We start from the raw sequence: 87,998 nt of genomic DNA on the forward strand, positions 1-87,998 counted from the left end.
AAATTCGGGAAGCATAACCGGCTCATTACCTTTATTGAACAAGGTGGAGGGGAATGCAGCCCCTCCACCTTGTTCTGATCCTTCTTTCCAAACCTTTGTTAACTCTTCGATTTTCTGCTTCTCGGCATAATCTCGCAAGAAAGTCCTCGCAAGACTGACAAGTGAAAATACCAACACAAGCAAGGAAACAGCGATAAGAATTTTTTTAGTTTTGCTCATTTTCTTACCGCCTTCCCTTCCATTACTGGATGTGCTTTTTCTTCTTGTACCCGAGCAGACAGAACCCGATCGTCATTAAGGACATCAGCGCCAAAACCATATACAAGAATGGCGATACGCTGTTATCTCCAGTTTTCGGAGCATCGTCCAACTCGTTGCTATCGTTCTTAAGCTGATCGTTACCATTGCTTGGTTCAGGCGTTACGATGCCTGGGTCAGGCGTTACAGTGCCCGGTTCAGGCGTTACGGTGCCCGGTTCAGGCGTTACCGTGCCCGGTTCAGGCGTTACCGTGCCCGGATCTGGCGTTACGGTGCCCGGATCTGGCGTTACCGTGCCCGGATCTGGCGTTACGGTGCCCGGATCTGGCGTTACCGTGCCCGGATCTGGCGTTACCGTGCCTGGACCTGGCGTTACGGTACCTGGACCAGGTGTTACGGTACCTGGACCAGGTGTTACGGTGCCGCCTCCGTTATTACCATTGCCGCCGGTGCCGCCACCAGAACTAATCGGCTTCATTGGCACATCGTACCTGACAATGTCAAAATCGACTGAAATCGTACCACTTGTGTGCGTTTCGTATCCGTCCTTCGTTACGATCAGATAGTAATCCGCCTCAGGAAACACCATGTACGCATAGAAGCCATCTGCATCACTACTCTGCTCCGGGCTCTCGTTGTCGTACGGTGGGAAATTTGGAACCTTTGGAAGCGTTACTTTCGTACCCGGAATGCGGCCGTTATCTCTATTCCGCTGCGTATCCGCATAATACAGTGTAACTTTGGCTCCATCAATTTTCTTGCCAGTGACGGCATCTCCTGTCGTTTCATCATAGACCGTACCGTAAGGGTCGACTAACTCCTCTGAAATATTCAGTTCTCCGTTAGCTTTAACGTCAAGTTGCGCCACTTTGAGGAGCAATTCCTCGCCGGTCTCAGCTTGATAGCGAACTTCCATTGTGTACTTTTGCTCGCTTAGCCCTTCCACAGAGAAAGTTCCATTCGAAGCCATAGGAAATGCTTTAGGTTGGCCGTTTTCCTTAACATAAATGCCATCCTTGTCTTTCAAATAGATATGCATCTGGCTAGTCAACAAATCGTTGAATAGCACTGTTGTTCCATCCAGTTGTTTGAACAGAATGATCCCCACGGCCGTAATGTCCGCTGGAACAGTCTCGTCCGTTACACTGCTGTTTACATTTGCTTTCTGCGTAAATTCAACAGGTACATCCTTACCGCCTACCCGATACATCTTCGTATATCTGATCGTATAGTCGGTATCCGCTACGGCTGGAATTGAATATTCACCCTTCTCATTCGTCTGTGTCTGAATCTCTTCGCCTGTCTTCAGATCGGTTACCGTAATCGGTGCATTCGGAATGACTTCTCCTGTGTTATTGTTACGCAACACGCCTTCCAGATACGGTCGGGTATTGGCAAAATGTGCTTCAGACCATTTTTTCTCTGGAATAGTGCCAATGTGAGTGAGACTTTTTGGATCAGTCACATAGCCATCTTGCGTATAATCATCTTGGGTCACTTTGTACTGAAGATTGGTTGGAAGCCCTTGGACAATGAGCGTCTGGCCATCTGTAAGCTCAAAGCTCTCACCGCTCTTGATCATGCCCTTGCTGCCGTCTGATTTCTCATAGACGTAGGATTCGTCCGATCCCTCGCCGGTGAAGGCAACCGTGTATTTAAACAGCTTCTTCTTGTCTTCATCTTTGCCTTTAACTGTGTTGCTGATTAATAGGCCGCCCTTCAAAACTCGCACGTTCGTGAATGGGGCATCTTCATCAATGCCTTTCATGACCCCGGTATAGTACCGTTCTTCAGGAGTAGTCATGTATTCATCGGTTGTGTAATCTTGTTGGGTAACTGTGTATTTCAGATTCTTAGGCAAACCCAAAATATCCAGTGCCTCTCCATCCTTAAGGCGGAATTTACCGCCGGACTTGATCGAACCTGTGCTGCCGTCCGTCTTCAAGTAAGAGTAACTTTCCTCTTTGCCTGTATCCTCAAAGTTGACGGTGTACTCGAACTCCTTCGTTTTATCGCCGCCGTTGCCCATGACCGTATTGCTGATGGTCAGCTTGTTAACGGTCCGTTCATTGATGAAATCCGCCTTGTGATCACCTTTATTCACGATTGAGCCAGACAGCTCTCTCGTACCCGGTATCGTCGTATAACCGTCAACGGATGTATAATCAGCCTCGGTTACGGTATAGACCAGATCCGCAGGCAAGGCTGGGAACGTCACAGATTCCCCGTGCTTAAGGGCAATCTTGCCTCCGCTCTTGATCGTGCCAAACGTATCATCCGACTTCTTATAGGTATACTCTCTGTCCTTACCTTCGCCGGTGATGGTCACGGTGTACTCGAACTCTTTGTCCGGATCACTGCCGTTGCCTTCCACCTTATTGGTAATGGTCAGCTTGCCTTGGGCCGGTGTAGGCACGATCAGTGGATTATCAGAGGTTAATTTCACCCCGTCTACCCAGATGGGCTTCCCTGGCGTATTCCCTACATATACTTGGTATACCCTTGTAGTTGGTAGCCAAGTATTGGTGTCAATATAAGTTTCTTTCAGCTCATAATACCCTGGATCAGGGAATAGCAGATTAAGTTTCCCTCCGCTATCGGTTTTTCCTTTGGTGATTATAGTTCCGCCGTCTTTCTTATAGAGTGTAAACTCTACGTCTTTTAGCGGATTGCCATTGGGATCTACCTTTTTCAGAGGCAACAGAGCATTGGAACTTGAACTGCCGGCCACGTCCGAACTGTCCAGCGTACTTTCGCTTCTGGCACTGACAGATTTCAGATTGTCATCGCCCTCCAGTTTTACCTCGTTGCCCATTGTGTCTCCAGCTTTCGCTTTAGATGGATCAACTTCTGTTTGGTACACAAACTGGTAAAGCTGATTAGGGTCGTCCATTTTAAATGTTAGAACCGTAGCGCCACCCGTGCCTGGTGCAGCTTCTACTTGAACTTCAGCATTCGGGTCGCTGAGGTCCAGTGCTGCGCCCTCTCGTTCAAGAGTGCCGCTTGCGGTCAATTTAGCAGGATAGACTGCCATACTAGGTGATGTCAGCACAAGCTTTCCGTTTTCTTCATAACGCAAATTCATGCCTGCACCCAGGGTATCCTGCAAATAAACACCCTGCTTCATGTTAAATGGCGGGCTATAGTTCACCGTCCATTCCAGCACTCCTGGAACTGGCTTAGTTACCGACTTTCCAAGGGTCTGAATAGGTACAATAACTTTGCGCTGTTCGGTGACAACCTTCTCCACTCCACCCCATGTCATATGAAGGTCGGCTTTGTTATACAGCACCTGTTTGTCCGTGCCGTTGATGGTGTATTCCTCTAAATACTTCTGCAGAGCATCATTGGAAGGTCTTGCCTTCACCAGAATGATATAAGGACTTTCCAACTTGGAGAAGGTGAAAGTACCCTCGTTTCCAATGTGTGAAAAATGGACTACATGAGAACTGGTACCTGGTTCAATTAGAGTTCTAGCATCGTTTCTAACACCATATTCTGTTCCTGCACCATTGTCCGAAAATCCTTTCCAAAGCTCAAAGTCCTTAGTTTCAGAGAAAGGAACGAATTCCCAGCCTTCGGGAAGTGTATCCACTAACTTAATATTACTAATGACTCGATTACCGCCATCCTTAGCCATTTCTTCTGTGTTATATCCAGGCATATTTACCCCTAAACGGAATGTGACCGTTTTGGTTGTCCTGTCATAGCCAGAAATTGTCCATGCTTCATTGTTATCATTTCTAATGTAACTGCTAACGTTATTCGGCGTCACATTGTCAAAAGTACCATCTACTTTTAATGGCCTCGAAGCAAAGAGCATATCCTTGTTCAACATATGCATGTGTAGGTTGGCGCTGTTATCTGCTTTTTTTACGGTTTCGCCATCAATGAGCAAAGCCCGATTCGAAACAGTTTTCCCTGCGTTAATATCCTGTCTGAAGAGAATGTTCGGGTTGGTCTCAAGTGCACGGAAGCTGAAGGATGCCGCTTCTTCGGTGTATCCGGTCACCTTGATCAAATCCGCCACCACTTTACCGTCCACGGTTAATGGAATAGCTTTCATCGTCAATCCGGTTGCATTCGACTTCAGAGTTCCCGCTTTGTACTGCTTCCAAAGCTGCGCAGAAGTGATATTTGCTTTAATTTTCGCAATTGTCTCCGCACTCACCTCGCTGGTTTCATCTACAGCGTTGTCCAAGACGTTCAAGTCACCGCCATGCACAAGGACATCGTATACTACCGCGTTAGGTAAGGCATACTGTGGTGCTAGATTAACGGTCCACGTGATACTGCCCAGGTTATAATCCTCGGTTGATACTGCGCCTGTTTTTGTAAACGTGTGTGCGCCAATGCTGACGACTGCCTCATCTGTCACCGCAATAGGTCTTTTACCCGTCATTACATCGTTGTTCTGTATAACCCCTGGTGTATCCAAATTCCAGTTGGCACGAGGGTCAATTTGGAAGCTGGAACCACTTATCGCCTTGCTTTTAATCAACAATTCGACTTTTCCGTTAATATCCCCGAAGGAATACACGCCGTTTGAATCTGGTGTAATTGGCGTTTCTTCAGATACAGCGCCATCTACCCATGTCTGCCATGCAGCCGATTCAAATTCCAGCCCAGCCGGTAATACATTTGTGATGGTAAAGTCCTTTAACTCTTTTTTATTATATTGGTTAACCGCGATCTTCCATGTAATGGTTTCATTCGCATGGTCATACGAAGCGCTGGCTTGAATCCAGTCGGGAGCAAAAGAAATCTCCTGACCTGCCTGTACCAACATGTTGTTGTCCTGTCTCAGTTCCACTTTGCCATTCATGTCCCGGTAGCTGCGACCAAGATTGTTTGGCGGATTCCGATGTTCGTAATAATAAGCTTCCTTTGGAATCCATGTTTTATATTCAACCTTTGGATCTAGACCTGTTCCCTGCGGAAATATGTAAGTCAGCGATCCGTCGCCCCCAATGACTGGCGTTACATTTTGGCCGTTTACTTTGAATGAACCCTCCTTATAGATACCACGGACATTTCCAAAACCCGTATTATAAGTGGCTGGATTCGTATAGAATGTCTTCCCGTCTAACGGCAATTTGACTGTTTTATCAAACTGATCGAATGCAGAGACGTTTGACTCCCAAGTAATTGCACCTTCAACCAATTGCGCTGGCTGAATCCCGCGGTAACCATACTGATCCCACCTGATCATTCCAGGCGAGCTTAAAGTAATGTTATACTCTGCTGTAACATCTGGGTTCTCTAGCTGATATGCACCACCAAAGATGTTGATCGGCTTTTTATCGCCATACGCTAGTCCCGTTATATCTGCATTGGCAGTAGATTCAAAGCTGAAGGCAATACCTCGTCCAACACCATTGAAAAAATTATCTTCACCGTTAAATACAATCTTGATGCTATTTGGAGTGAAATAGGCGGTACCCAGCTGTTTTGTACCTGATTCCGTCTGTGCATTCAAGGTTTTAGTAGCTGTTGGCAGCACCACTTCCTTGAAGTAATCTTCTCTTTTCAGCTCGATCCAGTCACCCTTTTGGATGTATTTCTCAGGATCTGCATTAGTTGGATTTGGGTCATCACCATTCACTGGTACCTTGAGACCTTCCGATTTGAGCGTAAAGGGCTGTCTACCCTGAATAATACCGTTTGGATTAATAACAGCATTCCCCTGTGTCACTTCCAGCGGAAAGGTTGAATTAGATTCCATAAATACCGCTGTTTTGTCCGTTGGGACTGCCGCCATCGCTACGAAATTATTCGGTTTGTCGTTCACTGCCTCAGGTTCCGAAAGCGGTTCGTCGTTCACTGCCTCAGGTACCGAAAGTGGTTCGTCGGCACTCGGTGAGTCAGATTCAATGACCGCTTCCATTCCGGAATCGGTTGGCACACTCTCCGCATATGCGGCGGTGGAGTATATCACTGTCTGCAAGACGAGCAGCATTGCCAGAAATAAAGACAATAACGGTTTACCTATATTGCGTTTTTGTTTCAAACGAAAATCTCCTCCACTTCTAAAATTTTTGCAACAACCAAAAACTTTTTCCCTTTCCTTTGGCCATTCCATCCTTACAACAGAAACTGATAAAATTCATCAAGTTCATATGGCTTGCCTTACCATTTTACTGTAGAGCCCTTACCAAATTCTGAACACTAAGCGGTAACCAGAGCATAGAGCCAATTCAGACATGGATTTTTCCATAGAATCATGGATTTTAAGCATAAAAAAAACATCCTAAATTGGGATATGGCATTCTCCTGGATAAACCCTTTTCACCAATTAAAGAACTACTTGATGAGAGGGTTTATCCGTAGAGGAATGCTCATTCGCCCGATAGGATGTGTTTCTCTGTTTTAATATAAAGTTTGAATAAGTTCTACATTATGAAGCTTTTGCTGCAACAGCTTTTTCAATTAATGCTTTTGCATCCTTAGTAGTCAGACCTAGTTTAGGTTGAAGTGATTTTTTATCTGTTCCAGCAAAAATACCTTTGTCAATCAATTTTGCCATAGGTTTAATTGCATAGGCAGACACGGATTTACCATCTTCGAAACTAGCAATAATTGTAGCAGCGTCTTTATCAGTCGCTTGATCTTTTACCAATTTAGCAAGAATGGTAGCAGCTTCTTCACGTGTGATATCCCGATCAGGATAGAAGTTTCCACCATAACCTTGAATGAATCCAGCATGCGTAGCTTCAGCAATCGCATCTGCATATGCAGCATTAGCCGCAACATCTTTGAATGCAGGTGCTGTAGCTACTTCGTTAAGTTTCAACATGTCGACCAGAGCACTTACAAATTCAGCACGAGAAATGACTTCTGTTGTTACAGGTGTTTCTGTTGGCTCGGTAGATGCAGCCAGGTTTGTGATACGTCCTTCATTTTTAGCTTCGATGCTACCGCCTTTATACGTGTCTACGATGTATTGGTAGAATACATCCAGATCGATAGGACCTGCCAGGGATGATTTAGCATCCAGCAGCACTTTATAGTTATCTCCACCTGCAGCCATAAAGTTGTTAACTACAGCCGTATATGTTTTTGCAGGATCAATCGTTGTTCCATCTTCAAGACTGAGACCTGTAACGCGTTCTGCGACCGGCTTATTGAAATCTGCAGTGTATTTCAAACCAGAGATTTGGAGTGTTTTGGTATTAGGTGTACCGTCAGCATTGATACCCCATTGCTGCTGCAACAAGGTTTTAACCTGTTCGCCAGTCAGCTCAAGTTTTACTAGAGTATTACCAAACGGTTGGATTTTGGCAAGATCAGCAAAGGTCACATCGCCTTGTGGCAGATCCGCACGAATACCGCCTGGATTCATAAATGCAAAGTCAGCTGCACTTGCCTCATCCCCAAAGTCTGCTTCACGCATTGAATCTGCAATGAGGTTGCCTAGAGGGGCTTCGTTATTATAAGCATCTGTACGGGTAACAGAACCATCCGTTGTACCTACTGGCTTCGTCAGCTCAGGATGCTTGTCTAATGATTTTTTAATAATAGCTAAAGATTCAGGGTCTTCTTTTACACCCTCTTGGAAAGTCGTTGTAACAGTCGCTGATTTTTCAGTTACATCCCCGGTAGCAGGGTCAATCATCAGCTTGATATCTTCAAACGCCGTACCATATGAGTAGGCTTGCACAATCAACTTTCCGTTCACTTCACCGTTAGCCAAAGCATGATTGTCACCTGCAACGATAACGTCAACAGGGGAGTCCGCCGGTAAAGCTTTTGCCAGATCAGCTGCTTCTCCAGTGGTTACGCCTTCTTTGGTTGTTGCTGGATCATGTGCCAAAACAATGATCGTTTCTACACCTTGGTCTTGCAATTCTTTAGCATATTTATTAACGGCTTCCACTTCTTCTTCTGCGCTTAAGAAACGTACGCCAGCTGTCCCCGATGGAGATACTTTGGCAGGTGTGGATTTCGTCACTAGTCCGATAAATCCAATTTTAACTCCGCCCACTTCTTTAATCACATACGGCTTAATCAATGTTTTTCCTGTGGCAGTTTCAATCACGTTTGCATTGACGTAATCAAATTTTGCACCGGCATGTGTTACCTTACCTTCTTTTGGATCAAGGCCACCAAAGATCTGTGCCTTTAAAGCAGCGACACCTTGGTCGAATTCGTGATTCCCTAAGGAACCTACATCAAAGCCCATCATATTCATCCATTCCATGGTAGGCTCGTCACGATCCAAAGATGAGGCTGGAGCAGATGCACCAACAGAGTCCCCATTATGGAAGAGTAGAGAGTATTCATATTTGGCTTGAGCTTCTTTGAGATAGGTTGCTAGAATTGGAGCCGTTCCTGCCTTCTTATCACCCACGATTGATGTGGTATCTAACTGACCGTGGAAATCATTGATTCCAATCAAGTGTACTTCTACATCGTTACCTGCGGCAGAGACAGAACCTGTTGCGCCCAATAGTTGCGTGAGTAATAGTGCAGCAGTAGCTACACGCAGTGTGCTTTTACCCAAAACTTTTTTCCAAAACATGAATGAAAAAACCCCTCTCCAATTTTAGATCCTGAGATATTTTACCATAGTTCAATTCATAAAAATCATTAAATATATAAAATTGATGTAAAAATTTTGGGAGATTGATAGAGGAGATGAATACCTATGTCTCGAGCTGCACCAAAGTTAGTGTTTGGCTTCAATTTATTCAAGCGAATAATAGGTTTTTTTCTAGCTCAGGAGACGAGAAGTTATAACGCATTGGTTGTAAGTAATAGATTCAAAATTTCATATAGAAAAATATGGCTTTTATATTTTTTGTTGCTATAATGGAAAATAAAGTATGTATTTTCACTTGATGATATAACTCCTCTACTAAAAAACACTTAGCTTCCATCTCCTAAAACACACACATCCCATTACATAATATGTATCAAAGATTTTCACACTTCTATTAAAGGAGGTGACCGTTGGGAGCATTTTAGATCTTAGTTCCCGTTTTACACCAGATGGGGACGTGTTACCTCACCGCTCCTGACTGAATACAACGCAGAAACATGCAATAGCTGTAAGGATTTGTTGTTCTATGCATTTAACTTTAACCATTATAAGAAAAATAGGAGCGTGTCCAATGAACAAACGACTTTTTCCCAGATCTTTTCGAGTTCTTATGGCTTGCTTGTTGATTCTTGCATTTGCCGTACCAGCAACAGCTTCTGCTGGCTATCTTGGAGATAAACTCACGATCGGCCAAAGCATGGCAAAGGGTGACTATCTCACCTCCCAAGATGGCAGGTTCTCAGCCATCTGGCAAAATGACGGGAACTTTGTTATCTATCAAAACGGTTCTTCTCTCTGGAGTAGCGGAACTAGTAACAGTGGGGCTCTTTCGTTCAATTTTGAATCACAGTACGGGAAACCTGTCATCTATAAATATGGCATGAAATATCAAGACGTTTACCAATATGGTTATCGTTATGGTTTCAACCCGGCTACAGGTAAATTCGAATATTACACCGGTTGGGGATGGGATAAAGTTTTGATGATCGATACTTCTGTACAGGTAGCTGCTTGGTCTCCCAATACCACCTCATGGATTCCAGGTCATCACGGGAGCAGCTTACCGGCTAACACAACGGGTGACACACTGGTCATGCAAAGTGATGGGAATTTAGTTCTCTATAACACAACCCTGACCAATAGCAATTATCCGAACAGTTGGATTCCTGTCTGGGCTTCCAATACGGGCGGGCGTTAAAGGGAAACGAACTCGAATGTTAAAGAAAGACAAAAAAGAGTCGCATGATTTGCGGCTCTTTTTTTGTGTCTAACGTTTTTGGGTCCACTCACCAATATATATGCATATAACCAGATAGTAAAAAAAATCTGAGGAATCTAATTAGATCCCTCAGATTAGTTTAAGATAACGTGCACTTATTACTACGTTTGAGTGTATTCGCGATGCAAAATTACCACAGATCTTCCGGGATGTACTTGATCATCGTTTCGGAGCCATCTTCATTGATCTTATACGTATGGGTTCTTGTGGCTTCTTCGACATGTCCATATGACCATTTGTTCAAACGGTTGTCCGGATATGAAGGTTCTGCTCCAGTCAGAGGACCTCTATACAGCATCCCATTAATCATCTTAACGGCTTCCTCTCGGGTAATCTGACTTCCTGGTTGGAAAGAAGCATCCTTATACCCTGATACGATACCAAAACGGAAAACTTCATCGATAGACTGCTCTGCCCAGTTCCCCTCAATATCTGTAAACGAGCTAATTCTCAAGATAGGGTCCATCTTCAGTTCTTTGGCAACGCCGAGATAACGCGCAATGGCTGTCGCCAGCTCTGCTCTTGTAATGGGCTGATCCGGTCTGAATGTATGATCCGCATAGCCTTTGAATATCCCTTTATTTGCAACAGCTTCAATATAATCGGCACCCCAGTAATCCGTAGCGACATCGCTGTACAGCTTGATGTGTCGAACCTCATCTTGCAAATGAAGCGTCCGGGCAAAAATAGCTGCAATCTCTGCACGAGTGATGAGCTTTTCAGGTTTCACATTACCGTCTGGGTACCCCATAATATATCGATCATGTTTGTGCTCATAACGGTTAGAGTACAACATCACTTTAATCAAGGACGTATCGTCCTGCGTATTCACAAGCGTAAGCTTATGATCTGAGCCGATCAAAGCCGTAACAGAAGCATAGTTCTCGCCCTCGGTCATTTCGTTAACCTTTAGTTTAAACGTCAGTTGGCCTCGTGTGTCTCCTGCCAGCTTCCCAACATTCCATTTTATTTCTTGGCCGGTAACGACGCCGCCGTTAGCATCAACTAAACTCATTCCGGCCGGGATCGTAGCTTTAACATACAAGCCATCAGCCTCAGTCAACGTTTTATTGGCGTAAATCACCGTGAAGGTTAGAATATCATCTTCTCTGCCCTTCATTTTGTCCACAAGGATAGCTGTGGCAAAATCAATGGGCTTGGTCGTTATGGTCTTCGGTGGTGCAGGCTCAGTCGTTGTGACTGGTGGCCCTACAGGATCAGTCGTTACAACTGGAGAGCCCCCTCCGTTGGATGACGGCAGTGGCGTCATGCTAAAGTCATACAGTACGATCTCCGTACCTACATGAATTAGTGGCTGGTTCGTATCGACAACTCTGCTGTCGAAATCCTTATATCCTGCCTTGGTCGCGGTTAAGTAGTAGTCCGTATGAGGAAATACCATGAACGCATACTGCCCAGTCACATCACTCGTCTGCGGGTTCGCGTTATCCGCTGGCGGGAAGTTGCTCACAGGTGGCAAGTTGACCACCGTTCCATTGCTGTAATGAAGCGTAACAATTGCACCGGATATTGGATGACCCGTCACGGAATCGGTAATTGTACCGTAGGGGTCAATGAGTACCTCACTAATGCTGATTTGTCCGTCTGAACTAATCTCAATATCAGCATGACCAACAACAACAGGTTGTGTTCCACCGCCCGGGAGCGGAATGTTATAGATGACATCGGCAGTGTAGATGCCCTTAAGTACACTGTCGATATTGAATATTCCATTAGAATCAATTTGGCCTGTATGAGCCCCATTGCCGTCATTGATCAACACCGTGTAACCGCCGCCCACAGTTCCGTTGAGTGCCAGGGAGCCACCCTGCGATGTTTCCACCAAGACAACACCAGAGACTGTTTTATTCCCCTCAAAGGATCGACCATCCACACTAGCATTTACTGGAACACTCTGATTAAACGTGACGGATTTTTTCTGTCCACCAATCTCTACTTGCTTTGTAATGGATACATCGTATGTCACATTACCCTTCGGTATAGCTAGGGTGTATGCCCCATCGCCCACTGTAACTGCAACAGCATGAAAATCAGTAATACCGTCACCATCAAAATCTTTGCTCACTTTAATCAAAGCGCCTGCTACGGGGTGACCTGCTTGGTCTGTGACGATACCCGTAATAACACCAGGGGTGATCGTAATATGAATCGTATCACTCACGTAGAGATCTCTTGGGCTATCAGCAACCGTTGCCGTTAATGGTATAGATGCAGATTCCGTACCGCCAAGTATAGCCCCCGTGAAGGTTGTAGTTGCAATTCCGTGTGCGTCCGTCAAGACGCTTATCGTATTCAAGTTCCCAGCAAAATGTCCATATGTTGTATCCGGCACTTTAAATACGACTTGAACCCCTGCCTGAGGATGACCCTCTTTATCAGTCACCACCGCCTTAAAGACAGATGTTGACGCGCCGTTACCAAGTATGGACGATGGGTTGGCCGTCAATGTCATTTCAAACTCGACAAGCTCAAAGTCTTGGATGACAACTCCATTTGTATTAACGTTGACCGTGGATACTGAGATTTCTCGATGAGCAAAGCTGTACTCATCGCTAACCACTTCTAGAATATATTTATTGATCACGACATTCTCAAAATTGTATTTACCATTTGAACCTGTCGTGAACCGTTCCTTCTCTTTACCTGCAAGGTCACGTAAAATGACTGTCGCCCCGGATACCGGGTCTCCGGTTTTCTTATCCATCACCGTTCCAACAATGCTTGGGTTGGTAATTGAGATCGTCACCGTAGCTATGTTGGACTGACCTGTTCCGTCAGAAGCTTGATAAGTGAACGTCACACTTCCCGATGCTTCCTCTTTTGCCTCAAACGTGAATGAGCCATCCGAGTTGGCCGTCAGCGTACCCTTGCTTGCGTCGCTAATTGAACTAATATTCACTGCTGTGAGCGTATCATTCCCTGCGCTAGTATCGTTGAGTAAAATTCCTTTTTCCACCGGGACAGTAAGTTTACCCCCTCTTGCAACCTGATAGCTGTCATTCTCGGCAACTGGCACCGCTCTGAATTTTGCATAATAGTCTCCGGCTGTCTGAACAGTAAAGGTGTATGACGCATCCGAGCTTACTGAAATGCCTGTGCCTTCTTCGTTCTCATACCATCCCACGAATGAATAGCCCAGACTTGGGTTAGCCGCAATTGTTGCCGATTCGCCAAGCCCATAAGAATCGTCACCATTAGTCGTGCCCCCGACATTTCCAATGACATGTGTATTGATTGGCAACGTAATTGTGATCGTCACCGTAGCTACACTCGAATAAACGGTTCCGTCAAAGGCTTGATAGGTAAACGTCACATTACCGGAAGCATTCTCCTCCGCAATGAACGTGAACGATCCGTCAGGGCTCACATTCAGCGTGCCCATGCTTGGATCACTGATTGAGCTGACGTTCATCGCCGTAAGCGGATGATTCTCATCATCGGTATCGTTCGTGAGTATACCTGCCTCAACTGGAACAGTGAGTGTATCTCCACTCTTAATGCGATAGGTGTCATTCTCCGCAATAGGCTCATGCGTAGAAACTGGTAAAGTAATCGCAATCGTCACCGTAGCTACGTTTGACTGGGCGATGCCATTGTCTGCTTGGTAGGTAAACGTCACATTACCGGACGCTTCCTCATCTGCCACGAATGTGAATGATCCGTCAGGACTTACATTCAGAGTGCCCTTGCTCGGGTCGCTGACAGAGCTGATAGCCCCCGCCGTAAGTGGACGTCCCTCCGCATCCGTATCGTTCATCAAGATGCCCTCTAGTGAAGAAACGGTGAGCGTATCTCCTCTTAAGACACTATACGTGTCATTCTCCGCGACTGGCAGCATAACATATTTAGCATAATAGCCTACATCCGCCTGAACGGTAAACGTATATGCTGCACTTGTACTTACTGGAGTACCAGTGCCTGCTTGGTTGTCGTACCATCCCACGAATGCATATCCTTGATCTGCGCTTGCCTTAATTGTTGCTGAGTCACCAATATTGTAGGTGTTATCCCCTTCAGTCGTGCCTCCAATGGCTTCGATAACATGCGTGGTGACTACAGCTGTTGTCACATCCGTTACATTGGTAGTTACTGTATTAGAGCCAAGATTAATACTCGAAATTACAGCATTGTCGCTGATCACAGTTTGCGGTGTACCTGGTGCCGTTTTCGTGAAGCTCAGCACCTTACTGCTATTCGCGGGTACATCAATTCCCGTTTGTGTTTGGCCCTCACTGGTGACACTAAGACCTGTTTTTGTTGTATTCGTATAGTTATAAATTGTAACTGTGTAGTTTATAGATCCGTTGGTCTGAATCGTTGCGGGACCTGTCTTGTCAATCCCCATCTTCAGATCAAGCTTACCATTGTTTCCAAGTTTCATCGTCGCTCTTCCATTATTCATGGACTCCTCGGTTACATAGGTTGCACCAATTCCATCTGATTTGGAGATCGTCTGCTTACTCGTTAAAGCAAGATAGTAAGGGCTGTCCGTAGGCGGGAAGAAATAAGCCGCTGTTTTGGCCCCATCCATGGCATTACCTGAATTCAGGTAGCGAGATATGTTTCCTACATTATTGGGAGACATCTGAAAAGTAGGTTTTACTTTATAGTTGAGTGCAAATGAACCGTCTGTTGGTGCACTATATTCTCCCGACTTTGGGCTTGTCCGGTTCTTGAAGCGATAAATATGCCGTTGCATATCTTCTGCGTCGATATACCAAGTGAGACTGGTAACACCTGCGACTGTCTTAATGACGGCTTTACTTCCGTATCCAGCGAATTGATACGCTGTACCGCCATTTATCGTTGTAGTTGCATCCACCGTTGCGACAGCGTCACCGATTTTCAACGTGGACAGATCAACATTAAAGTCCTCGCTGATTTCGTCTGCAACAACAATTGCACTTGCTATATCGGCTGTCTCTGAGCCAAGATCGGTAGTCTCCGGTATATTGAGAAGCGGAAGTATGGTCGTAGTAGCTTCTACATCATTCGCCAACCCAGCAAAAGCTGAACTCACAATGTCATAGGTTGGAGCGAATGTGTAATAATTACTGTAAACAAAAGAATCTGCGTAGTTAAAACCATTTGGCCCCTGAGCAGCATACGTTTTCAGCTTGTCATAGGTATTCTTTGCCGTACCATAGTTATAACTACTGTCTTCCTTATGATCGTTGACTCTTTTCGGGTCAAGACCTGCCCATGCGTAGACTGGCTGGCTACCACTATACGGTCCGTTAATTGCCGTTGTGGAACCCAGTCCCACTGTATACACTTTGGCTTTCGTGGATTCTCCTCCATTGTATGCTGTGTACTGATTATCTAAAAGACCCTTCATATATGCGCCCGTGAGTATAGTCAGCGCAGCAATTTCCGGATCACCTGTATTGGCCAGACTGGTACCGGCAGTAGCTGGTACGTATTTGGTACCATCAGTGCCACTCTGATTGTAGTTTGCAATCGTTGTAGCTTCGGTTACCGCATTCTGAAAATCAGTTTCAAACGATTTGCCTTTGGGCGAAGTATACCATGCCTTCTTGGCATGAATTGCCGCCCCATCTGATAGAAGGAACAAGTAAGGCTGGCGCTTAGGTCCCGTGCCCTTAGTTCCCACACTGCTCATCGTCTTGGAGACACCATACATGATACCGTCCTGCGTTGGCGTACCTGCCCCTAGCGAGACTGCCGACTTCGTTCCAACGGCTGTACCATCCTTGACTAGATTGCTGTTCAATGTGATGTTTTGGTTGGATGTTGCATATTTCAAATAATCTTCCGTTCCATGTCCTGAACTAAATACGTAGTGTCCTAGTTCCATAAAAGTGCCAAGGTGGTTGGAGCTAGCCGATCCTCCAAACCAATAAACCGCAACGCGGTTATTGGGATTCGCATCCATGACTGTGCGGATTGCATCATTGGCTGCTTTGGCCATCGCTTCGACACGATAGTACACACCAGGTCCACCTGCTGTTTCTGCTATTTCTCTCCCATTTAGATTTCCCATAGACGAACTCATGTCCAAAATAAAGGTTACGTCCGCCGCAGGACCGTCAGCATTGCCGCTCCCTCCGACACCTGGGTTGGTCAAATTTGCAGTCATATATTCTTGTGCTAACGCTGACAATTTGACATTAAAACTGCCATCACCCTCTGCCGTAACGCTCTTGTCAGTCCAAATACGTCCGTCTGATGCCGCTGTACCAAAGCCGCTAGGTGGTGCATCCGTCACCGGGTCGGCAGTTAACTTGACTTGGTACTGGTCGTAGTTCGTCTCCGCCATAGTCGGAGCGATTGCCGCATTGGCCACTGAGCCGTCTAAAGGAGTAAGACCACTAAGCCCAAATATTAGACAGACCGTAAGCGCAATTGAAATAAATTTTCTAAAGCCATTGTTGTTCATATCTAGTCCTCCGTACAAAATTGAAATGTAAATATCCCTAATACAGCAAACTTCTTGTGTTTATTCGTCTATAACCTAACCTGTTCAAAAAGAACTATAGCAACATTTATTACCTTCTTCCCGTCTCCAGATTTGTTGCGAATTTTAGTATAATCATTAACTCTAAACAAAAACTGAACAAGAACGTAATAGACTGATACTCAGTTCGATCACAGTGAATTCGATACATTAAATTAATCGCATTATGTATAGTTCCTAGATAAAATTGGGCAGAACAATTTAAAGAGAAACTTGATGCAGGGCAAGTAAAAGAAATCAGTATCGGCATGATTAATCCCACCATATTAAGCGAGGAAGAAAAAAATATGGTTATCCAAATGATACAAGATGCAGAACTTAGACCTTTTGATGCAGGTGATGTTGTTGGATCGAACAATGCTGGAAAAATTACATTTACAGACGAAACGAGCCTAGACATCGTTTTTAGGACCTTCTGGAGGAATCCAATTGCATCCGAAGGCTACTGAGAAGGAGTATGAGATACTGAGCGAAGAGTTAAAAAATTGGTTTCACACAAATTATAGTGATTAGTAGTGTCATAAAACTTTTGATATTCCTCCAAGCAAAAAGGATCTGGAAGCTTACTTCCAGATCCTTTTTCTATATTGAGGCTTCGAATTCTTATTTTCACATCAGATACTAATGAATATTTCACAGGGGCAACTAATTCTTATTTCGTTTGTTAACTTCAATTGCAATGAACTCTGGCAAATAATTAGGAGTACAACCCTTTGATACCATTTCATCTTTATAAAGACCTGTATTCTCACCAAGTTTAATACAACGTGCACGGTACTTTTGATCATAAATGCCTATCCAACCTGCAATGAAATTCTTAGCCCACTGGACTGTCGGCTCTTCCTGCGTAATATTAGCTTCAATTGCAGATAGTAAGTCCTCGGTGTTATCAGGAGGCGTTTGTCCGGTCCATCTCAATCGCGCTTGATAATACCAAAAAGCTCGCCTTTGAAGAGCAGAAGGGCTTTTTTCCCATGACTCCATCAATGCAATGTTCTTCTTGTCTTTGGTGAGCTGATTAGCCATTAACCAATCCATTAAGTTATTTCGCTCATCAAAAGTGTGAGTCTGCATATCCTTATCAAACTTATTAAGCACTTCTTGTGAGAGAAGTTTTTTATCCATAATTAAAATAGCTAATAGTCTGGGCAAAAACGCTTCGGTCGACCAAAGTTCCATAGCTAGTTCGTGATCTTTTTTAATATCCTTTGCGATTTTTCGTAATTCGCCTAGCTTAGTTTTACTATTGATCTGCTGTAGAATGTCCCCTGCTTTTGAAGAGTATTTCGTTTCTATACTTTTATCCTTATTCATTTGATACCACAGCTCCTTTATGGTGAAAGTCTTTGAAGAGCGGAAGGACTATTTCCCATGACTCCATCAACCGCAGTAAGATAAGCTTATTTTCATATATTTACAATTAAATGTGTTAGACTACTAAAAGAAGAATTGCCAATCTATACTAAAGAAAGCTACACAACTGGATACGGGTAGTTATTACGATAAACGTAGTTAGAAAGGAAACCCCATGAATAGTTCCTTGAAGCAACGAATGAAATCATTATTAGCACCAGTGTTTCCCGGTGGAATCATAACCATTCTGATATTTTCCCTTGATTACTTCCAATTCGAACTTGTTGAAAAATTTCTACTTTTTGCGGCTTTTGTCATTGTACCTCTTGTGATTTTACTTTTGAACCATGATGAAAAGAATAAACATCAACGAATGATTTATGCTGCTATGAAATGGCTTCAATTTCCCGCTGCGCTTCTTACCCTGGCCTCGGTAATGAGTAATAAGATGTGGGGGTTAGAAAGTACGGAAATCCCAGGGATTCTGTCTCTTGGATGGCTACTGTTCACACTGCTGCTTGGCATCTATGGCTTGACCACGATTGTAATCTCTAAAGGAAAAGCAGCTGAAATAGCGATTGGTGCGGGGCTCGTTTATTTTTTTATCGGGGGCATTTGGTTTACCTTATATCAATATCAATTGAACCTGTTCCAAGCTAATCCTTCAACGCACGCGTTAAGCTCGCTCCACTTCCATTTCTCATCTGCGATCGTTCCGATTTTTATTGGTGCACTGGGACGCATCATGACGAAGAAAAGCTGGTATCCTTGGGTTGTTGCCATCGATATCATCGGACCCATCTTGATTGCTATTGGTATGATTTTCTCCAAGCCAATTGAATACATTGGTGTCGCTTTGTTCGCTTGTAATATTGTGGTTTACACCGCTTATCTCCTTACTTACTTGAGGAAAAATGCTTTGGATATTAAGGCAGCCTTCTTCTTAGGCCTTTCTTGTCTAGCCTTTTACACGGTGGTTGTCATTTCCATCTTCTATCCGTTACTGAAAAATATGTACTCCTTAACCATACTCGATTTTATTCCCATTTACGGATCTCTGCATGCGTTTGGTTTTGTCTTATGTGGACTAATTGGTTGGGTGTATATGGTGGACTTCATTAAGGAAAAGGCTAACCAGTCGGCTTCATAGGAGTAGTTTAGTCAGGTTCGTGCTATAATAGTGATCACATAAATAACATTCATCATTCTGCCGAGATGGCGATGATTAAGGAGATTGAATTTTGACGAACAACCATGATACTGGAGCAGTTAACGAACTACCGGAGAACTTTGAAGAGCTCAAACGAGCGGCTAACCGGACGTCAAGCTGGAGAGAAAGACTGAATGCGGTGAACGAATTGGGGAACTGGGACACAGCCCCTACCATTAAGTTGCTGCAGCATGTTTTGAAAAATGATCAAGTGTTTCAAGTGCGCGAAGCCGCATATCACAAGCTCAAGCAGTTGGATGAAGATGTACAAATGCCTGCCAAAAACAAAGGTGAGCTGTTTAAAGGTACTAACAAAATTTTGCTACGGATTAAAAAAAGCCTTCCTGAAGGTCACACGTTCGAGCAATTCAAGGAAAAACTGCAAAAGACACGTCTGGATATCTATGATACTTACGAGGGCGACAAAGATGCTGAGTTCGATTCCTGGCTCCATGGAATTTGGGAGACACTAGGTAGAAAATAACCGCCGTTCACCGTATAATAGCTGAATACCAAGCCACTCCATCAATGGAGTGGCTTCTTTATTTTTTCAGCGTCACCTCCATCAGATATGAGTTAATTTTTTCTAAAAAGTTGCTGCGGTCAAACTTATCTGACAAAAAAACGCCCTGTCTACTGATTCTTAAAGATCAGTAAACAAAGCGCAAAGTTAGAGCCTACATTCAATTTCACATGTACATTCCCCTGTACGATGCGAAGTGGTGTGCTATAAGATTTATTCTGGTATATAAGGAAGATCCAGTGTCTTCGGAACGTTGATGACATGCTTTTCTGTATAAGTGCGGATGCCTTCCACGCCGTATTCACGGCCAATACCAGATTGCTTAACCCCACCGAAAGGGAACCGAACGTCGAGCCCCTGCACAGCAGCTGTATTGATCATAGTCGTTCCAGCTTCGAGTTGACGTGCAACGGAGATGGCATCCTCTTCTTTCCCCCACACAGAACTCGTCAATCCATATATACTTTCATTGTGTAGATGAATAACCTGCTCTTCATCGTCAAATGGAAGAATCGGAACCGTAGGACCAAACTGTTCCTCCACTACAATCGGATCATGAACATCGCAACCTAAGACAAGCGTAGGTTGTAGGTAGTAACCTTGTTCAAACAGCTTCTGATCAAGAATTTGACCGAGAGGGATGACCTCAGCCCCACGCTTTTGCGCATCTTCAACCAAACCAAGCACATAATTTTTCTGCTTCAGGTTATTAAGTGGACCTACTGTCGTATTTGAATCAAATGGGTCACCAATTCGAATCCAGCGATTAGCCGCCTCTATATATTTTTCCACAAACTCATCATAAATAGAACGGTGTACATACACACGTTTGGCGATCATACAGATCTGGCCTGCTGTCAAGAAATTAGAAATGACAATCCGGCGCATTGCTCGCTCATCATGAACATCAAAACTTTCCAAGAAGATAGCCGCATCATTACCACCAAGCTCAAGCGTCATATCCTTAATCGTTTCCGAAGCCGCTTTAATAATATGCTTAGCTGTTGCGGTTCCACCTGTAAAGGCGATTTTAGTAACAAGAGGATTACTAGTCAGTTCAACGCCCACATCCGCATCACCATGAACGACATTGATTACACCAGCCGGGAACTCACTCGCAATAATCTCTGCCACTTTCGCTGCCGCCAGTGGCGCATATGGACTTGGTTTAAGCACAATGGTGTTACCCGCAAGTAAGGCAGGAGCGATCTTAATCGTAGATAAAGCAATGGGATAGTTCCATGGACTAATTGCTGCCACCACACCAATGGGATCATAGGAAAGAATCGTTTTACCATTCTCATGCTCTTTGATCTCTTCCTGTAGAGCCGATTTAGCTTCATTACAAGCAAACTCCATCCACATTAACGAAACATAAATTTCACCGTGTGCATCATACAGGGGCTTGCCATGCTCTCTAGACAGCAAATGTACAATTTCATTCTCAGCCGTTCTAATCTTCTCAATCGCCTTGCGCATCATCATAATGCGTTCATCAATGGGGGTCTGCTTCCATGTTTTAAAAGCCCCTGCCGCCGCTTCAATCGCTTCAACCGCTTGTTCTTTCGTAGTGACAGGGAAATAACCTACGATCTCAGTTGGGTTTGTCGGATTCTCTTTTGCTACCTGCGAAAGGGATTTTACATTCTGACCATTAATGAACGCTTCAACGATAATTGTCTCTTGGTCTGCTTGAATTGTCATTTTACATCCCCTCCGTTATTTAAATGGATTAATTCCAAACTTCTTCTGCAATTTCCTTCACATAACGAAGTTTACGCCATTGTTGTTCTTCCGTTAAAATATTGCCTTCTTCTGTAGACGAAAAGCCACATTGTGGACTCAAACAAAGTTGCTCAAGTGGTACATAGGTTGCCGCCTCTGCAATCCGAGCTTTAATGTGTTCTTTATCCTCTAACTCGCCTGTTTTTGATGTGAGTAAACCAAGCACGATTTTCAGATCTTTTCGATTCACATATTGTAATGGCTCAAAACCACCTGAGCGCTCATCATCAAATTCCAGGAATAATCCATCTACGTTTAAGCCTCCAAAGATAACTTCAGAAGCGTAATCATAACCACCCGTTGAGAAATAGTTCGATTTATAGTTACCACGACAAATATGCATCGTCACCACTAAATCTGCTGGTTTATGAGACAAGGATTCATTAATCATGCGCTGCATCGTTTTCAACTCTTCCGCCGGTTCCAGACCTTTAGCACGTAACTTATCGTGACCAGCGTCTGAGAATAGGTCTGCCCAAGCTGTATCATCTAATTGCAGGTATCGACATCCTGCATCATAGAAGGCTTGAATTGCTTTTTGATACGCCGCAATCGTATCCTGGAGGAATTGCTCTCGGTCTGTATAGATATTAGCGTCATTCTCCAATCGATATAGAAGCATGTTGGGACTTGGAATGGTCTGTTTCGCTACTGCGTCACCTGCATGCTTTTTCAAAAACTCAAAATCCTGAACAAAGGGATGACTCGAAAAATCAACTTTACCAACAACACGAATCCCGCCCTTGCGCGTTTGCATATTATGGAATTTCGGTCCGTCTATTTGCTCATACAACTCTACGCCATCCAAGCCGCCCAGAAAATCAAAATGCCACCAGCTTCTGCGGAATTCACCATCCGTAACTGCCAATACGCCATTTTCTTTTTGCTTATCAATAATTCGAATAATCTCTTTATCTTCCACAGCTCTTAATTCCTCATATGTGATGTTGCCTGATTTATATTGTTCACGTGCCTGACTTAAATCTGCAGGACGTAGAAAGCTACCTACATGATCATTACGAAATGGTATCATAACTATTTCTCCTTCTAACTTTTTAGTCTAATGAGTATAGCATGATGGAAAGGAATGCTTGTTATATGAAAAAAGCATGGCTAGTCATAGCTTTTAACAATAGCTACAAGACTTTAATACGCAAAAATCCACAACTTCATAGGGTAGTGGATGTGGTTTTACCTTTTATCAATATCAATTCAGGCTAACATACACCTTCCTATCTCTGCCATTATAATTATTTTCTAGTATAATAACGGGATACAACCAACATTTTAAAATAGAAGGAGAGTTGTTATGGAATATCATGTATCCATACATGGGAATGATCAAGGAAAAGGAACAGCGGATCAACCCCTTCGTACCATATCACGCGCTGCGGCTCATGCCATGGCCGGTGATACAGTTATTGTTCATGCGGGAGTATACAGGGAATGGGTTAACCCGGCTAATGGAGGAACAGCGGAGCATAGAATCGTATATCGATCCGCAGGAGACGGGGAAGTCGTGATTACAGGAGCTGAACGGATTACCAACTGGAATTCTGAAGGAAACCATGTCTGGAGCACAGAAGTGCCCAATTCCCTCTTTTCCGTTCGTAATCCCTATGAGGTAGAGCTCAGTGGAGACTGGTTGTTTGACGGGCCCTTCCCAATTCATCTCGGCGATGTCTATTTGGATGGCAAATCATTGTATGAATGCGATAGTATTGAAAGCGTTCACAATCCTGAAGTTTGGTCCGAAGCCAAGTATCCCAAGGATTCATTGTTAAAATGGTATGCCGAGGTTGGTTCTACAACAACAAAAATCTGGGCCAACTTTGGTGGAAAAGATCCTCGTACGGAAAATGTAGAAATTAATGTACGTCCTTATTGCTTCTGGCCTGTGAAACCGGGAATTAACTACATCACCGTAAGCGGTTTCACTCTGCGTCAAGCCTCCCCCCAATGGGCACCGCCTACAGACTACCAGGAAGGTTTGATTGGACCTCACTGGAGCAAGGGCTGGATTATTGAAAACAATATAATCAGTGAATCCAAATGCGTTGGTATTAGCCTGGGTACCGAAATCGGTACAGGGCACACCAAGTCTTTGGAGAAGCATAGTAAAGGTGGTACTCAACGCGAGCAGGAGGTTATTTTACAAGCATTACGCTCCGGCTGGCATAAAGATAACATCGGCAGTCACACAGTTCGAGGTAATGTGATTCATGATTGTGAACAGGCAGGTATTGTGGGTCATATGGGAGCAGCCTTCAGCCACATTTATCAGAACCGTATTTATAATATTCACCACAAACGACTCAGACATGGTGCCGAAGTAGCGGGAATTAAACTGCATGCTTCCCTGGATACTCAAATTAGCAAAAATATAATGTATAGCTGTTACCGTGCGCTTTGGTTGGACTGGCAGGCACAGGGCACTCGCATCAGCCGTAATGTATTTTTTGACAATCTTTCGGAGGACCTCTTCGTTGAGGTTTGCCATGGTCCATATATGGTCGATCATAACCTATTTCTCTCTCCGATGAATTTCAGGAATATGGCCCAGGGCGGGGCATTTGCTCATAATTTGTTTGCAGGCCGATTTGTAGTTCGTTCCGAAATTACTCGTATTACGCCATATCATTTCCCTCACGAGACGGCCATGGCGGGATACTCCAATATCACTGGGGGCGATGACAGGTACTACAACAATATCTTTATAGGTGACAATGATCCTAATAAGGAGCCTGTGCCCATCACCTTCTTTGAGCATATTCCCCTTAAACCAAGGGATGAAGTTGGAGAGGACGGGAAGACGGTCATGGATGGTATCCCGGACAACTCCAGATGTTATCTGCATGCTGTGGGACTTGGCGGCTACGATCAACATCCGGATGTGAAAGATAAGAAATGGTGGGAATACACCAAAGAGGAGCTTATGGAGCTTGGCGATGCCGCAAAGGATTTCTTTATAGGCAATGCCGTACTTCCGGTAGCTATGGGTGGCAATGTATTTCTTAACGATGCGGTTTCAAGCCGTCACGAATCCCAAGCGAAGATATATACACAAAAGGGTATGAACGTTGAGATTGATCCTGCGCTAGGTAAGGTGCACATTCAGATCAATGAGCCCGAACTTCTTCGGGGAACCTCTGCAATGTTAGTTACCACGGATCTGCTTGGAAAGACTTATCACGCCAACATGAAGTATGAGGAGCCGGACAGTAGTCCATATCATTTTGACTCCGATTTCTTCGGAACAAAGAGACCCGATGCAGATGTAACACCTGGTCCGTTTGAATTAACCGAAACGGGTACTCTTGATTTTGAAATTTAAGTTTATGATTGAGGGTCCAGTCATTTCAGGTGATTGGATCACAATATATAAACAAAGCCACTCCTTACGTGGAGTGGTTTCTTTGCTTTGCATAGGACTACTCTAATATAGAATATTAGTTCTTTGTATCCCAAGCAGTATGGTTTCCCCAATCAGACCACAATGACTTTAATCCTTTAACTAGCCACTCTCCACCAAAAGCTATTGTTCCTTCATGTGAAGCATAAATAATCCAGTCCAATCGATATCAATATCTGAATTTAGAAAAAACACTTTCATCGATGCTCACCCCATCGAAGATGAAAATCGAAGACCAAGACTGCATGGGCCGTAGGTAATTTTATGCATCCATTGGCTAGGTGAGGCATATGTGCAGATAGAAGCGAGGGAGACTATGTAAGGTAAGAGAACGGTTTGGTAACACGTCCATTATTTCGTATAGTAGTAAGGGAGAACGCCATTACGGCCGTTCTCCTTTTTAGTTTATCCTGCAAAATCCAGTGACGGCGACTTACCTCACATAAGATTATTTGGGTCGATTGGTTTGATTATAGAATGCCTTTGAGAACATGGGGCTATATGTCTCATAAATTAACGTACGGAACTTCTATTACAAACGTTCGACCAAACTGGCGGTCTTAGGATCATATACCATATTGATAATGGAGCCATCCTGAATACGACCTACCGCTTCGTCGATTACATCTAGTGGTACGAGAAACCATTCTTTCGGACGTACAGGACGGCCAAAGCGGTCATGAATAGTAATGTTAAGCTGAGCGGGTGAGAAGAGACGGTGGAAAATCCCCTCTAACTTCGTGCGATTGACACTAGATAGTTTGTAGCTTGCTACAACTTCTACATCCGCCAACAGGTAAGTAGCATCATGCATTGCATTGGCTACGCGAGTTTCAACTTTACCCCCGGTCACACCAATCTTATGAATTAGCTCACGATGTTCCGCAACAAAAGGATGATCCGATAAGCTTCGAAGCACGTAGATGGTTCCACTTAGAAGGTCGTCGTCTCCCCAATCTGCGCTAAACAACCCTCCACGGATTGGATCAGTCAATCGACGTCCAGCCTCGTCTTTGTACAACGCACGCTGTAAGGATCTTAGCAGGAGATTGCTTTCGGTACCATTAGAATAGATGACTCTAAGTCGTGCATCAACATGACCATTAGGAGCCCTAAATTCCTCCCCCCTCTCAACCACGTATACAAGTTGTCCCCCCAAGATAAAGAAGTTCCCTGTATTAATGCTCGCATCCTTACCGAATGGACGCGTCTGTCGATCTCCGGATTTAAGTTCCCTCTCAACCTGTTCAAACAGCGGTTGGAATTGAGCAAAATCTTTACATTTCTCACGATTCGCAATTTCCTCGGCGGCTCGTACTTCGACTTGAGAGCGAACATGGCGTAACTCTGTAATGTCTGAAGTAGCAAGGAACCCTTCTAATTCAGCAAGGAGCTCATCATCGTCTAATGTGGTTACTGGATCGATCTGTATAGTCTCTTGCTCACTTAGCAATCCGTGGCTATCTAGCGATGCAAGAAGAGCTCGACACTCCTCCTGTACACGCAGTCGGTCAAGCCGCACTGCATATAGTTTCTCAAAAATTTCATTCTCTTCACCATGTTGAGGGATGCGACCATACTTTTTGACAAATTGCTGGATTTCTTCAAAACCTGCAATGATGCGCTCTTCACGTGGCGTGTAAGAGCGTACCTTTGTTACTTCATACCCCACACCAAGTTCCCGGAGAAGATCATCATCAGAAAGGTTAGACATTTATATTCCCCCTCCGCTACCTTGAGCGGCCTTCTGCTGCGCGGAATAGCGCTGTAAGGCAGCAACTCCTTCAGCCATTCGCTTTTCCCACGGATCTTGTGAGTTTATATCCGGCAGTCGTCCCCGCTCTTTTTTGAATTGAACAGCCCGTTCAGTAAGTACTCGTGCTTCTTCATAAGGTATACTTACGCGCTTTGCCGCAATGACAGCTGCAACTTGTTTTAGGCTATCCTCACTTAATGCCTTGGATAGAATTGCATACGCTTCGCTGAATGGATTAATACGGTCGATGAGATCGATGTCCAGTTCACGAACGTCCATTACGAACTTTCGAACCCCATCGATAAGTGCAGTGTTGGTAATAGGCCCATCGCTGCCCGCAGTGTTCTTCGTCGCTGTCTGCTTTGATTGTTGTGTTAAGTTAAGAGCGGCAATGGCGTGCTGACGAATCGCTTCCTGATCCTCAGTGTCAAGCTCTGGATACTTTTCCTTAATGATTTTGCCCATACGAACCTGCGTCAACTCTTCCGGCACCATTTCCTCATCAAACAAGCCCCGCTCGATAATGTTTTTATCCTGAACGAATGTCGCAATGACTTCATTTAGGTCTTCTCGGCATATGCGTGTAGCCTCCTCGCTCTTCGGCTCGAAGAGACCTTTGATTTCAATCTGCATTTGTCCTGTTTCATGGTTAAAGCCTACATTGCACTTTTCTGGATCGTAGCCCTCATCCCCATAGTCGAATCCTTCAATCGGGCCACCTTCTGCATTTTTCGATTTGAACTCGAAGCGGGGTGAAAGGACCTGTTCCATGAGTAGGCTGGCAGCAATAGCTTTCAGGGTATCGTTCACTGCCTCAGTTACCGCCTCCTCGGAAGCATCTGGCTCAGCAATTAGATTGGTGAAACGAGCACGAGTTTTACCCGGAGCGTCACGGGTAGCCCGGCCGATGATCTGCACAATCTCAGTAAGGCTCGCTCGATAGCCAACTGTTAGCGCATGTTCACACCATATCCAGTCGAACCCCTCCTTCGCCATGCCAAGAGCGATGATGATATCCACATGATCGCGATTATTCTTATGAACAGGATCTTTCAATGCAGTTGATACCCGGTCACGTTTAGTTGGATCGTCATCTACCAGGTCGGCAATTTTAAGAATTCTACCTTCTGACGTCTTAACTAACTGAAAGCCCGTTACAGGGTCAGTGCCTTGCCATTCCCCCAACTCTTCAATGATGTGCTCAACTTCTCTGATCTTATCCTTTGTACTCTCGCGAGAGTTAACATTCGGGATGTGGATGATTGTTTTCTCAGATGATTCTAGCACTTTAAGAATGTCATCTGTGTATGAACCAGAGTAGAAGTAATAACAGATGTCGAGCTGTTTCAGATATTCATAGCCATTAAGCTGCTCATAATACGTGTAAGTGACCGTATCGAACTTTGACTCATCTTGCGGAGCTAGAACCGCCTCAGCATCGCCACGGAAATAGGAACCCGTCATTGCAACAATATGTACACGATCGCGAGCGATAAATTGACCAAGATACTGACCCAATTTATTTTCCGGATTCGCAGAGACATGATGGAATTCATCCACCGCAATCAGCCGATTATCAAACGCCTCTACTCCATAAGCATCGACCGCGAATCGGAAGGTAGCGTGTGTACAAACTAAGACTTTATCGTTACTCTCAAGGAACGCACCAACTGATTTAACCTTGCCCCCATTGTCCGAGCCAGGGGCATTACATAGGTTCCATTTGGGCTTCACGACCCAATCGGACCAAAAACCATACTGGCTTAGTAGTTCGTTATTAAAGCTAGCGCCGATAGACTTTTCGGGTACAACAATGATGGTCTGCCTGAGTCCTTGATTCTGAAGCTTGTCAAGGGCAATGAACATCAACGCTCGGCTCTTTCCAGAGGCTGGTGGAGATTTTATAAGTAAGTACTGTTCGCCCCGCCGCTCGTATACACGTTCCTGCATTACACGCATTCCCAATTCATTAGCCTTAGTTGAGCTCCCTTTACGGGCATAAGATAACGAAATAGTAGGTATTATTTTGTTCTCCTTATTCATCTATCTAGCTCCTCTTCTTGCTTTTTCTATTGGATGTTGTCATCTTAGTGTATAACTCAAACAACTTCTCTAGCCGTTCGGTATCATTACGAAAACGGCGACCGATGTAAATACGCTCTAATACTTCATCATTGCGTTCATGCGCGGCTAGAAGATCAGCTGGCATATTATTAGGATCATAAAGATCTGCGATAGTGGCGGGGAAGTGAGCCTCCCGTGCCAATAATATATCTTCTGCACAACGGGTAAGATCAGCTTTGTTTTTTTCAGTAAGAACCGGAACAGGAAATGTATTCCATCCAAGCGTATTTGAGTAGGAGAAATCTGTTCGAAGTCTAACACAAACGGTACCAATCCAAACCCAGTGTATGCGAGAGGCAATCAGTGCAATATGCCAAAGCGGAGCATCGTACAGAGCAAAATTTCGGTCCCCGATAATTGTTCCACCCCTGACCAAACCTACTGGCAAGAAATTTCTATTTTCGGAGCTTACACGAGGAACTACTATTGTGTAGTTACTAGATCGGTGACGCACTTCGCCAAACCGATGGGGTGTGCTTGCTGACTGACGAGTTTGTGCCTTCGTACTGGATAGTCGCATATTTGTAACTGCATTGAGACGAGAAGTTATTTCCTCAATCTCCATCACTTGATCAACATTATCATCATTTATCCATAAACAATATCTTTGTTTACCGTTGATAAACTCTTCAGAATTTAAAAATTCATAGATAAATGGCTGCGCATCAGAAGACTTAGAAAGAAGCTTCTCCTTCTCAGAAAAGTTAAGAAAAAGATTACCACCATCAACTGGTTTGCTTCCAAAATCCATTTCTGAAAGGCCCGCTAAGGGCTTTGAGGCTTTATCAACTATGACATTGCTCCCAGCTACTAAGTAGGCGTTAATCAGCTCTGTCTCTTTAGCAATTGTTTTTCCTCCATCGCCTACAGTAAATAAACGTCGCGTCTTTCCTGGATGATTAGAGATGCCTACAATCACTACTGTCACGCCAGCATTGTGACTGGCAAGATTCGCCCATTTGAATGAGGTATGTGCAAAGGCAATTTCATGTCCCGTTTCGAAAATCAATGGCCATAAAATAGGCACCTGCTGGCCTTGACAAATCGAATTGGTCGTCACAAAAGCCGCCGAAGCATTAGTTTGTTTTCCGTACTCGGCAGCTTTCATAAACCAAGCTGAAACATAATCAAGTGATTTCCAGTTCCTGGTCTTTGTCCCGAAAACCGATTGTATATCTGACTTCTGTTGTGCAGATTGATAGGTCGATCCAAGATAAGGCGGGTTTCCACAAATATACGTTTCGCCACCTTCATTTTCGAAGTCAATTTTTGCTTGCTCCAATAGCTCGCCTCTAAGATCTTCATTTTGAAAATCTTTACTTTTTCCATCGGGCGGCCAGATGTTAAGCCAATCCAATTGCAGGGCATTACCACGGGTGATCCAATTCTCCGCCGAGAGAGGTAAAAAATCGGCAAGAGCCAGTGTTAGCCCGCGATAAAGCACGTTACATTGGTATTCAGCAATAATGAGAGCAAGGCGGGCAATCTCTGCTGAAAAGTCTTTTAGTTCAATTCCACGAAAATTTGTCAACGGTATGTCGGTCTCACGCCCAATTTCACCGCGTCGTTCATTAATTATATTTTCAATTTCTCGCATCTGCTTATATGCAATGACCAAGAAGTTGCCTGAGCCACAAGCTGGATCAAAAACTCTAATTTTTGACAAGCGCTTTCGTAGGTTGAGCAACATTCGAGGATTGTAACCCACCATTTCAAGCTGTGATCTTAAGTCATCCAAAAACAACGGATTAAGTACCTTAAGAATATTAGGTACACTTGTATAATGCATGCCGAGTGCGCCACGTTCCTCATCGTCCGCTACGGCCTGAATCATAGATCCGAAAATATCAGGATTAATCTTAGTCCAGTCTAGCTTACCAATGTGCAAAAGATAAGAGCGTGCAATTTTACTAAACTTTGGAACAGCCACACTACCCGAAAAAAGTCCACCATTCACATAAGGGAACGCATCAGCCCAGCGTGGTAATTTTGCTTCTATGCGACCAGAATCTTTAGTATTCATCGCCCGAAAAATCAAACTAATTATCTCATGTGTATTCGAGGCGTCATGCACACTCATTTGCTCGACGGTGTCAGTGAAAAGACGCAACCTGCTGAAAATACCGGTATCCTCAGCAAAAAAGCAGAAGATGAGTCGCGCCATGAAATGGTTCATCTCGTGACGCCGTTCGGTTGTCCCCCAACCCGGATTGTCTTTCAATAACTCTACATAGAGCCGATTTAACCGACTCGTTGCCCGGATGTCGAAAGAACTGTCGCGTACTTGCTTAACGGTTGTAATCCCTGCAAGTGGCAAAAAGAAACCAAAATGATCAGGGAAATTCTTGAATTCACAAACGATTGGCGGTTCCTCTGACTCCAAGTCTTCTGCTTCAAAGTACATCCCGTCAGTAGCAAGGATGAATCGTGCTTTAGCTTTAGCCGTAGCACGACTTTCTCTCAAGGCAGCAAGAGTTTTTGCTACTTCTCCAGGTTGGGAGACTGCAATATGAATATTATTCGTTTGCAAGACTCCGCCTATGTCGGACTTGTTCGATTCACCAGAACGCAAACGTCTGATTGTCGTCTCCTTATTCCCAAAAGCCCGAAGAAATGCGAATGGAAAATCCTCCTTATCAAGAGGCTGAGTCGCTAGTTCTGTTACAGCTACTTCGATTTCAACTGGATTCATGACCCTTCTCCTTCTGATTCCACTCTATTTCTAGTAGAACTTATTATTTCTTGATTTCCAAATTAGAAACCTTTATTATCACGCATTCCCGTTGCTTCAATACAAGATACTTTCAATAAATTTAATGGAAGGATTATCCGCAGTTACTTGTGGTACGGTTCACCGCGATTTATCTTCACAGCGCGATAAATCTGCTCCACCAGCACCAGCCGCATAAGCTGATGCGGCAGGGTCATGCGCCCGAAGCTCAAGCGCTGCTTCGCGCGGCGCAACACCTCATCGGAGAGCCCATGGCTTCCTCCGATGACAAACACGACATGGCTCGTCCCATACGTGCCGAGCTTGTCGATCTCCAATGCCAGCTCCTCGGAACTCCAGAGCTGGCCATCCAACGCGAGCGCGACAACATGCGCCTCGCTCTTCACATGCGCGAGGATGCGTTCGCCCTCGCGCTCTTTTACCGCCCGAACCTCAGCTTCGCTCAGGGTATCGGGCGCCTTTTCGTCTGCGACCTCGATCATCTGAAACTTGATGTACGGGGAGAGCCGCTTGGCATATTCCTGAATGCCCAGCGTCAAATATTTTTCCTTTAATTTGCCTACGCCAATAATCTGAATAAACATGAAAACTCATTCCTCCTAAATTGTCTTGCGAGATATTCTATAAGTAAGATGCTTCATTGCATCGTTCGTTCCAACTGTATTATACCTATACTACACATTTCTCCAAATTCTAACGAATCCCACACACCTTATTCAGCCCCATTTCGGCTACTTTAAAATCTAACGAATCTGAAACACGCTATTTCGCATCAAACGAGTACTCCCCACCTCTTTCGAAGCCTTTTCAGTAATATAACGTGTCTACGATTCGTTAGATTTCAACCAGGCGGTTTCTACCCCAAATAAGACGTCTCCGGTTCGTTATAGCGACTTGGCCGGTCCACACCCACGTCCCTACCCACATCGCTGTTACCCAACGGCACTTTCCCCCATAAACACAAAAAGAGCGCTCATCACGCTCTCCTTGGCTTCTTGCTGTGATGTTCATACCGGATGGAAAGTCAGCCAGAAGCGCCACCTAAAGTCACGCCTCCGGCCATCTAAGTCCTACAGTACGCTAAACGACGAGGAATTCCGCGTGCTGTTCGCACTCGGCGCATTTCGCAGGCGGGTCCCAGTCGGCAAATTCCGTCTCCTTCAGATCAACGATATCTGGAGCGTCCTCATACTCATCGACAAACATGTCGATGGCAATGTCCACGTGTTCTTTGCATACAACGTACATCCGTTAAGCATCCTTTCTGTAACCAGCTATGTTCCCGATTCACAACCGCGTATCCCATTACAGGATAGCCACTTCTCAGTTCTATCACACCTGCCGCCGAAAAGAAACCCCTACACGCCTAATGACAGCAAAAACATCCCTCCCACTTAACAGGATAAGGATGTTTGCCTTTTACTTATACCGTTTCTAGAAGTCCATCGTTATACTTAAGGCCAAGAAATTTCGCCTTTAATTACCTGAGCGCTCGTCTCCAGATCGCCTGTATTCTTAAAGTCCGGATATGCTTTTTCCATGGTTGCAATCAGTTCTTTAGAATCTTTGGCTGTCTCTGCCTCTGCTTCAAATTTAGCAATATAATCACGAGTGAATGTAACACTCGATATATCCCCGGCACTGGTACCCAGGTAATGACCTGGAATCACTCGCTCTGGATTCAATGCAATAATTTGGTCTAGCAGTTGGCGCCAGTAATCACGGCTCTCTGGCGTTTGGTTATCTGCAATCCAGACATGCGAATTTTCGTAGACAGGAACGCCACCCAGAACAGTTTTAATGGAAGGAATCCACAGGAACGTATGGGACGGATCGGAACCATCTAGACCGATAATCTCTACGGTTTCTCCATCTACGGTCAATTGAGCACCCTCAAGGACGTTCGGAACAATCTGTGCAGTTGGTGCATTTTCTTTCAAAATCGGATTCCAATATTCATTCTTCACTTGAATTGTTTCCTTGATTCCTTCCACCGTTGCTGGAGTCGCAACGATTTTTGCATCAGGGAACGCCTCACGGATCACCGATAGACCGAAGTAGTAGTCCGGGTCCTTGTGGCTGATATATACGGTGGTCAGTTTTTTACCCGTATCTTTAATCATTTTGACCAATTGCTCGGCATCATTCTTTTGGAACTGCGCATCAACAAGCACGACTTCAGTTGGACCTTCAATCAGGTTTGATGAAACGCCAAAAATGCTGTTTTCCCCAGGATTATAGGTAGTCACTTTCAGCTCCACCGCTGGTGTGTTTGTTTCCTCGCTCTTTGTATTTCCAGCACTAGCAGCATTGGATGAAGAGTCTTCCGCATTTTCGGTTTTACTTGCTGTACCCGCACAAGCACTCAGAATTAACATGAAACATAGAACGAGCATAACGCCCATTGATGATTTTTTAATAAACATTTAATTGATCTCCCTCTCTTTATGTCGCTGCCATTCATCCATATCAATGCATTTAGCAGCCAATTCCGTTGATTTTTTAAACCATCCTATAGTCTGGTTGTACAATTGCTTCGACTGAATCCCCCTTCAAATCATTATATGTAACTAATACAGTTACAACTTATATAATGTAATGATTATAGTTACAACTAACTGCGAATGTCAAGTTATTTGTTCAAAAAATCTACTTCTAATAACTTTTCCGCTACTCAAAAACTTTATAAAAACAACAAAAAGACCAACCAGAATTTTCTGATTGGTCCCCCATTTAACTTCCCCTAACCCTGTAATACGCTTTATTCCACAGATTCAGACTCTTCATGTCCAATACTAATTTTACTTCAATCCCGACTGCGCCTTCGTCAACAGCTTTCCGCCTTGAAAAGCAATAACCGCATTGGCACCATTGCCGGCTGTGCCTTTATAGTTGTACACCACCATGTTCTCCGCTTCACTCAGCGCTTCACCTTCGCCGCCGAGGATCTCGATGACATCTCCCACCGACATGCCAACCTCAAGCTTCTCATACTGGGCAAAGGTAATCAGCACCCCGTCGCCTTTCCCGGCCGATCCGTTGTTTCCCGATGTTACAGGCGTTTGACCACCAGCCTCACCTACCGCAATCACACTTGTACTCAACTCATTCAACTTGGTCTCAAGTGCTGCGATCTTTTGCTCCTGCTCAACGCTCTTGGCTCCCTGCTCCACCAGTTTCTTCTCAAGCCCTGCAATCTTCTCTTGCAGAGCACTTGTATCTACAGATGCTCCTGTCGTAGCTACCTCAGATCCACAGGCGGACAGCATAAACAGGGACAGCGCCAAGCTCGTTCCCCCAAGCATCTTTTTCCTCAAATGTTTCATCAAAAATACCCCTTCCATTCTGAAATAAAAATATGATCGACAAACAGATGTTATTGCATCAGCGACCGTCTCCAACATATTGACAACAGTTTACCACAGCCCTAGTCTTATGTATCTGCTCCTTTGGCTCCGGGTCTAACTGATCATGAGAATATAAAATGGTTGATCTACTCATTTACTGTCGAACGAGCACATCCACTCATAATAACTAAAAAAGAGTGGTCAGTTAATCTGATCACTCTTCTAGCATTCCCTATTTCAATCCACGCAACAGTATGGGCTCGCACGTTGATCTTCCCTTACTCCGGTTTATCCGTCAGCTTCACCGATACTTTCTCCACTTTGCCATCCCGGTAGAAGGTCACTTCAATCGTGTCCCCAATCTTCTTCGAATCGTACAGATATTTCCGCAGATCCAGCGTGGAGGTAATTTTTTGCCCGTCAAACTCCGTAATGACATCATTCAGCTTCATACCTGCTTCAGATGCCGGACCGGATGCTTCCAGCACAACCACGCCGCTGTCCACGTGAGAGGGCAACTTCAGATCTTTACGTTGCTCGTCATCCAGTGGTGCATAAGGGTTGCTCAGATCTACCGTGTACACGCCCAGGTATGGACGAGATACTTTGCCGTTCAGTAGCAGGGAATCTACCGTTTTCATCACTTCGTTCATCGGAATCGCGAAGCCAAGACCTTCAACGCCCGTATCCGAGATTTTCATCGTGTTGATGCCGACCACTTTGCCGTTCAAATCGACCAATGCACCGCCGCTATTACCTTCATTAATCGCCGCATCCGTCTGGATTACGTTTTGCTCCCAGTCGTACACTCCGTCCTGATTAATAGATACAGGCAGAATGCGATCCGTGTAACTGACAATACCGGATGTCAGCGTACCGCCCAGACCAAGCGGGTTCCCGATTGCCAACACCGTTTGACCCCGCTGAAGTTTGCTGGAATCACCAATCTCCGCGACTGCACCTAGCCCTTTATCTTCTGCGGATAATACAGCAATGTCACTTACACGGTCTTTACCGACCAGCTTTGCCTTATGTGTCTCCCCATCTACGGTCACAATCTCCAGATCACTCGCACCCTCCACAACGTGGTGGTTGGTCATAATATAAGCCTTGCCATCTTCCTTCTTGAAAATGACCCCTGAGCCCAGCGCCGAATCTTCCATCGATAGACTGCTACCCGTTTTATGGTTCACAATGCTCACCACGGAAGGACGAACATGGGCTGCTGCCTGGATAATCCGGTCGTATGGATCAGCTGCCTGCGCTGTCTGTGCACCGCCTCCACCACCATTACCTGTAGCATTAGCCAGCGGTAACGAAGCGGGCTGTGTGATGAAGCTAAACAGCATGACGGTCACGATGGAGCTGATCACTGAGCTAATCACAGCTACCTTCACTGTGGAACTGATTCCTGTACGCGATCTACGCGGATTGCTCCAGCGGTCACGTCCACGTGCTCTGCCTCCAGGGCGGATGATCTGAAGTTTGCCTTTCTGTTCAGGTTCGGCGCGTCTTGATACTTTGGTTGAATAAAAATCGTCTCCAAACAATCCCATCGTGATCCTCTCCCCTTCGTTGTCACGCATCAAGACCCTGACTGCCGCCTAAGTTGTCGCATGGATCAACGATGGAGTTCTCACATACACCACTCCGCCAACAGATGAACCTTCCGATCGCTGTTACTCACAAATTTTTTTGATCCCCTCTTCCAAGGTGAAAATTTGTTCCTAAAGGCGAACACTCTGTTTCTTCAGGTTTCTTCTGTCGTCTTCGTTACGTGAAGACTCCAACGGTTTCCCATGCTTTTTTGCAATTTTAAAAAATGGTCTTGCATATCGCCGCATCCCGGCATCAAATCAAGATACAGCGTCTATGTACAACAGAACGGACACGCCATTCTGTCAGTGACTCTATCAATCATGCTCTCGCATTCTATGACATGCCATTTCACACACAAAACAGCCAAAATCACAATGCTCCTCATATACTAAACACGTCAAATCACAAAAAGTTGCATATTTACGAAAATTAAAGCAAATTTCCGCTATAACGCGCTTAACAATAAAGGTCCATAGTATCTATCACCACAAAATCCGGTCCGCTAAGCGCCATTTTTGCAAATTTGAAGAACTTTTTCACCCCTGCATAGTCACAGGTTCAGCATACACGTCTCATCACACAAATGTTAGCGGCAAAAAGAGGAATGTTTTCCATCAAGCCTGACTACAATAATAGTAAAAGACAATTCGAAGCTTCATAGAGGAGGATATATATGGATCGCACACGTACACTCACAGCCATGGATGAAGTTCATATGGCGGCCAAGCTGGCCGATCTCAAGGAAGAACACTATCGAAATACCCTTGCACTCAGCACCATCATTGAACTACTTATTGATAAAGGCATCCTAACCCGCGAGGAAGTCGAGCGCAAAGCCGCCGAACTGGACAGCTTTATGACTCACCCACCCTATCCCATGGCGTAGGACGGTCGTAATACGTATCACAGAGTTTGAACTCATGGTCCCGATAAAAGCATCCACGGCTCTCCATCGCGTCGCGCACCGACATTTTTGCCAAGTCCATCATATTATGATCTCGGCTAAGATGTGCCAGATACGTGCGCTTGATGCGTCCGTTCATCAGTTCACTAAGCGCTGCCCCTGCCGCTTCGTTCGACAAATGCCCAATGTCACTCAAAATCCGGCGCTTGGTGTTCCATGGATAACGCCCCATACGCAGCAATTCGACATCATGATTCGCCTCCAGCACCAGCACGTCAGAATCAGAGATGGCATCGCGAACCTTGTCGCTCATGTACCCAAGATCGGTTGCAACAGACAGCTTCTCCGTACCATCATCGAATGTGTAGCCTACCGGCTCAGCCGCATCATGCGAGATCCCGAAGGATTCCACGCGCAGTGACCCAAAATCATGCTTTTCACCCGTCTCAAATACCCTCCGGTTTTCCTCTGGAATCGCCCCAACCGACTTCTCCAGTGCCGCCCACGTATTCAGATTCGCGTAGATTGGTAAATTATATTTCCGAGACATCGCGCCTAGTCCTTTAATGTGATCGGAATGTTCATGTGTAACCAGAATCCCGTCCAATTCTGCCCCAGAAATCTCCCTTTCCTGAAACAGTGCATCCAATCGCTTCGCACTAAGACCCGCGTCAATCATGAGAGAGGTACCCCCATGTTGTATGACTGTGGCATTACCTGTCGAACCGCTGGATAACACGGTAAAATATATCCCCATAACGCATTACTCCCCTGGTTTGTCTGTCTTGGGACTGAATACATCCCCACTGATGCCCTGCACATACAACACTTCGCCACTTTCCAGCACGAACCGCCATGCCGGCATCGCTACCTGTATATCTGAATTGAACAACTGGCCGTAATAGCCCAGCTGAATATCTTTGACAATTGCATCATTTGGCAAAAAGTTCTCGATCAGCGTTCCCAGCGCCTTCGACGCCGGAAGCACCTGCTGATCGCTCTCCTCTGCGGTTGTAATCCGCACTGGAGTTTGACGGTAACCCGTTATTTTCTGGTCGCTGTAGAATAGCTCCAGACTCACATTGAAGAGCGGCCATTTGCCATCGACCAGCGGGTGAAGCACAAAAGCCCCATCCTCAGCCATCAGCTGATCCAGCCGGTATGTCCCGATCTGTGGAATCTCACGCTCTAATGCATCTTCCAGCTCGCTCTGAGAGAAGATCAACTTGCTATCTACAGGCTGTTCCAGTTCCATATCCACGCCAGCCCTGTCCTCTTCAATGAACTCATAGGACAACTTGGGCAGCTTCGGCGTTTCATTTGGAATCGGAGCCAGCACCTGAATGCCCTTCTCTTCCATCGCCTGCTGTGTATTATCTGCCAGTGAGGTGAAGTCCAGATTGGCTCCGGCCGTCTCTCGCGCATCCATCCAGATCTGGTATCCCAGCACCAGATTGAGCAGCAGAAAGGCATAGATCAACACATTTTTCGCCCGTCCCCAATCCAAAACATTCACCTCCGTCCAATTTGATAAAAGCAACTAATATCACACTGGCCCACTCCGCGGTCAGAACAACCTTCCGATCGCTGTTATCCCCAGATTTCTTGATTCCCTTTTCCTAAGGGAGAAATCCGGCGATAAAGGCGAAGCGTATGCTTTCGATGCAGCTTTCTTTCAGAAAGCTTTTGGCTTCGCTTCTACAGCTTTTTTCTGCCCTCTCCGTTATCGTGTGACCTTACACCTCGCTCGGATATCGAATGACTCCATTACCCTACAACCCATCAAGAAACGGTGGTTTCCTCCCCGTTTCCAAAGCGGATCACCCATACCGGGATCAGCTTTAGTCCGTCCTCAATCGAAGAAGGACGATAAGCTGGATATACGTCTACGACCTGGCGACTCTCACCTGCTACCTTTTTAATAAGAGCCTTCAGCTTGTCTCCGCCGGGCAACTTTACCGATTTCTTCGTTTCTGCACCCTCGTTCAGGTATTCCAGTGAACGTTCATAACTGGATACCGTCTCCTGCTGCATCTCCATACTGATCGTGCCAAAGCGGAACTGCATGGAATCCATAATCGGATAGCTACCATAATACTGTTGGAATTCAAGCTGCGTCTTGATGTCGGCGGTCTCCAGCATCATGCGCGAACGGCCTTTCCAGCCACCATGCTGATTCACAAAATCAACCGCAGACAACGCATCCTTCGCAGGATCAATCTGTCCCGCAGGCGGTGCCGCCGGATCGGTATAACTGATCCAGCGCTGTTCCTGTTTTACCTGCAGACTACGTTTACTATCCGTGTAGATCTCCGATCCATCTTTTTCCCGGATATTCCGGGTCATGCTTGGATCGAAAAACAGACTACGCTGCATTTGCTCAACCGTGAATTGCCCTGTCGGCACATCTGCCTCAATCGTCTCCAGAGCTTGGGCCGGGATATAATACCCGCCAGCCATCAGCGTATATGGCGTCCAGTTCGTACCGAAGTCAACATGCTGCTGCACGTCTTGTACTGTCAGGTCCGCCTGCGTTGCTTCGTATACCACGTCTCCCTTGGCGCTGAAGAACAGCGCATGGGCCTTCGTTTCATTTTTGGACGTATAGATCGAAATTCGGTTAATGGTCTCCCCTTGGAACAAGGAATCCGTCCCAAGCCTCATCACCCGCTGTAACAATGCTACGGGAATACCTTCTTTGAACGATAGCTCAAACCCAGGGTTCTCCTTGCGAATCTGATCCCAGTTCACCGATTGCACACTGCGGCGCTGAAAATCATCGAACGCCCGCCCCTGTAACCGTGAATAGATCAACTGATAGAACGTATTGCCAGGGTAAAACACCGTATGTTTATCCTCACCCAGATGAATAATCATCTGATCAGGGAAGATCAATTCTTCAATATTCCGTTCCTGACCCATATTTTCCGTCTTCACATAATTCGTTTCTGACGTCACAATGGAATCCCCGCCTCCGGGCAAACGGTAGATCAGAAAATAACTCTGGACCAGACTGGCTACAACAAGGGCAGCAAGCACCAAGGATTTAATCCGTTCCTTCACGGTGCTCACCCCCTTTCTCACGCATCGGCAGTGTGAACGTTACTGTCGTTCCCACATCTACTTCAGACTCCAGAGAGATGCTACCATCATGTGCCTTCACAATTTCCCGGGCAATGGACAGTCCTAGCCCTGTGCCTCCCATACTACGGGAACGAGCCTTGTCCACCCGATAAAACCGCTCAAAAATGCGATCCAAATCGCGCTGTGGGATACCCATTCCGGTATCCGATACCGAGATGGCAAGTGCGTGTTCATCACTGCGTCTAGCCGCAATCGTAATGGTGCCGCCTTCCAATGTATATTTCAGCGCATTGGATACGACATTATCCAGCACCTGATCAATCTGGTCCCGATCCAGCGGAACAGCCGGAATATCATTCTCTACAGACAGCACAGGCTGAATATCCTTCTGATGCATCTGGAACGAGAATCGATCCGTCACTTCCTCCAGCATTTCCAGAATGTCAGTTGGCTGTTTACGTAGCATGGCCTCTTTGGAATCCAGCCGAGATAGATGCAGCAGATCCGTAACCAGTCGTATCATTCGCTCCGTCTCGTTCTGAATAACACCCACGAAACGACCGGCAAGCTGCGGATCTTCCAGTGCACCGTCATCCAGTGCTTCCGCGTAACTCTTGATCGTGGTCAGTGGTGTACGCAGTTCATGGGATACATTAGCTACGAATTCACGCCGGGATGCCTCAAGCTCTTCCTGCTCAGTAACATCCTGAAGTACGGCAATCGTTCCCGTGATCCCCCGTTCACGCCGGTGAACCGGTGTAAACGTCATCCGAATGACCACAGGTTCTTCTTGTCCTGCAGGTGCAATCTGCAGCAACGTTGAACCTGTGAAACCACTCGCGAGAGCTTCCGCATCCTCCGGATCAATGCCGAGTAATATAGCGAAGTGTCTTCCTTCAATATCCGCAGGATGCATACCCAGAATGCTGCTGGCACGACGGTTTACGAGAATGACTTTACCGTACTCATCCGTAGCCACTACACCATCACTCATATTGGTCAGAATGGAGGTCAGCTTCTCCTTCTCCTCTTCATTCTGGGAGAGTGCATCTCGAAGCCTGCTGGTCATATAGTTAAAAGCCCGACTGAGCTGACCAATCTCATCCGTGCCAAATACAGGTGTCTGCTGATCAAAGTTACCTTCTGCGACCGCTGTCGCTCTCCGCGTCACTTCCTTAATCGGCTGCGTGATCGTATGAGATAGGATCACGCCAAGCACCGCCGTTAACACCAAGGCAATCAGAATGCCGGAGATAAAAATTTTGTTGATTCCCTCCATCGTGGAATACAGCTCGTTCATGGATGCCGCGATGTAGACCGCGCCAATGATCTTGCCGCCGGACAGCACCGGCTTGGCAACGACCTTTTTGCGAACATTATCCTCGTCCACGATATATTCCTCATTGTCCCGAATGCCTTGCAGCGCACGGCTGACGACGGTCTGGGTGTTTTTGCGCCCGACATAGTCCGAATGTGAACTTAGCGAGGTCGTCAGTACTTTGCCGCTGGCATCCAGCACCTGAATCTCGGCACCGTTAATGTTGAACAGGTTGTTCACCAGCACACGCAGATTTTCCGTTTTGTCCTCGCCAGCCTCTGCTTCTCCACCAGCCATCGTCTCCCCCACGAGAACCGACAGCATCTCCGCACGCGCCTGCAAGTCTTCCGTAAAGTTGCTCGTTAGTGAGTTCTTCATCGCGCTCACAAAATAAACCCCGATCAATTGCATCGCAATCAGAATCAGCAGTACATAGATAATTATCAATTTCGCCTGAATCGTTCGGAAGAACGAAAATCGCGCGAATCGGCCCATTATATCCCCACGCTTTTGGCACTGCGCACGAGATAACCGAGCCCGCGGCGAGTCAGAATCGTTTCCGGTTTGCTCGGATTCTCCTCAATCTTCTCACGCAAACGACGGATCGTGACATCCACGGTACGTACATCACCGAAATATTCATATCCCCATACCGCTTGCAGCAGATGTTCCCGTGTCATAACCTTGCCGGAATGCTTCGCCATATAATAGAGAAGTTCGTATTCACGGTGGGTCAGATCAAGCGGTTCTCCGCCTTTATAAGCCGTATACATGTCCATATCAAAAGCCAGATCAAATAGCCGCATGACCTGCTTCTCTTCGTCTTCATGCGCTTCTGCCGTAATCGCAAGCTTTTGCCGTCTGCGCATCTGTGCCTTCACCCGTGCAAGCAGCTCACGCGTACTGAATGGCTTCGTCACGTAATCATCCGCACCCAGCTCCAGACCAAGCACCTTGTCGATCTCGCCATCCTTGGCGGTAAGCATAATGATTGGCATCTCCAGATGAGCGCGCACCTCACGACAGACATCCATACCGTCCTTGCCCGGGAGCATCAGATCCAGCAGCATCAGATCCGGTTTCTCGGATAACGCCAGTTCAACCGCACGAATGCCATCAAATGCACAGATGACCTCGTACCCCTCTTTTTCCAAATTAAACTTCAGAATGTCCGCGATGGGCTGTTCATCGTCCACCACCAAAATCTTCCCCTGCATCGGCTAAGTTCACCCCTATATCCTGCTTAATCCGCATTAGCGTTTATATCTCTCTTCTATGTTTAGCTTGTACCAAGCCTACTTGATTTGTTTCTCTAGTTTGTTGTTTATACTCTCTAGTTTAACATACCTGAAGCACCGTCACATCCCGATCAGGGGCTTGGAAGGTCTTTCATCTGAAAATTTTTTACAGCAGCAAAAAACAAGGCCAGCATTATAGCTAACCTTGCTCCACTTAAGCTCTATATTAGTTCAAATACGTTAACGGATTTTCTACCGTTCCATTCTTAATAATCTCAAAATGCAGATGTGTTCCAGTCGAACGACCCGTGTTGCCCATAACGCCGATACTCTCGCCTTTTTCAACCACTTGTCCAACCTTAACGCCAATGCTGTTCAAATGTCCATACAGTGTTTCGTATCCGTTACGGTGGTTAATAATGATGACATTACCATAACCGCTTTTCTGTCCTGCAAAAGTAATTACACCCTCATCAGACGCTTTCACATCGCGGTTACCTACCAGATCGACACCTTTGTGCTGGCGACCCCAACGTTGTCCAAAGCTGCTACTCATCGTTGCATTTGATACCGGCCAAGCAAATTCACCTGTGCCCTCACCAACAACTTTTGTTCCGCTAAGGACTACTTCAGTTACAGCTGCTTTAATCACTTCCTGACCAAGCCACTCTTCCTGAACCACTTCACCATTTTCTTTGGTTATACGGTACTGCATGCTTTTCAAGCCGCTTTGTCCTGGGCGCACGACTTTTGTTGTACCTGCTTTCAACTCGTCACTTTTGCGCACTTCCACTTGCGGTTTGATCTCAATCTGTTCAACAACCTGCTCAACCGATTTAACGGTTACCGCCGGTTTCGGAACGGTCAAGGTCAGTTCGTCTCCGATTTGAAGCGACGTTTCCTTGATGCCCGGATTATGCTGGCGAATCTCGCTTTGTGTTATTTCATACTTTGCAGCGATCGAAGAGATTGTATCTCCTTCACGAACCACATAAGTTACAGGCGCGTCTTTACCAACGGTTAAAGCTTTAACCGCCTCGGACACATCCCATATTTTGTTTGGATCAGCCTTCACCACATCTGTCGCTACATCTTCCTTGATGCCTACCGACTTCAGGGTTGTGCTTGGTCCCTCGTCTTTCTTCGGGGAGTTAGCCGATACCGACTTCGTCTTCAGCGAACTTCGCACAGCCGATGCCGATATGTATTTGCTCTGCACTTGTTCCAGGATTGCATCAGCTGTTGCCTGATCCTTCACAATGCCGATGACTTCACCATCTACCTTAAGCTCCACACCTTTGGCGTAGGCTGTCAGCATGTCACCCAGTTTGTCCAGCGTCTCGTCACTGTTCACTTCAGGTTTGTACGCTCTTACCGTTTCGGTTGTGATGCCATCCGTGTTCAGCACCATCTCTGCATCCGGATATTTATGTTGATATTCCTCAGTTTTGTCTGTAAATAGTTGTTGTAATTGTGCCTCATTTGCAATGGTACCAATCTCGCTACCTTTAACCATTACTTTATAGTACGGTACGGTGTTTGCAGTAACATATTGTTTGCCTGCGAACCCAAGCGATGCTGCGATGAATACACCACATGCTGCTGTAATGATCCATTTGCGCGAGGCCAGAACGCGCTTCTTATTCACACTGAAGGTGGACATGCTCATGTTGTTTTTGTCTTCGGCCGTCCGGTGTTCCCCGGATTGTTCGTGTACCCGGTCTTTGCCCGGTTGGCGTATGCCTCTGAAACCTTTCATGATTCTCTCCTTTTCAGCACTTCTCAGTTCGCATTTCTGTCAAGACATCACCCATCGTGTCTGTCCCATGCTCGTTGATACTTGTATTGGGTGTCCGCAAAATCAGGACTTTAGCTGCGTTCGTAAAAGTGTCAAAATTTTAACCTTTTATCACACCCGTATACTTTAACACAGGTTTTACACTCATTTCAACTCTACACGTCACACCGCAAAGCCACGCCCCGCTTGGTTTCCCTGAATTATCCATAAGATAGTATGGCTGATCCATCACCCATTATGCCTCAACATGCGCTGTACTATGTACTTTTGTTCGCAAATTAAGACTAGGTTCTAAGACCCAGTGAAATATGCTTTATTTTTCATAAAAATACATATAAAATCCCTCACCAGATCAACTCTGATAAGGGATTACGTAAACAACCTGTTTGTGGTTTATCTTAAACTGGATTTCATCTCATGCCACAATAGAAATTAACTTTTATGTCTCTATTCTTTGACTGCAAGAATTACAAATCGCTTCTGCTTTACTTCCCAGAACCCATTGTGCTCCATCTCCATATGAATATCCATTAACGGCTGACGGAACTGTTCCACTTTGAAATCAGGTACTTGCCACGGGATAGTCTTTAGATAATATACCAGTGCGCCTATATCATAGAAACGTTGTGCAGGGGTTGCTTCCCGTTGCTCCAGAATACGGAATCCAGACTGTTCCAGCTGAAGAACAGCACGATCCAGTTCCCATTCAGCGTAATCCGCTGGCATAGGAATGCCGAGCCGATCATTGATCTCCCTGCAATCTGACCAACCTACCTGTTGAGTTAGAAACATTCCCCCTACCGATAGAATCCGCCTAACTTCCCGCTCATCATACGACTCATGCCGATTAAGAATCAGATCGAATTCCCCATCTGTGAAAGGAAGTTGCGAATCATCAGTCACTGGAAGCACCTTCACACCGAGCGGCTGTAAACGTTCCTCTGCAATAGGTATATTGGGGAGATAGCCCTCGGTCGCACATGTGTATGGAGGAAGGGGACGGAGTCTGGACAGCATCTCTCCTCCACCAGTCCCCATGTCGAGCATTCGTTCTGTTTGATTCAATAATCGGCGCGCCATCGTTCCATATGACCAAGGCAATATTCCGCTCTGGAGTCTCCCACTCCCTGTTACATAGCTAAAATCCCAGCCACTAAACGGCTGGCCCGCCTCTTGCAGCCCTTGCTCGTATCGCTCTTTCGCCGCCTCGGCAAACTCTTTTACTGATGGTTCTGAATTAGAATGATATAAGTTCATGGTCAATACAACCTCCAATTAGTGTATTCGTAAACACAAGTCCATCGTTTCTCTTGAAAGCACCTATGAACGGAGGTCCACGAATTGGACTGGAGGTTTCTGCAATGTTGCCTGAACGTTTTTATATGTTGTGTTCTTTACCTTTATATTTCATACACTTTTCCCTCCTACAGGCATTTCCAGAATTTATTTAAATAAATTATATTAAATCATCCTCGACAAGTCCATTACATTATGAATCAGGCGATACGTCTATGAGCACGCCTGTCTTCCCTGCCTGCCTATCATCCTATTCTGTTTGCAGTACTTCCATCAGGTTGTCGTACTCTTCACTGGTCAGGTACTTCGAGATCACCTGTTCAATCTCACGTAATTCCTGTTCCGTTAGGCCACCTTCCATGGCACCTGAGATCTGCTGCATCTCTTTCTGCGGCAGCTTGTTCATGAGCAGGCTGAAGATTTTTTCTTTCTCCTCTGCTGGCAGCTTGTCCTTCGCTCCTGTAATGTCATCCGGTGATACAACAATGGCATCATTGCCTGAAGCTGTACCATTACCCAAATCTGTTCCTGAGTCATTACCCGTGCCCGTATCCGTCCCATTGCCTGCACTTGTGCCTGAGTTTGATCCCACGGTCGTATCTGTACCTGAACCTTCCCCTGTGCCCTCGTTTGAGCCGCTCCCTTGGGACGCATTGTTGCCCGCATCTACGCCAGATTGACCGCTCTCCGTCCCATTCCCCATAACTGAAACAGCATCTTCCGGAACCTTCTCTTCGTCCGCTCCTGTCGGCTGATCTGTCGTCCCATTTCCCGATTTATTCCCCTCGCTGGTTTTACCGCCCAAAGCACCTTGGAACATGGCGTTTAACCCCATGGGTTGACCTTCCCACTGAATATTGAAACTCGCGAGTAGCGACTTCGCATATGACTGTACAATTAATCCGGTCGTGAGCAGTGTCAGTGAACTGACCAGCAACACGGTTAGCACGATTTTGACAAACCACACAAGCAACTTCATTCCGTTCTCTCCCTCCGATTATCCCACCCGTCTAACATGCGCATGTCGGGGTCTGTGACTCTACTGTTAACCAGTATTGACGGAAATCTCGGGATTATATCCGAAAAAAATACAAAAAACCTCCAGTCATCGCTATAAAAGCAACAACTGGAGGCTCAACATGCCTAAGTAGGCAGAGGATTCTATTTTATAATTCAAGAAACAATCTCTCTATTTCTTCGATTACTCGTAGATTGGAAGAACTTGATTTGTTTGCTCACGGTTACGACCAACGGAGAAGATGGCAATTGGAATGCCTGTCAGTTCGGAAACACGTTTTACATAATTCTGTGTGTTCACTGGCAGGTCTTCAAGTTTCTTCGCTCCAGTGATATCTTCGCTCCAGCCTGGCATCTCTTCGTATACCGCTTCACATTCTGCCAGCATTTTGAGGCTTGCCGGATAGTGTGTGATGACCTCGCCGCGGAATTTGTATCCTGTGCAGATTTTTACGGTTTCCAGACCTGTCATTACGTCCAGAGAGTTCAGGGACAGACCTGTAATTCCACTGACACGACGCGCGTGGCGAACAACAACACTATCGAACCAACCTACACGACGTGGACGTCCAGTTACCGTACCGTACTCATGTCCAGTCTCACGGATTTGGTCGCCGATTGCATCATGCAATTCCGTAGGGAATGGGCCATCTCCTACACGGGTTGTGTAAGCTTTCGCTACCCCAATGACTTGCTGAATACGAGCCGGGCCTACGCCAGAACCGATACATACGCCACCTGCGGACGGATTGGATGATGTAACAAATGGATAAGTTCCTTGATCAAGGTCCAACATAACGCCTTGTGCACCTTCAAACAATACTTTTTTGTCCTCATCAATATATTCGTTCAGAACAACGGATGTATCACGTACGTAAGGACGCAGAATTTCAGCATATCCGAGGTAATCTTGCAGAATCTCTTCCACATCAACAGGCTGGCCGCCGTAGACTTGCTCGATGACACGGTTCTTTTCTTTGACCAGATGACGCAGTTTCAGTTCGAAATCTTCAGCATCCAGCAGGTCAACCATCCGAATACCAATACGAGCTGATTTGTCCATGTAACATGGGCCAATTCCTTTGCCAGTCGTACCGATTTTGTTCGGGCCTTTGCTCTCTTCTTCGAGTGCATCCAGTACCATGTGATATGGCAGGATGATATGTGCGCGCTCACTGATGGACAGGTTCTTCGTTGTAAAATCATTGTCATGAATATAGTTAATTTCTTCGATGAGTGCCTTCGGGTTGATAACCATTCCGTTACCAATAACACACGCTTTATCCGTGTAGAAAATCCCTGATGGAATCATCGTCAGTTTATATTTTTTGTTATCAATCAGAATTGTATGACCCGCATTGTTACCACCTTGATAACGAGCCACCACATCAGCGCTCTCCGCCAGATAATCCGTGATTTTACCTTTTCCTTCGTCTCCCCATTGCGTTCCCACTACAACTACCGTTGACATAGTTAACATTCCTCCGTGGGTGCCTTGCGCACCTTTGTATTGGTCTGTCCGTCCTCTATCCCGGCAGGCGTGTTACGCAATAAACCGACTGAGAAGCGTGCTAACGGACAGTAAAAATGTCCTTCCGTTACATTCAAGGGAAGGTTTGCGCTGCTTTAACGCAGCAGTATTAGTGTACCAGTACCCTTTTTCAAAGTCAAATCAAATGGCGAACAATTAGATATAGTACAACCGTAATGTTCGGGATTTACCCATTATTTCAACACAAAAAACCGGAGACTTCAGTCCAAGCTTACTTGACTGCTATCACCGGTTCAAGGATACCCATTTCAATGTGAATCTATATCTGGTATTTATAACACATGTTTGCGTTCAGTTGCTCTAATGGTTAATCTTCGGGACAGACGATTCTCGCTTCTTGATCGAAGTCGTCAGCACCTGCCCGTTACATCGCGAAGGCGTCATTGTGCGCCCTCTCGTAATTGACGAATTTATTAAAGTTTTTCAGGAAGACCAGTTCCACCGTACCTACCGGTCCGTTACGCTGTTTAGCGATAATGATCTCGATAATATTTTTCTTCTCGGTCTCTTGGTTATAGTAGTCATCCCGGTAAAGGAACGCTACGATGTCGGCATCTTGCTCGATCGAACCCGATTCCCGCAAGTCACTCATCATCGGACGTTTGTCCTGACGTTGCTCTACACCCCGGCTCAGCTGGGACAAGGCAATAACCGGAACTTCCAGTTCCCGGCCAATCTGTTTCAGTGTACGTGAAATCTCGGATACCTCTTGTTGACGGTTCTCCCCTGCTTTACCACGACCACTAATCAGTTGAAGATAGTCAATCAGGATCATGCCGAGGCCTTTCTCTTTCTTCAGGCGACGGCATTTGGCACGAATATCCGCTACGGTAATCCCTGGCGTATCATCTATAAAGATGTTGGCTTCTGACAAAGCTGCAATACCCATCGTCAGCTTCTGCCAGTCTTCATCACCCTTGAAATCACCCATACGCATTACGCTGGCATCCAGGTTGGCTTCCGCACAGATCATACGTTGCACCAGCTGGGCGGCTGACATCTCCAGACTGAAGATGGCTACCGTCTCCTGGGCCCGAATGGCTACGTTCTGAGCGATATTCAGGGCGAAGGCCGTCTTACCTACGGAAGGACGGGCCGCTACAATGATCAAGTCACTGCGCTGGAATCCGGCAGTCATCTTGTCCAGATCGATAAACCCGGACGGAATACCTGTTGTTGTACCCTTATTCTGATGAAGTGTTTCCACACGATCGAATACTTCCATCAGTACGTCCTGAATGGCTATAAAACCACTACTGGAGCGACGGTTGGATATCTCCAGAATGCGACGTTCAGCTTCTCCAAGCATCGCTGCAACATCTTCACCGCCCGTATATCCTTCGCTCACGATCTGTGTTGCCGTACGAATCAGACGACGCAGCATCGATTTCTCTTCGATAATCTGAGCGTAATAGTCTACGTTCGCGGCTGTAGGTACACCATGGGCTAGCTTCGCCAGATAACTAACGCCCCCGATGTCCTCCAGCTCACCTTTATCCTTCAGAAGCGAAGTCAGTGTCACGAGGTCAATCGGTTGATTTCCCTCACCAAGCTGGATCATCGCTTCAAAGATTAATTGATGGGGTTTATCATAGAAATCCTCGGTTTGCACCCGTTCCATCGCTGTAATCAGGGCCTCGCCCTGCAACAGGATTGCACCCAGCACGGCCTGTTCGGCTTCCAGGTTCTGCGGGGGAATCCGGTCGAATAACATTTCTCCGCCCATCTTACTCTTCCGTTACCTGTACCTTCAAGGTTGCCTTCACTTCAGGGTGAACCTTGACAGTTACTTGTGTTACGCCGAGTGTACGAATAGGCTCGTCCAGCTCAATTTTGCGTTTGTCTACTTTCAGACCCTTTTTAGACAAAGCATCTGCGATCTGTTTGCTAGTAATGGCGCCAAACAGACGACCACCTTCGCCGGACTTGGCTTTCAGTTCAGTTACTTCTGCTTCCAGCTTTTTCGCAAGTGCTTCCGCTTCCGCTTTCTCTTCCTGTTTGAGTCTTTCTTCAGCCGCCTTCTGGTTGTCCAGTGTCTTCATGTTGCCGTCTGTTGCCAGACGTGCGATTCCCCGTGGCAATAAGAAGTTCTGTGCGTAACCCTCAGATACTTCTTTCACTTGCCCTTTCTTGCCTTGACCCTTCATATCTTTTATAAAAATGACTTTCATTCGAACAGCCCCTCTTCCTTTTCGATTTCAGCCAGTACGTTCGTCAGCCGTTTTTCTGCCTCTCCAAGCGTTCCTTCAAGCTGCACGGCAGCATTTGTCAAATGTCCGCCACCGCCCAGTCGTTCCATGACAACTTGAACATTCATGCGCCCCAGCGATCTCGCGCTGATGCCAATCAGTCCATCCGGACGCTCACTAATCACAAATGAAGCGACCACGTCAGTCATGTTCAGCAATGTGTCCGCCACCTGGGCGATCATCATCTGTGAAATCTTGCTGCCAGGGTCCGTGACCGCCAGCGCAATGTTTCCATATACCATTTTAGCATGCTTTATGATTTCTGCCTTAGCAATATATTCTGACAGATCCTCTTTCATCAACCGCTGGATCATAATGGTGTCCGCACCGCTACGGCGCAAGAAGCCTGCCGCTTCGAATGTTCTGGACCCCGTGTGCAATGCAAAATGCTTCGTATCCACTGTAATCCCGGCAAGTAAAGCCGTAGCTTCTAGCGGAGTGAATTGTACCTTATCATGAATGTATTGCAAGAGTTCGGTTACCAATTCGGCAGCAGAGGACGCATAAGGCTCCAGATAGATCAACACTGCGTCATTGATGAACTCTTCGCCCCGGCGATGGTGATCCACAACGACGACACGGGTAGCAGACTGTACCAGTTTCGGCTCCATGGTCATGGATGCCTTATGCGTATCCACCACCACCAGCAACGTATGCTCGGTCATCATCTGGGTTGCCTGTTCCGGTGATACAAATGCTTTGGACAACTTCTCGTCCTTGTTCACTTGCTCCATCATGCGTTCAATCGATGGATTAATTCCATCCAGAACAATCCGTGCTTCCACATTGTACAGACTGGCTGCTTTCCACACTCCGATGGATGCGCCGATCGCGTCCATATCCGGAATTTTGTGCCCCATGATGAGCACCCGATCGCTCTCCTGCATCAGATCACGCAGCGCGTGCGCGATAACGCGGGCTCTTACCCGTGTCCGTTTCTCCACTGCGTTAGACTTGCCGCCATAGAAAGACAGGCGTTGTCCGGACTTCACGGCAGCCTGATCACCACCACGTCCAAGTGCCATGTCTAGACTGGACTGTGCCAGTTCTCCCATCTCGCTGATGCTATCCGATCCAAACGCCAGTCCAACACTGAGTGTCATTGGCACTTTGAGGTCAGCAGTCATCTCTCGAACCTCATCCAAAATGACAAATCGGCTCTGCTCCAGTTCCTGCAAAGACTTATGATTCAGCATCAACAGATAACGATCAGAAGACAGACGGCGCAGGTACACTTCGTACCGCTTGGCCCATGACGTAATTTCGCTGGTCACACGGGCAATCAACGCTGTACGCTGTTGATCGTCCATGCCTTGGGCAGCCTCGTCCAGATTATCCAGAACGAGAATTCCCAATGCAAGGCGTTCATTTTCATATTTATCACGAAGAATGGCTAGCTCCGTAATCTCGTATACATATACATACCGCTCCTGCGGGTTATGAATAACTCCATAATGCCGATCATCCAACTGGAATTCGTCATGCAACTCCTTGGATGAATGTTCCTTCGTCCCATCCTTCTTCTCTTTAGGCTGAGGAAGTTTGGGAAACAAATTAAGTAGCGGATTACCCACCATTGTCTTCTCCTGGAACATCTCCGCGACAAAGCGGTTATGCCACTCTACCGTACGATCTTCGCTGTACAGCACAATTCCGAATGGAAGCATGCTGACCGCTTCCCCCTCCATCCGTTTGATCCGAATAGATAGGCCATTAATGTAGTCGTTAAGCTCACGGCGGAACGCGAGCTCCGCCTTAATCATGACGATTCCCAGCGCCGAAGCCAGTATCAGACTAATCAAACCAAGCGTCCAGTTATAAATGGTAACGAACATAACGAGCAACAGCAGCAGTATGAACGCCCATACGGTATAGTAGCCGTGCCAGCGTTTCTTCAGAAATTTAGGCATGACTCATCACCCTATCGTTTTGATTTCGATATTGCCTCACGAAGCGGGAACGCCAGATCGATAATTCCGATAATCCGAAGCGGACCAATGAAGAAGACCGCAGCCGCCAGGAAATATGGTATAACCGGATTCCATTTCTTTGTATGTGAGAGAAAGAAGAAGAAACCGATCGCTTGAATCATGAAGCCCAGATTAATTAACGGGGACAGATTCATGGCAATCATGGTCCAGTATGTTCCATTACTTTGTCTGGAGATCACTTCGATCAACAGCGCAAGGAAATAATACCAGATCAACGCACGCGGCATACGCCACTCTCTCGCTGGTGGAAGCTTCGATACCACCACACCCATCACGTTCAGAATCGGACGAGCTATGGCGTGTGTAATAAAGGCCATTACCATCGACGTGACAACGAGAGCAAACGGAATCATAAGCTGTGTTTGTTTGGCAACATCCTCGGTCATCTCAGGCGTCCATGCAAAACCGTTGATCATCTGATTCGATGAATTGGTTAACGGTTCAATGGTCAATTTGACCACATCTTCAATATAACTGGACAGGTCGAATTGGAAAATGACACTGCCGACCAAGAGCAACAACAAGTATTCTGCCAACATCATGCCACTTCCCGCCATCAGCGCGAACAGGGCTGATTTGCGTGTTTTATACGCGTGACCCATAACGATCGCAGGCAGGGTAAAGATGAGCAATAGTAACAGATAGATGGGGTGGAATACGACCAAAATAACGGCTACGGGCACGAGATGCCATATAAATGATTTTAAAGATAATGAAGCATACAAAATAACTCCCGGAATCATCATAAAAAATATGGCAAGTACCGATAAAGGAGTTAACAGCGAAAGTAGCAAGAGCAGATAGACTGCGCTCCAAACAGCTGATTTAAAGCTAAATTTCAACAAATTCACCTCTTACGCATATGATCTTCTAGCGCGGAAATATCCTGGTACCAGTCTTCAAGCTGGTGACCTTCCTGTTTATGCTTTTTCAACTTCTCAACTAGCAGTGCATCCAGATCCTTGAAAGGAATACCGAGCCTGCGGCCCAATATGTAACTACTCATAATCAAACTGGCAAGACTGTCCCCGATTCGAGTTGTACTGCCTTCCCATAACGCCTTGAATAATCGGGATACCTGATCAAGCACTTCGGTTTTCAGCCATTCAATCACTTTAGCGCGTTTGGCTACATCCAGTTCTTTAGGCATATTGGCGAAAGTCACTCTCCCCCGAAAAAGCTTTATTCTCGATTATAGCATAAAAAGAGGGCCCGCAAAATTACCCCAAAAAACGGAGAAGTTCTCCGAAACTGATGTCAGGTACTTATGCGGAGTCCTCCGTACATCCTATCGACCTATATATTTGTAAAAAACTTCGAATGCGGCCCTGATTCAGGACTTCTTAAGTTTAACATGATACCGGACGGCTGTGATTATCCATCATGACACAATAATGTTTAAATTCGTAACAGCCTTACTTAGCCTTGATCGATTCTTTGGCTACAATGCCCTCGCAGTACTCAATTATCTGACTCCGTCTGACAATACCAATGAACCGATCCATATCATCGACCACAGGAACAAAATTCTGAACTTTAGCCAGATTAATCAGGTCCTCCATGTTGGCGTTAATGGATACAGGTTTAATATCCAAGCGAAGGGGAACATCCTTGAGCAAGAACTTTGAAGCGTTTTCAAATGAAATCTTTCCCTCGGCATTCTTCATATACCACAGTAAGTCGCCTTCGGTAACCGTACCAATATATTTGCCCTCTTTATTCAAAATGGGTACCGCCGTAAAACGATGATATTCCATCCGTTCCAACGTTTGCCGCAGCGTAGAATCCGACGTCACGCACGTAACCTCTTGTTTGGGTAGCAAAAAAAATGCGATGTTCATACCCTTGTGTATCCTCCTTGTGAATTTCTTCGTTCAACTTATCTCGCTCAACTTATATTATACGGATCAGAACGCAGGATGTTCCAAAAGGATAATAGTTCTCAATACAAAGAAAAAAAACAGCAGCCCGCGAATAAACGTACTGCTGATTGTGGTCTACAACACATCATTGGTATGGAATTGGTTATTCAATCTTTTGCCGGTCAGGGATCATGACTTCACCGGCTGGGGTCGATTGATCCATCCAGTTGTTAATCAGCTCTTTGGCATATTGGACATCTTTCTCGTCAGCCTGACCATAATAGATACCGTCTTTTTTCATCCCCTCACCCAGAATGGTGAAGCTTGAAATCTGCGGTTTCTCCTGAGTAAGCACTTGTTTGGCCAGATCAATAATGAAAGATGCTCGCATATCCGTCTGGAAGCTGTCTCCCATGATCTGAATCAATTCCGGAATTTTGGCGATTTGATTCAAATTCAGCATCTCATTCGCCATCGCGTTCAGGAAAATCTGCTGCCGCTTGGTACGATTAAAATCGCTATCCTCACGGTATCTTACATAATACAGTGCTTCCTGCCCGTCATAGATCGGCTTACCACCTTCAATCGTGAATTGCACGTGATCCGGATTCTTGTTCACAATGTCCTCATCGATTGGCAGTTTTACACCACCAAGCGCATCAACCACTTTTTTGATTCCGTCGAAGTTGATCGTTGCATAATAACCCACATCAGCATCAAGAAATTTCTCCACCGTATTGATGGACATATTCTCCCCACCAAAAGCATAGGCATGCGCCAGCTTATCATAATCATCTTCGCCGTCCTTGTTGGCATCCCGTCCTACAATCTGCACATACGTATCACGTGGAATGGATACCAACAGCACACGGGATTCCTTCGGACGTACTACAGCATAGATGACGGTATCCGAACGTCCACGCGTCTTCTCATAGGCGCGTTTATCCGAACCGAGCAGTAACACGGAGAATGGTTCCTTACGGTATACCGTTGGATCAGGCGTGTTGTTGCCTTCCTGCGGTACATAAGAGCGGGATAACTGATCTTCTACCGATCCGGCGAGAAACAGATCAAATGCCGCTACAGCCAGTTGCTGACGGAACAAATACCCTCCGATTAACAAAACAACAAGTGAAACGAGCGTTATATATAGGCCTTTTCTTCTTTTCTTCTTCTTATCCTTAGTTCTGCTTTTCATCCATCGATTCCTTCTTCACTATCGAAATGATAATCCATAATACCAATTAAACGTCTGAGATGTCTTGTGACTCGGTGTTCTCTGAAGTTTTCTCTCTCTGGAATCAAGACACCGCTTACGCTCGTTCTATTGTAATCATTGCGAGAGCAAGAAAAGTTACAATCCGGTTAAATTGAAAAGAACAGCGACTCCTTTTTAGCTACAAAAGGTGCACTGTTCTCTTCATTTCTAACGTTATCGAATCAGTTTGTGGATACACTTTCCACATGTTGGCTCTTCTCTTTTTGACGCAGACGTCCCGTTATAAGCGCAGCTACCAGCGTAAGCACACTGAATACCACCGCAGACCAGAAAAGGCCATTATAACCCTGCCCTGTCGTTTGATGCACTGCCTGGAGCAACACATCACGGATACCTTCATCAGGAATCTGGGACAGGCCCTCTGTCAGACTGGATACATCACTCCCTGAAGCTCCACCCGAGGCATATTGCTCCAGCATTTCAGGCGGCACCTGAATTCCTTGGTCAGCGAATCCTGCCTGAATGTTGGACCCCAGATTAATGAAAGAACGTGCTAGGAATCCAGCGAAAATCGTAGGTGCAATAGCCATCGCCATCTGGCGGAATAACGAGCTGGTCGCTACCGCGATGCCTTTGTTGTTCTCCCCCGCCTGTTCCGTGACAAGTACGTTAACTGGCGCACCAAGCATCATGCCGAAACCGATACCTACGAGTGTACTCGCGATGACAAATTGCCAGATATGCTCCACCCATAGCGGGAACAGCAGGAATCCAATGGCAGATAGCAGCCCCGCAAGCGATAACGTCCAGATCGGCCCTTTGCGGTCAACGAGGTATCCACCTCCACCTGCCCCGATGCCGGATGCCAGCGCGAGCGGAGTAAACCAGTACCCGGAAGCTGTATTGGATACGCCGAGATATTGCTCAACAAATCCGGGAATAAAGATCACTGAGGCCAGAATGGCTCCCGAGAAAAAGGCAATTAGCAACGTCCAGCGAAAGGACGCAATGCCCAGAAGCTGTGTCGATACAACAGGTTCACGTTCAGATCCTTCCAGCCTTTTTTCCATGAAGTAAAAGAGCACCAGAATGATCACACCTGCCAAGAAGAAACCGTAGAACATCGGTGATCCCAGGCTTTGAAGCATGTTCACACCGTCCAGATTGCTGAAGCTGTACATTAAACTGAGTACACCCAACGTCAGGACAGCAATACCGCTCCAGTCCACTGCTGCACGATTCAGTTCCTGCTCTTCCTGAATAAATCGAATACCTGCAATGAACAGCAGTATGGCGATAGGCACGTTGATCAGGAATAACCAATGCCAGTTGCCCGTAAGGTCCAGTATAAAAGCACCGACATTGGGTCCCAAGATAGCGGCAACACCATTCATCCCTCCCAGCAGACCCAAGGCTGTACCTTGTCGCTCCGCCGGGAACTTGCTTAATACGTATGAGCTGGCAATGATAAAAATCCCACCACCGCCCAAAGCTTGAATGACACGAGCAATCAGGAAAAAGGTAAATGATGTGCTCAGCGCAACGAGCAGGGACCCGATCCCAAACAACGCCACTTCAATCAAAAATAGCTTCTTGCGACCATAACGGTCCGACAGTTTGCCTGCAATAGGTACACTCACCGCAAGCCCAAGCGTGTAAAGCGTAATCGTCCATGCTCCCCATGTTGGCGACACACCAAATGATGCATTTAAGGTGGTCAGTGAAGAGGTGATGATCCCGTTGTCCAGCGCAGCCATAAATACCCCTATGGCGAACAGGATTAGCGGCCATTTCATTTGTTTTTTCATCACAAGTTACCTCCCGATCAGATCGTAAATTCAGTATCGTACAGTTGGTTTGGTACATATATATTAAACCGAGTTGAATAATAATGACTCACTGGTCATTTTAAAACAAAAGAAAACCATATGTCAATTTAATAATATGGTTATATGGATCAATTTACCTCCAATTCGATAAAATAGAGCTACCACATGTTCAGTCGAACCTGCGGACAGCCCTCATATCTTATCTAACGTATTAACGCTTGCGTAATGTCAATAATCTGGTCTGACTCGGTTTCCCGAAAACCCATAGTTGAATAACTTCCGAGTCTCCACAAAACGCCCTTCACGAGTATCTGTTCCAAATACAACTGAAATTAGTCTTTTTCCATCACGTTCAGCTGTCCCCACAAAATGATATCCGGAATCTTCATCATACCCGGTCTTTAATCCGTCATTCCCATCATAAGCATACGGCCCACCAATAGAGGACAACATCCAGTTCGTATTACTCATGTACATCCCTTTTTGATGCATTGATACTTGCATTTGACTGGAAATTCTTAAAATCTCGGGATGGTTATTCAGCAGATATCGCGCAAGCTTGCATGCATCTATAGCCGTCATTAAGGTCTGCCCTTGTATTTCCATCGGACGGTTAGGACCAAGCAGCTTTTCACTGAGGCCCGTTGAATTCGTGAATTGTGTATCCTCAGACAGCCCAATCTGAGTTGCTTTTTGATTCATTTGTTGCACGAACTTCTGCTCTGTACCACTGATATGTTCAGCCAGAGCAACCGCTGCATCATTGGCTGAATAGACAGCTACGATCTCGAACAACTCCTGAACGGTGAATTGCTCTCCCTGTTTCAGGGTCAGTTGACTGCCCCCCACGGAGCTGGCATACAGACTCACATTAACAAGATCATTCCAGCTTATATCACCATTGATCACGGCCTCCATTACTAACAGTTCTGTCATCAACTTACTGACGCCTGCCGGAGCAATCTCTTCGGAGCCGTTAAAATCCATTAAGATCTGTTCAGAGTTCATATCCATTAATACCGCAGATTCAGCTTTAATTCCCGGTTTGCCTACCAGCATGTCCGGTTTCACACCCAAATATATAATAAGCAAGAGAGCCAGCAGCATACCTGCCCGTTTCCACCATTTTTTCATAAGATGATCACCTCTTACCTATATAGACGAAGTAAAGAGGCATTTTGTCTGCACTTTTTTGAAAAAAAGTTAAATTTTTTTTATTTTTTGGTTACAAAAAAAACATGAACCCCATACACCCATGCCAGAGTGTACAGAATCCATGTTTTAAAGACACTTTTTATTCATTTTCCCAGGAGAATTCTTCATTAATAATCTAGCAACCGGCTTCTTAAAGGACCCCAATCCTTACAGCTGCTAATTTAAGAATGTTTTACTGAGCTACAACTGCTTTGTCTGCATTAACTTGCAGGTCGCTCAGGTAAACGCCTGTTCCATCACCAATCGCATAGTTCATTACACGTTTGTTAACGGGTGCTACAACTGCACGATACAGTGTAGGGAATACAGGAACTTCATCTACCATGTATTGCTGCCATTGATTGTAGATCTCTTTACGCTTGTCTACATCAAATGCTTCAGCAGAGATACCTTGTGCCAGCAATTTGTCATTCTCTTCGCTGGAGAATCTGGAGAAGTTGTAGAGTGCATCACGGCCATACAGACCAGATGGATCTACGTCAATACCAACGCCCCATGCTGCTTGATACACATCAATGTTTGGATCATCTTTACCTGTGTTACCTACACGGTCATAGAAGCTGTTGAACTCAACCATTTCCAGGTTTACTTTCAAACCAATAGCTGCCCATGATTGAACATAATAACGAGCCAATGGTTCAGCTGTGTCTCCACCAGTCATGGATACAAAGTTGATTTCGAGTGGTGTTCCATCCGGATTCGTACGGAATTCACCATCCAGTTTGTAACCAGCTTCGTCGAGCAATGCTTTCGCTGCTTCTGGATCATATGCTACACCCGGATTGTTGGAATCATGGAATTCTGGGTGAGACGGTGGAATCAGGGTTGTTGCATTCCAACGCAGACCATTATAGAAACGTTTACCTACTTGATCGTTATCTACAGCCATCCACATGGCTTTACGCAACTTTTTGTCGCCCATTTTTGCTTCGGCATTGCTTACAACTTTTCCGTTCTCTTCATCCCACGTACCCAGTTTGAAACCGATGTACGTATAAGCACGATCGATTGCGCCCAGGAATTCTACGTTGGACAGGTTAGCATTATCTTTGTATTGATCTGTCGGGAATGCATCCACGAGGTCTACCCCGCCAGATTTCAGTTCTTGAACAACCGTTGTCGGGTTGATAACTTTCAGAGTCACTTTGTCCAGTTTCGGAGCCCCACGCCAGTAGTCTTCGTTTTTAACATAAGTTACAGACTCACCCGGAGTGATTACATCCACTTTAAATGGACCAAAACCAATTGGTTTTTCACGTACTTCTTTGGAAGAAGACATTTTTGCTACATCCATATCGCCGAAGATATGTTTAGCCAGTGGATACGTCCATACGCCACCTGTCAGCAGGGACGGAGTGGATTCTTTATACGTAATGCTGATTTGTTTGTCGCTCAGCACTTTAATACCAGAGATTGTTTTTGCTTTTCCAGCATGGAATTCTTCCATACCTACTATGCTAGTAAAGTTGGAGTCATAACGTGGACCATCATACGCTTTGTTACCAATAACTTCATAAGCAAATTGCAGATCTTCAGCCGTTACCGGCTTGCCATCATGCCAGTTTACGTTGTCACGAATGGTCAGTGTGAACGTTTTGCCATCTTCAGATGTCTCATATGTTGCTGCACCATCATTGGTGTACACATAGTCTTTGTCCCATGTAAGTAATGGCTCATCGAACCATTGCAGTACCTGAACATCCGGGTTACCGGAATAGAAGTTATAGTTCAGTGTACCTTCAAAAGCAGTATCCGATACAAGTCCGAATGTAATCGATCCACCCTCGATCGCAGTACCCTCATTCGTTTTGACATTGTTGAAGTCATCAATGGAGTAAACGCCCTCTTCATTAGCAGGTTTTTCCTCCGTTTTTCCCTCTTCTGTGTTGGAAGCTGGAGCTGGAGTAGCTGCTTCCTTCTCAGAGCACGCTGCGAGCACCAATACAAAGACCAACATCATCGTGAAAAATAGTCCCCGTGAAAATAATCCCTTTTTCATGAACCTTTCCTCCCTTTTTTTAACCTCTTCTTTGTCTTGCATCAGTCGCACGCTTTAGGGCTTGACCGACATTATTTATACTCAACATCAATACCAGAATCAGTACCGATGCGGGTAGCCATATCCACCATCTGGACTCCAGGGTTTGCGGATTACGTGCATAACTTACGAGTGTTCCAAGACTAGGCGTACTTTCGGGAAAACCAAACCCTAGGAAAGACAGCCCGGATTCGAGGCCAATGTTGGCAGCGAGATTCAATGTCATCGTTACGATGATAATGGAACTCAGATTCGGAAGAACCTGTGAGAGCATAATCTTCAGATGAGAAGAGCCCAATGTTTTTGAAGCTTTTACATAATCCAGTTCCCGTTCCTGTAATGCTTTGGAGCGAATCAACCTGGCGATACCCATCCAGAGAAATGCCGTCATGATTAGAGAGAACGAGATGATATTGTATTTCGGTACTGCCGTAACAAACGCGATAACAATCATCAACATCGGAAGGATCATGAAGAAATCAACAACACGCATAAACAGGTTGTCTATCATTCCACCGAAATAACCGGATAAAAGGCCAATTAAGATACCTATGAAGCCAGTCATTAACGTTACGATAATTCCAATGGTCAGGGAGTTACGTGTACCGATGACCAGTTGGCCAAATACATCACGACCTCCATAGTCCGTTCCAAGCCAATATTTCGCGGATGGTGGTTCATATAAGGCAAACAGATCCACGCGTACGATATCATCCTGATTCAGAATGAGAGACGTGCCATATACCAGCAACATGACCAAGCCCAAGAAAATGAGCGAGATTAGTGCCACCTTATCTCTGACAAGCTCCCTCCATAAAATACTCAAGCTGGAGGGGCTTTTATCAACCTTTTGTGAAGTTACAACTACCTCGTTGGCCTTGCTCATCTTGTTTTCACCCCGAAATCTTCAAGTTCTTACTTGATCCGTATACGTGGATCTACAATTCCTAGAATTATGTCAGACAGCAATGCCCCGAGAATGGAAGCTACGCCATACAACAATACGAGTGCAGTCACAACGCTGAAGTCACGCAATGAGATGGAACTCAGGAACAACTGCCCCATACCTGGATAACTGAATATACTTTCGATAAATACCGTACCTCCGATAAGTCCTGTGATCTCATATCCAAAGAACGCGGCGATAGGTAATAGTGAATTCCTCAAGATATGCCTGTTGTAGATCCGGGATTCCGAGGCACCTTTGGCTCTGGCAGTAATAACGAATTCCTTGTGCTTGATATCAATGATTTCACTACGCAAATATTGAACCGTAGATACCGTTGTAATCAGTGCCATGGATAGTGCCGGCAATAATAGATGATAGAACTTACTCATTATGTAGCTGAATGTGCCTGGTGTAAGTCCTGGCGCAACGCTACCTCCTGTCGGGAACCAGCCGAAGTGGAATCCGAAGATCCATACCATCACCAGTGCGAAAATGAACAATGGTGCGGCAAAGCCCAGGTAGGTGTATCCCGTGATCAACCGATCAGACCAGGTATCGTTGTAACGACCACTGATGATACCCAGTGGAATAGCGATCAGGTAAGTCAGTACAAGTGTCGCCAGTGCGAGCCAGAATGTATTTGCTACACGCTGACCGATCAAGTCGGTAACCGGCATTTTGAAACGGAAGGATTGCCCAAAATCACCTTGGATGGCGTTTTTGATCCAGTCCCAATATTGCACGTACCAGGGATTATTCAATCCTAGTCTCTCTCGCTGCGCTTCCAATGCTTTGGGATCAACGCTTGGATCAAGCAATCCGGTTAGCGCGTCGCCCGGCATGGCCTTGGCCATCAGAAAGACCAAAAGACTTAGTAAAAATATCTGAGGGATCATTATGATAATTCTGCGTACTATCGTTTTCCACATATGGCCTTCAACCTTTCTGAGGTAGAGCTACTCGGTGAGTATCGGAAATGGATTTGAGCGAGTATGCAAGTCCTTCCTCATCAAAGAAATTTCGGTATGAATGTTCATACTCGGATTTGACCTGTTGACGGAAGGCTACCATTTCCTCTCGTTTGGTTGGGTCCATATCCGGAATGGCTGCAATGAGACGTTTTGTATAGATGTGTTGCGGATTCTCAAAAATATCATTTGTTGTGCCCTGTTCCACATATCGACCTTTATACATAATTCCAATCTCATCACACATATGACGGATGATACCCAGATCGTGACTGATGAACAGATAGGTCAGATTTAATTCTTTTTGAATTTCCTGCATGAAGTTGAGTACCTGAGCCTGTACCGATACATCGAGTGCAGATACAGGTTCATCAGCGATAATTAACTTCGGCTTCAGGGCAATAGCCCGTGCGATGCCAATCCGTTGACGCTGTCCGCCGGAGAATTCATGAGGATATTTGTAGATTGATTCCGGACTCAGGCCAACCTTTTCAAGTAATTCTCTTACTTGTCTTTTCTCCTCGGTAGCTGTCAGACGCTCATAGTTACGAAACGGCTCAGCGATAATATCGATAACCCGCTTCTTTGGATTCAATGATGAATAAGGGTCTTGAAAAATCATTTGTACATCCCGCTGGAGTTGCCTGTTCTTACGTCGCTCTGTAGCCAGATTTTTGCCGTTAAACAGGATCTTTCCGTCAGTGACATGATTTAGCCCAATAATGGCTCTGCCTGTTGTTGTTTTTCCTGAACCTGATTCGCCAACCAGACCATAGGTCTGTCCTTCTTCAATGGAGAAGCTAACATCATCAACAGCCTTTACACTGCCAATTTCCCGTTTAAGCAATCCACCGCGAATCGGAAAGTGTATCTTGAGCCCTTCTACTTCGAGTAATGCCATTATGTTATTCCTCCTCAGCTTTGGTCAGGGAAATGAAAGTGCTGGTAACAGGTACACCGTACAAAGTGACCTGGTGCAATTTCATGCATCTGTGGGTTCTCTTCATGAGCCGATTCACTAATCCATGGAATTCGGGCTTTGAATCTGCACCCTTTGCGAGGAAGATTTTTGAGTGATGGTACAATACCTTGGATGACATGCAATTTGGATCCTTCTTCAGACAGGGTGGGAATAGAGTTCAACAGTGAGCGGGTATATGGATGCTTCGCATCGTTCATCAATGTGAAGATATCTGCGATTTCAACAATTTCGCCTGCATACATAACTGCAACGCGATCAGCCATCTCAGCTACGACACCCAGATCATGTGTAATCAGAATAATGCCTGCGTTAATTTCACTCTTCAGATCACGGATCAGCTCCAAAATCTGTAGTTGAATCGTAACGTCAAGCGCCGTCGTTGGTTCATCGGCTATGAGTAGTTCCGGTTTGTTGGCAATCGCAATGGCAATAACAATTCTCTGTCTCATACCACCAGATAGTTCGTGGGGATACTGCTTGTATATTTGTTCGGGACGTGGAATCCCTACCTGATTCAATAAGTGAATGACCTTTTCTCTCTTCTCTCTGGAAGACAGCTTGGACTGATGAAGTGTGAGAATCTCTTCAATCTGTTCACCAATAATCATTAGAGGATTTAGTGCGGACAATGGGTCCTGAAAAATCATGCCCATTTCTTTGCCGCGTAGCTTGTTTAACTTGCTTGGGGAGATGTTGGCAATATCTTGTCCTTTATAGAGAATCTGGCCTTCGATCTTTGCTTTGTTATGCAAACCCATAAGAGAGAATGCAAAAGCACTTTTACCTGACCCGGATTCACCTACAATCGCCAACACTTCATTTTTCTTCACCGTAAGGTTAACGTGATCCACTGCTGCATAATAGTCATCTTCAATTCTGAATGATGTTGTTAGATTTCTGACTTCCAATAGCTCTGTATTCAAATCAATCACCCTAACCCCATAATTTCCGTAGATTGTATTCGTGTGTAGAAATGCATCCACTGTATATTTCCAAGTTCTTGAAGATAACGAACAATAGCTTATACAAAATACCAAATTGTTAGGAGAAACAAGTTTAAGAGAATTATATTTAGACCATTGGTCAATTAATGTTGATAATTCCTAGCGGAATTATATATCAAAATAATTAATGTAATCATACGTGTAATTTTAGCTAACGTCAATGCTTATTTTGAGATTTTTGGTATAAATGTTTTTTATACTACAGATTTGGATATTAGTAATACTATAAAGGCATATAGCAGGAATTTTGAGAGGTATTATCATGTTTTTGGCTGTGAGGTGAACATAGGCAATTAGCCGATATAACATATACATAACATAATAGTTACATTTAGTGTATGTGTATGCTTTGATTTAAGTAGACATTCTTAATTTTGCGTGAGGTAAATGTTACATATATGAGTGATGATTATATCTCGATCTATAGCTTAATTTTATTGAACCCGGAGCCGTTATGCTTACAATTGAAATAATATGTGCGATCAAAGTAAAAAATCTAGTTAATCTAGTATAGTTTTATTTATTTGCTAATGTAAAGACCAAATTGTCATCTTTTATCATTTATTTTACAAAAGAAAGAAAAAAGCCCTGCAAAATGCAGAGCTTATCTAATAATTATTCAGTTAAGTGTATATATAACACCTTTTACTGAGAGTCAGGGGGTCTTTTACCACGTTTTAACTCATTAATACTCAGTCCAAAATCCATCTGCAAGTGAGGATAGTCCGGAAAGTTTGCCCAGTCTCCACCCCAAGTGAAACCTAACTCTTTGGCAAGATCCACAATTTCCATCCAGTCTGCCTCGCCATTGCCGTTATCATCACGTTCCATATCCCACACTACATCACCCTCAGGCGTCCTCAGTGCAAAATCAATTGCCAATCCGTAGTTATGATATGACTCACCACCACGTGCATTAGTAACGATATCGCCTGCGCTTGAGCGTCCTTGGTTGAATAGTGCATCTTGCTCCTCGGAACTTCGGTAACCGTGGGTGATAACAATCTCTATTCCACGTCTCGCTGCCTTACGTACCAATAATTTCTCATTCTCTGCTACCACAGGATGTAGGCCGGTGATTGGCAGAGCTTCTTGGATTGTTGTCCCAGGCCACATATTATCTATATCATCTTTTTGCTGTAACCATACATATATAATGGAAAGTAAAAGAGTAGCTATAATCCAGTTTTTCAGACTCTTTTTTCTCTGTTTGCCTTTACGTTTTGATGTATTCATATCCACTCCTGGTGTTTATTCTGAAATAAACAGCTATTCCTGCTGCCTGTACCTTTTCAGTAGATTAGACTCTATTATAATTCATTTGAGCCTTGAATGCTTCTATCACCACAGTATTGAATTCTTCCATTTGTTAGAGTGGATCTGTTATTAATAATTCTATTGATATATACAAAAAAGCAGCCGGCTATAAGCCGACTGCTTCGTATGCAAGCTGAGTAAAAACTACTCAGTTGTGTATGGCAATAATGCGATTTGACGGGAGCGTTTGATTGCAATCGTCAGCATGCGTTGATATTTAGCGCTAGTACCTGTTACACGGCGTGGCAAAATTTTTCCACGTTCGCTGATAAATTTACGAAGCAAGTCCGTATCTTTATAATCGATGTGAGTAATTTTGTTAGCTGTGAAGAAGCACACTTTACGACGTTTATTACGGCCGCCACGACGTGCCGGTCTTTTATCGTTGTCTCCGCCTTCTCTTTGCTTGAAGCCCATGCTTTTCAGTCCTTTCCTATCATGTAACCCATATCTCCTAAGAGTATCAGCTCATGTTAAAATGGCAAATCATCATCCGATATATCAATCGGTTTTCCGTCATCGGAAAAAGGATCCTGATTGTTGCTACGCGAATTATTGTTATTGTTCGCGCGTCCGCCGCCTCCATAAGAAGGCTCTTCACGCATTGGTTGCCCACCGCCGCCACCGCTATTATCACGGTTAGCTGACTCCAAGAAACGGACATTATCGGCAATGACTTCGGTCACGTATACACGTTTTCCTTCGTTATTCTCGTAGTTCCGTACTTGAATGCGTCCTTCGACTGCAGCCAGGCGTCCTTTGCGCAAGTAGTTCGCACAGGTCTCGGCAAGCTGTCTCCAGGTTACGACCGGAATGAAATCGGCTTCCTTTTCTCCCCCTTGGCTTGTAAACGGTCTGTCCACTGCCAAAGTAAATTGCGTAACTGCCACTCCTGCTGGAGTGTAACGCAACTCAGGATCCCGGGTTAACCGTCCGATCAGAATGACACGGTTCAACAATGTAATCCCCTCCTTCAGAGCGTATTGGTGCGTTAATCACGAGTAGTCTTAAGCAGACTTAACGTCGTTGGTAATGAGATAACGAATTACTTCGTCAGAAATCTTCATGAGACGCTCAAGTTCAGTTACAACTGCTGGTTCAGCAGTGAAATGTACCAGAACATAAAAACCATCACGGAATTTCTTGATCTCATACGCAAGACGGCGTTTACCCATAACGTCGTGAGCTGTAACTTCACCACCGCCGTTGGAGATGATGCCTTGGAATTTATCGACTGTAGCTTGAACAACTTCTTGCTCAATGTCAGGACGAATAATGTACATCACTTCATATTTGCGCATAATTTTCACCTCCTTATGGACTCTGGCCCTCAATCTAGGTTGAGAGCAAGGAACGAGCACAAACTCGAACTATATTAATATAACAAATACCGAGTCAAAGTGCAAGCAAACGTTCCCTGTACATATTGGCACATGATCAGACCGGCTATGGAGCACACTACAGAAGCAACAAAGTAACATAATCTGCAGAGGAGGTTTTATCATGGGCGAAAAAACCGAGTTTGAACCAGGAGACAAAGCCCCAAACGATGGGGAGTACACGGAAGTTGGGGAAAAAAGCTTTGTCACGGAAATTCAGAACCCAAAGCGGGTAACGTTGCAAAAAGGTGAAGCTTTTCCCGAAACAAGCAATCATAATCGCAAGTGGAAGAAGCTGACCAAAGCCCGCGTCCATTAATCGCAATACTTTTTTACGATCCATGTATATAAAACGGAATAAAGCACATAATACAATCAGGCGGTGCACGAGAGAGGTGTGGTTCCGTTGGACAACGAAGCCGATCATTCGCTGTTGGAGATTCATCACGTAATTTAAGAAGCAAGTGGTTATGTGTAGTAAGGCCCTTCGTCTGAAGCACGCGTATTGCTACGTGCAGTACACCAAGTGTCTGATTGTTACGACCGATTGTTTCCTAACAAACAAATGCACCGCCGGATAAAGAGCCCTTCGGGGCTCTTTGTTTTTCGTTCGAGTCATTAATGATGCATCTGATATGGATACATGTTCAATACATATTCGATAAAACGTTATACCAAAAAAGACTTTCCTAATGGAAAGTCTTCTTATCGATCTTTTTATTAAACTCAATGTGTATTGAGTAAATTACAATTGAAGTGGCGGAAAGGGTGGGATTCGAACCCACGCACGCTGTGACACGCCTAACTGATTTCGAGTCAGCCCCCTTGGGCCTCTTGGGTACCTTTCCGCAGCAATATTGATTATAGCATGATCATTTACAGAACGCAACACTCCTACGGAGCCTGCATGTAAACGTTATTACGCATACTGCATACCGAATTATTGCAAGATCAGGATTCAGTGGAATCTTCGGCTGAACGCAGGACCTTCTTCATGTTTTTCTCAAATTTCGCTCTTGGAATCAACACGCTGTGTTTACATCCGACACACTTAATCCGAATATCCATACCCATACGAATGATCTCCATCTCATTGCTGCCACAGGGATGCTGCTTCTTCATCTGCACGATATCCCCAAGCTGGAAACTTTTACGCTCCACCTGTGCCATCCCCCTCATCTTTCTCCAAAGCTACTGCCTGTTCCAATACAGCTTGATTGCTCATCTCATGATACTCCAGCGTTTTTTTCACATCGCCCTGAATTTGACGTTCCACCGAAGCACGAGAGTTAGGCATACATTCAGCCACAATTCGCACCACATACTCAGATGTAGACATCGACTGTATACCGAGCACATCCGGGACCTTCACAATATTTAGGTCACGCTCTTCAATCCCAACCAAAGACTTTTTCACCAGATGTACTGACTCATCGAGACTTAAGTCCGCCTTCATCGGAATATCCACTACAGCCAGCGAATTCGACATGGAGTAGTTCGTTACACTTGCAATCGCCCCGTTTGGGATAATGTGCACTTCACCTTGCCAGCTGACCAGTTTCGTTGTTCTAAGTCCAATCACTTCAACCGTTCCCTTGTAGGTTCCCGTCTGAATAACATCACCCACAGCGAACTGGTCCTCCAATATAATGAAGAAACCGGTAATAACATCCTTGACCAGACCCTGTGCACCAAAACCAATGGCAAGTCCGAGAACGCCGGCACTCGCGAGTAGCGGTCCAACTTGGATATTGATCTCAGATAACAGTAGCAGAATCATAATAAAATTACATGTTATGGAGGTCGCATTTTTCAACAGTTCCCCTACGGTTACGAACCTGCGCGGATTCACGCGAATCTTGCCTTCCTGCTTGCGTTCCATGGAACGATCTATAATTCGATAGACTACCTTAATGACAATACGGGTGATGATAAAAATAATGATGATCCGGATTGAGCTGAACATAATGTTAAGCCACATATCGGGATCTGCAATTTTGTTCCACACTTTATCCGTCCAACGAAGGGCTTCACCAACGGCGGTTGCGGCACCACTAGCTGTAGTCCCTTGAGCAAACTGAAATGGCAACATCCATCATGCCTCCTCTACATCGGTATGTTATCATAGCTGTCTTCTGTTTTGAAATAGAGGCCTCGGATCTCTACAAACTCGTTACGAATGATCTTCTGTACTCGCTCCAAATCCTCTTTTGGAAACTGAATACATAGCGCACACCCTGCTGTAATTTCTTTTGGTGTAGGGAACAAATCAATCTCTATCTCAGCAAACTCCAGCAGCATTTCAGCACGCAGTGCCTGCTGGGTTGAATCAAACGCAATCAGCATCCAATCGTTAATCCATTCGTCCATATCCGGCTCCTTTCGCCATACGTCCAACCCTAGAGAAAAAGCTTGTCCTCGTGAAGTATAAAACGCTCTACCTTTCCATATACTGTTACTACTATTCCAAGGGAAAGGATAGATCCTATGAATCCTACTTCGCGTTCCTTTTCATCACAAGACATGACCAGTTTGAAAATCCCCCATACCGATCCAAGTATTCACTCGGCCATTACCCATCGTTTAATGTTCCATCTCTATAAAGCCCATTCTCTGCAAAATGTAGTGATTGTCTGCATCGGCACAGATCGCTCAACAGGCGACTGCCTTGGTCCTCTGGTCGGATCAGCCCTTTCCAAGTGGGACAGCCCTTTATTCCATCTATATGGTACCTTGGATGAACCAGTCCATGCGATGAACCTGCAAGATACACTCCACAACATACAGAAAACACACCATAACCCTTATGTGATTGGCATTGACGCCTGTCTCGGACAATCATCCAGTGTGGGATGCATTCAAGTTGTGAATGGTCCACTCAAGCCGGGTGCGGGGGTAAATAAAGAATTACCGCCGGTCGGCGATATCCATCTGACAGGTATCGTTAACGTCGGCGGCTTTATGGAATACTTTGTTCTACAGAACACACGGCTCAGTCTTGTTATGCGCATGTCCGAGATTATATCCAGCAGTCTGTACTCGGCCATTCGGGAATGGCATACACGTTCTACTCTGCTTGCTGTGCCAGAGTAATAGCTTCCTTTTCCTCTGGGGACAGAGTATACGTGGACTCTCCCCCTTTAAGAGGTTTTGCATATACATAAGAACCGTCGCGGTTATATATCCCCGTAAGAATCATGCCATCCTGGCTATCGTTAATCATGGCCATTGAGAAGCTCAGATCACTGCCACGCTCTCCATATGCATTGTACCTTTTCACGCCAACTTTACCTTGAATGCGGGTCAGCTTTTGCATGACAACTTGCAGCTGATTCGTTTGCAGTTTGTGTTCATCCTCAATGCTGTCCATCTGAAGTTTCAGATTAATCAGCAATGATTCCAGGTCCTCTACTCCACTGCCAGCCATCATGGCTTCATATTTACGTTTAAACTTTCGTAACTTTGCCCCTTGAACAATACTCACAATCAGCAAGATCACCGTAAGTAATGCCATTCCGCCAATAATCCATAACAGCTGTTCCAGAATCAGCTCGTTTAATTCAGCCATGTAATTGCAACTACCCCTCTATATTTTTGATCAGATTAACGTCTGTCCTGTAATATTATCATTCATTATAAATCAACCCGATATCCATAAGCTTAATCAAGCAACCCTGTATCAAATGAGTTCATCATTTCAACTCTAATCTAGTCTGCTCCAGTCAATTCCAACACTGCCTTAACGAGTGCTTCCACATGTTCTCTAGTTGAATTGTATCCCACACTGGCCCTTACTGCTCCGGTAGCGGTTGTACCAGCAGATTCGTGTGCAAGGGGTGTGCAATGAAAACCGGAGCGAACCGCAATCCCATAATTCCGATCTAAACGGAAGGCGAGTTGTGCTGAATCATACCCATCTACAGTAAAAGATACTAATCCAGTGCGTGGCTGTCCAATCTCTGGACCAAGCATTCGTATACCCTTAACGGATGACAACCCATCCATCATAAGTTGGGTCAGTTCCCACTCATGTTGGTAGATGACCGCTGGTGTCATCTCAAGTACATGTTTCACACCCGCATTCAGCCCTGCGATCCCGACAGTATTCGGCGTCCCCGCTTCATACCGATCAGGACGCACCTTTGGCTGCTCCAGAGCTTCTGACTGACTTCCTGTTCCTCCATGAAGTAAAGGCTCTATATCGAGCTCTGGAGCAATGTACAAGCCCCCTGTACCCTGAGGACCAAGCAGTCCCTTATGCCCTGGAAAAGCCAACATATCCATGCCCAATTGTTGTACATTCACAGGCATAACCCCAGCACTCTGAGCTGCATCTACCAATAAGATCGCCTGATGTTTACGACATAGGAGCGAAATCTCTCCAATAGGAAGAATACTGCCAAGCAGATTCGAACTATGTGTACATACCACCAATCTGGTATTGGAACGAAACATACGTTCCATTTGCATCAGATCAATGGCTCCCGCAGCATCAACAGGTACATAATCAATCTCTACATTTCGGAGTCTTCGCATGTACTCCAGTGGTCGTCTGACTGAGTTATGTTCCGCCATGGTGGCAATCACATGGTCGCCCTCTCTGAGCGAGCCTTGAATCGCCAGATTCAGTGCTTCTGTCGTATTTGATCCGAATGCAATATCATTCGCATTTTTGATTCCAAAGATATTGGATATGGATTTTCTCGCCTCGAACAATACACGACTTGCCTGAACAGCCATACGGTGACTTCCTCTGCCAGGATTAGCTCCGGCAATCTCCAATGCACTCAACATCGCATCACCGACAGCAGGTGGTTTGGGCCAAGATGTTGCTGCATGATCTAGATAGATAACTCCCTCCACCTCACAACCACCTCTGTCCTATAAATTAATAATTCGCCTGCACATACTGCACATATAACCCTATAAACAAAGAATGACATATCGTTTCTCCATGGTACAGAGGCGATATGTCATGACATGAGTAAGCCCCGCATGTTGTTAATGAATCATAGACCCGACTGTTATTGTAACAATTCCAATAGCCGTTCCAGATCCTGTTGACTGTAGTAGTTGAGCTCAATTTTACCTTTATCTTTATTATGCTTGATTTTCACTGTGGTTTTGAAACGTTCACGAAGAGATTCTTCCAATGTATCAATGAATGGATCTTTCTTTTTTAACTTCGATTTGGCTTTAGCCTCACCTGTTTTGGAGCGATCCAGTTGTTGAACAGCTTCCTCCAACTCACGTACACTCCATTGCTGATCAATGGTCTGTTTGGCAAGTTGCTTCACTATAACCTCGTCTTTAACACCCACGATCGCACGTGCATGTCCCATAGATAATGTTCCACGTGAAACATGGTCTTTTACTTCTTCGGGCAATGATAACAGACGCAAGAAGTTAGCAATGTGAGAACGTGATTTACCTACTTTTACAGACAACTCTTCCTGAGTCAACGCGAATTGATCCATTAACCCCTGATAAGCAACTGCAACTTCCATGGCGTTCAGATTCTCCCGTTGCAGATTCTCAATCAACGCAATCTCCATTACCTGCTGATCACTGAAGTTGCGGACTACAGCCGGTACCGTGGCATTACCACAATATTGCGAAGCTCTGAACCGTCGTTCTCCGGCGATAATCTCATAACCTCGTAATACCGGACGAACAATAATGGGTTGTATGACACCATGCTGACGAATGGACTCAGCCAGTTCATGTATTGCGCCCTCATCAAATACTTTACGTGGTTGATAGGGGTTAGCCCGCAGTTGACTAATCGGGATTTCTACGACTTTATCATCGTCATTAATTGAAAGCGAAGGAATGAGGGCATCAAGACCTTTTCCAAGCCGCTTACTCATAAGAAATCACTTCCTTTGCGAGCTCTAAATACACTTCCGCCCCTCTTGAACGAGGGTCATACGTAATAATGGATTGACCATGAGATGGTGCTTCACTAAGCCGTACGTTACGCGGAATAATCGTTTGATATACTTTTTGTTGAAAATACTTTTTCACTTCTTCAATAACCTGAATCCCCAGATTGGTCCGCGCATCAAACATCGTTAGCAATACCCCTTCAATCTGCAGGGATGTATTCAGATGTTTCTGTACCAGACGAACCGTATTGAGCAACTGACTTAATCCTTCAAGTGCATAATATTCACACTGAATCGGAATGATCACCGAATCGGAAGCAGTTAACGAATTGATCGTTAACATACCAAGAGATGGTGGACAATCGATCAGTATGTAATCATAGTTTTTTTTCACCATGGCGAGTGATTTTTTCAGGCGAACTTCCCGTGATATCGTGGACACCAATTCAATCTCGGCTCCGGCAAGCTGAATCGTTGCAGGTATGATATGAAGGCCTTCAATCTGAGTCTCCAAAATCGCTTCTTGAGGAGGAACCTCATTAATAATGACATCATATATACAATTAGCCACATCTGCTTTATTGATTCCGACTCCGCTGGTTGTATTCCCCTGAGGGTCAATATCGACAAGCAATACTCTTTTCCCGAGTGAAGCCAGTCCTGCACCCAAGTTAACAGATGTCGTCGTTTTCCCCACACCGCCCTTTTGATTTGCTACGGCCATAATCTTAGACAATTACTTCACCTCAAATAAAATAGGAGTCTTTTCTGTAGGTTGTGAGATATTGTTAACAAAAAGCAGGCGGCTATCGTCCACACAAACAACAACTACCGTTCCATCAATATAACGACCGTTCTTTAAAAATGTCAGACCTAACTTGCTTTATAGACATAAAAAGCGGCCCATTGCCGCCATAAGCTTCAATTATTTGCGTTTTGGAATATGGATAACGATCTCATAATGATCCTCATGGTCTGCTTCTTTGGTTTTGATGTCCAGACCAGAGCCAGTTACCATATCAATGGATTGGCGAATTGTATTAAGTGCAAGCCTTACATCCTTGGTAAAGGAAACACGTCTAGATTTTTTAATCTTGGAAGATTCCTTGTAGAAGGCAACACGTGCCTCTGTCTGTTTCACATTCAATTCTTTTTCGATAATCTCACCGAGCAACTTCATCTGCAGTTCTTCCGTATCCAGAGAAAGTAATGCTCTTGCATGCCGTTCAGAAATTTTGCGTTCCATCAATGCAGCTTTAATGCCGTCCGGAAGCTGTAACAACCGAATTTTGTTCGCGATGGTTGACTGGCTTTTGCCGAGTCGTTGTGCCAGACTTTCCTGTGTCAATTGATGCAAGTCGATGAGCTTCTGATAAGCGACAGCTTCCTCAATGGAAGTCAATCCTTCACGCTGCAAGTTCTCAATCAGTGCAATGGATGCGGCCTGAGAGTCGTTGAATTCACGCACAATAGCCGGAATCGTATCCAAACCCAATTTTCGAACTGCACGCCAGCGACGTTCCCCGGCAATAATCTCATATGATCCATTTCGCACGCGAACGACAATAGGCTGAATTACACCATGTGTTTTGATCGTCTGCAACAACTCATCAATTTTATCATCATCAAAAATAGTACGGGGTTGATATGGGCTGCTCACAATTTCATTAACCGGAATCTGTTTGATCTCATCTCCGTTATTGCGCTCCGCCAAACCAAACAACTTCGAAAATTGTTCTTTCATTCCGCAGATTACCACCTAGTTTCGTAATAGCTCCCACAGTCTTTGCAGGTGCTTCTTATTCAATAAGCGACCTTTCACATGCATCGTTCTTGGAATAAGTTTTGCCTTTCATAACGCTTTCTGTCATGCAACATCGAACGCATATCCATCTATCTATACATATAATCTATGATCGCTGTGACCCAGGATCGGATACTTCTATTCTATCATCTTTTCTATCATAATCCTATGCTTACCTATTCTTTAAACTCTGCTAATTATCCTGCTTTTTCTTTGTGAATATTGGAAATATGACGACTTGCACACATTCAATTAATGAAATTGTTCATGAGTTACTGTGCGTAAAATTCATCAATACAGGTTCTTTAAAAGATATGTAATACGAAGTATTTGTAATGTTGATCCAGTCCTCCATTTTAGAAAACAAAAAAAAGAGAATGTTTCACGTGAAACATCCTCTTCATCCATGTCTAAAATTCTATTTTGTTTTGACTTACTTCAAAACCATCACGCAACTATATCAGCGGAGTCTTCATTGGAGTACCTGGTTTACGCGGATACTTATATGGTGTCTTATCAAATTTCTGAATCAGAATGATGTGACGCTCTGATTCTTCAACCGGCAGCTGGAAAGGATGAACGGCCTTAACCCGTCCTTTCAGCTGATTGAAGCTGAACTCCGCTTCCTTCATTTCTTCACGCGGGTCTCCGCCCTTCATGGCAGCGAATATTCCACTTTTACGAACAAACGGAAGGCAGAATTCATTCAGCACAGCCAGCTTGGCTACTGCACGCGCCGTAACGAGATCGTAGCTGTCACGATACCCTTCTTTGCGTCCAATCTCTTCAGCACGTCCATGGACCAATTCCACATCAGTCAGACCAAGGATATCTACCACATGCTGTAGAAAGCCAATACGTTTATTTAATGAATCAATGATCGTAAGCTTAATATGAGGAAAACAGATCTTCAGTGGCAATCCCGGAAAACCCGCTCCTGATCCAATGTCAGCAAGCTTATTCACTTTGGTCATGTCAGTATAAAAAGCCAGCGATACCGAATCATAGAAATGTTTTGTATACACTTGCTCCCGATCCGTTATGCCCGTCAGATTCATCTTTTCATTCCAGGATACCAGTTCCTGATAATACAGTTCGAATTGCTCCAACTGGAGTTCGCCCAGCTCTAATCCATGTTTCTTTAAGCGCCGCTGCAGTTGCTGTTGAATATCGTCCATTATTGTCCCCTTGCTGCGGTTACACGGTTATAATGCTCCAGGTAGACCAGCAGAATGGAGATGTCGGCAGGAGTAACTCCAGCAATACGAGAAGCCTGACCAATCGAGATTGGACGAATCGTAGCGAGCTTCTGTTTGGCTTCCATAGCAAGACCATGAATCTCATCATATACGATGGTGTCCGGAATTTTCTTTTTCTCCATCTTTTGCAAACGTTCCACGTGGATCAATTGTTTCTCAATATAACCCGCATATTTAATTTGTATTTCCACTTGTTCTTTCATATCTGCTGTCAGTTCTACCTCAGATGGTGAGAGCTGTTCAATCAGTTCATACCCCAGCTCCGGGCGACGCAGCAAGGTAAGCAACGTACTGCCATCCTGAATAGGTGTAGATCCGTACTCTTCCAGCTTGGCATTCACTTCAACCGGGCGAGCTTTAGCCACTTTCAGACGTGCAACTTCCTGCTCGACTTTCGCCTTTTTATCCAGGAATTTCGCATAACGTTCTTCAGGGATCAGGCCAATGTCATGTCCGATTTCCGTCAAACGCATATCTGCATTATCATGGCGAAGCAACAGACGATACTCAGCGCGTGAAGTCAACAGACGATACGGTTCATTTGTACCCTTTGTCACCAGATCATCAATCAGCACGCCAATATAACCTTGGGAACGATCCAATATTACCGGCTCTTTCCCCTGTACTTTGAGTGCAGCGTTGATTCCAGCCATAACACCTTGTCCTGCTGCTTCTTCATAACCGGAGGTACCATTAATCTGACCCGCCGTAAACAGACCTGGTAGACGTTTAGTTTCCAGTGATGGCCACAATTGTGTAGGCACCATCGCATCGTATTCAATCGCATAACCATTACGCATCATTTCCACTTTTTCCATACCTGGAATTGAACGCAGCATAGCCAGTTGAACGTCTTCTGGCATACTCGTAGACAACCCCTGTACGTAATACTCGGAAGTGTTCTTGCCTTCCGGCTCAAGGAATATCTGATGTTTCGGCTTGTCGCTGAAACGAACAATTTTATCTTCAATGGAAGGGCAATAACGTGGTCCGGTTCCTTCAATAAGACCCGAGAACATCGGAGCACGATGCAGATTATCATTAATAATCTGATGTGTATCCACAGATGTATACGTCAACCAGCAAGGCAACTGCTCATTATCAGAAGATTCTGTTTCATAGGAAAAGAACTTCGGCTTGTCATCACCAGGCTGAATTTCGGTTTTGCTAAAATCAATCGTATCCTTATGCACACGTGGTGGTGTACCCGTTTTGAAACGAACCAGATCAAAGCCCAGTTCACGAAGATTCTCTGACAATTTAAGAGAGGGTTGTTGATTGTTCGGTCCACTCTCATACATCAACTCGCCCATAATTACTTTACCGCGCAAGTATGTGCCTGTTGTCAGAACGACCGCTTTAGCCCGATACTCTGTTCCGGTCTGAGTCACAACGCCTACACATTTACCATCTTCAACGATCAGTGAATCAACCATACCCTGACGCATCGTCAGATTACGTTCATTCTCCATTGTTTCCTTCATTTTATGCTGGTAGGAGAATTTATCTGCCTGAGCACGAAGCGCGTGAACAGCAGGCCCTTTACCCGTGTTAAGCATCCGCATCTGAATAAAGGTTTTATCGATATTCCGCCCCATTTCTCCACCAAGTGCATCAATCTCACGGACAACATGTCCTTTAGCCGGTCCCCCAATAGATGGGTTACAAGGCATAAAAGCCACCATGTCCAGATTGATCGTAATCATTAGTGTTTTGGACCCCATACGAGCTGCGGCCAGCGCGGATTCCACACCAGCATGTCCTGCACCAACGACGATTACATCATAACTGCCGCCATCAAAAGCCATTCCCGTTTACCTCCTTATTCCGCTGCATTTGGTGTAACTCACGCAGACGGATCATGTTCTAAAATAATGAAACTACTTCTAACCGTTCATCGGAACTTGCATTCCTATCTATATGAAACCAACACGTAATGGCTACAATATCATTCTATCCTTTGACAACAGGCAGAAATTGTACCTCTCCATCATACACTACGATTTAACTCAATCGGCAGTATATTATTTTTACTTTCCTAGACAGAACTGGGAGAAAATCTGATCAATTAATGCATCATGTGCTGTATCTCCAACAATCTCGCCCAAATGCTCCCACGCCAAACGAACATCAATCTGAATCATATCGATCGGAATGAACTGCTCTGCTGCTTCATAGGCATCAACCAGAGACTGCTTCGCTTTTTTGAGCAAAGCAATATGACGCACATTACTGACATAGGTCAGATCTGCGGACTCCAGTTTACCACTGAAGAATAGCGTAGAGATGGCATCTTCCAGTCGATCCACACCCAGATCATCTTTCACCGACATCGGTACAAGCCGTTCTTCCGGAATGTAACGAAGCAGCACGTCACGTTCTACCTGTGGCGTTAAGTCCATTTTATTCATAATGATTATCGATTGTCTACCGCGGATTTGTTCCAATAATTCAATCTCATCGGGATGAAGTGGCTCCGCAGCATTCACAACCATCAAGATCAGATCGGCTTCACTTACCGCAGAACGAGAACGTTCTACCCCGATCTTCTCTACAACGTCCATCGTTTCCCGTATTCCTGCTGTATCCAGCAACTTGAGCGGGATATTATTAATCGTAATGAACTCCTCGATCACATCACGAGTTGTTCCTGGAATGTCCGTGACGATGGCCCGATTGTCTTGCGCAAGTGTATTCATCAATGAGGATTTACCTACGTTAGGTCTTCCAACGATAGCCGTCGTGATACCTTCTCGCAGGATCTTTCCTTGCTCTGCTGTAGTCAGCAATTTATCAATTTCAGTCATAACCTGACTGGACTTTTCTTTAATAAAATCAGACGTTAACGACTCCACATCATGCTCAGGATAATCGATATTCACTTCAATGTGAGCCAGTGTTTCCACCAATGTATATCGTAGATCACGCAATTTGGAGGACAACTTGCCTTCAACCTGTTTCAATGCAACCGAGAAAGCTCGGTCCGACTTGGAACGAATAAGATCCATGACACCTTCCGCCTGAGACAGGTCAATCCGCCCATTAAGGAAAGCACGCTTCGTGAACTCACCGGGTTCAGCCAGACGAATATCAAGCTGCAACAACAGGTCCATGACCCGTTTAACAGACACTACACCGCCATGCGCACTGATCTCCACCACATCTTCTGTTGTGAACGAGCGCGGTGCTCGCATGACCGTAACCAATACTTCCTCAATCTTTTCCCCATTAACGGGATCTATGATATGACCATAATGAACCGTGTGAGATGCTGCCTGAGTTAAAGGGGTTTTGCTGCGAAAAATCTTTTCCGTCTCCGACACTGCTTCCGGGCCGCTGACCCGGATCACGGCGATACCCGCCTCTCCGACAGCCGTTGATATCGCTGTGATCGTATCACTGATCATAGTTATCTCTCCTTGCTCTATTTTAAATTGCCGTCCCTCTGAGGACGCCATATCCATTTTCAAATCTATTAATGTTATATCATATGACATGTTGCTTATCGTATTAAGTCCACTCTTTACTTGTTCTACGCACCTTATCAAATTGCTTCTGTACGAAAAAAGCAATGGCTTCTGCACCGGGCAGGAAGCCATTGCGTCTTCAATTTCGTGTTATTTCGTCGTAATAACCACACGCCGATTAGGCTCCTCGCCCTTACTTAACGTCTTAATCTGCGGGTGATTTTGCAGTTTTGCATGGATGACTTTTCGTTCGAGCGGAGGCATTGGTTCCAGTACAACTTCCTTACCGGTACGGATTGCTTGTCCAGCCAACCGTTCAGCCAGATCCTCCAGTGTCTTCCGCCGACGTTGACGGAAATTCTCCGCGTCGAGCACAATTCGAACGAAGCTTTCCGAATATCGGTTCGCTACAATGTTCGTTAGATACTGAAGCGCATCCAGTGTCTGTCCACGTCTACCAATAATCATGCCCAGATCTTCCCCGGCAATATTGAAGATATGTCCATCCCGTTGTTTTTTGATATGCACTTCAACATCCAGTCCCATACCTGCTGCGACCTCTTTCAAGAAAGCAGCCGCTTCTTCATAGGGATTTTTAGCTGCAACATCCTCGAGTAATGCATCTACTTCAGACTTGTATGCAGCTGGTTTGATCGGCTGTGGAACAACTTCAGGTACAGGCAATAATTTCACTTCAACTTTGGCCGCCCTCACCCCGAACAAACCCAGGAATCCTTTTGACGGCTGCTCTAACACTTGTATCTCGACCTTGTCCCGACTTACGCCAAGCTCGGTCAATCCTTGGTTTACAGCATCTTCAACGGTTTTTCCTGACGTAATGACTTTGGTCATTTCGATTTTTTGGCCCCTTTCGACCCTTTTCCAGATACGGTCGCTTTGCCACCGTTTTTGCGTTTAGCTCCATTTTTGGAAGAGCTATTCTGCTTCACGTTGACCTCAGCCACGATTTTATCATTATTCCGGTAAAGGAAATAGTTTTGCACGATCGTGTAGATGTTACTGTAGAACCAGTACAGCGGAAGTGCTGACGGGAACTGATAAGACATCACGAAGATCAGAATTGGGTACACCCACAGCATAAACTGCATCGGACCCACTTGCTGTGCAGGATTCATACGCATCATCATCCATGTTTGAATGAATGTTGTTATGGCAGCCAGCACTGGCAAAATAAACAGGTGATCGGGTGATCCGAGCTGGAGCCACAAGAAATCATGCGTTCTCAGACTGGAGTTTCCGTAAATTGAGTTATAAAGTGCGATGTAAATCGGCATCTGAATGATAAGTGGCAGACAACCGGCCATCGGATTAACTTTGTTCTCCTGGAACAACTTCATCGTTTCTTGCTGAACTTTCTCAGGTGTATCTTTAAACTTGGCTTGAATCTCCTTCAGCTGCGGCTGAATCGCCTGCATAGCTTTGGAGCTACGGACTTGTTTCATTGTTAATGGTAAAATCAATGTCCGTACAATAAGCACCATCACGAGGACGGCCAGTCCATATTCACCGTTGAACCAGTTGGCGAAAGTATCGAGCGCCAGTGAGAACCAGTAAATAACATTAGCTTGCCAAAAAGAATCACTATTCTTCAGATCTTCCGTAGTAACCCCGGCTCCTTGTGGAGTACATCCGGCGAGTACAGTGACCATTGCAATGACTGCAATGAGGAGAATCCACTTCCCCTTTGATGTCTTCAATCGCGACACTTCATAACCCCTCTCTTAACCAATCCATTCCATCGTAAAATCATACCATAATTAGGAGGACAAATAAACCGAAGCTTACCGCTTGCTCGACTTCAAAAGAGAGCCCTTACGCATCGCGTGTAGCAGGCTTTTTTCCATTTCCTTATAGGGCATGTCCAGTGCACCTTTTCTGACGATAAAAATCAGATCCATCTGCGTGACGATCTCATGCTCATGATGCCGAACAATTTCCTTGATCATGCGTCTCATCCGGTTGCGTACGACAGCGTTTCCGATTTTCTTGCTGCATGATACGCCGACCCGAAATTGTTCCGTATCTTTACGGCGACAACCATACACCACAAATTGATGATTGGCAAACGATTTCCCATACCGGTATACACGGCTAAAGTCCGCCCGGTTTCGTAGACGCAGTCTTTTATACACGGCGCTTCTCCTTGCTGTTCTCCACCAATGTTATTGACGGAGGCCTCATTACTGATTTAGTATAGGCTTTCTTGAATGACGGTAAACCGCCTTGGCGACAACTTCATTTGGGATGATTGTTAATCAGCTACTTGAACTGATCCGCATTCAGCCGGGATGAATGTTGATTGGCCATTTAAACCTATCAACGATTCATCATTATATAAGGTAAGTTTTCGAAAAATGGAAAACTCACTCAACATACATCGTGTGTGTTCAGCACTTTTTCGCAGACCATTCAGACCTGATCTGTAGCAGCATCCAGTCTGATTTGAGCTAATTAAGAAAAAAAAGACCACCTCGGTGGTCTTCAATGCATTAAGCACTCAGGTTTTTACGGCCTTTAAGGCGACGTGCGGCCAAAATTTTACGGCCGTTGCTCGTGCTCATTCTTTTCCGGAAACCATGAACTTTTTTACGTTTGCTAACGTTCGGTTTGAATGTAGGTCTCAATGTATTGCACCTCCTCACAAGGAAATACTTATGTGATGAATCACTTTCATCTTCACAGAAAACACCTTTATATATTTAACCATGACCACCTGGAAAAGTCAACTGCAAGGCGCAAGGCTTCTCCCTCTTTTATATACGCTCTCCATCCCACCCATAGTAATGACCACAGTCCGTTCACTTCAACACCATGACCAAGCCCCGAAGAGAGTCCTGAAAGTTATCCCCAGACCCTGATCAAATCACCATATTTCAGCATTTATAGTTATCCACACCCTCCAATACCCGTTATCTCCTTCATTACATCCTGTTTAAAGTTATTCACATGTGGATAATGATTATAGGCTATTAATATCGTCATATTCTAATCCCGTTTTATCCGCTTCAATTAAGGTTTACAAGCTTTTGAGAAAGGTGTAGGATAAAAATCACATCTTGTATACAAGTAGTCCTTTGAAAAAAACATTAGCCGTTAGCTTGTAGCTACAGACTATGGATGGAACTGAATGTCCAGTCCGCAAAATAGTTATGCTATGATCAGTAATGAACTGATTACTTATTAATAGGAGCGTTAGCCATATGTTATTTCCTTCTTCCTGGCTTCAAGGGGCTTCCCGTGGTGAAGCCATTGCCTGCGAATTAAGGCTGCGGATCATCAGCGGTACCCTTCGACCTGGAGAGATTTTGTCGGAAAACCGAATTGCGGCTGATTTTGACAGCAGTCGTTCACCTGTTCGTGAAGCGTTACGAACATTGTCCAATGAAGGACTTATTCGACTTGAACGTATGGGTGTCGTTGTCATTGGACTACGAATCAAGGATGTCGAAGAATTGTATGATGTCCGTTTCCTGATTGAAAGTTTTGTGCAGCAGCGACTTGCTGGTGATGTCCCAGAATCATTAATCACCCAGCTGCGTAACGTGATCGACAAAATGCAACTTGCTGGACGACATCAGGACGCTGTCGAATTTGCCTATCAGGATCTCGTTTTCCACGAGACTATCATTGAAGCTGCTCAGCATTCCCGTATTTCACATCTATGGAAGAGTATTCGATATGTTGTGATGACCGTTATGCTGCTCACAACGCGCAGAGTATTTGTTCAAGGCGAGCAGAAAGTAAGCGCTGTAATTGAGAAACACCTTTTGCTTGTTGAAGCACTTGAATCAGGTGACAAGATGCTCATTCAGGCTGGAGTCCGCACGTATTTCCAAGATTCTGGAAAAACCCTGCACGAAAGCTTTGATTCTTAATCGATGCAAGGCGTTTGCAATCATATCCGTCGTGAATGATTGCGCCTTAACTTGTCGACAAGTATACAAAATGCGATTTGTTTCAAATTTGGGCATGATAAAACTACATTTTTCGCCAACACCTTCTGCGGTACTGGTACAACTTTAATTGTTGACGCTAATTTCACTTGTAAGCGTTCTATATCAGAAATAAAGGAGCACACAACATCATGAGCACTCTTTTTGGACTATCCCACAACGCAACATTATTGGTTTGGACGTTAATTGCGATCGTTTTTCTGATCGTTTTGATCTCCAAGTATAAATGGAATCCCTTTATCACCCTACTGTTGTCCGCATTAATGCTCGGTTTGCTTACAGGCATGAAACCTGCCGATGTGATCTCTTCCATTACCGGGGGACTTGGCGGCACACTTGGAACCATCGCAATTGTTATTGCTCTCGGTACGATGCTTGGTAAGATGATGGCCGAATCTGGCGGTGCCGAGCGCATTGCAACTACATTAGTTGATCGGTTTGGTGTGAAACGTGTGCACTGGGCCATGATGATCGTTGGATTTATCGTTGGTATTCCCGTTTTCTTCGAAGTTGGCGTGATTTTGATGATCCCCATCATTTTTACCGTTGCACGTAAAACCAACATGTCTTTGTTGCAGATTGGTATTCCCATTTTGGCGGGTCTGTCGACTGTACACGGTTTGGTTCCACCCCATCCAGCGCCAATGATAGCAATTGAAGCCTTCAGCGCGGATCTGGGTAAAACCATTTTGTACTCCCTTATTGTTGGTATTCCTACAGCGATTATTGCAGGTCCTTTGTTTGGTAAATTTATTGGTAAAAGAATACACACCGAACCGCCAGCAGAACTGGCTGAACAATTCGCAACCAAAACAAACAGCAACATGCCTGGGTTTGGTATTACCCTGTTTACCATATTGCTGCCGGTTATTTTGATGCTGATTGGTTCCATAGCAAGCATCATTGACCCAAATGCCACGAACGGTTTCACCGTTTTCAGTGAATTTATCGGTCATGAGATCATTGCTTTGCTCATTTCAGTTGTATTTGCCCTCTTTTCACTCGGCTTTGCACGTGGATTCACCAAACACGATATTTCCCGTTTCACCAGTGAATGTCTGGCGCCTACGGCGACCATCATTCTCATTATTGGTGGAGGCGGTGCCTTCAAACAGGTATTGATCAATAGTGGTGTGGGTAACGCGATTGCTGAAGTCGCTACCCATGCCAACATCAACGTGATCCTGTTTGCCTGGCTTGTCGCTGGTCTCATTCGTGTAGCTACCGGTTCAGCAACCGTAGCCATGACAACAGCCGCCGGTATTGTCGCTCCAGTGCTTGCACTCACACCAGGGGCCAATATTGAGCTGGTTGTACTCGCCACAGGTGCGGGGTCACTCATCTTGTCTCATGTAAACGATGCGGGATTCTGGATGATCAAAGAATTCTTTAATATGAGCGTTTCCCAGACATTGAAAACGTGGACCGTTATGGAAACACTATTATCTGTAGTGGGACTGATCTTTATTTTGCTCCTGAGTACAGTGGTATAAATGGAGTATCTATAGTAGAAAGAAATTAAAATCTCATCGCTTTCTGGAGAAAGAAGGATTAAATACATGAACAACTATATGATTGGGATCGATATTGGTACCACCAGTACCAAATCCGTATTATTTACCGAGCAAGGCTCTGTCGTCAGTACCTCAACGCAGGAATACCCTTTGTATACCCCGGCACCCGATGTTGCCGAGCAGGACCCTGAAGAGATTGTACAGGCGGCCCTCCGCTCTGTACGAGGAGTCATGGATCAGAGTGGTGTTGCTGCCGAGCAGATCCTGTTTGTATCCTGTAGCTCGGCTATGCATAGTGTCATTGCCATGGGACAGGATAATAAACCCTTAACCCGTTGCATCACCTGGGCGGATAATCGAAGTGCAGCTTGGTCTGCCAAGCTGCAAGAGAATGGATTGGGCCATCGCATTTATCTGCGCACAGGTACACCGATCCATCCCATGTCACCGCTGACCAAATTAATGTGGCTGCGCCACGATGAACCTGAACTTTTTGAGAGTACCGCCAAATTTATTTCGATTAAAGAATATCTGTTCTTCCGTCTATTCGGACAATATGTCGTCGACCATTCCATCGCTTCCTGCACAGGTTTGCTCAATCTGGAACAACTGGACTGGGACGCAGAGGCCCTTGAGGTTGCAGGCATTACACCCGACCATCTCTCGAAGCTTGTACCTACAACACATATATTAGAAGGAATGAATCACGAATCGGCTGAAAAAATGGCTCTCTCCCCCTCCACGCCCTTTGTTATTGGCGCAAGTGATGGGGTTTTATCCAATCTCGGCGTGAACGCCATTGAACCTGGTGTTGTCGCAGCAACCATCGGAACTAGCGGGGCCATTCGCACTGTCGTGGACCGTCCGGTTACCGATCCCAAAGGTCGAACCTTCTGTTATGCCCTCACAGAGAATCTTTGGGTCATTGGTGGACCTGTGAATAACGGTGGCATGCTGTTTCGTTGGGTGCGGGATGAATTCGCCGCGTCTGAAGTGGAGACAGCGAAACGACTTGGCATCAATTCCTATGATGTACTGACCAAAATTGCCGAACGTGTCCGGCCGGGATCGGAAGGACTTCTGTTTCATCCGTACCTTTCGGGCGAACGTGCCCCTTTATGGAATCCGGATGCCCGTGGCTCCTTTTTTGGCTTAACACTCCATCACCAGAAAGAGCATATGATTCGTGCTGTACTGGAAGGGGTTATTTTCAACCTATATACGGTACTGCTCGCCATGGAAGAACAGATTGGGCAACCTACCTCCATTCAAGCCACCGGTGGGTTTGCACGCTCTCCTCTCTGGCGCCAGATGATGTCTGATATCTTCAATCAGGAAGTGGTTGTACCCGAGAGCTTCGAAAGTTCCTGTCTGGGTGCCGTCGTGCTTGGTTTGTACGCTACAGGGCGGATCCAATCGCTTCATGCCGTTTCTTCCATGGTCGGTACAACGCATCGGCATACCCCTATCAAAGAGAATGCTGTACTCTACCAAGAGCTGCTGCCCATCTTTATTCGGATTTCTCGCAAACTGGAAGAGGAATACGCAGATATCGCTGAATTCCAGCGTAAGATGTCCCTTCCCCGTCTCTAAATCATCAATCCATACTTCGTCTCCGCACCAAAAAAAGAGGGTGTCCTCTAAAACCAAAAATCGGTTTTAGAGGACACCCTCTTTTGCTATACACGCATAATCTATCCTTTGATTTCATATTATACATTTATACACTTCAACCTCCATATTCGAGTATCAGCTTACCTCTTGATCCTGATAATTCTCATTACATATGTCTCAAAATGAAGTCATCTATGTCCATTATTCTTATACATTGCCATCACAGAATTACCATCTGCTCAGAAAATACACCACTGATCTTGTTCAATTAAAAGCATGAGTTTACTCCCCCTCTCCGTCTCCCATCCAGATACTGAATTCGTCGCTTTCACCATCGCCCCATTGGCAAGAAAAACACGAGGGTGAGAGGTCACTCTTTTTCCGATCTCAATCATGCTCCATTTTCACTTCACGGTTATCCACAGACAGGTTATTCACAAACGAAGAATACTTTTACACACAATTTGGCATCATTTGACGGATAACCTGTGTATAAGACATTTTTGGTTTTTGGGTCATTCTGTCGAAAATTAAACAGTTTATAAACAATATATTGTGTTGTGACTAAAAATTATACACAAGTTATTGAATTTGTGGATAAAATCACGCGATACGTTGAAATGCGGGGTTTCTTTTGCTATGATTGTATTACTTTTGGATGTGAATATGTGATCTGACCCATAATATTATCAACAGCCTGTGGATAAAGTTGTGAACAATTTTCCGTTGTTCATACTTTTTTTGTTTTCGACCTGCGGGGGTTTGGGGATAAATTCAACAATATATCTCGTATTTCGACACTGCATCATGGCTTAAGCCACACTTGGAACATGTAAAAGGAGTGACAGTCT

The 87,998-nt window shown here is 45.2% G+C and carries 67 protein-coding genes and 1 tRNA gene (1 of these 68 only partly in view); 10 read left to right on the top strand and 58 right to left on the bottom strand.

What is annotated here, in order from left to right; genetic code table 11:
- The 3 genes from srtB to MHH25_RS30425 all read right to left on the bottom strand — a co-directional run.
- Window positions 1-219 carry the beginning of a class B sortase gene (gene srtB, locus MHH25_RS30415; protein WP_340018812.1) on the bottom strand. The gene continues 558 nt to the left of window position 1, outside the view, so only the first 219 of its 777 coding nucleotides appear in the window; the start codon lies at window positions 217-219; its stop codon lies off the left edge, out of view.
- Window positions 220-241: 22 nt separating this feature from the next.
- On the bottom strand, window positions 242-6,268 hold the full coding sequence (locus MHH25_RS30420; RefSeq protein WP_340018813.1) for a carboxypeptidase regulatory-like domain-containing protein: 6,027 nt from the start codon (window positions 6,266-6,268) through the stop codon (window positions 242-244).
- 387 nt (window positions 6,269-6,655) lie between these two features.
- A complete protein-coding gene (locus MHH25_RS30425; protein WP_036611844.1) occupies window positions 6,656-8,779 on the bottom strand; it encodes a 5'-nucleotidase C-terminal domain-containing protein in 2,124 nt (707 codons plus the stop codon).
- A 592-nt stretch (window positions 8,780-9,371) separates the two neighbouring features.
- On the opposite strand from MHH25_RS30425, the gene MHH25_RS30430 reads away from it, so the two are divergent.
- A complete protein-coding gene (locus tag MHH25_RS30430; RefSeq protein ID WP_051447237.1) occupies window positions 9,372-9,998 on the top strand; it encodes a hypothetical protein in 627 nt (208 codons plus the stop codon).
- A 211-nt stretch (window positions 9,999-10,209) separates the two neighbouring features.
- On the opposite strand, the gene MHH25_RS30435 is transcribed toward MHH25_RS30430, so the two are convergent.
- Window positions 10,210-16,500, bottom strand: coding sequence for an Ig-like domain-containing protein (locus MHH25_RS30435; RefSeq protein ID WP_340018814.1), 6,291 nt, complete (start codon window positions 16,498-16,500; stop codon window positions 10,210-10,212).
- Window positions 16,501-17,223: 723 nt separating this feature from the next.
- On the bottom strand, window positions 17,224-17,892 hold the full coding sequence (locus MHH25_RS30440) for a DNA alkylation repair protein (RefSeq protein WP_340018815.1): 669 nt from the start codon (window positions 17,890-17,892) through the stop codon (window positions 17,224-17,226).
- Window positions 17,893-18,106: 214 nt separating this feature from the next.
- Between MHH25_RS30440 and MHH25_RS30445 the strand changes: the two genes are divergently transcribed.
- Together MHH25_RS30445 and MHH25_RS30450 are read left to right on the top strand one after the other, a co-directional pair.
- Complete coding sequence (locus MHH25_RS30445; RefSeq protein WP_340018816.1) at window positions 18,107-19,081, top strand: YndJ family transporter; 975 nt, start codon at window positions 18,107-18,109, stop codon at window positions 19,079-19,081.
- Window positions 19,082-19,172: 91 nt separating this feature from the next.
- Window positions 19,173-19,625, top strand: a complete 453-nt coding sequence (locus MHH25_RS30450) for a HEAT repeat domain-containing protein (protein ID WP_340018817.1) — start codon at window positions 19,173-19,175, stop codon at window positions 19,623-19,625.
- 252 nt (window positions 19,626-19,877) lie between these two features.
- Here MHH25_RS30450 and MHH25_RS30455 read toward each other — a convergent pair whose 3' ends face one another.
- Window positions 19,878-21,368 carry an aldehyde dehydrogenase family protein gene (locus tag MHH25_RS30455; protein ID WP_338707420.1) on the bottom strand — a complete coding sequence of 497 codons (1,491 nt, stop codon included), beginning with the start codon at window positions 21,366-21,368 and terminating at the stop codon, window positions 19,878-19,880.
- Between the two features lie 28 nt (window positions 21,369-21,396).
- Window positions 21,397-22,482, bottom strand: a complete 1,086-nt coding sequence (locus tag MHH25_RS30460; protein ID WP_338707421.1) for a 5-methyltetrahydropteroyltriglutamate--homocysteine S-methyltransferase — start codon at window positions 22,480-22,482, stop codon at window positions 21,397-21,399.
- Between the two features lie 276 nt (window positions 22,483-22,758).
- On the opposite strand from MHH25_RS30460, the gene MHH25_RS30465 reads away from it, so the two are divergent.
- On the top strand, window positions 22,759-24,783 hold the full coding sequence (locus tag MHH25_RS30465; RefSeq protein WP_340018818.1) for a right-handed parallel beta-helix repeat-containing protein: 2,025 nt from the start codon (window positions 22,759-22,761) through the stop codon (window positions 24,781-24,783).
- A gap of 610 nt (window positions 24,784-25,393) precedes the next feature.
- On the opposite strand, the gene MHH25_RS30470 is transcribed toward MHH25_RS30465, so the two are convergent.
- The 8 genes from MHH25_RS30470 to MHH25_RS30505 all read right to left on the bottom strand — a co-directional run bounded on the left by MHH25_RS30470 (window position 25,394) and on the right by MHH25_RS30505 (window position 36,375).
- A complete protein-coding gene (locus tag MHH25_RS30470) occupies window positions 25,394-26,575 on the bottom strand; it encodes a GIY-YIG nuclease family protein (RefSeq protein WP_340018819.1) in 1,182 nt (393 codons plus the stop codon).
- Complete coding sequence (locus MHH25_RS30475) at window positions 26,576-28,660, bottom strand: DEAD/DEAH box helicase (RefSeq protein WP_340018820.1); 2,085 nt, start codon at window positions 28,658-28,660, stop codon at window positions 26,576-26,578.
- A gap of 4 nt (window positions 28,661-28,664) precedes the next feature.
- Window positions 28,665-31,433 (bottom strand): DNA methyltransferase, encoded by a 2,769-nt coding sequence (locus tag MHH25_RS30480; RefSeq protein WP_340018821.1) that lies wholly within the window; start codon window positions 31,431-31,433, stop codon window positions 28,665-28,667.
- 143 nt (window positions 31,434-31,576) lie between these two features.
- Window positions 31,577-32,056 carry a 23S rRNA (pseudouridine(1915)-N(3))-methyltransferase RlmH gene (rlmH, locus tag MHH25_RS30485; RefSeq protein WP_076320177.1) on the bottom strand — a complete coding sequence of 160 codons (480 nt, stop codon included), beginning with the start codon at window positions 32,054-32,056 and terminating at the stop codon, window positions 31,577-31,579.
- 496 nt (window positions 32,057-32,552) lie between these two features.
- Window positions 32,553-32,720: a CxxH/CxxC protein gene (locus tag MHH25_RS30490; protein ID WP_017691462.1), complete on the bottom strand. Its 168-nt coding sequence runs from the start codon at window positions 32,718-32,720 to the stop codon at window positions 32,553-32,555.
- Window positions 32,721-32,926: 206 nt separating this feature from the next.
- The gene (locus MHH25_RS30495) at window positions 32,927-33,898 is read right to left on the bottom strand and encodes an MBL fold metallo-hydrolase (RefSeq protein WP_340018822.1); all 972 of its coding nucleotides are present in this window, start codon (window positions 33,896-33,898) and stop codon (window positions 32,927-32,929) included.
- Between the two features lie 375 nt (window positions 33,899-34,273).
- Entirely contained in the window at window positions 34,274-34,798 is a 525-nt protein-coding gene (locus MHH25_RS30500; RefSeq protein ID WP_338707425.1) for a hypothetical protein, read from the bottom strand.
- 299 nt (window positions 34,799-35,097) lie between these two features.
- Window positions 35,098-36,375, bottom strand: coding sequence for a trypsin-like peptidase domain-containing protein (locus MHH25_RS30505; protein WP_076329301.1), 1,278 nt, complete (start codon window positions 36,373-36,375; stop codon window positions 35,098-35,100).
- A 716-nt stretch (window positions 36,376-37,091) separates the two neighbouring features.
- Between MHH25_RS30505 and MHH25_RS30510 the strand changes: the two genes are divergently transcribed.
- The gene (locus tag MHH25_RS30510; RefSeq protein WP_340018823.1) at window positions 37,092-37,304 is read left to right on the top strand and encodes a hypothetical protein; all 213 of its coding nucleotides are present in this window, start codon (window positions 37,092-37,094) and stop codon (window positions 37,302-37,304) included.
- Here MHH25_RS30510 and MHH25_RS30515 read toward each other — a convergent pair.
- From MHH25_RS30515 to rpsF, 27 genes are all read right to left on the bottom strand, one after another.
- Window positions 37,273-38,079 carry an MBL fold metallo-hydrolase gene (locus tag MHH25_RS30515; protein ID WP_340018824.1) on the bottom strand — a complete coding sequence of 269 codons (807 nt, stop codon included), beginning with the start codon at window positions 38,077-38,079 and terminating at the stop codon, window positions 37,273-37,275. The two genes, MHH25_RS30510 and MHH25_RS30515, sit on opposite strands and share 32 nt — an antisense overlap.
- 6 nt (window positions 38,080-38,085) lie before the next feature.
- Window positions 38,086-38,829, bottom strand: a complete 744-nt coding sequence (gene yycI, locus MHH25_RS30520; protein WP_047841111.1) for a two-component system regulatory protein YycI — start codon at window positions 38,827-38,829, stop codon at window positions 38,086-38,088.
- A gap of 275 nt (window positions 38,830-39,104) precedes the next feature.
- Window positions 39,105-40,385: a two-component system activity regulator YycH gene (gene yycH, locus MHH25_RS30525; RefSeq protein WP_340018825.1), complete on the bottom strand. Its 1,281-nt coding sequence runs from the start codon at window positions 40,383-40,385 to the stop codon at window positions 39,105-39,107.
- Window positions 40,369-42,219, bottom strand: coding sequence for a cell wall metabolism sensor histidine kinase WalK (walK, locus tag MHH25_RS30530; protein WP_076252173.1), 1,851 nt, complete (start codon window positions 42,217-42,219; stop codon window positions 40,369-40,371). Before walK ends, yycH begins: the two co-directional genes overlap by 17 nt.
- A complete protein-coding gene (yycF, locus tag MHH25_RS30535; RefSeq protein WP_017691453.1) occupies window positions 42,219-42,941 on the bottom strand; it encodes a response regulator YycF in 723 nt (240 codons plus the stop codon). The genes walK and yycF overlap by 1 nt, the downstream gene beginning before the upstream one ends.
- A gap of 247 nt (window positions 42,942-43,188) precedes the next feature.
- Window positions 43,189-44,721 (bottom strand): peptidoglycan DD-metalloendopeptidase family protein, encoded by a 1,533-nt coding sequence (locus tag MHH25_RS30540; protein ID WP_340018826.1) that lies wholly within the window; start codon window positions 44,719-44,721, stop codon window positions 43,189-43,191.
- A gap of 486 nt (window positions 44,722-45,207) precedes the next feature.
- A complete protein-coding gene (locus MHH25_RS30545; RefSeq protein ID WP_340018827.1) occupies window positions 45,208-46,017 on the bottom strand; it encodes a class I SAM-dependent methyltransferase in 810 nt (269 codons plus the stop codon).
- A 289-nt stretch (window positions 46,018-46,306) separates the two neighbouring features.
- A complete protein-coding gene (locus MHH25_RS30550) occupies window positions 46,307-47,035 on the bottom strand; it encodes a hypothetical protein (RefSeq protein ID WP_340018828.1) in 729 nt (242 codons plus the stop codon).
- Between the two features lie 222 nt (window positions 47,036-47,257).
- Complete coding sequence (locus tag MHH25_RS30555; RefSeq protein ID WP_036671866.1) at window positions 47,258-48,544, bottom strand: adenylosuccinate synthase; 1,287 nt, start codon at window positions 48,542-48,544, stop codon at window positions 47,258-47,260.
- A 445-nt stretch (window positions 48,545-48,989) separates the two neighbouring features.
- Window positions 48,990-50,351 carry a replicative DNA helicase gene (dnaB, locus tag MHH25_RS30560; protein WP_036611922.1) on the bottom strand — a complete coding sequence of 454 codons (1,362 nt, stop codon included), beginning with the start codon at window positions 50,349-50,351 and terminating at the stop codon, window positions 48,990-48,992.
- A gap of 1 nt (window position 50,352) precedes the next feature.
- The gene (gene rplI, locus MHH25_RS30565) at window positions 50,353-50,796 is read right to left on the bottom strand and encodes a 50S ribosomal protein L9 (protein ID WP_340018829.1); all 444 of its coding nucleotides are present in this window, start codon (window positions 50,794-50,796) and stop codon (window positions 50,353-50,355) included.
- Complete coding sequence (locus MHH25_RS30570; protein WP_076252179.1) at window positions 50,793-52,784, bottom strand: DHH family phosphoesterase; 1,992 nt, start codon at window positions 52,782-52,784, stop codon at window positions 50,793-50,795. Before MHH25_RS30570 ends, rplI begins: the two co-directional genes overlap by 4 nt.
- Window positions 52,785-52,795: 11 nt before the next feature.
- Window positions 52,796-53,707, bottom strand: a complete 912-nt coding sequence (locus MHH25_RS30575; protein WP_340018830.1) for a DUF2232 domain-containing protein — start codon at window positions 53,705-53,707, stop codon at window positions 52,796-52,798.
- A gap of 5 nt (window positions 53,708-53,712) precedes the next feature.
- Window positions 53,713-54,015, bottom strand: coding sequence for a MazG-like family protein (locus MHH25_RS30580; protein WP_017691445.1), 303 nt, complete (start codon window positions 54,013-54,015; stop codon window positions 53,713-53,715).
- A gap of 265 nt (window positions 54,016-54,280) precedes the next feature.
- Complete coding sequence (locus MHH25_RS30585; protein ID WP_017691444.1) at window positions 54,281-54,706, bottom strand: CBS domain-containing protein; 426 nt, start codon at window positions 54,704-54,706, stop codon at window positions 54,281-54,283.
- Between the two features lie 184 nt (window positions 54,707-54,890).
- Window positions 54,891-55,925 carry an LCP family protein gene (locus tag MHH25_RS30590; RefSeq protein WP_036671869.1) on the bottom strand — a complete coding sequence of 345 codons (1,035 nt, stop codon included), beginning with the start codon at window positions 55,923-55,925 and terminating at the stop codon, window positions 54,891-54,893.
- 242 nt (window positions 55,926-56,167) lie between these two features.
- Window positions 56,168-57,754, bottom strand: a complete 1,587-nt coding sequence (locus MHH25_RS30595; RefSeq protein WP_340018831.1) for an MFS transporter — start codon at window positions 57,752-57,754, stop codon at window positions 56,168-56,170.
- 249 nt (window positions 57,755-58,003) lie between these two features.
- Window positions 58,004-58,909: a D-alanyl-D-alanine carboxypeptidase family protein gene (locus tag MHH25_RS30600; protein ID WP_340018832.1), complete on the bottom strand. Its 906-nt coding sequence runs from the start codon at window positions 58,907-58,909 to the stop codon at window positions 58,004-58,006.
- A 253-nt stretch (window positions 58,910-59,162) separates the two neighbouring features.
- Window positions 59,163-60,989 carry an oligopeptide ABC transporter substrate-binding protein gene (locus tag MHH25_RS30605; protein ID WP_076252184.1) on the bottom strand — a complete coding sequence of 609 codons (1,827 nt, stop codon included), beginning with the start codon at window positions 60,987-60,989 and terminating at the stop codon, window positions 59,163-59,165.
- 19 nt (window positions 60,990-61,008) lie between these two features.
- The gene (locus MHH25_RS30610) at window positions 61,009-61,914 is read right to left on the bottom strand and encodes an ABC transporter permease (RefSeq protein ID WP_036611941.1); all 906 of its coding nucleotides are present in this window, start codon (window positions 61,912-61,914) and stop codon (window positions 61,009-61,011) included.
- Between the two features lie 29 nt (window positions 61,915-61,943).
- Window positions 61,944-62,906, bottom strand: a complete 963-nt coding sequence (gene opp4B, locus MHH25_RS30615) for an oligopeptide ABC transporter permease (protein ID WP_017691437.1) — start codon at window positions 62,904-62,906, stop codon at window positions 61,944-61,946.
- Between the two features lie 7 nt (window positions 62,907-62,913).
- Complete coding sequence (locus MHH25_RS30620; RefSeq protein WP_017691436.1) at window positions 62,914-63,846, bottom strand: ATP-binding cassette domain-containing protein; 933 nt, start codon at window positions 63,844-63,846, stop codon at window positions 62,914-62,916.
- Window positions 63,847-63,860: 14 nt separating this feature from the next.
- Entirely contained in the window at window positions 63,861-64,850 is a 990-nt protein-coding gene (locus tag MHH25_RS30625) for an ABC transporter ATP-binding protein (protein ID WP_101313565.1), read from the bottom strand.
- Window positions 64,851-65,576: 726 nt separating this feature from the next.
- A complete protein-coding gene (locus MHH25_RS30630) occupies window positions 65,577-66,167 on the bottom strand; it encodes a M15 family metallopeptidase (RefSeq protein WP_340018833.1) in 591 nt (196 codons plus the stop codon).
- Between the two features lie 225 nt (window positions 66,168-66,392).
- Window positions 66,393-66,665 carry a 30S ribosomal protein S18 gene (gene rpsR, locus MHH25_RS30635; RefSeq protein WP_017691433.1) on the bottom strand — a complete coding sequence of 91 codons (273 nt, stop codon included), beginning with the start codon at window positions 66,663-66,665 and terminating at the stop codon, window positions 66,393-66,395.
- A gap of 56 nt (window positions 66,666-66,721) precedes the next feature.
- The gene (gene ssb, locus MHH25_RS30640) at window positions 66,722-67,207 is read right to left on the bottom strand and encodes a single-stranded DNA-binding protein (RefSeq protein WP_017691432.1); all 486 of its coding nucleotides are present in this window, start codon (window positions 67,205-67,207) and stop codon (window positions 66,722-66,724) included.
- A 48-nt stretch (window positions 67,208-67,255) separates the two neighbouring features.
- Entirely contained in the window at window positions 67,256-67,549 is a 294-nt protein-coding gene (gene rpsF, locus MHH25_RS30645) for a 30S ribosomal protein S6 (protein ID WP_036611944.1), read from the bottom strand.
- Between the two features lie 202 nt (window positions 67,550-67,751).
- On the opposite strand from rpsF, the gene MHH25_RS30650 reads away from it, so the two are divergent.
- Entirely contained in the window at window positions 67,752-67,946 is a 195-nt protein-coding gene (locus MHH25_RS30650; protein ID WP_036671877.1) for a YjzC family protein, read from the top strand.
- Between the two features lie 438 nt (window positions 67,947-68,384).
- Here MHH25_RS30650 and MHH25_RS30655 read toward each other — a convergent pair.
- From MHH25_RS30655 to MHH25_RS30670, 4 genes are all read right to left on the bottom strand, one after another.
- A tRNA-Ser gene (locus MHH25_RS30655) sits at window positions 68,385-68,475 on the bottom strand.
- 103 nt (window positions 68,476-68,578) lie between these two features.
- Entirely contained in the window at window positions 68,579-68,788 is a 210-nt protein-coding gene (locus MHH25_RS30660; RefSeq protein ID WP_036611950.1) for a DUF951 domain-containing protein, read from the bottom strand.
- On the bottom strand, window positions 68,778-69,608 hold the full coding sequence (locus tag MHH25_RS30665) for a mechanosensitive ion channel family protein (RefSeq protein WP_223200026.1): 831 nt from the start codon (window positions 69,606-69,608) through the stop codon (window positions 68,778-68,780). The genes MHH25_RS30660 and MHH25_RS30665 overlap by 11 nt, the downstream gene beginning before the upstream one ends.
- 125 nt (window positions 69,609-69,733) lie before the next feature.
- Complete coding sequence (locus tag MHH25_RS30670; protein ID WP_017691427.1) at window positions 69,734-69,997, bottom strand: DUF3343 domain-containing protein; 264 nt, start codon at window positions 69,995-69,997, stop codon at window positions 69,734-69,736.
- Between the two features lie 117 nt (window positions 69,998-70,114).
- Between MHH25_RS30670 and yyaC the strand changes: the two genes are divergently transcribed.
- Complete coding sequence (gene yyaC, locus MHH25_RS30675; protein WP_017691426.1) at window positions 70,115-70,720, top strand: spore protease YyaC; 606 nt, start codon at window positions 70,115-70,117, stop codon at window positions 70,718-70,720.
- On the opposite strand, the gene MHH25_RS30680 is transcribed toward yyaC, so the two are convergent.
- From MHH25_RS30680 to rpmH, 12 genes are all read right to left on the bottom strand, one after another.
- Window positions 70,695-71,195: a DUF4446 family protein gene (locus tag MHH25_RS30680; protein ID WP_047841029.1), complete on the bottom strand. Its 501-nt coding sequence runs from the start codon at window positions 71,193-71,195 to the stop codon at window positions 70,695-70,697. The genes yyaC and MHH25_RS30680 overlap by 26 nt on opposite strands.
- A gap of 140 nt (window positions 71,196-71,335) precedes the next feature.
- A complete protein-coding gene (locus tag MHH25_RS30685; protein ID WP_340018834.1) occupies window positions 71,336-72,490 on the bottom strand; it encodes an aminotransferase class V-fold PLP-dependent enzyme in 1,155 nt (384 codons plus the stop codon).
- Between the two features lie 161 nt (window positions 72,491-72,651).
- Entirely contained in the window at window positions 72,652-73,497 is an 846-nt protein-coding gene (locus MHH25_RS30690) for a ParB/RepB/Spo0J family partition protein (protein WP_036611964.1), read from the bottom strand.
- Window positions 73,490-74,251 carry an AAA family ATPase gene (locus MHH25_RS30695; protein ID WP_036611966.1) on the bottom strand — a complete coding sequence of 254 codons (762 nt, stop codon included), beginning with the start codon at window positions 74,249-74,251 and terminating at the stop codon, window positions 73,490-73,492. Before MHH25_RS30695 ends, MHH25_RS30690 begins: the two co-directional genes overlap by 8 nt.
- Before the next feature lie 189 nt (window positions 74,252-74,440).
- Window positions 74,441-75,259 carry a nucleoid occlusion protein gene (gene noc, locus MHH25_RS30700; RefSeq protein WP_036611968.1) on the bottom strand — a complete coding sequence of 273 codons (819 nt, stop codon included), beginning with the start codon at window positions 75,257-75,259 and terminating at the stop codon, window positions 74,441-74,443.
- Between the two features lie 515 nt (window positions 75,260-75,774).
- A complete protein-coding gene (gene rsmG, locus MHH25_RS30705) occupies window positions 75,775-76,497 on the bottom strand; it encodes a 16S rRNA (guanine(527)-N(7))-methyltransferase RsmG (RefSeq protein WP_036611970.1) in 723 nt (240 codons plus the stop codon).
- The gene (mnmG, locus tag MHH25_RS30710; protein WP_036611972.1) at window positions 76,497-78,386 is read right to left on the bottom strand and encodes a tRNA uridine-5-carboxymethylaminomethyl(34) synthesis enzyme MnmG; all 1,890 of its coding nucleotides are present in this window, start codon (window positions 78,384-78,386) and stop codon (window positions 76,497-76,499) included. Before mnmG ends, rsmG begins: the two co-directional genes overlap by 1 nt.
- A 222-nt stretch (window positions 78,387-78,608) precedes the next feature.
- On the bottom strand, window positions 78,609-79,985 hold the full coding sequence (gene mnmE, locus MHH25_RS30715) for a tRNA uridine-5-carboxymethylaminomethyl(34) synthesis GTPase MnmE (RefSeq protein WP_036671881.1): 1,377 nt from the start codon (window positions 79,983-79,985) through the stop codon (window positions 78,609-78,611).
- 210 nt (window positions 79,986-80,195) lie between these two features.
- Window positions 80,196-80,897 (bottom strand): RNA-binding cell elongation regulator Jag/EloR, encoded by a 702-nt coding sequence (jag, locus tag MHH25_RS30720; protein WP_036611977.1) that lies wholly within the window; start codon window positions 80,895-80,897, stop codon window positions 80,196-80,198.
- Window positions 80,894-81,772: a YidC/Oxa1 family membrane protein insertase gene (locus MHH25_RS30725; protein ID WP_017691416.1), complete on the bottom strand. Its 879-nt coding sequence runs from the start codon at window positions 81,770-81,772 to the stop codon at window positions 80,894-80,896. The genes jag and MHH25_RS30725 overlap by 4 nt, the downstream gene beginning before the upstream one ends.
- A 75-nt stretch (window positions 81,773-81,847) precedes the next feature.
- Entirely contained in the window at window positions 81,848-82,198 is a 351-nt protein-coding gene (gene rnpA, locus MHH25_RS30730) for a ribonuclease P protein component (protein WP_036611981.1), read from the bottom strand.
- A 357-nt stretch (window positions 82,199-82,555) separates the two neighbouring features.
- Window positions 82,556-82,690, bottom strand: a complete 135-nt coding sequence (gene rpmH, locus MHH25_RS30735; RefSeq protein WP_017691413.1) for a 50S ribosomal protein L34 — start codon at window positions 82,688-82,690, stop codon at window positions 82,556-82,558.
- Between the two features lie 576 nt (window positions 82,691-83,266).
- On the opposite strand from rpmH, the gene MHH25_RS30740 reads away from it, so the two are divergent.
- The 3 genes from MHH25_RS30740 (at window position 83,267) to gntK (ending at window position 87,126) form a co-directional block, all read left to right on the top strand.
- Complete coding sequence (locus tag MHH25_RS30740) at window positions 83,267-83,941, top strand: GntR family transcriptional regulator (RefSeq protein ID WP_036611983.1); 675 nt, start codon at window positions 83,267-83,269, stop codon at window positions 83,939-83,941.
- 209 nt (window positions 83,942-84,150) lie between these two features.
- Window positions 84,151-85,512 (top strand): gluconate:H+ symporter, encoded by a 1,362-nt coding sequence (locus MHH25_RS30745; protein WP_340018835.1) that lies wholly within the window; start codon window positions 84,151-84,153, stop codon window positions 85,510-85,512.
- 66 nt (window positions 85,513-85,578) lie between these two features.
- The gene (gene gntK, locus MHH25_RS30750) at window positions 85,579-87,126 is read left to right on the top strand and encodes a gluconokinase (protein WP_338707442.1); all 1,548 of its coding nucleotides are present in this window, start codon (window positions 85,579-85,581) and stop codon (window positions 87,124-87,126) included.
- Window positions 87,127-87,998: the final 872 nt, after the last annotated feature.

It is taken from the genome of Paenibacillus sp. FSL H3-0457 (assembly GCF_037981725.1).
GTDB lineage: Bacteria > Bacillota > Bacilli > Paenibacillales > Paenibacillaceae > Paenibacillus > Paenibacillus amylolyticus.

Excerpts from the sequence above, each read along its gene's own strand:
- MHH25_RS30620 (WP_017691436.1), bottom strand. The coding sequence starts at position 63,846 with ATGGCATTACTCGAAGTAGAAGGGCTCAAGATACACTTTCCGATTCGC.
- MHH25_RS30570 (WP_076252179.1), bottom strand. The coding sequence starts at position 52,784 with ATGCCTAAATTTCTGAAGAAACGCTGGCACGGCTACTATACCGTATGG.
- MHH25_RS30430 (WP_051447237.1), top strand. The coding sequence starts at position 9,372 with ATGAACAAACGACTTTTTCCCAGATCTTTTCGAGTTCTTATGGCTTGC.
- opp4B (WP_017691437.1), bottom strand. The coding sequence starts at position 62,906 with ATGTGGAAAACGATAGTACGCAGAATTATCATAATGATCCCTCAGATA.
- rplI (WP_340018829.1), bottom strand. The coding sequence starts at position 50,796 with ATGAAAGTCATTTTTATAAAAGATATGAAGGGTCAAGGCAAGAAAGGG.
- MHH25_RS30495 (WP_340018822.1), bottom strand. The coding sequence starts at position 33,898 with ATGTTTATTAAAAAATCATCAATGGGCGTTATGCTCGTTCTATGTTTC.
- rpsR (WP_017691433.1), bottom strand. The coding sequence starts at position 66,665 with ATGGGCTTCAAGCAAAGAGAAGGCGGAGACAACGATAAAAGACCGGCA.
- MHH25_RS30465 (WP_340018818.1), top strand. The coding sequence starts at position 22,759 with ATGGAATATCATGTATCCATACATGGGAATGATCAAGGAAAAGGAACA.
- MHH25_RS30745 (WP_340018835.1), top strand. The coding sequence starts at position 84,151 with ATGAGCACTCTTTTTGGACTATCCCACAACGCAACATTATTGGTTTGG.
- MHH25_RS30595 (WP_340018831.1), bottom strand. The coding sequence starts at position 57,754 with ATGAAAAAACAAATGAAATGGCCGCTAATCCTGTTCGCCATAGGGGTA.
- MHH25_RS30590 (WP_036671869.1), bottom strand. The coding sequence starts at position 55,925 with ATGAAAAGCAGAACTAAGGATAAGAAGAAGAAAAGAAGAAAAGGCCTA.
- rsmG (WP_036611970.1), bottom strand. The coding sequence starts at position 76,497 with ATGGACGATATTCAACAGCAACTGCAGCGGCGCTTAAAGAAACATGGA.
- gntK (WP_338707442.1), top strand. The coding sequence starts at position 85,579 with ATGAACAACTATATGATTGGGATCGATATTGGTACCACCAGTACCAAA.
- MHH25_RS30540 (WP_340018826.1), bottom strand. The coding sequence starts at position 44,721 with ATGAAAGGTTTCAGAGGCATACGCCAACCGGGCAAAGACCGGGTACAC.
- noc (WP_036611968.1), bottom strand. The coding sequence starts at position 75,259 with ATGAAAGAACAATTTTCGAAGTTGTTTGGTTTGGCGGAGCGCAATAAC.
- dnaB (WP_036611922.1), bottom strand. The coding sequence starts at position 50,351 with ATGGGCGGAGAAATGTTATTCGACCGGATTCCCCCGCAGAACCTGGAA.
- MHH25_RS30580 (WP_017691445.1), bottom strand. The coding sequence starts at position 54,015 with ATGCCTAAAGAACTGGATGTAGCCAAACGCGCTAAAGTGATTGAATGG.
- MHH25_RS30670 (WP_017691427.1), bottom strand. The coding sequence starts at position 69,997 with ATGGACGAATGGATTAACGATTGGATGCTGATTGCGTTTGATTCAACC.
- MHH25_RS30605 (WP_076252184.1), bottom strand. The coding sequence starts at position 60,989 with ATGAAAAAGGGATTATTTTCACGGGGACTATTTTTCACGATGATGTTG.
- rpsF (WP_036611944.1), bottom strand. The coding sequence starts at position 67,549 with ATGCGCAAATATGAAGTGATGTACATTATTCGTCCTGACATTGAGCAA.
- MHH25_RS30610 (WP_036611941.1), bottom strand. The coding sequence starts at position 61,914 with ATGAGCAAGGCCAACGAGGTAGTTGTAACTTCACAAAAGGTTGATAAA.
- MHH25_RS30665 (WP_223200026.1), bottom strand. The coding sequence starts at position 69,608 with ATGTGGCTTAACATTATGTTCAGCTCAATCCGGATCATCATTATTTTT.
- jag (WP_036611977.1), bottom strand. The coding sequence starts at position 80,897 with ATGACCAAAGTCATTACGTCAGGAAAAACCGTTGAAGATGCTGTAAAC.
- MHH25_RS30435 (WP_340018814.1), bottom strand. The coding sequence starts at position 16,500 with ATGAACAACAATGGCTTTAGAAAATTTATTTCAATTGCGCTTACGGTC.
- MHH25_RS30425 (WP_036611844.1), bottom strand. The coding sequence starts at position 8,779 with ATGTTTTGGAAAAAAGTTTTGGGTAAAAGCACACTGCGTGTAGCTACT.
- MHH25_RS30445 (WP_340018816.1), top strand. The coding sequence starts at position 18,107 with ATGAATAGTTCCTTGAAGCAACGAATGAAATCATTATTAGCACCAGTG.
- MHH25_RS30480 (WP_340018821.1), bottom strand. The coding sequence starts at position 31,433 with ATGAATCCAGTTGAAATCGAAGTAGCTGTAACAGAACTAGCGACTCAG.
- MHH25_RS30550 (WP_340018828.1), bottom strand. The coding sequence starts at position 47,035 with ATGAAGTTGCTTGTGTGGTTTGTCAAAATCGTGCTAACCGTGTTGCTG.
- MHH25_RS30475 (WP_340018820.1), bottom strand. The coding sequence starts at position 28,660 with ATGAATAAGGAGAACAAAATAATACCTACTATTTCGTTATCTTATGCC.
- MHH25_RS30470 (WP_340018819.1), bottom strand. The coding sequence starts at position 26,575 with ATGTCTAACCTTTCTGATGATGATCTTCTCCGGGAACTTGGTGTGGGG.
- MHH25_RS30515 (WP_340018824.1), bottom strand. The coding sequence starts at position 38,079 with ATGGGGATATATTTTACCGTGTTATCCAGCGGTTCGACAGGTAATGCC.
- MHH25_RS30600 (WP_340018832.1), bottom strand. The coding sequence starts at position 58,909 with ATGAAAAAATGGTGGAAACGGGCAGGTATGCTGCTGGCTCTCTTGCTT.
- mnmG (WP_036611972.1), bottom strand. The coding sequence starts at position 78,386 with ATGGCTTTTGATGGCGGCAGTTATGATGTAATCGTCGTTGGTGCAGGA.
- MHH25_RS30500 (WP_338707425.1), bottom strand. The coding sequence starts at position 34,798 with ATGAAACATTTGAGGAAAAAGATGCTTGGGGGAACGAGCTTGGCGCTG.
- MHH25_RS30555 (WP_036671866.1), bottom strand. The coding sequence starts at position 48,544 with ATGTCAACGGTAGTTGTAGTGGGAACGCAATGGGGAGACGAAGGAAAA.
- MHH25_RS30630 (WP_340018833.1), bottom strand. The coding sequence starts at position 66,167 with ATGAATACATCAAAACGTAAAGGCAAACAGAGAAAAAAGAGTCTGAAA.
- MHH25_RS30680 (WP_047841029.1), bottom strand. The coding sequence starts at position 71,195 with ATGGCTGAATTAAACGAGCTGATTCTGGAACAGCTGTTATGGATTATT.
- MHH25_RS30505 (WP_076329301.1), bottom strand. The coding sequence starts at position 36,375 with ATGGGATTGTTTGGAGACGATTTTTATTCAACCAAAGTATCAAGACGC.
- MHH25_RS30460 (WP_338707421.1), bottom strand. The coding sequence starts at position 22,482 with ATGATACCATTTCGTAATGATCATGTAGGTAGCTTTCTACGTCCTGCA.
- MHH25_RS30585 (WP_017691444.1), bottom strand. The coding sequence starts at position 54,706 with ATGAACATCGCATTTTTTTTGCTACCCAAACAAGAGGTTACGTGCGTG.
- MHH25_RS30510 (WP_340018823.1), top strand. The coding sequence starts at position 37,092 with ATGGATCGCACACGTACACTCACAGCCATGGATGAAGTTCATATGGCG.
- MHH25_RS30440 (WP_340018815.1), bottom strand. The coding sequence starts at position 17,892 with ATGAATAAGGATAAAAGTATAGAAACGAAATACTCTTCAAAAGCAGGG.
- MHH25_RS30650 (WP_036671877.1), top strand. The coding sequence starts at position 67,752 with ATGGGCGAAAAAACCGAGTTTGAACCAGGAGACAAAGCCCCAAACGAT.
- walK (WP_076252173.1), bottom strand. The coding sequence starts at position 42,219 with ATGGGCCGATTCGCGCGATTTTCGTTCTTCCGAACGATTCAGGCGAAA.
- MHH25_RS30490 (WP_017691462.1), bottom strand. The coding sequence starts at position 32,720 with ATGTACGTTGTATGCAAAGAACACGTGGACATTGCCATCGACATGTTT.
- rlmH (WP_076320177.1), bottom strand. The coding sequence starts at position 32,056 with ATGTTTATTCAGATTATTGGCGTAGGCAAATTAAAGGAAAAATATTTG.
- yycF (WP_017691453.1), bottom strand. The coding sequence starts at position 42,941 with ATGCAGGGGAAGATTTTGGTGGTGGACGATGAACAGCCCATCGCGGAC.
- mnmE (WP_036671881.1), bottom strand. The coding sequence starts at position 79,985 with ATGATCAGTGATACGATCACAGCGATATCAACGGCTGTCGGAGAGGCG.
- MHH25_RS30455 (WP_338707420.1), bottom strand. The coding sequence starts at position 21,368 with ATGACAATTCAAGCAGACCAAGAGACAATTATCGTTGAAGCGTTCATT.
- yyaC (WP_017691426.1), top strand. The coding sequence starts at position 70,115 with ATGAATCCTACTTCGCGTTCCTTTTCATCACAAGACATGACCAGTTTG.
- MHH25_RS30690 (WP_036611964.1), bottom strand. The coding sequence starts at position 73,497 with ATGAGTAAGCGGCTTGGAAAAGGTCTTGATGCCCTCATTCCTTCGCTT.
- MHH25_RS30740 (WP_036611983.1), top strand. The coding sequence starts at position 83,267 with ATGTTATTTCCTTCTTCCTGGCTTCAAGGGGCTTCCCGTGGTGAAGCC.
- MHH25_RS30545 (WP_340018827.1), bottom strand. The coding sequence starts at position 46,017 with ATGAACTTATATCATTCTAATTCAGAACCATCAGTAAAAGAGTTTGCC.